The sequence below is a fragment of the Cytobacillus sp. EB106-05-05-XG126 genome, assembly GCF_058791715.1.
Map to the genome: position 1 here is coordinate 1062834 of NZ_JBYTDU010000001.1, position 115343 is coordinate 1178176.

119 protein-coding genes, 1 pseudogene and 1 riboswitch (2 of these 121 cut by a window edge) are annotated in these 115343 nt (G+C 41.6%); of the genes and pseudogenes, 68 read left to right on the forward strand and 52 right to left on the reverse strand.

Translation table 11 applies throughout. The annotated features are described in order from the left end of the window. The 6 genes from hutI to AC3WTL_RS05330 all read left to right on the forward strand — a co-directional run. Nucleotides 1-281 carry the final stretch of an imidazolonepropionase gene (hutI, locus tag AC3WTL_RS05305; protein WP_248347311.1) on the forward strand. Its footprint begins 1006 nt before the window's first position, so 281 of the gene's 1287 nt are visible here — the last part of the coding sequence; its start codon lies beyond the left edge, outside the window; it ends in the stop codon at nucleotides 279-281. After that, the gene (locus AC3WTL_RS05310; protein WP_248347308.1) at nucleotides 266-1246 is read left to right on the forward strand and encodes an agmatinase family protein; all 981 of its coding nucleotides are present in this window, start codon (nucleotides 266-268) and stop codon (nucleotides 1244-1246) included. Before hutI ends, AC3WTL_RS05310 begins: the two co-directional genes overlap by 16 nt. Nucleotides 1247-1293: 47 nt before the next feature. Continuing rightward, nucleotides 1294-2634 (forward strand): YjiH family protein, encoded by a 1341-nt coding sequence (locus AC3WTL_RS05315; protein WP_492369165.1) that lies wholly within the window; start codon nucleotides 1294-1296, stop codon nucleotides 2632-2634. 101 nt (nucleotides 2635-2735) lie between these two features. Beyond that, entirely contained in the window at nucleotides 2736-3926 is a 1191-nt protein-coding gene (locus AC3WTL_RS05320) for a DHH family phosphoesterase (RefSeq protein ID WP_492369166.1), read from the forward strand. A 102-nt stretch (nucleotides 3927-4028) separates the two neighbouring features. Further along, entirely contained in the window at nucleotides 4029-4982 is a 954-nt protein-coding gene (locus AC3WTL_RS05325; protein ID WP_492369167.1) for a UCP032817 domain-containing protein, read from the forward strand. Between the two features lie 193 nt (nucleotides 4983-5175). Beyond that, nucleotides 5176-6348, forward strand: coding sequence for a D-alanyl-D-alanine carboxypeptidase family protein (locus AC3WTL_RS05330; protein WP_252222012.1), 1173 nt, complete (start codon nucleotides 5176-5178; stop codon nucleotides 6346-6348). Between the two features lie 454 nt (nucleotides 6349-6802). Here the strand turns inward: AC3WTL_RS05330 and AC3WTL_RS05335 are convergent, their stop codons facing one another. Then, nucleotides 6803-7048, reverse strand: coding sequence for a YkuS family protein (locus AC3WTL_RS05335; RefSeq protein WP_248347293.1), 246 nt, complete (start codon nucleotides 7046-7048; stop codon nucleotides 6803-6805). A gap of 104 nt (nucleotides 7049-7152) precedes the next feature. Between AC3WTL_RS05335 and AC3WTL_RS05340 the strand changes: the two genes are divergently transcribed. Continuing rightward, on the forward strand, nucleotides 7153-7290 hold the full coding sequence (locus AC3WTL_RS05340) for a YuzL family protein (protein WP_082139039.1): 138 nt from the start codon (nucleotides 7153-7155) through the stop codon (nucleotides 7288-7290). 41 nt (nucleotides 7291-7331) lie between these two features. On the opposite strand, the gene AC3WTL_RS05345 is transcribed toward AC3WTL_RS05340, so the two are convergent. Continuing rightward, nucleotides 7332-8951, reverse strand: a complete 1620-nt coding sequence (locus AC3WTL_RS05345; protein WP_076256563.1) for an ABC-F family ATP-binding cassette domain-containing protein — start codon at nucleotides 8949-8951, stop codon at nucleotides 7332-7334. Between the two features lie 179 nt (nucleotides 8952-9130). Between AC3WTL_RS05345 and AC3WTL_RS05350 the strand changes: the two genes are divergently transcribed. The 4 genes from AC3WTL_RS05350 to AC3WTL_RS05365 all read left to right on the forward strand — a co-directional run bounded on the left by AC3WTL_RS05350 (nucleotide 9131) and on the right by AC3WTL_RS05365 (nucleotide 12576). After that, nucleotides 9131-9583 carry an FAS1-like dehydratase domain-containing protein gene (locus AC3WTL_RS05350; RefSeq protein ID WP_492369168.1) on the forward strand — a complete coding sequence of 151 codons (453 nt, stop codon included), beginning with the start codon at nucleotides 9131-9133 and terminating at the stop codon, nucleotides 9581-9583. Then, nucleotides 9576-9959 carry a MaoC/PaaZ C-terminal domain-containing protein gene (locus AC3WTL_RS05355; protein WP_248347287.1) on the forward strand — a complete coding sequence of 128 codons (384 nt, stop codon included), beginning with the start codon at nucleotides 9576-9578 and terminating at the stop codon, nucleotides 9957-9959. Before AC3WTL_RS05350 ends, AC3WTL_RS05355 begins: the two co-directional genes overlap by 8 nt. A gap of 32 nt (nucleotides 9960-9991) precedes the next feature. Next, entirely contained in the window at nucleotides 9992-12349 is a 2358-nt protein-coding gene (locus AC3WTL_RS05360; RefSeq protein ID WP_248348168.1) for a penicillin acylase family protein, read from the forward strand. Nucleotides 12350-12441: 92 nt separating this feature from the next. Further along, nucleotides 12442-12576, forward strand: a complete 135-nt coding sequence (locus AC3WTL_RS05365; RefSeq protein ID WP_258750305.1) for a hypothetical protein — start codon at nucleotides 12442-12444, stop codon at nucleotides 12574-12576. Between the two features lie 41 nt (nucleotides 12577-12617). Here the strand turns inward: AC3WTL_RS05365 and AC3WTL_RS05370 are convergent, their stop codons facing one another. The 3 genes from AC3WTL_RS05370 to AC3WTL_RS05380 form a co-directional block, all read right to left on the reverse strand. After that, nucleotides 12618-13217 (reverse strand): SCO family protein, encoded by a 600-nt coding sequence (locus AC3WTL_RS05370; protein WP_492369169.1) that lies wholly within the window; start codon nucleotides 13215-13217, stop codon nucleotides 12618-12620. A 144-nt stretch (nucleotides 13218-13361) separates the two neighbouring features. Further along, nucleotides 13362-14846 carry an aldehyde dehydrogenase family protein gene (locus AC3WTL_RS05375; protein ID WP_492369170.1) on the reverse strand — a complete coding sequence of 495 codons (1485 nt, stop codon included), beginning with the start codon at nucleotides 14844-14846 and terminating at the stop codon, nucleotides 13362-13364. A gap of 207 nt (nucleotides 14847-15053) precedes the next feature. Next, the gene (locus AC3WTL_RS05380; RefSeq protein ID WP_492369171.1) at nucleotides 15054-16271 is read right to left on the reverse strand and encodes a NupC/NupG family nucleoside CNT transporter; all 1218 of its coding nucleotides are present in this window, start codon (nucleotides 16269-16271) and stop codon (nucleotides 15054-15056) included. Nucleotides 16272-16639: 368 nt separating this feature from the next. On the opposite strand from AC3WTL_RS05380, the gene AC3WTL_RS05385 reads away from it, so the two are divergent. The 3 genes from AC3WTL_RS05385 (at nucleotide 16640) to AC3WTL_RS05395 (ending at nucleotide 17282) form a co-directional block, all read left to right on the forward strand. Further along, a complete protein-coding gene (locus AC3WTL_RS05385) occupies nucleotides 16640-16741 on the forward strand; it encodes a YjcZ family sporulation protein (RefSeq protein ID WP_082139040.1) in 102 nt (33 codons plus the stop codon). Nucleotides 16742-16888: 147 nt separating this feature from the next. Further along, nucleotides 16889-17098 carry a YozQ family protein gene (locus AC3WTL_RS05390; protein ID WP_048011637.1) on the forward strand — a complete coding sequence of 70 codons (210 nt, stop codon included), beginning with the start codon at nucleotides 16889-16891 and terminating at the stop codon, nucleotides 17096-17098. Between the two features lie 22 nt (nucleotides 17099-17120). Further along, a complete protein-coding gene (locus AC3WTL_RS05395; protein WP_197207007.1) occupies nucleotides 17121-17282 on the forward strand; it encodes a hypothetical protein in 162 nt (53 codons plus the stop codon). 93 nt (nucleotides 17283-17375) lie between these two features. Here the strand turns inward: AC3WTL_RS05395 and AC3WTL_RS05400 are convergent, their stop codons facing one another. Next, the gene (locus tag AC3WTL_RS05400) at nucleotides 17376-18434 is read right to left on the reverse strand and encodes a sulfite oxidase (protein WP_492369172.1); all 1059 of its coding nucleotides are present in this window, start codon (nucleotides 18432-18434) and stop codon (nucleotides 17376-17378) included. Between the two features lie 143 nt (nucleotides 18435-18577). Here AC3WTL_RS05400 and AC3WTL_RS05405 point away from each other — a divergent pair, with 143 nt between their 5' ends. Further along, nucleotides 18578-19324 (forward strand): YqjF family protein, encoded by a 747-nt coding sequence (locus AC3WTL_RS05405; RefSeq protein ID WP_248347281.1) that lies wholly within the window; start codon nucleotides 18578-18580, stop codon nucleotides 19322-19324. Nucleotides 19325-19369: 45 nt separating this feature from the next. Here the strand turns inward: AC3WTL_RS05405 and AC3WTL_RS05410 are convergent, their stop codons facing one another. Next, the gene (locus tag AC3WTL_RS05410; protein ID WP_197087778.1) at nucleotides 19370-19507 is read right to left on the reverse strand and encodes a hypothetical protein; all 138 of its coding nucleotides are present in this window, start codon (nucleotides 19505-19507) and stop codon (nucleotides 19370-19372) included. 89 nt (nucleotides 19508-19596) lie between these two features. Between AC3WTL_RS05410 and AC3WTL_RS05415 the strand changes: the two genes are divergently transcribed. Continuing rightward, nucleotides 19597-19779, forward strand: a complete 183-nt coding sequence (locus AC3WTL_RS05415; RefSeq protein WP_026041562.1) for a cold-inducible protein YdjO-related protein — start codon at nucleotides 19597-19599, stop codon at nucleotides 19777-19779. A gap of 48 nt (nucleotides 19780-19827) precedes the next feature. Here AC3WTL_RS05415 and AC3WTL_RS05420 read toward each other — a convergent pair whose 3' ends face one another. Both AC3WTL_RS05420 and AC3WTL_RS05425 read right to left on the reverse strand, forming a co-directional pair. Further along, nucleotides 19828-20070, reverse strand: coding sequence for a transcriptional regulator SplA domain-containing protein (locus tag AC3WTL_RS05420; RefSeq protein WP_248347278.1), 243 nt, complete (start codon nucleotides 20068-20070; stop codon nucleotides 19828-19830). Between the two features lie 16 nt (nucleotides 20071-20086). Beyond that, nucleotides 20087-20275, reverse strand: coding sequence for a hypothetical protein (locus AC3WTL_RS05425; protein WP_492369173.1), 189 nt, complete (start codon nucleotides 20273-20275; stop codon nucleotides 20087-20089). Nucleotides 20276-20408: 133 nt separating this feature from the next. On the opposite strand from AC3WTL_RS05425, the gene AC3WTL_RS05430 reads away from it, so the two are divergent. After that, nucleotides 20409-21677, forward strand: a complete 1269-nt coding sequence (locus tag AC3WTL_RS05430; protein WP_492369174.1) for an erythromycin esterase family protein — start codon at nucleotides 20409-20411, stop codon at nucleotides 21675-21677. 53 nt (nucleotides 21678-21730) lie between these two features. On the opposite strand, the gene pepF (AC3WTL_RS05435) is transcribed toward AC3WTL_RS05430, so the two are convergent. Further along, complete coding sequence (gene pepF, locus AC3WTL_RS05435) at nucleotides 21731-23545, reverse strand: oligoendopeptidase F (protein ID WP_492369175.1); 1815 nt, start codon at nucleotides 23543-23545, stop codon at nucleotides 21731-21733. A gap of 179 nt (nucleotides 23546-23724) precedes the next feature. Beyond that, nucleotides 23725-23859 carry a protein YhfH gene (yhfH, locus tag AC3WTL_RS05440; protein WP_009334590.1) on the reverse strand — a complete coding sequence of 45 codons (135 nt, stop codon included), beginning with the start codon at nucleotides 23857-23859 and terminating at the stop codon, nucleotides 23725-23727. 275 nt (nucleotides 23860-24134) lie between these two features. Between yhfH and AC3WTL_RS05445 the strand changes: the two genes are divergently transcribed. Both AC3WTL_RS05445 and AC3WTL_RS05450 read left to right on the forward strand, forming a co-directional pair. Continuing rightward, nucleotides 24135-26294: a PAS domain S-box protein gene (locus AC3WTL_RS05445; RefSeq protein ID WP_492369176.1), complete on the forward strand. Its 2160-nt coding sequence runs from the start codon at nucleotides 24135-24137 to the stop codon at nucleotides 26292-26294. Between the two features lie 285 nt (nucleotides 26295-26579). Further along, entirely contained in the window at nucleotides 26580-27530 is a 951-nt protein-coding gene (locus tag AC3WTL_RS05450) for a 3D domain-containing protein (RefSeq protein WP_492369177.1), read from the forward strand. Nucleotides 27531-27570: 40 nt separating this feature from the next. On the opposite strand, the gene AC3WTL_RS05455 is transcribed toward AC3WTL_RS05450, so the two are convergent. Then, on the reverse strand, nucleotides 27571-28479 hold the full coding sequence (locus tag AC3WTL_RS05455) for a coiled-coil domain-containing protein (protein ID WP_248347263.1): 909 nt from the start codon (nucleotides 28477-28479) through the stop codon (nucleotides 27571-27573). Nucleotides 28480-28759: 280 nt separating this feature from the next. Between AC3WTL_RS05455 and AC3WTL_RS05460 the strand changes: the two genes are divergently transcribed. Then, the gene (locus AC3WTL_RS05460; protein ID WP_492369178.1) at nucleotides 28760-29233 is read left to right on the forward strand and encodes a hypothetical protein; all 474 of its coding nucleotides are present in this window, start codon (nucleotides 28760-28762) and stop codon (nucleotides 29231-29233) included. Between the two features lie 45 nt (nucleotides 29234-29278). Here AC3WTL_RS05460 and AC3WTL_RS05465 read toward each other — a convergent pair whose 3' ends face one another. Continuing rightward, entirely contained in the window at nucleotides 29279-30181 is a 903-nt protein-coding gene (locus AC3WTL_RS05465; RefSeq protein WP_222501038.1) for an aldo/keto reductase, read from the reverse strand. 115 nt (nucleotides 30182-30296) lie between these two features. Next, the gene (locus AC3WTL_RS05470) at nucleotides 30297-31226 is read right to left on the reverse strand and encodes a 3'-5' exonuclease (RefSeq protein ID WP_163145056.1); all 930 of its coding nucleotides are present in this window, start codon (nucleotides 31224-31226) and stop codon (nucleotides 30297-30299) included. A gap of 241 nt (nucleotides 31227-31467) precedes the next feature. Between AC3WTL_RS05470 and AC3WTL_RS05475 the strand changes: the two genes are divergently transcribed. The 4 genes from AC3WTL_RS05475 to AC3WTL_RS05490 all read left to right on the forward strand — a co-directional run bounded on the left by AC3WTL_RS05475 (nucleotide 31468) and on the right by AC3WTL_RS05490 (nucleotide 35417). After that, the gene (locus AC3WTL_RS05475) at nucleotides 31468-32049 is read left to right on the forward strand and encodes a TerD family protein (RefSeq protein ID WP_048010026.1); all 582 of its coding nucleotides are present in this window, start codon (nucleotides 31468-31470) and stop codon (nucleotides 32047-32049) included. Between the two features lie 114 nt (nucleotides 32050-32163). Next, a complete protein-coding gene (locus tag AC3WTL_RS05480; RefSeq protein ID WP_035330803.1) occupies nucleotides 32164-32742 on the forward strand; it encodes a TerD family protein in 579 nt (192 codons plus the stop codon). Between the two features lie 509 nt (nucleotides 32743-33251). Then, nucleotides 33252-33938, forward strand: coding sequence for a hypothetical protein (locus AC3WTL_RS05485; protein ID WP_222501040.1), 687 nt, complete (start codon nucleotides 33252-33254; stop codon nucleotides 33936-33938). Nucleotides 33939-34154: 216 nt separating this feature from the next. Beyond that, nucleotides 34155-35417 (forward strand): glycoside hydrolase family 18 protein, encoded by a 1263-nt coding sequence (locus AC3WTL_RS05490; RefSeq protein WP_492369179.1) that lies wholly within the window; start codon nucleotides 34155-34157, stop codon nucleotides 35415-35417. Nucleotides 35418-35424: 7 nt separating this feature from the next. Here the strand turns inward: AC3WTL_RS05490 and AC3WTL_RS05495 are convergent, their stop codons facing one another. Then, complete coding sequence (locus tag AC3WTL_RS05495) at nucleotides 35425-35598, reverse strand: hypothetical protein (RefSeq protein WP_197087680.1); 174 nt, start codon at nucleotides 35596-35598, stop codon at nucleotides 35425-35427. Between the two features lie 175 nt (nucleotides 35599-35773). On the opposite strand from AC3WTL_RS05495, the gene AC3WTL_RS05500 reads away from it, so the two are divergent. The 4 genes from AC3WTL_RS05500 (at nucleotide 35774) to AC3WTL_RS05515 (ending at nucleotide 41560) form a co-directional block, all read left to right on the forward strand. Continuing rightward, nucleotides 35774-38011 carry a DEAD/DEAH box helicase gene (locus AC3WTL_RS05500; protein WP_492369180.1) on the forward strand — a complete coding sequence of 746 codons (2238 nt, stop codon included), beginning with the start codon at nucleotides 35774-35776 and terminating at the stop codon, nucleotides 38009-38011. A gap of 550 nt (nucleotides 38012-38561) precedes the next feature. Next, complete coding sequence (locus AC3WTL_RS05505) at nucleotides 38562-40640, forward strand: transglycosylase domain-containing protein (RefSeq protein ID WP_197245917.1); 2079 nt, start codon at nucleotides 38562-38564, stop codon at nucleotides 40638-40640. Between the two features lie 178 nt (nucleotides 40641-40818). Next, nucleotides 40819-41013, forward strand: a complete 195-nt coding sequence (locus tag AC3WTL_RS05510) for a hypothetical protein (RefSeq protein WP_222501046.1) — start codon at nucleotides 40819-40821, stop codon at nucleotides 41011-41013. Nucleotides 41014-41035: 22 nt separating this feature from the next. After that, complete coding sequence (locus AC3WTL_RS05515) at nucleotides 41036-41560, forward strand: HD domain-containing protein (protein ID WP_163145052.1); 525 nt, start codon at nucleotides 41036-41038, stop codon at nucleotides 41558-41560. A gap of 330 nt (nucleotides 41561-41890) precedes the next feature. Here AC3WTL_RS05515 and AC3WTL_RS05520 read toward each other — a convergent pair whose 3' ends face one another. Further along, a complete protein-coding gene (locus AC3WTL_RS05520; protein WP_248347248.1) occupies nucleotides 41891-42547 on the reverse strand; it encodes an MtnX-like HAD-IB family phosphatase in 657 nt (218 codons plus the stop codon). A gap of 156 nt (nucleotides 42548-42703) precedes the next feature. Here AC3WTL_RS05520 and AC3WTL_RS05525 point away from each other — a divergent pair, with 156 nt between their 5' ends. The 5 genes from AC3WTL_RS05525 (at nucleotide 42704) to AC3WTL_RS05545 (ending at nucleotide 46099) form a co-directional block, all read left to right on the forward strand. Then, nucleotides 42704-43141 (forward strand): peptidylprolyl isomerase, encoded by a 438-nt coding sequence (locus tag AC3WTL_RS05525; RefSeq protein WP_197207027.1) that lies wholly within the window; start codon nucleotides 42704-42706, stop codon nucleotides 43139-43141. Nucleotides 43142-43238: 97 nt separating this feature from the next. Next, nucleotides 43239-43751, forward strand: a complete 513-nt coding sequence (locus tag AC3WTL_RS05530; RefSeq protein WP_197245923.1) for a mismatch-specific DNA-glycosylase — start codon at nucleotides 43239-43241, stop codon at nucleotides 43749-43751. A 192-nt stretch (nucleotides 43752-43943) separates the two neighbouring features. Continuing rightward, nucleotides 43944-44909 (forward strand): S8 family peptidase, encoded by a 966-nt coding sequence (locus AC3WTL_RS05535; RefSeq protein WP_048010037.1) that lies wholly within the window; start codon nucleotides 43944-43946, stop codon nucleotides 44907-44909. Further along, a complete protein-coding gene (locus AC3WTL_RS05540) occupies nucleotides 44906-45715 on the forward strand; it encodes an endonuclease I family protein (RefSeq protein ID WP_492369181.1) in 810 nt (269 codons plus the stop codon). The genes AC3WTL_RS05535 and AC3WTL_RS05540 overlap by 4 nt, the downstream gene beginning before the upstream one ends. 66 nt (nucleotides 45716-45781) lie before the next feature. Next, the gene (locus tag AC3WTL_RS05545; RefSeq protein ID WP_492369182.1) at nucleotides 45782-46099 is read left to right on the forward strand and encodes an MGMT family protein; all 318 of its coding nucleotides are present in this window, start codon (nucleotides 45782-45784) and stop codon (nucleotides 46097-46099) included. A 49-nt stretch (nucleotides 46100-46148) separates the two neighbouring features. On the opposite strand, the gene AC3WTL_RS05550 is transcribed toward AC3WTL_RS05545, so the two are convergent. Beyond that, nucleotides 46149-46406, reverse strand: a complete 258-nt coding sequence (locus AC3WTL_RS05550) for a YpbS family protein (RefSeq protein WP_048010040.1) — start codon at nucleotides 46404-46406, stop codon at nucleotides 46149-46151. A gap of 261 nt (nucleotides 46407-46667) precedes the next feature. Between AC3WTL_RS05550 and dacB the strand changes: the two genes are divergently transcribed. Then, the gene (gene dacB, locus AC3WTL_RS05555; protein ID WP_492369183.1) at nucleotides 46668-48152 is read left to right on the forward strand and encodes a D-alanyl-D-alanine carboxypeptidase/D-alanyl-D-alanine endopeptidase; all 1485 of its coding nucleotides are present in this window, start codon (nucleotides 46668-46670) and stop codon (nucleotides 48150-48152) included. A gap of 55 nt (nucleotides 48153-48207) precedes the next feature. On the opposite strand, the gene AC3WTL_RS05560 is transcribed toward dacB, so the two are convergent. Continuing rightward, nucleotides 48208-48741 carry a YceI family protein gene (locus AC3WTL_RS05560; RefSeq protein WP_492369184.1) on the reverse strand — a complete coding sequence of 178 codons (534 nt, stop codon included), beginning with the start codon at nucleotides 48739-48741 and terminating at the stop codon, nucleotides 48208-48210. Nucleotides 48742-48948: 207 nt separating this feature from the next. Here AC3WTL_RS05560 and AC3WTL_RS05565 point away from each other — a divergent pair, with 207 nt between their 5' ends. Next, a complete protein-coding gene (locus AC3WTL_RS05565) occupies nucleotides 48949-51525 on the forward strand; it encodes a helicase-related protein (RefSeq protein WP_492369185.1) in 2577 nt (858 codons plus the stop codon). Nucleotides 51526-51686: 161 nt separating this feature from the next. Next, on the forward strand, nucleotides 51687-52148 hold the full coding sequence (locus AC3WTL_RS05570; protein WP_492369186.1) for an SRPBCC family protein: 462 nt from the start codon (nucleotides 51687-51689) through the stop codon (nucleotides 52146-52148). A 39-nt stretch (nucleotides 52149-52187) separates the two neighbouring features. On the opposite strand, the gene AC3WTL_RS05575 is transcribed toward AC3WTL_RS05570, so the two are convergent. Then, entirely contained in the window at nucleotides 52188-52670 is a 483-nt protein-coding gene (locus AC3WTL_RS05575) for a ribonuclease H-like YkuK family protein (RefSeq protein WP_492369187.1), read from the reverse strand. Between the two features lie 251 nt (nucleotides 52671-52921). On the opposite strand from AC3WTL_RS05575, the gene AC3WTL_RS05580 reads away from it, so the two are divergent. The 6 genes from AC3WTL_RS05580 (at nucleotide 52922) to AC3WTL_RS05605 (ending at nucleotide 58533) form a co-directional block, all read left to right on the forward strand. Then, entirely contained in the window at nucleotides 52922-53365 is a 444-nt protein-coding gene (locus AC3WTL_RS05580) for a YndM family protein (RefSeq protein WP_492369188.1), read from the forward strand. Between the two features lie 179 nt (nucleotides 53366-53544). Then, nucleotides 53545-54906 (forward strand): DEAD/DEAH box helicase, encoded by a 1362-nt coding sequence (locus AC3WTL_RS05585; RefSeq protein WP_492369382.1) that lies wholly within the window; start codon nucleotides 53545-53547, stop codon nucleotides 54904-54906. A 23-nt stretch (nucleotides 54907-54929) separates the two neighbouring features. Beyond that, nucleotides 54930-55517, forward strand: coding sequence for a branched-chain amino acid aminotransferase (locus tag AC3WTL_RS05590; RefSeq protein ID WP_492369189.1), 588 nt, complete (start codon nucleotides 54930-54932; stop codon nucleotides 55515-55517). Between the two features lie 148 nt (nucleotides 55518-55665). Continuing rightward, entirely contained in the window at nucleotides 55666-56709 is a 1044-nt protein-coding gene (gene desA / locus AC3WTL_RS05595) for a Delta(5) desaturase DesA (RefSeq protein WP_492369190.1), read from the forward strand. A gap of 91 nt (nucleotides 56710-56800) precedes the next feature. Beyond that, nucleotides 56801-57937: a sensor histidine kinase gene (locus tag AC3WTL_RS05600; protein ID WP_394583925.1), complete on the forward strand. Its 1137-nt coding sequence runs from the start codon at nucleotides 56801-56803 to the stop codon at nucleotides 57935-57937. Then, nucleotides 57934-58533, forward strand: coding sequence for a response regulator (locus AC3WTL_RS05605; RefSeq protein WP_492369191.1), 600 nt, complete (start codon nucleotides 57934-57936; stop codon nucleotides 58531-58533). The genes AC3WTL_RS05600 and AC3WTL_RS05605 overlap by 4 nt, the downstream gene beginning before the upstream one ends. A gap of 188 nt (nucleotides 58534-58721) precedes the next feature. Here the strand turns inward: AC3WTL_RS05605 and yxiS are convergent, their stop codons facing one another. Then, a complete protein-coding gene (gene yxiS / locus AC3WTL_RS05610) occupies nucleotides 58722-59027 on the reverse strand; it encodes a protein YxiS (protein ID WP_252221916.1) in 306 nt (101 codons plus the stop codon). 436 nt (nucleotides 59028-59463) lie between these two features. On the opposite strand from yxiS, the gene AC3WTL_RS05615 reads away from it, so the two are divergent. The 3 genes from AC3WTL_RS05615 to AC3WTL_RS05625 all read left to right on the forward strand — a co-directional run bounded on the left by AC3WTL_RS05615 (nucleotide 59464) and on the right by AC3WTL_RS05625 (nucleotide 61932). Next, complete coding sequence (locus AC3WTL_RS05615) at nucleotides 59464-60561, forward strand: branched-chain amino acid aminotransferase (protein WP_492369192.1); 1098 nt, start codon at nucleotides 59464-59466, stop codon at nucleotides 60559-60561. 113 nt (nucleotides 60562-60674) lie between these two features. After that, nucleotides 60675-60941 (forward strand): DUF1292 domain-containing protein, encoded by a 267-nt coding sequence (locus AC3WTL_RS05620; protein WP_061790771.1) that lies wholly within the window; start codon nucleotides 60675-60677, stop codon nucleotides 60939-60941. A gap of 79 nt (nucleotides 60942-61020) precedes the next feature. Next, complete coding sequence (locus tag AC3WTL_RS05625) at nucleotides 61021-61932, forward strand: CBASS cGAMP-activated phospholipase (RefSeq protein ID WP_061790772.1); 912 nt, start codon at nucleotides 61021-61023, stop codon at nucleotides 61930-61932. 129 nt (nucleotides 61933-62061) lie between these two features. Here AC3WTL_RS05625 and AC3WTL_RS05630 read toward each other — a convergent pair whose 3' ends face one another. Then, a complete protein-coding gene (locus tag AC3WTL_RS05630) occupies nucleotides 62062-63111 on the reverse strand; it encodes a glycoside hydrolase family 18 protein (RefSeq protein ID WP_492369193.1) in 1050 nt (349 codons plus the stop codon). 218 nt (nucleotides 63112-63329) lie between these two features. Here AC3WTL_RS05630 and AC3WTL_RS05635 point away from each other — a divergent pair, with 218 nt between their 5' ends. Further along, nucleotides 63330-64361: a DUF438 domain-containing protein gene (locus AC3WTL_RS05635; RefSeq protein ID WP_492369194.1), complete on the forward strand. Its 1032-nt coding sequence runs from the start codon at nucleotides 63330-63332 to the stop codon at nucleotides 64359-64361. 29 nt (nucleotides 64362-64390) lie between these two features. Here AC3WTL_RS05635 and AC3WTL_RS05640 read toward each other — a convergent pair whose 3' ends face one another. Beyond that, entirely contained in the window at nucleotides 64391-65209 is an 819-nt protein-coding gene (locus tag AC3WTL_RS05640; RefSeq protein ID WP_492369195.1) for a hypothetical protein, read from the reverse strand. Between the two features lie 123 nt (nucleotides 65210-65332). On the opposite strand from AC3WTL_RS05640, the gene pepF (AC3WTL_RS05645) reads away from it, so the two are divergent. From pepF (AC3WTL_RS05645) to htpG, 9 genes are all read left to right on the forward strand, one after another. Next, on the forward strand, nucleotides 65333-67120 hold the full coding sequence (gene pepF, locus AC3WTL_RS05645; protein WP_492369196.1) for an oligoendopeptidase F: 1788 nt from the start codon (nucleotides 65333-65335) through the stop codon (nucleotides 67118-67120). A 169-nt stretch (nucleotides 67121-67289) separates the two neighbouring features. After that, nucleotides 67290-68303, forward strand: coding sequence for a glycosyltransferase (locus AC3WTL_RS05650; protein WP_492369197.1), 1014 nt, complete (start codon nucleotides 67290-67292; stop codon nucleotides 68301-68303). A gap of 20 nt (nucleotides 68304-68323) precedes the next feature. After that, complete coding sequence (gene selD / locus AC3WTL_RS05655) at nucleotides 68324-69373, forward strand: selenide, water dikinase SelD (RefSeq protein WP_222501087.1); 1050 nt, start codon at nucleotides 68324-68326, stop codon at nucleotides 69371-69373. A gap of 63 nt (nucleotides 69374-69436) precedes the next feature. Further along, entirely contained in the window at nucleotides 69437-70345 is a 909-nt protein-coding gene (phnD, locus tag AC3WTL_RS05660) for a phosphate/phosphite/phosphonate ABC transporter substrate-binding protein (protein ID WP_222501089.1), read from the forward strand. A gap of 11 nt (nucleotides 70346-70356) precedes the next feature. After that, complete coding sequence (phnE, locus tag AC3WTL_RS05665; RefSeq protein ID WP_048010062.1) at nucleotides 70357-71112, forward strand: phosphonate ABC transporter, permease protein PhnE; 756 nt, start codon at nucleotides 70357-70359, stop codon at nucleotides 71110-71112. 12 nt (nucleotides 71113-71124) lie between these two features. Beyond that, nucleotides 71125-71898, forward strand: coding sequence for a phosphonate ABC transporter ATP-binding protein (phnC, locus tag AC3WTL_RS05670; protein ID WP_197245971.1), 774 nt, complete (start codon nucleotides 71125-71127; stop codon nucleotides 71896-71898). 56 nt (nucleotides 71899-71954) lie between these two features. Further along, complete coding sequence (locus tag AC3WTL_RS05675) at nucleotides 71955-72548, forward strand: polysaccharide deacetylase family protein (RefSeq protein WP_492369198.1); 594 nt, start codon at nucleotides 71955-71957, stop codon at nucleotides 72546-72548. Nucleotides 72549-72653: 105 nt separating this feature from the next. Next, complete coding sequence (locus tag AC3WTL_RS05680; protein ID WP_492369199.1) at nucleotides 72654-73598, forward strand: phosphotransferase; 945 nt, start codon at nucleotides 72654-72656, stop codon at nucleotides 73596-73598. Between the two features lie 118 nt (nucleotides 73599-73716). After that, nucleotides 73717-75594 carry a molecular chaperone HtpG gene (gene htpG, locus AC3WTL_RS05685; RefSeq protein WP_492369200.1) on the forward strand — a complete coding sequence of 626 codons (1878 nt, stop codon included), beginning with the start codon at nucleotides 73717-73719 and terminating at the stop codon, nucleotides 75592-75594. 38 nt (nucleotides 75595-75632) lie between these two features. On the opposite strand, the pseudogene AC3WTL_RS05690 reads toward htpG, so the two are convergent. Next, nucleotides 75633-75992 (reverse strand): annotated as a pseudogene (locus AC3WTL_RS05690) (hypothetical protein). Nucleotides 75993-76292: 300 nt separating this feature from the next. Here AC3WTL_RS05690 and AC3WTL_RS05695 point away from each other — a divergent pair. Next, a complete protein-coding gene (locus AC3WTL_RS05695; protein WP_048010067.1) occupies nucleotides 76293-76634 on the forward strand; it encodes a hypothetical protein in 342 nt (113 codons plus the stop codon). A 102-nt stretch (nucleotides 76635-76736) separates the two neighbouring features. Beyond that, on the forward strand, nucleotides 76737-78101 hold the full coding sequence (locus AC3WTL_RS05700) for an amino acid permease (protein ID WP_492369201.1): 1365 nt from the start codon (nucleotides 76737-76739) through the stop codon (nucleotides 78099-78101). Between the two features lie 68 nt (nucleotides 78102-78169). Here the strand turns inward: AC3WTL_RS05700 and AC3WTL_RS05705 are convergent, their stop codons facing one another. The 3 genes from AC3WTL_RS05705 to AC3WTL_RS05715 all read right to left on the reverse strand — a co-directional run bounded on the left by AC3WTL_RS05705 (nucleotide 78170) and on the right by AC3WTL_RS05715 (nucleotide 79525). Next, nucleotides 78170-79027 carry a DUF421 domain-containing protein gene (locus AC3WTL_RS05705; RefSeq protein WP_222501101.1) on the reverse strand — a complete coding sequence of 286 codons (858 nt, stop codon included), beginning with the start codon at nucleotides 79025-79027 and terminating at the stop codon, nucleotides 78170-78172. A gap of 20 nt (nucleotides 79028-79047) precedes the next feature. Beyond that, nucleotides 79048-79254: a DUF1657 domain-containing protein gene (locus AC3WTL_RS05710; protein ID WP_248347196.1), complete on the reverse strand. Its 207-nt coding sequence runs from the start codon at nucleotides 79252-79254 to the stop codon at nucleotides 79048-79050. Between the two features lie 67 nt (nucleotides 79255-79321). Then, entirely contained in the window at nucleotides 79322-79525 is a 204-nt protein-coding gene (locus AC3WTL_RS05715) for a DUF1657 domain-containing protein (protein WP_048010071.1), read from the reverse strand. A 235-nt stretch (nucleotides 79526-79760) separates the two neighbouring features. Between AC3WTL_RS05715 and AC3WTL_RS05720 the strand changes: the two genes are divergently transcribed. The 3 genes from AC3WTL_RS05720 (at nucleotide 79761) to AC3WTL_RS05730 (ending at nucleotide 81341) form a co-directional block, all read left to right on the forward strand. Next, nucleotides 79761-80057: a hypothetical protein gene (locus AC3WTL_RS05720; protein WP_248347194.1), complete on the forward strand. Its 297-nt coding sequence runs from the start codon at nucleotides 79761-79763 to the stop codon at nucleotides 80055-80057. Between the two features lie 510 nt (nucleotides 80058-80567). Further along, nucleotides 80568-80936, forward strand: coding sequence for an LAGLIDADG family homing endonuclease (locus AC3WTL_RS05725; RefSeq protein WP_248347190.1), 369 nt, complete (start codon nucleotides 80568-80570; stop codon nucleotides 80934-80936). A 33-nt stretch (nucleotides 80937-80969) separates the two neighbouring features. Next, nucleotides 80970-81341 carry an rRNA methyltransferase gene (locus AC3WTL_RS05730; protein WP_248347188.1) on the forward strand — a complete coding sequence of 124 codons (372 nt, stop codon included), beginning with the start codon at nucleotides 80970-80972 and terminating at the stop codon, nucleotides 81339-81341. Nucleotides 81342-81715: 374 nt separating this feature from the next. Here AC3WTL_RS05730 and AC3WTL_RS05735 read toward each other — a convergent pair whose 3' ends face one another. From AC3WTL_RS05735 to AC3WTL_RS05855, 25 genes are all read right to left on the reverse strand, one after another. Then, nucleotides 81716-81853, reverse strand: a complete 138-nt coding sequence (locus tag AC3WTL_RS05735; protein ID WP_492369202.1) for a hypothetical protein — start codon at nucleotides 81851-81853, stop codon at nucleotides 81716-81718. Between the two features lie 97 nt (nucleotides 81854-81950). Further along, nucleotides 81951-82424 (reverse strand): staygreen family protein, encoded by a 474-nt coding sequence (locus AC3WTL_RS05740; protein WP_492369203.1) that lies wholly within the window; start codon nucleotides 82422-82424, stop codon nucleotides 81951-81953. Between the two features lie 75 nt (nucleotides 82425-82499). After that, the gene (locus tag AC3WTL_RS05745) at nucleotides 82500-83261 is read right to left on the reverse strand and encodes a YybI family spore inner coat protein (protein WP_248347183.1); all 762 of its coding nucleotides are present in this window, start codon (nucleotides 83259-83261) and stop codon (nucleotides 82500-82502) included. A gap of 105 nt (nucleotides 83262-83366) precedes the next feature. Then, on the reverse strand, nucleotides 83367-84797 hold the full coding sequence (locus AC3WTL_RS05750; RefSeq protein WP_163145030.1) for an alanine/glycine:cation symporter family protein: 1431 nt from the start codon (nucleotides 84795-84797) through the stop codon (nucleotides 83367-83369). Between the two features lie 344 nt (nucleotides 84798-85141). Then, nucleotides 85142-87586, reverse strand: a complete 2445-nt coding sequence (parC, locus tag AC3WTL_RS05755; protein WP_492369204.1) for a DNA topoisomerase IV subunit A — start codon at nucleotides 87584-87586, stop codon at nucleotides 85142-85144. After that, complete coding sequence (parE, locus tag AC3WTL_RS05760; RefSeq protein ID WP_048010076.1) at nucleotides 87583-89565, reverse strand: DNA topoisomerase IV subunit B; 1983 nt, start codon at nucleotides 89563-89565, stop codon at nucleotides 87583-87585. Before parE ends, parC begins: the two co-directional genes overlap by 4 nt. A 316-nt stretch (nucleotides 89566-89881) precedes the next feature. Next, the gene (locus AC3WTL_RS05765) at nucleotides 89882-90295 is read right to left on the reverse strand and encodes a CoA-binding protein (protein WP_048010077.1); all 414 of its coding nucleotides are present in this window, start codon (nucleotides 90293-90295) and stop codon (nucleotides 89882-89884) included. A 72-nt stretch (nucleotides 90296-90367) separates the two neighbouring features. Further along, entirely contained in the window at nucleotides 90368-91228 is an 861-nt protein-coding gene (locus AC3WTL_RS05770; protein ID WP_492369205.1) for a GNAT family N-acetyltransferase, read from the reverse strand. Between the two features lie 69 nt (nucleotides 91229-91297). After that, nucleotides 91298-92635 (reverse strand): 5'-deoxyadenosine deaminase, encoded by a 1338-nt coding sequence (locus AC3WTL_RS05775; protein ID WP_248347179.1) that lies wholly within the window; start codon nucleotides 92633-92635, stop codon nucleotides 91298-91300. After that, complete coding sequence (locus AC3WTL_RS05780; protein ID WP_250802288.1) at nucleotides 92632-93804, reverse strand: M20 family metallopeptidase; 1173 nt, start codon at nucleotides 93802-93804, stop codon at nucleotides 92632-92634. The genes AC3WTL_RS05775 and AC3WTL_RS05780 overlap by 4 nt, the downstream gene beginning before the upstream one ends. Beyond that, nucleotides 93801-94427: a DUF1989 domain-containing protein gene (locus AC3WTL_RS05785; RefSeq protein WP_492369206.1), complete on the reverse strand. Its 627-nt coding sequence runs from the start codon at nucleotides 94425-94427 to the stop codon at nucleotides 93801-93803. The genes AC3WTL_RS05780 and AC3WTL_RS05785 overlap by 4 nt, the downstream gene beginning before the upstream one ends. A gap of 21 nt (nucleotides 94428-94448) precedes the next feature. Next, complete coding sequence (locus AC3WTL_RS05790) at nucleotides 94449-95132, reverse strand: cyclase family protein (protein WP_048010082.1); 684 nt, start codon at nucleotides 95130-95132, stop codon at nucleotides 94449-94451. A 59-nt stretch (nucleotides 95133-95191) separates the two neighbouring features. After that, nucleotides 95192-97003 (reverse strand): adenine deaminase, encoded by a 1812-nt coding sequence (locus AC3WTL_RS05795; protein WP_048010083.1) that lies wholly within the window; start codon nucleotides 97001-97003, stop codon nucleotides 95192-95194. Between the two features lie 21 nt (nucleotides 97004-97024). Continuing rightward, nucleotides 97025-97285 carry a EutN/CcmL family microcompartment protein gene (locus AC3WTL_RS05800; protein WP_492369207.1) on the reverse strand — a complete coding sequence of 87 codons (261 nt, stop codon included), beginning with the start codon at nucleotides 97283-97285 and terminating at the stop codon, nucleotides 97025-97027. Between the two features lie 13 nt (nucleotides 97286-97298). After that, nucleotides 97299-98006, reverse strand: coding sequence for a hypothetical protein (locus AC3WTL_RS05805; protein WP_252221831.1), 708 nt, complete (start codon nucleotides 98004-98006; stop codon nucleotides 97299-97301). Between the two features lie 26 nt (nucleotides 98007-98032). Further along, nucleotides 98033-98317 (reverse strand): BMC domain-containing protein, encoded by a 285-nt coding sequence (locus AC3WTL_RS05810; RefSeq protein ID WP_009334686.1) that lies wholly within the window; start codon nucleotides 98315-98317, stop codon nucleotides 98033-98035. A 23-nt stretch (nucleotides 98318-98340) separates the two neighbouring features. After that, complete coding sequence (locus tag AC3WTL_RS05815) at nucleotides 98341-98754, reverse strand: BMC domain-containing protein (protein ID WP_315900323.1); 414 nt, start codon at nucleotides 98752-98754, stop codon at nucleotides 98341-98343. Between the two features lie 89 nt (nucleotides 98755-98843). Further along, nucleotides 98844-99803 carry a hypothetical protein gene (locus AC3WTL_RS05820; RefSeq protein ID WP_252221828.1) on the reverse strand — a complete coding sequence of 320 codons (960 nt, stop codon included), beginning with the start codon at nucleotides 99801-99803 and terminating at the stop codon, nucleotides 98844-98846. A gap of 32 nt (nucleotides 99804-99835) precedes the next feature. Further along, the gene (locus AC3WTL_RS05825) at nucleotides 99836-100099 is read right to left on the reverse strand and encodes a BMC domain-containing protein (RefSeq protein ID WP_226619264.1); all 264 of its coding nucleotides are present in this window, start codon (nucleotides 100097-100099) and stop codon (nucleotides 99836-99838) included. Between the two features lie 25 nt (nucleotides 100100-100124). Then, nucleotides 100125-101462, reverse strand: a complete 1338-nt coding sequence (locus AC3WTL_RS05830) for a UbiD family decarboxylase (RefSeq protein WP_252221822.1) — start codon at nucleotides 101460-101462, stop codon at nucleotides 100125-100127. Then, nucleotides 101459-102124: a UbiX family flavin prenyltransferase gene (locus AC3WTL_RS05835; RefSeq protein WP_492369208.1), complete on the reverse strand. Its 666-nt coding sequence runs from the start codon at nucleotides 102122-102124 to the stop codon at nucleotides 101459-101461. Before AC3WTL_RS05835 ends, AC3WTL_RS05830 begins: the two co-directional genes overlap by 4 nt. Then, nucleotides 102039-102629 (reverse strand): cysteine hydrolase family protein, encoded by a 591-nt coding sequence (locus AC3WTL_RS05840; RefSeq protein ID WP_035332403.1) that lies wholly within the window; start codon nucleotides 102627-102629, stop codon nucleotides 102039-102041. The genes AC3WTL_RS05835 and AC3WTL_RS05840 overlap by 86 nt, the downstream gene beginning before the upstream one ends. Before the next feature lie 26 nt (nucleotides 102630-102655). Continuing rightward, the gene (gene allB / locus AC3WTL_RS05845) at nucleotides 102656-104116 is read right to left on the reverse strand and encodes an allantoinase AllB (protein WP_048010090.1); all 1461 of its coding nucleotides are present in this window, start codon (nucleotides 104114-104116) and stop codon (nucleotides 102656-102658) included. A gap of 70 nt (nucleotides 104117-104186) precedes the next feature. Next, a complete protein-coding gene (locus tag AC3WTL_RS05850) occupies nucleotides 104187-105515 on the reverse strand; it encodes a nucleobase:cation symporter-2 family protein (RefSeq protein ID WP_082138990.1) in 1329 nt (442 codons plus the stop codon). Between the two features lie 254 nt (nucleotides 105516-105769). Continuing rightward, a complete protein-coding gene (locus AC3WTL_RS05855) occupies nucleotides 105770-106120 on the reverse strand; it encodes a Na-translocating system protein MpsC family protein (protein ID WP_252221819.1) in 351 nt (116 codons plus the stop codon). A 164-nt stretch (nucleotides 106121-106284) separates the two neighbouring features. Further along, a riboswitch (purine riboswitch) is annotated at nucleotides 106285-106382 on the forward strand. A gap of 182 nt (nucleotides 106383-106564) precedes the next feature. Between AC3WTL_RS05855 and AC3WTL_RS05860 the strand changes: the two genes are divergently transcribed. From AC3WTL_RS05860 to ade, 8 genes are all read left to right on the forward strand, one after another. Continuing rightward, nucleotides 106565-107053: a (2Fe-2S)-binding protein gene (locus AC3WTL_RS05860; protein ID WP_048010092.1), complete on the forward strand. Its 489-nt coding sequence runs from the start codon at nucleotides 106565-106567 to the stop codon at nucleotides 107051-107053. Nucleotides 107054-107056: 3 nt separating this feature from the next. Further along, the gene (locus tag AC3WTL_RS05865) at nucleotides 107057-107653 is read left to right on the forward strand and encodes a nucleotidyltransferase family protein (protein WP_492369209.1); all 597 of its coding nucleotides are present in this window, start codon (nucleotides 107057-107059) and stop codon (nucleotides 107651-107653) included. 4 nt (nucleotides 107654-107657) lie between these two features. Then, nucleotides 107658-108533 (forward strand): FAD binding domain-containing protein, encoded by an 876-nt coding sequence (locus tag AC3WTL_RS05870; protein WP_252221813.1) that lies wholly within the window; start codon nucleotides 107658-107660, stop codon nucleotides 108531-108533. After that, complete coding sequence (locus AC3WTL_RS05875) at nucleotides 108530-110818, forward strand: xanthine dehydrogenase family protein molybdopterin-binding subunit (RefSeq protein ID WP_252221810.1); 2289 nt, start codon at nucleotides 108530-108532, stop codon at nucleotides 110816-110818. The genes AC3WTL_RS05870 and AC3WTL_RS05875 overlap by 4 nt, the downstream gene beginning before the upstream one ends. A gap of 8 nt (nucleotides 110819-110826) precedes the next feature. Beyond that, a complete protein-coding gene (locus AC3WTL_RS05880; RefSeq protein WP_252221807.1) occupies nucleotides 110827-111660 on the forward strand; it encodes an XdhC family protein in 834 nt (277 codons plus the stop codon). Beyond that, nucleotides 111639-111953: an XdhC family protein gene (locus tag AC3WTL_RS05885; protein ID WP_163145019.1), complete on the forward strand. Its 315-nt coding sequence runs from the start codon at nucleotides 111639-111641 to the stop codon at nucleotides 111951-111953. Before AC3WTL_RS05880 ends, AC3WTL_RS05885 begins: the two co-directional genes overlap by 22 nt. Nucleotides 111954-112043: 90 nt before the next feature. Beyond that, on the forward strand, nucleotides 112044-113411 hold the full coding sequence (locus tag AC3WTL_RS05890) for an NCS2 family permease (protein ID WP_048010098.1): 1368 nt from the start codon (nucleotides 112044-112046) through the stop codon (nucleotides 113409-113411). Between the two features lie 38 nt (nucleotides 113412-113449). Then, entirely contained in the window at nucleotides 113450-115192 is a 1743-nt protein-coding gene (gene ade, locus AC3WTL_RS05895; RefSeq protein ID WP_248347154.1) for an adenine deaminase, read from the forward strand. Between the two features lie 26 nt (nucleotides 115193-115218). Here ade and AC3WTL_RS05900 read toward each other — a convergent pair whose 3' ends face one another. Then, nucleotides 115219-115343: the end of a glycosyl hydrolase family 18 protein gene (locus AC3WTL_RS05900; RefSeq protein WP_252221804.1), read on the reverse strand. Its footprint extends 1597 nt past the window's final position; the window shows 125 of its 1722 coding nt (coding positions 1598-1722); its start codon lies off the right edge, out of view; the stop codon is at nucleotides 115219-115221.

The following is a 115343-nucleotide window of genomic DNA, read 5'->3' on the forward strand; positions in this document are numbered from 1 at the left end:
CGCCAACCTGCTCCATGCCATTTATGATGAATCTTGCATGCATGCACATGGGACTTACACCTGCAGAAGCGATTGCCGCCGCTACCATTAATGCAGCACATGCAATCAATCGGGCAGAAGAAGTGGGAAGCATAGAATGCGGCAAAAAAGCTGATCTGCTTCTGCTCAATGTACCAAACTACATGCAAATGCAATATCACTACGGCATGAACCATACAGACACAGTGATTAAAAATGGGGAAGTGGTCGTGAAGGGAGGAAGCTTATGCTACCAACAATAAATCCTCCCGGGTTTTTTTGGCCGCAAACCGAACTGGGAACTGACGTAAAGGTGAGTGAATGGATACGCCAAAACCAGAGGGATGAGGAATTAAAGAAAGAAAACTGGGATGTCGTGCTTTTCGGTGTCCCTCTTTCCCGGTCATCAATAAGTGCATCAGGAGCATCTGAATTTCCTGAATCCTTCAGGAGATCCTGGAAAGGCTTTTCCACGTACAATTTGGATTTTGAAAGGGATCTTCAAGAACTGAAGGTTGCGGATCTTGGTGACGTTAAAATGCATTTCACAGATATTCCGCAATGCCATTCCAATATAAAACAAACGATGAAGGACGTACGGACGCAATTTCCTGATTCATTCCCAATAGCGATCGGAGGAGATCACTCCATCACAGCCATGCTGGTCAGCGGCCTGAAGGAACTGGAGCCTGAAAAAGAAATCGGCATTCTCCAGCTGGATACGCACCTGGACCTCAGAAGTCTTAAAGACCATGGACCGACAAATGGGACGCCCATCCGCAACCTGATTCAGAACAACAAAATTAAAGGGGAAAATGTCTACAATATTGGCCTTCATGGCTTTTTCAACAGCCAGTCGCTAGTCCATTATGCTAAAGAACATAAGCTCAATTATATTACCTTAAAGGAAGCCAGAAGACGGGGGATTGAGGAAACGGTTAGAGAATCAATCCGGCAGCTGGAATCAAAAGTGGACAAAATTTATGTCACGATTGACATGGATGTGCTGGACATTGGTTTTGCGCCTGGGGTCCCTGCATCCACACCAGGCGGCATGAGCACTGAAGAACTATTTACGGCCGTATATGCAGCTGGTCTTTCCTCCAAAACGGCAGCCATGGATATTGTCTGCCTTGATCCAACAAGAGATCACCAGGCACAGCCAACCGTTAAAGCAGGCACGTATACATTTCTGACCTTTTTAACAGCTTTAATGAACAGAAGGTAAGGGGCTCACTCTGCTCCTTACCCGCAATATTATGAGGGGGAATGAGAATGGAAAAAGAAACGATATTAAGTCAATCCCGCCAGCCTGAACTAAATCCCAACGCAACGATTAAAAATAAGGCTAAGTTTTTTCTCTTCAGTGCCATTGGCATATTTATGTTTTTTATACCAGTCACTGTTAACGGGAAATCCTCCATTATGCTGGACCATATCGTAACTGCGATTCAGACATACCTGCCTGCAGCTGTAACATACTATGCGTTGCTTGTCATACTGCTCGGCGCCATTTATCCATTCTATACAAAAGCCTGGAACAAAAATAAAGTAAATACTGTTTTCTCTTTTTTTAAGGTAATCGGATTTTTCACAGCCATTATGATTGTCTTCGGTTTCGGCCCTGCCTGGCTATTTGACCCGAGCATGGGACCTTTCTTGTTTGAGAAACTGGTGGTGTCTGTCGGACTTCTTGTTCCAATCGGCTCAGTATTTCTTGCCCTGCTGGTTGGATATGGATTGCTTGAATTTTTCGGTGTCATTATGCAGCCGATAATGAAGCCAATCTGGAAAACACCAGGAAAATCAGCCATTGATGCAGTTGCTTCCTTTGTAGGCAGCTATTCAATCGGACTGCTCATAACCAACAGGGTATTTAAAGAAGGAAAATATAGCATTAAGGAAGCAGCCATTATTGCTACCGGATTCTCAACGGTCTCCGCAACGTTTATGATTGTTGTGGCTAAAACACTTGGATTGATGGACATCTGGAACACCTATTTTTGGACGACGTTTGCTGTCACTTTCATCGTAACGGCTATTACCGTAAGAATCTGGCCTCTTAAATCAATGAGCGAAGAATATTACAATAACCAGGATCCTCCAATTGAAACCTTTACAGGAAACCGTCTTCATGCAGCCTGGAAAGAAGCGATGGATACAGCAGCTGAGTCACCCACATTATGGAAAAACATAAAGGATAATTTAAAAGATGGGTTTGTCATGACAATGTCGATTTTGCCCTCCATTATGTCAGTAGGTTTATTGGGCCTGATTCTTGCCGAATTCACTCCTGTATTTGATTGGCTGGGTTATATCTTTTATCCTTTTACGGCTCTCGTACAGCTTCCTGATCCGTTATTGGCAGCAAAGGCCAGTGCGGTGGGAATTGCTGAAATGTTCCTTCCAGCATTGCTTGCAGCGGAGGCTGCACTAGTCACTAAATTTGTAATCGGTGTTGTTTCCGTATCAGCTATAATTTTCTTTTCTGCACTTGTCCCGTGTATTTTATCAACAGAAATTCCTATTACTATTCCGCAGCTGCTTGTCATCTGGGCAGAAAGAACAATTCTGACCATACTGATTACTGCTCCACTGGCCTATTTGCTGCTTTAGCTTTAAATCCCCGCTCAATTCAGCGGGGATTTTTCGCATAGAATTTTCCTCCGTAACCAAACTAACAGAGGAATTAGTCTAAGAATAGCAGGTGATGGATTTTGTACAGGCTGTATACACATAATGACCTTGATGGCGTCGGGTGCGGCATTGTTGCCAGGATCGCTTTTGGAAAAGATGTTGAGGTTCGCTATAACTCTGTGATGGGACTTGATTATCAGATAGAAAAATTGCTGGAAAATGAAAAAAATATAAAAGATGATTTTTTAATGATCACAGATTTATCCGTTAACGATGAAAACTTGATCAGGCTTGATGATCTGGCAAAAGGCGGCGGAAACGTCAGATTAATTGACCATCATAAAACAGCTCTTCATTTTAATGATTACAGCTGGGGCAGAGTGAAAGTGCAATATGAAGATGGCAGGCTCACGGCTGCAACCTCTTTGCTGTATGAGTATCTCCAGGAGCATGAAATGATCCAGCCGTCTCAGGCCCTCGATGAATTTGTCGAGCTCGTCCGACAGTATGACACCTGGGAATGGGACCAAAATGAAAATATAAAGGCAAAAAATCTGAATGATTTATTTTTCATGATTTCCAGAGAAGAATTCGAAGAAAAAATGACGGAAAGAATCATGAGCTCTGATACATTCGAATTTGATGAGTTTGAACAGAAATTGCTGGATATGGAAGAGGAGAAAATTGAGCGTTACGTCAGGCGGAAGAAGCGGGAAATGATACAAACGTTCATCGGCGAATATTGTACAGGCATTGTCCATGCAGAATCTTATCATTCGGAGCTTGGCAATGAGCTTGGTAAAGAGTATCCCCATATCGACTATATCGCTATCTTAAATCTCGGGGGCAAAAAAATCAGTTTCAGGACAATCCATGACCACGTTGATGTTTCTGCCGTGGCCGGAAAGTTTGGAGGGGGCGGACATGCCAAAGCATCAGGCTGTTCGATGGGAAAAGATGCTTATAAACTATTCGTTCAGGACATTTTTCCCCTGGACCCTTTGAGACAGGATGCATTTAAAAACAAATACAATAATAAAAGCGCGAAACAGGGATCACTGTATGAAAATAAGAAAGGAGACAAATTTTTTATTTTTGCTGAAGCTGACGGCAAATGGATCCTTGAAATGAATGGAAAGCCAATACAGGAACCTTACCCGGATTTTCAGGCAGCAGAAAATTTCATTAAAAGAAAATACCAAGCATGGCTTGTTCATGATGATATTTATGTTGAATTCTTAAAGCGCTTTTATATAAAGGCAAAAAATTAGCACTGCCGCCATATTCGGCGGTTTTTTTTTGAAGTAATCCTCCCTGTTAAATAATGTAAGATTCATATATAATTAGAACATAAATAGAATGGGGGAGGTTCAATGGAACTATTTTTATTTATTTTCGGTGTGACTTTCGCTGCCATAGTCATTAAAGCTCTAGTGGGTGGTTCGAAAAGAGATTCCTTTTTAAAAGATGAGCCATTTCCTGAGCATCTGGGAATTCAGTCAGACGACTATCTGCCGATGATCCAGCAATTAGAAAAATCTTTGCCTGAAGGGTACAGGGAGAATATAAAAAATCGTGTATTGAGAGAGCACCCGAAATGGAAAGACTACGCATATGATTGGACATTTTTTGAGCTGAAAAGATATTTTGTGATAAATGCCATACTGAAAACGGTGCCTATGTTCAGCAGTAAAGCGGATGAGATCTGGCATGAAATGCTGATGTTCACCCGTGATTATGATCAGTTTTCCAAGAAATTCTTCGGTGAATATCTTCACCATTCCCCAAATATGAACAGCACCCCCATTCCAGGTGAAAGGGCCTTTTTTGACTGGGTGTATTTAACTCTTTTTAAGGCAGGCCATAATAGCAGCAGAATATGGGGAGGCTTTTTGCAAAATCCTATAAAAAAAGAAATACTTGATGATTTCAGGAGCATGAATGAGACTCAACTGCTAAATAAGTATTTCAGGACAGGAAATGATTGGCTTAATTTGAAAAAGAAGATTATAGAAAAACTGAAGTATGAAATTTCTGAATCAGAATTAATGAACCTTGGGAAAAAGCCGCTGGAATTTACGAAGCCCACATCTGTCAGCCAGTATTCCTATCTGCTGTTTCCAGCCGTGTATTTTTCGGTTTATGAACCAGATTGGTTCGAGGACAATATGAATGAACTGCTCCCCGAGGAGCTCGCAAAAGCCAATGCTGCCGGAATGGTTTACTGCTCAGGCTTCTCATGCAGCAGCAATGATCATGATTCTGGAGGAGGAAATGATTCAGGCGGCTCCAGCTGTTCGAGCTGTGGAGGCGGATGCTCCAGCTGAAAAGCAGTCCAATTGGATTGCTTTTTTGTTTTTCGAAAAGGTAAATCAATAATTTCCTTTCATTATCAGTCTTCTCAAAATAAGGTATCAAATTTTCAATTATGTAACAATTTATAAATATGATAGGGCTATGCATTTATTGTTTGATACAATCAGGATGGATTGATTATCGGTTTGAAATGGATGTGTATTTATGAAAAAATTGGTTGCTATTATCCTGCTTTTATTCAGTTTTCCGACTGGAAATGCAGCTGCTGAGGAAACAAAAGGGCCTGAAATTATCAGTGAAGCCGCAATTGTAACAGATTCAGAATCAGGAGCTGTTCTATATGCAAAAAACGCGGATAAAAAGATGTACCCTGCCAGTCTGACGAAAATAGCAACAGCCATTTATGCCATTGAAAATGGCGACTTGAATGATTTGGCCACAATCAGCAGGAATGCAGCGGAGGCCGAAGGAACACAAGTGTATTTGGAGGAAGGGGAACAGGTGCCCTTAAAAAAACTCGTTCAGGGAATGCTGATTAACTCAGGAAATGATGCCGCCTGGAGCATTGCTGAGCATTTGGACGGCAATATAGAAGCATTCTCAGAGAACCTTAATCGCTACCTGAAAAAGAATGTTGGGTTAAAAAATACCCACTTTGTTAATCCTCACGGTCTGTATGATGAAAACCACTTTACAACCGCAGCTGACCTTGCGAAATTAACCAATTACGCCCTGAAAAATGAGACCTTCAGAGAAATCTATGGGACAAAGGAATTGAAGTGGACAGGAAAATCATGGGACACCACCATCTTTACTCATCACAGGATGCTCAAAGGGGAGGTTCCATTCGAGGGAGTGACAGGGGGGAAAACCGGTTTCGTGGATGAAGCCAAACAGACTCTCGCTACCTCTGCAGAATATGATTCAATAAAGTTAACCGCTATTGTGTTAAAAGCGGATTATAAGCGGGACATTTATAATGATACAAAAAACCTTTTGAATTATGGACACAGCAACTTTGAAGCTGCGGCACTCGGCAGCACTGATGTTTTTCCCTCTAATGGAAAAACCTATACAACTGGCGATGAAATAATACCCATCACTTTGCCAAAAGGGAACTACGAAGAAAACATTACAGAAAAAGGGAAGCTGCAGATAAAGAATGAAAACGGGAGAATCATTCAATCTGTAAAGCTGATCGAGGATAAACAGGATGAAGTGGTTTCAAGTCAGCTCAAAACAGATAAGGAGCCAGAAAAAGAGACAACAGGGTACTATGGAAAAGCAGGATTAGCCCTATTCTTATTCGGGATCTTTATTCTCGTTTTAAGGAAAAATCTTAAAGCAAAAGCTAGAAGAAGGAGAAGACGGGCTTAAAGCCCGTCTTTATTTATCGCAGTCTAACGGGCAGTAAGACCCCCACTTCAAGACTCAGAGGAATCAAAGGAGGTTAAGTGGGGGTCAAACTGCCCAATCTAGCAGCGGCTCCTAGGGGCTCGAGGTCATAAGCCAATCAGCTGGTGGGAAGAAAGGCACTTCCCTCCAGCTGCTCGTCTTATGCTTGTCACCCCTGGGCAAGTCGCCTCGCTTTATAATGTAAAGGCCCGATTGGTGAGATACAGTGAAACTTGCCGACGCGCAGGCAGAGGCTTAGTTGAACCAATCGGGTTCGTAGTGTCGATTAATCGAAGCGCTAGCGGAGATCTTAGCGACACTAGAACGCGACTAACAATCAGTGGGGGATAAGGAAAACCCCCACTGATTGAAGTTTCACTTTATTTTCATTGAAAAAGACTAAAGAAGTTATCTTTAGTCTTTGGCTCACTTTTCATTATTGCATTCTTTGCTCCACCTGGCGGCATACTTCGTCCGCTGAAAGGCCGCTTGCTTCAATGACAGATGCTTTTGTAGAAACATCCTGCATACCCATTACATTTGAATCAACACCGCTCACAACACAGCATGAGCAGTTCTCAGCATCATGCGCCGACTTCATGTCAATCACTTCGTATCCTTTTTGGCGAAGCGCTTCAGAAACATTTGTTAAGGATTGTTCAACCGCTACTCTTTTCGTCAATGTTAACACCTCCTCCGTTTGTTAGATTGGCTTTTGTACTCCATTTTTATTCCATGGATAAAAAGAGCCTTAACACGAAAAAGTAAGAAAGGAGGTGTTTAACTATGAGCAAACGCAAAAAAGACCCTTCAAAGGCTGGATTGAGCTCTCCAAATGTCGAAGGGCAAGGGACAACCAACATGGAAACAGGCAGCAGAACAGCTTCCTCTGCACGCCATAAAAAGAAAAAACAGGATTTTTGACAAAGTTAAAAGCAGGAGGCTGATCCTCCTGCTTTTACTGTTTACTGATACATTTCAGCTACTTGTTTCTGAATGGCTGAGTCTTCTAAATACTCATCATAAGTCATTTGCTTATCGACAATGCCAGCCGGTGTAATTTCAATAATGCGGTTGGCAATGGTTTGAATGAACTGATGGTCATGTGAAGCAAAAATCATGGAGCCTTTGAAGTTAATCAGTCCATTATTCAACGCCGTAATGGATTCCAAATCAAGGTGGTTGGTCGGCTCATCTAAAAGAAGCACGTTAGCACCGCTCAGCATCATTTTAGATAGCATGCAGCGGACTTTTTCCCCACCGGAAAGAACGCTTGCTTTCTTTAGGACTTCCTCACCAGAGAACAGCATTCTTCCAAGGAAACCTCTCAAGAAGCTTTCACTGTCATCTGCAGGCGAGAATTGGCGCAGCCAGTCTACAAGGCTCAAATCAGAGTTCTCAAAGAACTCAGAGTTGTCATTAGGGAAATAGGACTGAGAGGTCGTAACACCCCACTTAAACGTTCCTTCATCCGGCTCCATTTCACCAGTCAGTATTTTAAACAGGGTCGTTTTCGCCAATTCGTTCGTGCCAACTAACGCTATTTTATCATCTTTATTCATGATGAAGCTGACATTATTTAGAACTTTAACACCATCAATTGTTTTGCTGATGCCGTCTACCCGAAGCAAATCATTTCCAATTTCACGGTCTGGCGAAAATCCGACATACGGATATTTTCTTGAGGATGGTCTAATGTCATCCAGAGAAATCTTATCAAGAAGCTTTTTACGTGAAGTTGCCTGCTTGGATTTTGATGCGTTTGCACTAAAGCGGGCAATAAAGCTTTGCAGTTCCTTGATTTTTTCTTCTTTTTTCTTATTGGCATCCTGAGCCATTCTTTGTGCAAGCTGGCTTGACTCATACCAGAAGTCATAGTTCCCAACGTAAATCTGGATCTTCCCAAAGTCAAGATCGGCAATATGCGTACAAACTTTATTTAAGAAATGGCGGTCATGGGATACGACAATAACGGTATTCTCAAAGTTGATCAGGAATTCCTCAAGCCATTGAATTGCTTTGATATCCAAGTGGTTTGTCGGCTCATCCAGCAAAAGAACATCCGGCTTGCCAAAAAGCGCCTGCGCAAGCAAAACTTTCACTTTTTCAGAACCGGAAAGGTCAGCCATTTTTTTGTCGTGAAGCTCTTCTCCGATTCCAAGTCCCTTCAGCAAAATAGCTGCTTCAGATTCTGCTTCCCATCCATTTAATTCAGCAAATTCACCTTCTAGTTCAGCAGCCTTCATCCCATCTTCATCCGTGAAATCAGCCTTCATATAAATAGCATCTTTTTCCTGCATCACTTCATAAAGACGGGCATGGCCCATGATGACTACTTTTAATACTTCAAATTCTTCGTACTCAAAATGGTTCTGCTTCAGGACAGCCAGGCGTTCTCCGGGGCCTAAATGAACACTTCCGGATTGTGCCTCAATTTCACCTGATAAAATTTTAAGAAAAGTTGATTTACCTGCACCATTTGCTCCAATCAATCCATAGCAATTGCCAGGTGTGAATTTAATATTAACGTCTTCGAATAGTTTGCGGTCGCCGTATCGAAGACCTACATTACTGACAGTTATCATATTGTTTTTATTCCTCCAAATACATAATCCATAAAATTATACCACTTTCAGCGCGTAATCGCGAATTCTTCTTATTATCATGTAACCTCTTCGATAAAAGTTTAGAGAATTAACAGGAAGCAGGAGGAAAAAGTCGAATACATAAAGATTATAAAAGGATGAGAGGAAGTGCGATTTTAATGGAATCTCTTTTAAAAGCAGATGTGAAGTTAAAACCTTTCCAGTTTACAATTGAAAGGGGAAAAATCAAAGAATTCGCTATGGCAATTGGAGACAAAAACCCTATTTATTATGATGCCGACACTGCGAGAAAAGAGGGGTACCGTGACATCCCCATCCCGCCAACATTTCCAACAGCCATCGAGATGTGGGGTGGCATGGATTTCGAAACCCTAATTGAGCTATTCGGACTTAACCCGCTCAAGGTTCTTCACGGCGGCCAGGAATATCGCTATATGGGGGAAATATGTGCTGGTGATACAGTAACTGCAGCCCCTAAAGTAATTTCTTCTTTTGAAAAGAGGAACCTGCGGTTTATTACAATAGGTATTCATTACAAAAACAGTGATGGAAAAGATGTTCTCTATTCAGAATCCACCATTATAGAAAGAGGGGGAAGCAAAAATGAGTGAGCTGAAAATGATTCATAAACCAGAGATCACACATACACAGCTGGTCAAGTATGCAGGGGCATCCGGAGATTTCAATCCGATTCATACAGTAGTCCCTGTAGGAGAAAAGGCCGGATTGGACGGAGTGATCGCCCACGGGATGCTTATAATGGGAATGGCAGGCGAAGCACTGGCTGAGTGGTTTCCAAGAAAGGACCTGAGAAGGTTCAAAGTGCGCTTCAGCAAAATGACACGACCCGGTGAGAAGCTGACAATAGAAGGGAGAGTGACTGGAGAGAAATGGGAAGATAACGAAAAAAGGCTGACAGGAGAAGTATCCGTTAAAAATGAAGCTGATGAGCAAAAGCTTTCCGGCCGGTTCGAATTTAAAATTTAATAATAAAGGAAGGAATGTTTATGGAAGGCAATATTGAGATCCAGCTCCAGCCAAAATCAAAGTGGAAGAAGTACTCGCTTTGGAGCATTGCTATCATATTAGTGCTGCTGGCTGCAGCCTTTTTCATTATGTATGGTTTTTTGTCCCGCTCTCTGCCTAAAACAGATGGGGAAATCAGAATAGGCTCCATCTCTCAGGAAGTAATGGTCAATCGGGATGGCAGCGGAGTCCCGCACCTGCTTGCTGCTAATGAACGGGACCTTTTTATTGCACAAGGCTATGTCCAGGCTCAGGATCGCCTTTTTCAGATGGACTTAAGCAGGCGTCAGGCATCGGGAAGATTGAGTGAAGTAATTGGAGAGGCTACGGTTGAAAATGATAAATATTTTAGAACTCTTGGTTTGAGAAGGGCTGCAGAAGCATCCTATGATGCATACTCCTCCGATGCAAAACAGATTTTAGGCTGGTTTGCAGAAGGAGTTAATCTTTATATTAAAGAGGTTAAAGAAAATGGAAAAATGCCTGTTGAATTTTCCATACTCGGCTATGAACCGGAAGAATGGTCTCCAGTGGATTCGCTCACTATTGGCAAATATATGGCATATGATCTTGGCGGACACTGGGAAAGCCAGGCATTCCGCTATTATCTCCTTCAGCATTTTCCTGAAGATAAAGCATATGAATTATTCCCCTCCTATCCGGATGAAGCCCCATACATAATAGGAAAACACAACTTAAATATTGAAGAAAGCTTTGCATCTGTCATCACGCCTCCTGAATTTAACGGAAGCAATAACTGGGTGGCAGCCGGCAGTAAAACGGCATCAGGAAAGCCTATTTTGGCTGATGACCCTCATCTGTCTCTCAGCACACCTTCTATCTGGTATCAGATGCACCTGGAGTCTCCTGAAATGAACGTCAGCGGTGTCATTTTTGCCGGAATCCCGGGCATCATCCTCGGTCACAATGAAGATATTGCATGGGGAGTAACCAATACAGGACCAGATGTTCAGGATTTGTATATCGAAAAAAGGAATCCTGCCAAAGGAAACGAGTTTCTATTCAATGAAAAGTGGGAAAAGGCAGAAGAAATAGAAGAACCAATTAAGGTAAAAGGCAAAGAGCCAATTAGCTATAAAATAACGATTACACGCCACGGACCTGTGATATCGGAATTTGCTGGAGACAGCGGCAAGGATACCGTTCTTTCCTTACAATGGACAGCGCTTCAGCCTTCAAAAGAGCTGGAAGCCATTCTAAAAATGAATAAATCATCAGACTGGAATCAGTTTGAACAAGCATTGGAGTTATTTCATACACCTGCCCAAAACTTTGTATTTGCTTCTTATGATGGAACTATTGCTTATAAAGCAAATGGTAAAATCCCAATCAGAAAGAAAGGAGACGGACTGCTGCCAGTGCCCGGCTGGTCGGATGAATATGGGTGGAAAGGCTACATTCCTTATGATCAGCTGCCTAAAACGGTCAATCCCGAAGAAGGGTATATATCAACGGCAAACAATAAGGTTATAGATGACAGCTATCCTTACCATATCAGTCATGATTGGGCACAGCCCTATAGACAAATGCGCATTCAGGAATTTCTCAAGAGCAAGGATGATCTTACAGCTGAAGATATGATGTCACTGCAAATGGATCAGAAAAACCTGCAGGCAAAGGAATTCATACCGCTTTTCCTGTCCGGAATGAAAGAACCATCCACCGCTCTTGAAAAGGAAGCTTTATCGATCCTGAGTAAATGGGATTATATTGACAGCAAGGATGAGGCAGCCCCTCTTATTTTCAATCTTTGGATGAAAAGCATATCCGATGTTCTTTTTGAAGATCAGATACCACCCGAAATGAGGAAGCTCTTCAAAGGACAAAAGCAGGCAGTGGATGAATTATTGAGAAATGCAGCAAATGGCCGGGAAAGCATCTGGATTGAAGAAAAGGGCGGATTGCAGGAAGTCCTTTCCCAATCATTGAGTACAGCGGTCAAGGAAGCCGAAGATCTTCAAGGAAGCAGCCCGACTAAATGGAAATGGGGTAACTATCATCAATTAGCTTTTTCCCACCCGCTTTCGAGTGTAAAACCTTTAAACTATTTGTTTAATAGAGAGGGCCGAATTCCTGTTGGCGGCAGCTCAGTCACTGTGCAGGCGGCAGCCAACAAAGACGATGGCACTGTGAATCATGGAGGCTCATGGAGATTTGTGATTGATACACAATACATGAATACTGCCTACCATCTAGTGGGACCAGGGCAATCCGGACATCCTTTAAGCCAGTGGTACCATGATCAGATGAAAGACTGGACAGATGGGAACTATCATAAAACAGTTCTCACTGAAGTAAAAACCAGGCATACACTTTTATTAAAACCTTGAAAAAGTATAAATTGTTTCTTTTTGTTCATAGTTTTTTCATAAATTTCATGTAAAATATTAATCATACAGGCAGGGAAAAAGGAGTTTTTTAGATGGCTAAAAAACAGCTGGTTGATTTAGTAAACCGATTAAAGAAATCCGGTATTAAAGTAAGCTTCTCAAAGCCAAGATCAAAAACTTTAATACTCATTGACCAAAACAAAAATTTATCTTCTTCTGCGAACTAGGTTAAAAAAAATGGCGGATCCTAAAATCCGCCATTTTTTTGTTATATTTGCTTCATTATCTTTTTGAAAACTTCATTCCTGTCAAAATCTTCTCCCATAGGGAACTTCTTAATAAATTTATTATTCTCGTCAAGCAAATACACAAAGGTGCTGTGAACATAGAAGCCATCACCGGGATCACGGTATTGAAATTGGAATGTGTTTGCGAGCTCCTGAATTTCTGCCTGATCCTTTTTCAATGTATCAGGATCAGCAGTAAGAAAGATCCAATTCTCATCATTTTCGATATCAAAGGTGCTTCTATATTTTTTAAGAACATCTGCGGTATCCCTATAAGGGTCGATCGTAACAGTAATAAATTGCACTTTGTCCCCAAATACACCCTCATTAGTAAGATCACTTTTCAGGAGATTCATCCTTTGGGTAGTCGTCGGACATATATCCGGACAGTGCGTATAAATAAATTCAACAAGCTTCAGCTTCTCATCAGATTCTGCAAAGTCATATACCTTCTCATCATCGGTTAAAAGTGTAATATGCTCAGGTATCTTTGATGTCATATCACGAATGATAAAAAAAGAAATGCCGGCAGCAATGCCTAATACGACAATAATAGCGGAAATCATATATACTTTTTTCATTATTTCCCCTCCCAATATAAGGATAAATAATATCCATCAAAAATCCTATGGATAATCTGTGAACTTATTCTTAATGGGAAGAAACTTTAAAGGAATTTCCATTAAAAAAGGAACCTCGAAAGGTTCCTTTTTTTGATTCGGCTATTATTTCATGGAGATCCATACACTCTTAACTTCTGTATAGTTATCAAGAGCGTATGAGCCCATTTCACGGCCGATACCGGATTGCTTATAGCCGCCAAATGGGGATGCAGCATCGAAAGCGTTGTAGCAGTTCACCCAAACTGTACCAGCACGGAGTTTATTGGCCACATAGTGTGCATTTGCAACATCACGAGTCCAAACTCCTGCAGCTAATCCATATTCGCTGTTATTGGCACGGTTAATTAATTCGTCAATATCATCATAAGGCATGGCCGAAATAACCGGTCCGAAGATTTCTTCCTTCGCAATTGTCATTTCGTCATTAACATCTGCAAAGATAGTAGGGGAGACGAAGTAACCTTGCTCCTGCGGCTTATCTCCTCCTGCTACAAGCTGAGCACCTTCGCTCAGGCCTTTTTCAATGTACCCAAGAACTCTGTTTTGCTGCTCAGCAGATACAAGCGGGCCAATTTCAGTGTCAGCATGAATTCCGGCACCTTGCTTGATTTTTTTAGCATGTGAAGCCATGTCAGCTACAACATTATCAAACTGCTTCTTTTGAATGAAAACACGGGATCCGGCACAGCAAACCTGTCCCTGGTTGAACATAACACCGTTAAGAGCTCCAGGAATTGCTTTTGATAAATCAGCGTCCGGCAGGATAATGTTCGGAGACTTGCCGCCAAGCTCAAGTGTAACCCGCTTTAAAGTCTTTGAAGCATTTGACATAATCCGTTTACCTACTTCTGTAGAACCAGTAAACGCAATTTTATCTACCAGCGGATGGTCAACAAGCGGCTGGCCAGCTGTTTCTCCAAAACCAGGGACAATATTGATAACCCCTGGAGGGAATCCTGCCTGATCCATTAACTCAGCAAGGTATAAAGCGGAAAGAGGTGTTTGCTCCGCTGGTTTAAGAACAACCGTACATCCCGTTGCAAGGGCTGCACCCAGCTTCCACATTGCCATAAGAAGAGGGAAGTTCCAAGGGATGATTTGCCCCACTACACCAACAGCCTCATGGCGGGTATAGTTGAAGAATGGCCCGTTGACAGGAATAGTCTGTCCGACAATCTTCGTAGACCAGCCTGCATAGTAGCGCATATGTTCAATTGCCAAAGGAATATCGGCATTTGTTGTTTCACGGATTGGCTTTCCATTATCCAATGTCTCAAGCTGTGCTAATTCTTCACTGTTTTCTTCCATAAGATCAGCAAGCTTGTACATCAGGCGGCTGCGCTTAGAAGCGCTCATTTTAGACCATTTGCCTTCATCAAAAGCCTTTCGGGCTGCTTTTACTGCCAGATCAATATCTTCTGCACCGGCTTCGAAAACAGAAGCCAGAACTTCTCCAGTCGCTGGGTTATACGTATCGAATGTTTTCTGTGATTTGCTTTCAACAAATTCACCATTGATATATAATTTTTTCTTCCCGCTTAAGAACTTTTCTACCTTTTCTTTTAAACCTGCAGTTAACTGACTCATATAATTCCTCCTTAAAATAGTAGACTATGTATTTCCATGCTGCAAAAATTTAGAAGAATACTATTGGTAACGCTTACATCAATACTTTAACATTAATAAAAATATAAAATCAACTCTGAATTAAAATAATTTTCAGATAATGTTCGACAATTCTCGCCTCACATCAAAAAAAATAGCATACCGGTGATCCAGTATGCTATCAGACTATTAAATTAACATTCCTGCAATCGCTGCACTTAAAAGAGAGGCAAGAGCTCCAGCTATTACTGCACGAATGCCAAGCTTGGCTATATCATTCCTGCGGTCAGGTGCCAGATTGCCGAGGCCGCCCAGGAGGATGGCCATAGACGAAATGTTCGCAAATCCGCAAAGCGCAAAGCTTACAACTGCAACAGTCTTAGGAGACAGGCTGCTGATTTCAGGAGCAAACGCTGAGTAGGCAACGAATTCATTCAACACAAGCTTTTGGCCGATGTAGCCGCCAGCCTGTACAGCCTCAGCCCAAGGGACTCCTACTGCAAATGCAAGAGGGGCAAAAATAAAGCCAAGAATCATTTCAAGTGTTAAGTTTTCCAGCCCAAAAAGTCCGCCTGCAAAACCGATGATTCCATTGATTAAAGCAACTAATGCGATAAAAGCAAGAAGCATGGCACCAATGTTCAAGGCAAGCATTAAACCATCGCTCGCTCCCCGGGCCGCAGCATCTACGATATTGACAGATTGTGTATCTTTTTCAATGGTAATATCATCAGTTGTTTCAGATTTCTCAGTTTCAGGCAGCATCATTTTAGCCATGACAAGGCCGGCAGGAGCTGCCATAAAACTTGCTGCAAGCAGGTATTCCAGTGGAACACCAAGCAGTGAATAACCAATCAGAACTGAACCTGCCACGGAAGCCAAACCGCCGGTCATGACAGCGAATAATTCCGACTTTGTCATTTTGCTGATGAAAGGGCGGACGATAAGAGGTGCCTCTGTCTGTCCGACAAAAATATTGGCAGCAGCAGAAATCGATTCTGCCTTGCTGGTTCCGAGCAGCTTAGAAAGGCCTCCGCCAATCACTTTAATAATGAATTGCATGATCCCTGTATAATATAGAACGGAGATTAGGGAAGAGAAGAAGATAACAACTGTCAGGACCTGGAATGCAAATACAAATCCAACACCTGAACCTTCTTGAAATAATCCTCCAAAGAGGAAATTAACTCCTTCATTGGCGTAACTTACAATGTCATTTACTGCAAAAGTTAATTTTTCCAGTGCCTTTTTCCCAAGATCCCATTTTAGCACGGCAAAGGCAAAGGCAAACTGAATGGCTAGACCGCCAAGAATTGTGCGTAAATTGATCGCTTTACGATTGGATGAAAGAAGGAAAGCTATTCCCAATACGGTCACAATCCCAAATATACCCCAGATAAAACTCATGTTGACACCTCATTTGTTGAATTTAGTAGAATGAAAACGTTTTTACGAAACGTCAAAAATATAGACCTCTGATAAAAGAGGTTTGTGAATAGACGTCAGACATCTAACTTGATTACATGTCCATTTTAACATGAATCCGTTTGCAGTAAAGAGTTTTTTTCTTACCAAATTAACTTAGGTGATTAATCTCCTATTTTTGTTCACATTTTCGGCGATTTTTCTTTCTAAATCATTACCTCATGCTCCGTTGAAGTAAAAGTATCTTTGATTTGATTTAATTTAATTTTATTTTATTGCTCCGTTACAACTGCCCATTCGGGACAAACATCATGTTCATACACTGTCACTAGACGTCAGGAGGTGTTAGAATGGGTGCAGGTGCAGGATATGGCGGCGGTTTTGCTTTAATCGTTGTCCTGTTTATACTTCTAATCATTGTTGGTGCTGCTTGCGTAGGCTGGGGATATTAAAGGATAAATGAACATGTAAACTGCTTAAAATCTGCCTTAATCAGGGCAGATTTTTTGTTTTCACACATAGAGTTTAATTTGAATCGTATGATAATCGGTTTAATGTCCAAAATAAGGATAGTTCTTATTTATAAGGAGGGATTCTGCATGAATAAAAAAGATAATAATGAAGGCACGAATATTGCTGGCAGATATTATGAAACTGAGGATTATAAAAGAAATGATCAGCTTTCTTCAGGACTCGCAACAACGCATGAGCAGGTAAGTGATACCTATATGGAAGGACAGGCGGATGCCGTTATTGAGGATGTAGTTGGCGTGGATATTTCCATCCCCCGTAAAGGGTATGATGAATAACGGATAGAAAGGAGGCATTTCAATGGCGCCGAGAGATGCTCAAGAAGACCTGAGCCAATATAAAATGCCGGAAGTTCTCCGAAAAAAGAGGACTTCTTCCTATAGGGTGGGCTATCAGGCTACAACAGGCAATCAGACACCTGGAGAACCGGAAGCAGGCAAGAGGACAGATGAAGAAAATTAATTAGCACTGCTAATTGAATGGAACTAGAAAGAGAGGATGTATTAAAAACATCTTCTCTTTTTGCACTTTGGGGATTTTGCATGGAAAAACGGGTTATACCACTTGAATTTTTATTTTTTGCACAGCATTATATCCGTATCCTTTCCTGTTCCAGTAAGGCTTTATTGGCTGAATATTGCCCTCTGTATCTGTTGCCCGCACAAGAATGGTATATTCGCCCTTTTTTACCTCCCAATTAAAATGCCACTTTACCCAGGAGTATTTTTCGTTTCCTCTGTATTTAAGCGACGCTTTTCTCCAAGTATCCCCATGATCAAAGCTTATTGCGACTTCATTAATTGTACCAGTTCCAGTCCAGGCAATACCTTTTATAGCATGTAACCCCTCATTAACAATGGAATGATCCAATGGGTGCTGGATTGTGCTGTTAACATTTATGGCTGTAACAGGCTTTTTATCTAAATCGCTATCATCATAAGGATAATAAACGTAATCTTTTGTTTGAAATGGGCCATTAAATTCATGCTTGATAATAAATATATTTCTAAGCCACTTAACGGAGGCCATTGCATACCATTGAGGGACAATTAGCCGAAAAGGATAACCATGCATATAAGGTATGGGCTTGCCGTTATATTCATATGCTACGATCGTATCTTCATGGAGTGCCTTTTCAATCGGCAGGCTTCTTGCAAAGTAAAAGGATTCTTTGAAATCTTTGCGTTCACCGAAATCCATTCCCGCAAACACAGCTTCTTTACTTCCAGCCAATAGTCCCGCTTTATCCAGCAGCTCTTTCAAAGGTACTCCTTTCCATTTCCCCTGACTGACTGCCCCTTCTTCCCACTGCTCACCAAAAACCTTTGGTTTGAAATTTGCTCTGTTATTGCCGGAGCATTCCAGAGGGACCAGAATTTCTTTGAATGGAAAGCGGATAAGTTCATTAAATGATATTTCCATCGGTTTATGAACATTGCCGGCAATCGACAATACTAAATTTCGGGTATGAATTTGCGGGTATGCAAAATGATTCCTTAGATAGAAATAATCCTGCGGCGTTTTCCAATTCTTCAGAAAATGAATGGGAGACTCCTGGTTTTCCGGTGTCAGACTGAGTGTTTTCAAATAAGGTACTGATAGACGCTTATTCATGGACCATCACCTCTATTAATAATACAGAGCAATGCTAAAGCTTAGAACTATAGACTATCTGAACTTCATTTATCGTTACTAAGTTTACTGCCGGCATTTTGAAGGAATAATCGTTAATAAAAATGCTGAAGGGCGGTAAAAGCATGAAGGAAGAATTACAGATAACAGGGCACAGACCTTTTCCGCTGCCTGATAAACCCTGGGTGATGGAGCAAATATGGAATGATGTTCTGTTTGCACATTGGCCGGTACCGGCAGAAATAATGGAGAAGCATATTCCTTCTCAGTTAACTCTGGATACATTTAAGGGCGAAGCCTGGATCGGAATAGTACCTTTCTGGATCAGCAGAATGAGAGTCCGCGGCTTGCCGGCATTGCCAATGATGAAATCAATGAATGAGCTGAATGTAAGAACTTATGTAGAGTATGGGGGCAAGAAAGGTGTGTATTTTTTCAGCCTGGATGCCGATAATTTTTTAGCGGTTACAGGAGCCAGAATGCTATATTTCCTGCCCTATATGAATGCCGAAATGAAAGTTGATAAAACAGAAGGACTCATTAATTATGAAAGCAGGAGAAAAAACGAAAATAAAGAGAGCGTACAATTCAAAGTCCAATATGAGCCAGCTTCCAGCCCATTTAATGCACAGGCAGGGTCACTTGATGAATGGCTGACTGAGAGATATTGTCTATGGGTAACAAAAGGTGAAGAAGTTTTTCGCGGGGATATCCATCATACAAAATGGCAGCTGCATGAAGCTTCATGTTCGATATACGAAAATACAATGGCATCATTTTTACCTGACAAGTACTTTACGAACGAGCCAATTTTACACTATTCTCCTCAAAAGCATGCTTATTTTTGGCCCTTAACAAGGGTTACATCATGATAAACAAGCGGACAGCCTTTTTCATGATCTAACCCAATGAAAACTTCATTTCTTTAAATAATTTTCTGCCAGCATTCTTTTTACTTCGTTATAGGATAATCCGGATTGGCTATTAAGCCTTTTTACCTCATCAATATCTGTTCCTGCGATAGTAAGGTTTTTCTTCTTCTGTTGGCGGACCATTAAATAGCCTCCTCTTCCAATTTGTTTTTATCATTTTCAATAATTTTCCCGTTTCTTGTCCATACTAAGAAAAAAAGGGGGCGATTCCAATTTTTTTCAATAAAAAAGGCCAAGATGATAAGCCAGAGGTTGTAATGCTCGACACAGAGGTGTATTCCTGTAATAGCTGCAATGGCTGGATGAGAAAAGATTTTGCCTCTTCAGATTTAAAATGTCCATTATGCGGTGATGAAACAACTGCCGAAATGAGGGAATTACCGCAAATTTTATAATCAGCAAATAAAGAAAGACTGATTCCTTACAGTCTTTCTTTATTTGTGTCAGTACTCTCCATATAATTCCTGAAAAGCCTCTTCTGCATCCTTTTCAGAAGAAAACAGTGCATCATCTTCTTCTATTAAATGAAATGACTCATTAAGAAAGAGGGCTACTGCATTAGGATCTTTTGGATGCGGAACAATTTCAGCAGGCCTTACGTTTGCTACACTTGGAGTGTGAGGATTATGGAAAATGACATATACCTCATCTCCCGATTTTACTTTTTTAGGATCTATTGTTTCCATGAGATTCACTCCCCATTTATAGGTTTTCATTTTGCTGGCCGATTTCTTTTGCGCCCAGAATAGCATTTGCCGTTTCCAGCTTTTCATGTTCATCAACAGAATCCCCGACCGCATTTTTCAGATTTGGAAATTTGCCGTCATTTTCAATGGTAACCATCATTTCTTTCGGTGCAGATGTCAGGTATTTTTCATCCATTTCTTTCATGATTCACTAACCTTCTGATATATATTCGAGCGGCTTTCTTTAAAGTTTTCTCTCCGCAGTGATCTAATATTCAGCCATATAATCCTAATTCAAATGGGAAAGTTAGCTATAAGGCTAAATTGAGGTGATAAAAATGAATGCAACTAAAAGACTGACTACAGCTATTCAATCGGAAGCAGGCTGTCTCAGCGATCCATCTTGGTTTGACCGCATTATTGAAGCTGCCGGGAAAGCGAAATTTGTTTTATTGGGAGAAGCTTCACATGGAACATCAGAATTTTATTCTATAAGAGCGGAAATATCCAAGAAGCTCATTGAACGGAAAGGGTTCAATTGTATCGCTGTGGAAGGGGACTGGCCTTCCTGCTTTACAGTTAACAGGTATGTAAAAGGGTATGCGCCTATGAACCCCCTTGAAGCACTGAAGGATTTTAACCGGTGGCCGACATGGATGTGGGCGAATGAAGAAATAAAACAGCTGATTACCTGGATTCATGATTATAATCAGCACATTAAAGAGCAAAGCCAAATGGCGGGTTTCTATGGCATCGACATATATAGCTTATGGGAGTCTATGGATGTGATAATAAAACTTCTGGAATCAAAGGGAGCAGCCGAGCTGGAAGCTGCTAAAAAAGCATTTTCCTGCTTTGAGCCATTCCACCGGAAACCGGAAAATTATGCAGTGGCTGCTGAATTTTATGGAGACGCCTGCGATAAGGAGGTTGCCGACCTTTTGCTAAGAATAAAAAACAAGTGGGAGGAAACCAATAACTTTGAAGAGGAATCACTGAACCTTTTGATAAACAGCCTTGTTGCCCTGAATGCAGAAAACTATTATCGGGCGATGGTAAAAGGCGGTCCTGATGATTGGAATATCAGGGACCATCACATGGTAAGTGCACTGGAGGAAATATCGGAGTTTTACGGAAAAAGTGCAAAGGTTATCGTTTGGGAACACAACACACATATTGGAGATGCAAGAGCAACCGATATGAAAGAAGAGGGGCTTGTGAATGTTGGGCAAATCCTCCGCGAAAAATACGGAGAAGATCAAGTTTTCGCATTAGGCTTTGGCACTTACTCAGGTACCGTTATAGCCGCCGAACAATGGGGGAGTGAAATGCAGGTTATGGAGGTGCCGCCCGCACAGGCGGGAAGCTGGGAGGATGCCCTTCAAATGGCTGGACCCGGAGATAAAGTATTGCTGTTCAACGATGAAAACAGAGATCTATTCACAAATACTATTGGACATCGGGCCATCGGAGTTGTATATAATCCTGAATATGAACAGTATGGTAATTATGTTCCCACTAAAATTTCTCTAAGGTATGACAGCTTTGTTTTTATAGAAAAAACGAATAGCTTGCAACCGCTTAATATACCTGTCAGAACACTTTAAAACAATCAGAGGAAACACAAGAATCCCCCTCCTTAAATCGGAGGGGGTTCTTGTTACACATAGCTGTTTTCCAATTCGTCCACCAATGATCCAACATAGCTTACTGCTTTGCGGATCGGATCCGGTTTAGACATATCAATGCCGGCACTCCTAAGCAGTTCAAGCGGTTTTTTCGTTCCTCCGGCTTTAAGGACATCAAGCCAGCGGTCGACAGCAGGCTGGCCTTCCTCCTGAATGCTTTGTGCCATAGCAGTGGAAGCAGTCAAACCGGCTGAATAGGTATATGGGTAAAGTCCCATGTAATAGTGAGGCTGTCTCATCCAGGTTAAAGCGGCCTTATCATCCAATTCAACCGAATCTCTCCAGAATTCAGCAAGTGTGTCTAATTTTTGAGCTGAGAGTGTTTTCGCCGTTAACGGAACACCCTGTTCAGCCAGACGATATACTCTGCGCTGGTATTCTCCTTCAAGAAGATGTGTAACAAAGTTGTGATAGTAAGTTCCAAGCATTTGAAGAATAACCCAGCGCTTCATTCTTTTATCTTCAGTACCAGCCAATAAATGCTGGCCAAGCAGCATTTCGTTTAGTGTAGAGGGTGCTTCGACAAAATAGGTTGAAGGGCGGGTATTCATGATACGCTGATATTTATTGGCCAAATAAAAATGACCCGCATGCCCAAGCTCATGAGCGAGAACAAAAGCACCGCGCATCGTGTCTGTCCATGTAATCAGGATGAAAGGATGGGAACCGTACGGACTTGCACAAAAAGCGCCTGTGGATTTTCCGACGTTATCAGCTAAATCAACCCACCGTTCTGACAGGCCTTTCTTCATTATATCGGTATATTCCGGGCCCATTATCTTGAGAGCTTCCAGTATGACTTCCGATGCTTTTTCAAATGTTGTTTCCGGATTGAATTCCGGATCAATAGGGGCCTTCAGGTCACAAAAAAGAATTTTATCCAATCCCAGGACTTTTTTCTTCAGCTGAGCGTATCTGCGCATATGGGGAGCAAGTTCCTTTTGGATAATGTCCAGCTGATTGTTGTACATTTCCTCTGTTACATGCTGGGAATCGAGAAGCATTTGTGTGACTGAGCTGTATTTTCTCAGTTTCGAGAGCGCAACCTGCTTTTTTACCTCCGCAGAATATGCAGAAGCAAATGTATTCTTGTAGTTTTCCAATGAATCTGTAAACGAGGCATAGGCATTCCGTCTGATGGTGGTATCCGGCGAAAACTCATAACGATCCTCGTAAAGAGCAAAAGAGTTTGGCAATTCGTTTCCTTGACTGTCTTTAAATGAGGCAAATGGCATGTCAGCAAGTTTTCCAGCCTGGTAGATATTATAGGGAGCACCAAATACTTCTCCCAATGCAGCCAGTGCTTCTTCCGTTTCCGGAGAAAGTCTGTGCCTCTTTGTTTCCAGCAGTTCTGACAGCCCGTTTTTGAACGGTTCGAGGCCGCTTTCTTCCATTATGTATTTTTCAATTAAACCCTCAGGCAGAGACAATAACTCAGAATCAATAAACGATAGAGCGGATGCTGCTTTTGCCCGTAAAGAGGCCATTAGTGATGAGTTTGCCTGATTGTCCGGATTAGTGCCATCCTCGGACTGGCGCAAGCTTGCATATGTGCCGGCCTGGACTAGACGGATAGAAAGCTTTTCCTGAGCGGAAAGGCAGCCAAGCAAAGCGTGCGGACCTTCATGGAGTTTTCCTTTGTATTGCTCAAAAACAGCAAGATCCTCTTCAATACTCCTCATCTCTTGCTGCCAATCTTCCTCCAATGCAAATAAATCCTCCACTTTCCATGTACGCTCTTTCGGTACCTCATGACGTTTTAATCGGGTAATAGCTGTTTGAACCATGTAATGATCCCTCCTATTTCGATTCTCTAAACAAAGAGATTATGGAACAATTATACAGGAAGAATCGATGAATTTATAGACTTTTCAAATATTTCAAATCTTATTGTTATGTAACAGCCTAAATACGCTCTATTAGAAAATAAAAAGCGGAAGGACCAGGAAGCCTTCCGCTGATTGTGCTATTCCATTTTCTTTGACAGACAGCGATCACATTCCATTAAGTATGATTCAGCCTGTTCCTTTACTGTTTGGCCACACTCGGGACATACCTTTTTGGGAAGCGTTCTGAAGAATTCAACCGGACTTTTAATCATTACTATTTCCTCCTTTTTATAATACAGTTTATTTTGTTTTCTTCTGTTGTAGTACAGTATATACCAAATTTATTTTAATGTGAAGTGTTTTGATTAAATTTTTTAAAAATTTAATTTATTATTTTTTCAGGCATAAAAGAGGGTTAAACTCCGCTCTTAAGCTTGTCAGTTTTAATGAGCTTCAGACTTTATTTCTCCCCGCCTCTTCCATGGCATGAATGATTCCATTACAATCATATTGAATAAAGTAAAAATGAGGGGGCTTAAAGCCTGCGATGACTGAGATAATTGTATCTTTTAATCCGATATTAATATTTGCGGCCGTTATACTGACCATTATGGCTTCCTATACAGCATTAGATTTATTTACTTTAATAAAATCATCTGAAAGCAATCAGAGGTTCTTGTTCTTAGGCGGAACTTTTTCACTTGGAATCGGCATATGGATCATGAACTTCATTGGCATGGTCGCGATCAACATAAATGCTTCCGGAAGCTACAATATTCCTCTTACCTTATTGTCCATGATTTTTGGCATCTCCTTTACCGGAATGGCATTTAGTGCAGTAATCGGACGACAGCTGAAGAAAGGCAATCTTCTTGCGGGCAGCTTCTTTTTAACGATGGCAGTCCTATCCATCCATGTAACAGGAATGTATGCTATCGGGATGAATGTCCAATTTGGCTCCATTGTATTTCTCATTTCCACCCTGATTATTTTTGCTTCTTTTTTATTTTCACTTTGGATGCTCTTTTACTCAAAAAGCCTTTCCTATTCAAGACATATATGGATAAAGCCTTTAAGCGCACTCATTATTGCCGGAGCCGTTGTAGAGGGGTATTTTCTGCTCATCCGATCGTCCTCATTCTATCCAAATGGGGAGATTAGCAGGGAGGGAGACTCGCCGGGGACTTTTCTGATTTTCCTGGTATTATTTGCAGCGATTCTAATCCTTAGCGGCCTCATTGCTTCAAGCACCCTAATGAGCAAGCGGCTGGAAGCAAGCGACACTAACTTACACGATATTCAGGCTGCACTTGATGAATCATCTATTGTGGCTATTACTGACCCAAAGGGGATTATTACGTATGTGAATGATAAATTTGTTGAGATTTCCAAATATGAAGAATATGAACTGCTGGGCAAAAATCATAATATTTTAAATTCAGGATATCATCCGCCAGAGTTTTTCCACCAACTATGGAAAACGATTGGGTCGGGGGAAATATGGAAGGGAGAAATAAGAAATAAAGCAAAGGACGGAAGCTTTTATTGGGTCGAGACAACAATTGTACCCTTCCTCAGCAAAAAGAATAAACCGTATCAGTATGTTTCCATCCGGACAGATATATCTGCCTTGAAAACTGCTGAAGCCAACCTCAAAAATTCCTTGAAAGAGGTTAACGATATTAAATTTGCTCTTGATCAGTCTTCCATTATTGCGTTCACTGATGAAAAAGGGATTATAACCAATGTAAATGAGAGGTTTTGTGAAATTTCCCAGTACAGCAGGGAAGAGCTGATAGGACATAACCATTCGTTATTAAATTCAAATCTGCATTCAAAAGATTTTTTTAAGAACTTATGGAAAACAATTGGCTCTGGTGAAGTATGGAGAGGGGAAATACGAAATAAAGCAAAGGATGGGTCTTATTACTGGGTCCATACAACAATCGTGCCGTTCATGAATGCGAACGGAAAACCTTATCAATACTTAGCCATAAGAAACGATATTACCGAGAGGAAAAAAACAGAGGAAGTGCTGCATCGGCAGGATAAACTGGCAGCAGTGGGCCAGCTTGCTGCAGGGGTTGCCCATGAAATCCGCAATCCGCTGACAACAATGAAAGGATATACAGAGTTCCTTCAGCTGGATGAAACGAATGAAGAGAGACAGGAATACTTAAGCATCATTTTAGATGAAATTGACCGGGTAAATCATATAGTAGAAGATTTTATGGTTCTTGCTAAGCCAAAAGCCGCTGAACTGGAAGAAAGAGATATCATACCTATTATAAAGAATGTCATCTCTTTTCTGGAATTCGAAGCCCGGAAACGGGAAGTGAAAATTCGTTTCGAATATGAACGGGATATCATCCAGATTGAATGTGACGAAAACCGCCTTAAACAGGTTTTCCTTAATTTTATCAAAAATGGAATTGAAGCGATGCCTGATGGAGGAGATATTACAGTCAGAGCAACTATCATAAATAACCAGGTGCAGATAGCGATACAGGATACAGGTGTCGGAATACCACAGGAAAAACTGAAAAATATCGGAGAACCATTTTTTACAACCAAGAAAAATGGGAATGGTTTAGGCTTGATGGTCAGCTTTAAAATTATTGAAAGCCATAATGGCAAAGTATTTATCGAGAGTGAATTAAATAAAGGTACGACATTCAATATTGTTTTGCCTGCGAAATCTGCCTAGCCAATCCTAATCGGATTGGCTTTTTCATTAGAAATTAATTCCTCTCCTGTTTAAAAATAGATATTGCCAATAAATGGACAGATTATAAAAACATTGGATCGAATCCCATGATAACAGGAAAAGCACCACTTTCAGTCTAAAACGGCACCTGACTTTGAAATATGTTTGTTATGAGGCTGTTATATCCGTAACGGGATTATTATCTGTTTGTTCTTTTTTAGTAAAGATTCCATGTTATTATTATCCCCGTTAGCTAAAAACGAGCTATACGGGAGGTTCTAACATATGAAAAAATCAATTTTAACTTTTGTAGCAGCTGCCGCAATTACCGGAACAGCAGGTGCGAATGTACAAGCTGAAGAAGTGACAGTAAAAAAAGGCGATACTTTGTGGGATTTTTCCCAGTCATATAATACACCAGTTGACATGATTAAAGAATGGAACGGGCTGTCTTCGCATATCATCCACCCGGATGATGTACTTAATGTATACCCTGAAAAGAAATACATAGTATCAAAAGGCGATACTTTATGGGATATAGCAAGAGAGCATAGTGTCACAGCTGAGGCAATCAAAGAATGGAACAGCTTGAGTTCTGATTTAATTCGTCCGGACGATGAATTAATTCTTTATCCGGATGCCAAAGCTGTTAATGCTGCAGCTGTTCCAGTTCAGGCTGCTCCGGCAAAGTCCGAACAGCCTGCAAAAACAGCAGCTGCTTCAGAGAAAAAATCTGAACAGCCTGCAGTAAAACAAACACAGCCAGCTGAAAAATCACAGCCGGCTTCAGAAGCAAAGCCAGTCGCAGAGTCTAATCCGGAACCGGCTAATCCTGCAGCGGAATCAAAGCCTGCATCTGAGCCTGCCAAGCCTGCAGCGGAATCCAAACCAGCTGCCGAGCCTGCTTCTGAAAAACCTGAGGAAAATGCAAATGATGAAGCAACTCAAAAAGTGCTGAATATGGAAGCAACAGCCTACACAGCTAATTGTGAAGGCTGCTCAGGAATTACAGCAACCGGAATCAATTTAAAAGAGAATCCAGATCAAAAAGTAATCTCAGTAGATCCTAATGTTATTCCGCTGGGAACTAAAGTCCATGTTGAAGGATATGGTGAAGCTGTCGCAGGAGACACTGGCGGAGCCATTCAAGGCAACAAGATTGATATCTTTATGCCATCTCAGGAAGATGCCATCAATTTTGGCAGAAAAACAGTTAAAGTTACTATTTTAGATTAAAACTAGAAAAGAAGGCACTTCTCCAGGTGCCTTCTTTCTTTTACTCTTTATTCTTGCCATCCCTTGCTTTTTCCTCCTGGTTGACAAAGAAACTGTGGACTGGTTTTGCCAGCTGTTTTAAGCTTTTCTCGAAGCGTTCAGTTAGGTGGGAGGCACGCTCGTAAACTATTGATTTTAAATGATCCAATTGCCTGCTGATTTTTTCGGTGATTGCCTCCTGGCGGTGTAAGCGTTCCATTATCGACTTACTGGCCTGTTCCTGTTCACGAAGCTTCTTGCTTAATTCTTCTTTCAATTGCTCCTGTGTCTTAAACTTTTTCTCAGCTTCCTCCGATAATGATGCGAACTGCTGGTCTAACCGCTCCATTACTGTATTGTGGAATACTTCCTGGACATCAAGCTTTTTGCATAATTCTGCTTTCATTTCTTCCTGTGCTTTAAAATTTGATGCGGCCTCTTCAGAAAATGCCTCGAATTTATCAAATTTACGGGAAAGTGCCTGTGTTGCCGCTTCCTGAAAGGAAACTTGTTCAAGTATCTTCTGATTTACCGGTTCTTCATTTTCAAGAATTTCCAGAATATCCTTATTTACTCCCTCCAAGGCAGACAGCCTTTTATTCAATAAATTATTCTCCTTTTCACGCTCATGCATCATTTCCAGAAAACCCGCCAAAAAAGCATCCTGCTTTTCAATCTTAGCTGTCAAATGCCCAATATGGTTACTTTGTTTGCCGGCAGCACTTTTTACAAGCTTCCTCATATCAAAAAACGAATCCTCAAGCTGAGTCTTCATCTCTTCATAAGTTTCAGACAAGCGGGTATTAACGGTCTGCTGCTCTTTTATTACTTCCTGGAGAAAGTTGAGACGGTAAGTACCCTGATTCGAAATAGTGTCTGAATGGCTTAAATAAAGCTTAGGATTAGCATCCTCATTTGATTTTTGTGCCATAGGAACACTCCTCAGTTTTCACCTTTTTTATAGCCTATGCCAGATCTTTGTGTGAGGGATGGGCACTGTCCTATAAAAGCCTAACCATTTTTCTGTTAAGCGTAGCTTAATTGATCTATTTATTAAAAAATTTCGAAAATCGCAATAAAAAGTGTTGCAAAAAATTCAAAAAATAGGTAAATTATTAATTGTCAGTTAATTGGCAGTGATGTCATCAATCTGACTACATAGGGAGTCAACCAAAACTACCTCTGAACAAAAAGAAGGAGAGGACAAAAGCATGAAGAGATTACCTTTCTTGCTTTCAGCAGCTGCACTGACACTCATGCTGGGAGCATGCTCAAACGAAGAAGCTTCTAAAGGGGAAGAAAAGGAAGAGGCGGCAGCTGAAACGGCAGAGTCTGCTGATGAATCCAAAGAAGTGCGTTCGGCTCTGCTGAACTATCAGGGAGAAGTGACAAAAGTAATCCGTAACACAGATGCCAGCTTAACTGCTGAAGGTCAGGATCCAGCTGAAGCAGCTGCAGCATTCGAAAAGGACGCAAAAGCCGTGTCAGTGCCGGAGGAATTAACAGACTATACTAAGGATATTGAAGCTGCGGTTGATAGCTTATCCCAATACTATGCTAAAAAAGCAGGATCTGAAGATATGGCGGAAGCAGAGCCATTTAAAGAGGAATATATCAATTCCATGACTAAAGTTTTTGAAGAGGTGGAATTATCTCCTCCTGCTTTTAAAAGTGTTTTTCAATAATATGTAAAAAAACAGCCCAATTTATGAATTGGGCTGTTTTCTTTATTAAGGGACATCATGCCCCAGGGAAGTTTGATAAATCTCAAACCACTGATCCCGGTTAAGTTTATAAGATAATGCACGGACAGCACCTTCAATTCTTTCGATCCTGCCGGACCCGGTGATTGGCATGATTCGGGCAGGATGGGTTAAGAGCCATGCAAATAAAACCTCATCAATATCATTCGCCCCGATTTCTTCTGCGACTTTAAGCAATGCAGTTCTAAGGCGCGCAGGTTTTTCTTCGGTGCTGCTGAAGATCTTTCCGCCGGCCAAGGGGGACCAGGCCATCGGAGCAATTCTTTTTTCCATGCACAAATTTAATGTGCCATCCTCAAAATTCTCGAGATGAAAGGCAGACAGCTCAATTTGATTGGTAATCAGGTCCATTTCAAGGAAGGACTGAAGCATCGTGAACTGATGGCTTTTAAAATTCGAAACCCCAAAATGCCTAACCTTGCCCGCGGATTTTAATGCTGAAAATGCATCAGCAACTTCTCCAGGATCCATAAAAGGATCAGGACGATGAATGAGCAGGGTATCTATGTAATCTGTTTTCAAATTTTGCAATGATTTCTCAACAGAAGCGATAATATGTTTTTTTCCGGTATTGTAATGATGTGATTTATGCTCGGACCGGTTTGGTGACTCGAGGACAATCCCGCATTTCGTAACAATTTCCATTTTTCCGCGGAGCTCCGGCTTTTTCTCCAGTGCCCTTCCAAACAGGCTTTCGCACGTATAGCTTCCATAAATATCAGCGTGATCAAATGTCGTTATGCCCAGTTCAAAACACTGTTCTATTAATGTGATTAACTCTTCATCTGACAATTTCCAGTCTGCCAGTCTCCAAAGGCCATGGACGATTCTTGAAAACGACAGATCTTCTGCCATCTGCACTCTATCCAAACGTATCATCTCCTCATTTTTAGTATTGTTATTATCTCTGAAAATCTTAAGAATACCAAGCTAAACGATCTTAAAACCACATAAAAAAAGAGGCAACAGTTATGTCACCTCCATGTTATACGCATATTTTCTGCAGCGGTTCAACCATTTGCTCATGCAGAATCATAATTTTTGATGTGTACGAACAATGTTCCCTGTAAGCGGTTTGAAGTTCCTTATGAAAATTGAGTAATTCTTCTACTCCGGTAATCAATTCTTTATCAAAAATGCCTGAACGGCTCAGCAGGATATTCTCATATTTCTCAACAAGCTTTTTTGTTTTTTTAATTAATTTCCAGGCATCTTTCATACGAAAGGCATCATTCAAATTGGAGTAGAATTCCACCAGGTCTTTTTGGAATATATACTTAATTTCCTGACTGAGCCTTTCTACACGAGGGAGTTCAGCTTCCTGAAAGATAAATTGCTGCACCATAATTAAATCGGTCTTTACCAAATGCTCTTCAAATGACTCATATATCCGCAGTGTATTATAAGCATCATACATGGGATGATGGGGTTCGCCGATAAAAGAAAGTTCATAGAAGGACAACGCTTTTTCAACAGAAGCTGCCGTACGGGAAGCTCTTTTTGTGAAAACAGCCTGAAAATCAACATATCTTTTAGTAATTTTTTCAATAGTAGCCTGGGGAAGATTATGCCTCAAAGCATCTGCTTTCAGTCTTAGGATATCACTGGACGACCAGGAGAAGAATCTGGCTTTTTTAACTCCGCCGACCCAAAAGAGAAAATCCTTAAACACTTGAGGAAAGTCATCCGCTTTCTCTAAATCAGAGTCAGATATCCCAGTCAATTCTTTGCAGAAAGTACTTAATGGTGAGTTCTGCTGCGGACGGATGAACCTGTCAAATCCAGTTACCTTGCCTGATTCAACATCCACTTTTACCGCACCAAGACGAATGGCCTCCATATCTTCAAACAGCATGCCACTTTTGCTGCATAGCATTTCAAAATCAAAGAAAACCAGCTGCTTTAGTTCAGCCATGTGAGATCCCCCTTTCTGTACCCAGCTGCCCAACAAGATATTATAAAGAATAACGGGTAAAAAAGGAAGGAACAGAATTATCCATCAAACTGTTGAGATAATATAGAACTTTTTTCCCAGCTCAATAGCAAATCGGTTTACGATTTCTTTTGAAACGTTTACACTAAAGGTGTACATAGTTGACAGCTGCGTATTTCAGCGAAGCTGTTAAAAATTTTTGAACCTGAAAGGATGGATGAACGTGGGTATTTCTTTATCGAAAGGGCAAAAAATTGATTTAACAAAAACGAATCCCGGATTGTCTAAAGTAATAGTAGGACTTGGATGGGATACGAATAAATATGATGGCGGCTTGGATTTTGACCTTGATGCCAGTGTTTTCTTATTAGATGCCAATGGCAAATGTGCATCAGATAAAGATTTTATTTTCTACAACCAGCTTGAAGGCGGCAATGGCTCAGTCGTACATACAGGAGATAACAGAACAGGTGAGGGAGATGGCGATGACGAGCAAGTCAAAGTTAATCTTAGCGCTGTTCCTGCCGCCATTGAGAAGATTTCTTTCGTTATTACTATCCATGATGGCGAAGGACGCGGCCAGAACTTTGGACAGGTTTCAAATGCATTTGTTCGAATCGTCAATGAAGAAACAAATGAAGAATTAATCCGTTACGATCTGGGCGAAGATTTCTCGATTGAAACTGCCATTGTTGTAGGTGAATTATACCGTCACAATGGAGAATGGAAATTCTCTGCTGTCGGATCAGGCTACCAGGGCGGACTTGCCCGCATTGCAACAGACTTCGGCTTGCAGGTAGGTTAAGTTCTATTTTTGCCAGGTAGAGCAGCAGCTTTTCCTGGCTTTCTCTTTAGGAAGAACCTGCACACAGGTGATCTGTCATGAAAAATGGATTTGTTTTATGAAGGAGTGAGTATCTTGGGTATTCAATTATCAAAAGGTCAAAGAATTGATCTTACTAAAACAAATCCCGGTCTGACTAAAGCCATAATCGGCCTGGGCTGGGACACAAACAAATATAGCGGCGGCCATGACTTCGACCTTGACGCATCAGCATTTTTGGCTGATGAAAACAGTAAATGTGCGAATGATCATGATTTTATTTTCTACAATAATCTCCAGCATCCAAGCGGGGCAGTTATTCACACAGGAGACAACCGTACTGGTGAAGGGGACGGTGATGATGAGCAGCTTGTTGTTGATTTTACTAAAATACCTTCACACGTCCATCGCATTGGCATAACGGTTACGATTCATGATGCAGAATTAAGGCAGCAAAATTTCGGCCAGGTTTCCAATGCATTCGTAAGATTAGTGGATGAATCCAATAATCAGGAGCTGCTTCGCTTTGATCTTGGAGAAGATTTTTCGATCGAAACAGCCGTAGTTTTCTGTGAGTTATACCGTCATGGAAACGACTGGAAATTCAATGCCATTGGCAGCGGATTCTCAGGTGGTTTGGCAGCCCTTTGCCGAAACTACGGACTGCAGGTTTAATTTTATCGCAGTCTAACGGGCAGTAAGACCCCCACTTCAAGACTCAGAGGAATCAAAGAAGGATAAGCGGGGGGCAAACTGCCCGTAAAGGCCCAAAAAACGAACAAAGACTAAGAACGCCACGTCCTGTGGCATCGTCTTTGTGACCCACTTCCTGTGGGCCTCAACTAACAATCAGTGGGGGATAAGGAAAACCCCCACTGATTGAAGTTTCACTTTATCGCAGTCAAACGGGCTGTAAGACCCCCACTTTGAGACTCAGCGGAATCAGAGGAGGATAGTGGGGGTCAAACTGCCCGTAAAGGCCCGATTGGTTCAACTAACAATCAGCGGGGGATAAAGCTCCCCACTGATTGAAGTTTCACTTTATCTCAGGCACCCGACTTGTATCGGGTGCCTATTTTAGTGACATCCCGCGTCCAATTCTATTGGCTAATTATCCCATACTTGAAAAAAAGGCAAGTGGGAACAATAGATTTGAGAAAAACCTTGAGAGGAAGGGATGCAGTATGTCACTAGAATGGTTTGACAGGGTAAGCGGTGAGTTGCAGGACCATCTTGAATCCATTTGCAGCAAATATGATCAGATTGGCCATATGTCGGTTGACCGGGGTGCCAAGCATCCCAGAATGGAATTTTTCATTGAAACCGATGATAATGACCGAGAGTACTTTTGCACACTTTTCTTTGATCCGCATAATGAAGAATTCTATGTAGAAGACTTTGACTTCGAACTTGGCCATACATCTAAAACAATGCTTTTTGATATTGAAGACATCATTGATACCGTCCACGAAAGCCTTCATGACTACATGAATGGCGCAGATGACGATGAATTCGAATTTGAAGATAATGAAGAAATTTATGCATCAGAAGACGAAGATTTTATCATCGCTGATGAATATGACTTCGGCGGCGAAGGAGATATCTTTGAAGAAGTAGATGTAGAGTGGGAAACTCCTGAAGTGACCGCCTTTTTCAAGGAAGATGAAGTGGAGGTATCCTATCAGTTTGGAGTGGTCCAGGAAACAGGTGATGGCGTCCTGCGCAGGGTCAATCGCATTTGGACAGATGATGAGGAAATGATCAAGGATGAAGATCACTTTATCTTCAGTAAAGAAGAGGCAAGCACGATCATTGCTATGATTGCAAGCCACATGGATTCACTGGGAGGGCATGAATCAGATTATCTGTAATTTATAGAAGCATCAGAAAGTGGCTATCAAGAATTCTTGGAGCCACTTGTTTTTTTGAGTAATGCGAATTGCAAGCATCCTTCCATCCATCAGCAGCACCGAAACAATCCCCGATATTATAGAAAGCGCTCTAATAATGCCTTATTTTTCAGTTAGTACTATTCAGGCTTGCCACACCCATAAACTAACTTAAAAGCAAGTGAAAAGAGGTGCTTTATGGGAATTCACATCGTTCAGGCAGGCGATAGTCTTTGGAGCATTTCACAAAAGTTTAATATTCCGATCATGAGCTTAATAACGGCAAATGGGCTTGAAAATGGACCTGGCATTATCCCTGGTTTAGCTCTATATATTCCGGAAGATGGACCTTTTATCAGGTCTTACTTAGTAAAGCAGGGAGACACACTATGGACCATTTCCCAGCGTTTCCAGACATCCATTAGTGCCATTCTGTCAGCAAACCCGGGGATCAGTCCAGAAGGGCTGTATATCTGCCAGAAATTAAACATCCCATCAGCAAGTAAATTAGTTATGAGGACGCTGGGTTTTATAGTCCCATATGCTCCTGAAACCTTTTTACCTGCTTTCAGGGAAACTGCAAAGCATTTAACCTACATTGCCATATCCTCATACTCGCTGACAAAGGAAGGGTATGCTTATATAGAGCTTGATGATACAGCCATATTGGCAGAAAGCAGGCGTTTGAATGTCATTCCGCTGCTGATGATCCGAAACCTTGCAGAAGGGGATTTTAATGCTGAATTAATTGGAGGGGTACTTGAAAGACCAGTTTATAGAAGGAACTTAATCTTAAGCCTGATGAATTTTGTCACTCAAAAAGGATATGGAGGCATCAGTCTGGATTTTGAATTTATCCCGCCGCAAAGGCGCCAGGATTTCAATTCTTTCATTAAAGAATTGAAAAATGCATTAGGATCAAAAGTTCTTCATGTTAATGTACATGCTAAGACGGAAGATATCCCAACAAATCGGATAATAGGGGCATATGATTATAAAGCCATTGGAGAAGGAGCAGACATAGTTGCAGTCATGACCATGGATTACGGTTATCCCACAGGTCCTCCCAATCCCGTCGCTCCACTATGGTGGGTCGAGGAGGTTATTAAATATTCGATCACCCAGATTGACCCGAAAAAACTGCAAATTGCCTTGCCGTTATATGGCTATGACTGGAGAACAGCGGATAATCGAACCCGCTCATTATCCATGCAAGCCATTCAAAATTTAGCATTAAGCAGAGGAGCGATAATTCAATTCGATGGATATGCAGCATCCCCATGGTTCAGATACTGGAATGGAGCAGAAGAGCATGTGGTCTGGTTTGAAGATATCCGCAGCATTACTGAAAAATATAAGTTAATTGACCAGTATAATCTATTAGGGATGACATACTGGCAATTGAGCTTGCGTTTTCCGCAAAACTGGGCCTTTGCGGATAAAAATTTTACTATTCTATAGTCAATTCTTAAAATATTTCCTTCATTTCTTCTTCGAAATAAAACATTTTCGGATTTTCTTTAATTGTATACGTGTATTTCTTCATTTTTGCCACATAGCATGTTTTGTTGATTGTCACTTTTTCTCCTGTATCAACCAGAATCACAACATCATTTTGTTCAAATTTATTTCTGCGCTTCACACTGATCCCTCTTTCGTTAATTCGATTAAGTGTTATTTATACATTATCTCATACTTCTGGAGAATTAACCTGAGATATCGGCAATCTTTAAGTTTTCATCTTTTCTTTTGCGTATTGGCAGGTAAATGATATATTAGTCTAATTGAATATCTTAGTGAACAAAGGACGATAAAAAATGACTTCAACACTTGGGCTTATAAGGGATTGGCAAAAAGCCATTCAGGCAGAGATCTTACACTTAAAAAAATACGGAAGCTCCCGCTGGTTAATTCTAAATGGGCGGCTTCTTTCAAAATCAGATGCCTATACGTATTTTTTCGATACCCCTTCAGCCCTTAAAATACCAACTGGATCTTCCATAAAAATAGACTGGGGAAGTAAGAGGGTGGAAGGAAGAATTCTTTCTGCGGAAGGAAATAATGTCATTTTGGCATTAAAAGAGGATATTGGCAGCGATTTATCGGAGGCCTTTTTGCATCATGACCCATGGGAACTATTGGATCAGCTTTTTCAGCGCTTAGAGGACATAAAAGACAGTAAAAGAAAGAGGGCCAGAATAAAAAAATTGATGGATCCTTCCATGTCTCCCAAGCACCCTGCTGATAAAGTAAAGAGCAGTACCCATGAACTGATATTGCGTTCCAAATATAATCCAGTGACATATGTCTGGGGACCGCCAGGCACGGGAAAAACCTACACACTTGCACGTGTGGCCGCCAATAAATATTTTAAAGGGCAAAATGTTCTCATTCTGGCCCACTCCAATCAAGCAATAGATGTCCTTATGGCAGAGATTTCAGCCTTTGCATCAGGCAAAAGAACAATTGCTGATGGTGACCTGCTTCGTTACGGGTCACAAATCGGTCCGGCATTGATCAATCATCATTCATTGACAGCCGAATTTCTTTTAAACAAGCAGCACTCTAATCTCTCTGAGCAAAAAGCGGCTCTAGTGGAGGACCGCCGCCTGCTTAAACAGGATTTATCACGATCGTTCAGCCAAAGAGATTCCGATCAGCTAATTGTAATTGAAAAGAAGCTGTCCGGAGTGCTTGAAAAAATCAGGCAAAAAGAAATAGAGTTTGTAAAAAACGCTTCTATTATTGGAACAACACTTGCAAAAGCAGCAAGTGACCCTGCAATTTATGAGAAAAATTTTGATTTGGTCATCATCGATGAAGCCAGCATGGCTTATGTTCCCCAGGCTGCCTTTGCAGCTTCGCTTGGAAAAAGGGTAATCATCTGCGGGGATTTTAAACAGCTTCCTCCTATTGCTGCCTCAAAACATAAGCTGTCGGAAAAATGGCTGAGAGAGGATATCTTTCACCACTCAGGCGTGTCAGATGCAGTCAAGGATGGACACTTGCATCCTCACCTTTTTCTGTTAAAAGAACAGCGCCGTATGCACCCGGACATATCCGCTTTTTCCAATAAACATATTTATCATTCACTCGTAGGTGACCACCCCGATGTATTGGCCGCCAGAGCGCCTATCACAGCCTGCACACCTTTTCCCGGCAATGCCTCAATCCTGATCAATACCAATGGATCAGGTGAATTTGGCATAAAAGATGGCAGCTCAAATTCAAGAATCAACCTTTGGAATCTATTGCTTGGATTTCAGCTGATACATGAAGCTTACATAGGAGGAAGCCGGTCGATAGGATATGTTACTCCTTATCGCGCACAGGCATTATTAATGGAACAGCTTCTCTGCGAAATATATGAAGAAGAAAGAGCTTCCGCTGATATTATTGCTGCGACTGTTCACCGTTTTCAGGGAAGTGAACGGGATGTCATGATTTTTGACTCTGCCGATGCCGCTCCCCATGACAGAGCTGGAATGCTGCTGATTGGGAAAGATAGCGAAAGGCTTTTGAATGTTGCCATAACAAGAACCAAGGGGAAGTTCATTCACATTTGCGATATGCAATTTATACAAAGCAAAGTATTCAGGAATAAAACATGGCGGAAGCTGGCAGATCATCAAGCACACAATGGACAGGCCATTCATCCTGATCAGATTGGCAGGTGGATTAAAAATCAGCATCCTCGCCTTCAATGGATGCATGCAAAAAAATTGGAGAAAGTGTTTGAGGATATTTCTAAAGCAAGAAAGGAGATTATTATCTCTCTGCCTAATGGGCATGGATTGGGAGAAGAGTGGGGGCAGGCAGTTTCCAACAGGAGTCCAAAAACGAAACTGATCTTGCTTGCAGAGCATGCTGTCCCTTTCATTTCTCCTGATGAGATATCAGCAATATGCCTCCCGTTCCCGTTCCTCTTAATTGACGGACATATTTTGTGGCTTGGCATGCCGGCTGAGACTCATAAAAACGCCTTGCCGCCATATGTAGCAGCCAGGCTGCAATCAGCTGCAGCCGGCTCATATCTTACAACTTTAATTAAATAAAGAAGCTGTTTTCGTAAAGTTTTTTGCTTTTTCATAACTTATTTAATTTGCTGAGTTGATCTTCGCTGTGGGCACTTGATCCTTGAAAATGCTGACGCATTTTCTTCGTGCGATGTTCAATCGAGGAAGCTTATTCAATGTCCTGCGGGAGGAGAGGGAAGTGTGAGACACCGCAGGCGAAGCCAAGGAGGCACGCATTCCTCCCCGCGGGTTCGATGCGTGCCTGGGGCGTGAAAACAACGGTCAAAATTCATAAACAAAAATCTATTAAAAAAAGCCAATAAAAAAGACGCCTCAGAGAGGCGTCTTTTTCTACGTATTGCGGCGACACGACTGCACTCCACATAGTGCATTGCCCAAACGAGCGTGTCTGTCGTCTTATGCAATTAGCTCATCGCTTAATTAATATAGCATTATTTCAAAGAAGAAACAAGTCTTTTTTGCGGGCAGTCCCTTATGCTGAACCTGAAACTTTTTATACAGTTTATTCGTTTAATATATAATAAGGGGAAATAATAAGGAAACTTAAAGAAATAGCGAAGGAGTCACCATGGAAAAATTTCAGCATTACAAAGAAGCTTTTGCAGGATTTTGGCGCAAAAAGCACCTGACACAAATTTTGCTGCTTTTATCACTAACTATATTACTTTTAACCATTCTCTTTTTTGCGTTTCTGGCAGCTACAGCTAACGTGGAAACTTTAAAAGAGGGATTAAGGCAATCAACTGTTATTTACGATAAAGATGGTGATGCTGCTGCAAGTCTTGCAGAAAATAGGGCAGAGGGAGCAAATATTGAAGAATTGCCTGAACATGTGGGTAATGCCGTTATCGCGATTGAAGATGAACGCTTTTATAAGCATAACGGCTTTGATATAAAAGGGATTGCCAGAGCGTTCTTTGGCAACTTGTTTGCAGGGGGGATAACCGGCGGAGGAAGTACCATTACCCAGCAGCTCGCCAAAAATGCTTTACTTTCACCTGAACAGACCTACAAGCGAAAAGCTGAAGAATTGTTCCTGGCAGTTGAAATCGAAAAAAATTATAAAAAAGATGAAATCCTGCAAATGTATTTAAATCAGGTTTACTTCGGAAGCGGCTCATGGGGAATCGAACAGGCATCAAATAAGTATTTCAGCAAAACACCAAAGCAATTGAGCATCAGCGAAAGTGCATTGCTTGCAGGATTGCTTCAATCGCCTTCTGCTCTCGACCCATACAATCATTACGAACGTGCAATCAAAAGAAGAAATGTTGTCCTTGGGAAGATGAAAGAGCATAAGATGATTTCAGCAGAAGAGTATGAGAACGCTATAAATGAAAAGATTCACTTACAGGAAGGAACACGAAGCAAGAAGGAAAGGAAATACCCTTACTATGTTGATGCAGTCCTTGATGAAGCAATAAATACGTACGGATTAACACAGGAAGAGATATTTACAAGAGGATATAAAATATACACAGAAATGGATCAAAATCTGCAATCAAGCCTGGAAAATGTATATCAAAAGGACTCAATCTTCCCGGCTGGCATGAATGGAGAAATCGTTCAAAGTGGAGCTGTCCTTCTTGATCCGGCGACAGGGGGAGTCAGAGGCCTTGTCGGCGGCAGAGGTGAACATGTTTTCAGAGGATTCAACAGGGCCACACACATCAAAGCCCAGCCTGGATCAACACTAAAGCCTTTAGCCGTATACACACCTGCCCTTGAAGAGGGATACTCACCAACATCGATGCTGAAGGATGAACCCGTAACATACGGAGATTACACACCGGCTAACGCTTCAGGACAATATGCAGGGGAAGTGACCATGTATAAAGCTCTGGAAGACTCCATCAATGTCCCAGCCGTCTGGCTGCTTAATCAAATTGGACTGGATAAAGGTTTGGATGCTCTTGAAAGGTTCGGCATCCCTCTGGAAAAAGAAGATGAATATCTCGGAATTGCATTAGGCGGGATGAGAAAGGGAATATCACCTTTAAAGCTCGCCGAAGCATATGCAGCTTTTCCAAATGGCGGCAAGCGTAATGATGCGCATTTAATTACGAAAATCGTGGGCCCGACCGGAAGCATCATTGCGGAACGTGACAAAAAAACCGTTAAAGTTACGACGAAAACCGTTTCTAACCAAATGACTTCCATGCTTTTAAATGTAGTAGAAACCGGCACAGGAAGCGCTACGAAGATAGAAGGAGTTCCAATCGCCGGGAAAACGGGTTCGACCCAGCTCCCATATAAAGACATTAACGGAACTAAGGATCAATGGTTTGTAGGCTATACACCGAATTTGGTTGGCGCTGTCTGGCTCGGGTATGACCAGACCGACAGGGAACATTATCTGTCAAAAAGCAGTTCTGAAACAGCAGTCCCTGTTTTCAGATCAATAATGGAGTCAAGCCTGCCATACATGCAGGAAGGGGAATTTGCTACTAAATCGGTGAATGAAAAGCTCGAGAAAAAGGAATTAACAGAAGAAATTGGACAAACCATTAAAGAACAAGCTGAAAAATTCGAAGGAAAACTGAGAGAGGATCTTCCAATCTGGAAGGAAAAATTGAGGGAAGGAAAGCAGGAGCTTGAAGATTTCGGCCGATTCCTGAAGGACAAATGGGATCAATTCAGCAATTAAATAAGCGTTAAAGAGAGAATGGCTTACATAGCTGTTCTCTTTTTTCTCTCAGGAAACTTTATACTGGAATAATTCAGGAAAACAGTGTAATCTAAATATTTATAGCACCCACTAACAAAACGACAGCATTCGCTATCAAGTTGATAGCAGAAAGATATTAATAGCCAGGAGGATTACAATGAGTGGAGAAACCCGTATTCAGCTAAATGTCCGCATATCCAAAGAAACTTCAAATAAGCTTGATGAAATTGTTGATTATTATCAGGTAAACACGAAACTCGGCAGGATTTATAAAGGCGATGTGTTAACAGATATTATTGAAAAATCATATGAAGTAATGAATAAGCAAAAAAATCTCAATAAGAAATTTTAATTATTAACTGGAGGAGAACTACATGAGGGATGTTAAACTGACCGATATCTATCAGCATCGGATCGCACAAAAATATATTACACGCTCCGGCATCGCTCATGCTATTGCAGTCGCCTATCACGCATTCCAGATTGCCAAAGAAATGGAAGAAGATGTTGATTCAGCAGCCAAAGCTGGCTTTATGCATGACATTGGCCATTATACCTGGTACAAAAATGGAAAATGGGATTACGACCTATACAGGCAGAATGACATTCATGCCATTAAGGGTGCTGAGCGGGCACATAAACTCCTGATCAGACTTGGCGAGAACCCGATAAAAGCAAAAGAAATTGCCTTGGCCATCCTTTTTCACACGGATTCATTTCTGCCTGGAGGCGAAGTGGTCAGAACACCGCTGCAATCCCTGGTCAAACTGGCAGATGAAAAAGATGAAGAACCCGGTGGAGCCCATCACTATCGTGAACTTGATTTTGAGCGGGCAATGAAAAGCCTTGAAATTCTCGATAATAAGATTGATCAATATCTTGAAAAAAAAGAAGAATAACCTAGATATCTGTCAGGTTATGCGCTTCCCCAGGAAATTCAGTTTTTATTTTTGAAGGGAAGTGCATGTTTCATGAAGAATTATAATTCATGAGGATGATCAAATAATTAAATAATTATGTGCAGGGATGGTGTTGCGGCAGTGAGGGCAAGGACTCGAAGACAACAGTCATTAAATGTGGAAGAAATCAAATTTAGATTAACAACTGTATTTCTGCATCTATCATTTTATGCAATGATCATATTTATCTTAATCTTATTTTTGGAGTTATTTGGTTAACGTACATAGAAAAATCCCGCGTAAAGCCAGCTGCTTTACCGGGATCCTGCTCTAGGATTTTGGCAAAATGCCTTTTTCAGTTAAATACTCTTTCACTTCTGTAAATTCTTTTACTGGAACAAACCTTATGTCCTTTTCCCGAAGAAGGTCCTGAAGCCCATTTTTGGCAAAAGTGATATCAGCATGCTCTGCAGGGTGGGAATCCGGTTCACTGTCCCCCATAAAAAACACAGTTTCATATTCCTTCTGCAGGTCCTGAATGACCTTTGATTTATCAATGCCATATTGTTCATGATAATGCTGATGATTTTTATCAATATTCATATGGACATTCTTTTCATGGTAATATCCTTCATTTGAAAAAACCTTAACATCTTTAACACCATACTTTTTTAAGATCTGGTGGATATAATAGTCTGTGCCTGCACTTAAAATATAAAAATCTCCGCCATTCTGCTGAATATTTTCAATAAAATCTGGTACATATTCATCTATTTCAATAGAATAAATATCACTGATAATTTGTTCTTCTTCCTGATTAATGGAAGTGAAGACTTTATTCAAGAAGTCGATATCCTTTATCTCTCCAGCCTTCCATTTGGGCATCAGCTTTCGCCCCTCCGGAAAATATTTATCCATCATTATTAGATAAAAATCTCTTTTAGAAATTGTACCGTCAAAATCCGAGACAAAAGCCCATTTTTTCATTCTTAAAACCTCCAATAAGACATATCTGCTTTTTAATCTATCTTATCTTTACCCTTTGTTTTTTATATTCAATCAGTGAAAAAACGTCTTTTGATTTTATTCCTGATGAGATTAATGGTATTATTAATTTGATTTTTACATAAGGAGATGATTAGTATGGCAGAAAAAGGATACATATTAATGAAAAACGGGGAAAAGGTTGAATTTGAACTTTATCCTGAAGCAGCACCAGGGACAGTTGAGAATTTCAAAAAACTTATTAATGAAGGATTTTATAATGGCTTGAATTTCCATCGTGTAATTCCCGGGTTTGTAAGTCAGGGAGGATGCCCGAATGGAACAGGGACTGGTGGTCCAGGGTACACAATCAAGTGTGAAACAGAAGGAAACCCTCATAAGCATGTAGAAGGATCTCTTTCTATGGCTCATGCAGGCCGCGATACAGGCGGAAGCCAGTTCTTTATCGTTCATGAGCCACAGCCACACTTAAACGGTGTTCACACTGTTTTCGGAAAAGTTACTTCCGGGATGGAAGCAGTTAAAGCAATGAGAAATGGCGATGTTATGGAGAAAGTTGAAATTCTTGAAGGATAAACAGTTTTAAAAGAGCCTTAAAGGGCTCTTTTTGTTTTGTTTACCAGACGTTTTAGGTAAAATGAACATTAGCTTGCAATATCGAAAGGATGATTAAATGGAGCCTATTAAAGACCACTTGAAAAAAAATCTTGATTTGCTTTTTGTCGGCTTCAATCCAAGCATTCGATCAGGAGAGACAGGCCACCATTTTGCAAACCCAAACAATCGCTTTTGGAAAATTCTTCATGAATCAGGTATAACTCCCCGTAAATATGCCGCAACGGAAGATTATAAATTACTGGAATTGGGCTATGGAATGACAAATATTGTACCAAGGCCTACTAAAGCAGCAGATGAAATAACGAAGGAAGAATATAAAGAGGGAAGAGCAGAGCTGATAAAAAAAATAGCTGAACTCAAGCCAAAAGTTATTTGCTTTGTTGGAAAAGGTGTATACCAGGAATACAGCCGCAAAAAAAAACTGCCATGGGGAATTCAGGAAGAGCCTGTAGTTCCCGGTACTATCGACTTCGTTGCTCCTTCATCTTCCGGTCTTGTCAGGATGAAGATCGATGAAATCATTCAAATTTATGCGGAGATTCCTGAGCTTTTAAAAACTCTGAGATAAACCCGTTTCATGAATGCTTTGAGATAGGAATAATGCCACTTTATAGTCCAAATATCACAAATTCTTCCTTTTCACTCTCGTAATTCTATTAATTTTCGCTACCAACGATACTGTTATTAAATATTCAGAATTGTTAAAATGTAAGTATCATCAAGAACCAGCTTCTATTTAATCTCTTAAGGAGGGAAAGAAATGGAGCAATATGTTCGTGTCATTCCTTATAAGGTGATTCAGCAGGAAGAGGATGTAAAGGAAGTTCCAAAGGGCGTAGAATTGATTCAGGCGCCAAAGGTTTGGAGCGAAACAAAAGGAAAAGGAATTAAAATTGCTGTTTTGGATACCGGCTGCGACATTAGCCATCCTGATCTGAAGGACCGCGTTAAGGGCGGGCGAAACTTTACAGACGATGATAACAGCGATCCAAATAGTTTCAAGGACTATAATGGCCACGGAACACATGTGGCAGGGACTATTGCTGCACATGAAAATGATGCTGGTGTTATTGGGGTAGCTCCTGAAGCTGATCTCCTTATTGTAAAGGTCTTAAATAAAAATGGGTCCGGACAATACGAATGGATTATTAAGGGCATCCATTATGCCATCGAGCAAAATGCAGATATCATCTCCATGTCGCTTGGCGGGCCAGCTGATGTTCCTGAACTGCATGATGCGATTAAAGCCGCAGTAAATAAGAACATCCTTGTAGTATGCGCAGCAGGAAATGAAGGGGATGGGGACGACTCGACCGATGAGTTTGCTTATCCAGGCTGCTATAATGAGGTGATTAGTGTAGGTGCTATTAACCTCGAAAGGGATTCTTCCGAGTTTACAAACTCTCATAATGAAATAGATTTAGTGGCGCCAGGGGAAGGGATATTATCCACCTTTCTGAACGGAAAGTATGCAACCCTCAGCGGTACTTCAATGGCTGCTCCACATGTTTCCGGAGCTCTGGCCCTGATCAAGGACTTTGCAAACAGGCAATTTGAAAGAAAGCTTTCAGAACCTGAACTTTATGCCCAATTAATCAGAAGGACGGTTCCGCTTGGCAATTCTCCCAAACTTGAAGGAAACGGGCTCGTTTATTTAACGGTTCCAGATCATTTAGCCGGAATCTTTGACCAGGAGTTCAAATCAACGGTTCTTAATGCCATATGATCAAAGTGAATAGTATAGCAGCGGCATGGACAGAGGCTCAGTCAAAGTATATTGAAAGTGTACAGAATGAACCCTATTATAACGCTGAGGAGGATATCATAAATCAAGAGGATTACTATGGAACCCTTGATTTTGAAAAAGGGGATCTCCCGGAACAGGTTCATGATCTGCTGGTTCGTACTCATGACCGGCAATTGGATTACTCACCTCACCAATATGTATATCCATGGGTGGATCTGCAGGAAAACCTCAAGCTGAAAAGCTTATATTCGGGGAAAGGCATCGATCCTCTTAAAGCCATTGATCAGGATCTCAAGCTCCTGCAGACGATTCATGAAGGCGGCTTCCACAGCAATGAAAGAGTTATATTTAATACCGAGCATGTCGTCCCGCAATCATGGTTTGATGGAAGACAGCCAATGAAAGGGGATCTCCATCATCTTTTTGCCTGTGAGCCGGCATGCAATAGCATGAGAAGCAACTTCCCTTACTATGATTTTGAAGCCTATGTCCCGGAAATAGAGGCGGCGGGCGTCAGGAATGGATGCGGGATGGCAGAACAGGAGAAGTTTGAGCCGGAATATGGAAAGGGGATTGCCGCAAGAGCTGTATTCTATTTTGCTGTCAGATATAAAAAAACACTTTTGATTGACGAGAAGATGGATATGCAGATTTTGCTTAGTTGGCATGAAGAAAATCCCGTCACTATATATGAAAAGCATAGAAACGCTGCCATTCAAGCACTCCAGGGGAACCGAAACCCGTTTATTGATTTTCCGGAGCATGCAAAGAAAATGCTGGGATAATGAACAAACCCGTCTGAACTCAGACGGGTTTGTTTTATAATAGAAAAGAAGGAGGAGCTATCACACATGCAGCCATTTACAGAAAAAGTTATCAAGATCATTAAAAACATCCCAAGAGGAAAAGTCATGACATACGGACAAATCGCAAGGCTGGCCGGGAGCCCCCGGGGAGCAAGACAGGTGGTCCGGATTCTTCATACCCAAAGTGAAAAGCAAAAGCTTCCCTGGCATCGGGTTGTGAATGGGAAAGGGGAAATTGGGTTTAAAGACGAAGATTTGTATGATATTCAGAGAGAACTATTAGAAAATGAGGGGATTTACTTTAATATAAATAAAAGAATAGATTTGCAGGAATTTGCCCATGAATCCTCACAGCCAATATAAAGAAGCGTGCATCCAATCGAAAGTCACGCTTCTTTATAATCATATGTACCTATTTTGTCTTTGATGCATATTCCTCAATCATCTCAATTGTTACATACTTTCTTGCAGGTATAATTCCCTGTTTAGAAAGTTCATTGATTTCAGCAGTTACTTCATTTATCTTATCCGCAGAGAATGGAAGTCCCCGCCTGCATAGATCCAATGCTTGCTCAATATAATACTCACGCTGCTGGTCCAAGGCTGCAAACCTCGTGATTATCTTATTCTGCTTTCCCACATGTTCGGAGATTGCTTTATGTACACTCATTCTTTCCACCCCTTATAAAATTCACCTGTTTTTATCATACCATTTTCTAATAGCTTTTTAAGAATAAATATTCTTATTAGCATAATATTTATTTGGATTTTAAATAGGAAATAATAGCCAGTCCTCATAACTTCTTTAGTTGAGAATAAAATAGTTACGTAAATTAAAAATTGATTCTTTTTCCTCATTATGGAAATAAAGGGAACTCACCTTTCTAAGAAGAAATGGTAATGAAACAAATTGGAAGGTGGCTTAATACATATGAAAAAGAGTGTAAAAATGCATATCAGTTTAATGCTGATATTTATGCTGGCACTTGTTCCTTTTGCCCAGCCCGAATCTCCTCATGTCCAGGCAACAGAAGAAGGAAGCGAACTAGTTCAGCAGCTGAACCAAATTCTTAATAATGACCCTATTCTAAAGGGAGGACTTGCAGGAGTCAGTATACGCAATGCAGAAACCGGGGAGCTTGTATATGACCATATCGGGGATGTGCGTTTACGGCCGGCATCTAATATGAAGCTCCTTACAGCAGCTGCCGCTCTTGAAACGCTGGGTGAAAATTATCAGTTCACCACAGAACTTCTTCACACAGGTTCAATAAAGGGAAAGACACTGCAGGGTGACTTGATCTTAAAAGGGAAAGGAGACCCAACTCTTTTAAAGGAAGATTTTGATGCTTTTGCCGCTAAAGTGAAGGAAGCAGGTGTACAGGTTATTCATGGCAGCCTGATCGGAGATGACACCTGGTATGATGATGTGCGCTATTCAACCGATCTGTCATGGAGCGACGAATCCTGGTATTATGGCGGACAAGTCTCAGCACTTACTGCGTCCCCTAATGAGGATTATGATGCGGGCACAGTCATTGTAGAAGTATATCCCGCGGAAAAAGCCGGGCAGGAACCGATTGTAAAAATGGTGCCGGAAACAGACTACATAAAAATCGTTAATAATGCCAAAACCGTCGCTAAAGGTGAAAAGAAGGATATCCATATTGAAAGGGATCACGGCACGAACAGCGTTACTATAGAAGGAGAAATTCCAGTTGAAGGAAGCCGTTCAAGGGAATGGATCGCTGTATGGGAGCCGACTGGCTATGCATTGGATTTATTAAAGCGTTCTCTCGCTGAACAAGGCATTAAATTGAAAGGGAAGACAAAAGCAGGCACTGCCCCTGAAGGAGCAAAGCTGTTTGCTGAGCATAAATCCATGCCTATTAAAGAGCTGCTTATTCCATTTATGAAATTAAGCAATAATGGCCATGCAGAAACATTAATCAAGGAAATGGGCAAGGTTGTCAAAGGGGAAGGCAGCTGGGAAAAAGGTCTGGAAGTATTAGAAGAAAAGGTAAAAGCTTTTGGAATGAATGAGGAAACTCTCGTGCTCCGGGACGGTTCCGGGATTTCACATGTAAACTTAATTCCGGCCAATGAAATCTCCAAACTGCTTTTTGAAATCCAGGACGAAGATTGGTTCTCCTCTTATTTGAACTCAATGCCGATTGCCGGGGATACAGACCGGATGGTGGGAGGTACTCTTAGAAATCGCATGAAAAACTCCAATGCAGCCGGGAACGTCAAAGCAAAAACAGGTTCAATCTCGACAGTCAGTTCGTTATCAGGTTATGTAAAGACAGCCAGCGGGGAAGAGCTCATCTTTTCCATTGTATTGAACAACTTAATCGATGGCGCTGAAGGTAAAGTCATTGAAGATCGAATTGCCACGCTGCTAGCCGATCAATAACGGAAAAGAAAAAGGGCAGGATACCGCTTCGACGGTATACCTGCCTTTTTCCGCTTTATTCTGCTTTTGCTGCCTGTATTTGAAGGTCGATTTTTACTTTATCTCCTACAAGGACTCCGCCAGTTTCAAGTGCTGAATTCCAGGTTAAGCCATAATCGCTTCGTTTGATAGCCCCGGCAGCAGTAAAGCCGACTTTTTCATTGCCCCATGGATCTTTGCCTGATCCTTCATATGTGACAGTAAAGGTTTCTGTTTTTGTTACTCCATGAATCGTAAGGTCGCCTGTTACATCATATTCATCGTCACCCTTGCTTACAATGCCGGTTGAAGTAAATGTCATTTTCGGATGGTTTTCAACATCAAAGAAGTCTGCGGAACGCAGGTGATTATCACGATCTTCATTTCGTGTATCCACACTTGAAAGTGCAACATTGAATGTAATATCAGCTGTTGTTAAATCTGCAGGATCTGCTGTAATTTCAGCATCAAAGCTATTAAAGCTGCCTTTCACGTTCGCGATCATCATATGCTTGATAGAAAAATCCACACTGCTGTGTGCTGGATCCACTGCCCATTTTGTTTTTGCCATTTTTTTCTCCTCCAATAGTTCGAATTCACTTGTCTCGAATTCAAGATATTTTAATTATAAACAAATTATATGCCGCTTTAAGTTTTATGTCAATGATATTTTTTGAAAAGATGGTAAAATGAAGACTACTTAAATTTTCAACATCATACATAACCTAAGTCATAATGATTACATCGCGTATTGGCGATGTTTAAAGGGGAACGGATCATGAATCAGCTTGAACAGATATACAATAATGCTGAAGAGCATACAAAAATAAAAATTCTGGAGGATGCCGACCGTTATCTGGGCGGTCAGGAATCGATGCCCTCCTATAAAGAATATCTTTCTGAAAGATTTCATTATATCGATCAAATCTGGGTAAATGTGTGGCTGAATAAAATCACCGCCAAAATATCCAAGCAGGAAAAAAAGAAGTATTTAAGTGAGAAGGGGTACGATACCGAAAATGTTGACAGGAAAATAATCAATCACCTGTTCCGGACTGAAATGAGAGATTATCAGCCCTTTAACAGTTTGGACTGGCTCAATGACCTATTTGAAAGCAATAATGATGCTTGGGCTGATCGCTATGAGAAAGCAAGGGCCCATTATCTGCAGAAAGCAGAAGAGGAGCAGCTCCAGCGTAAGAAGTATACAATCCGCGAAGAAATCGAAAAGAAAATAGATGAAATTATTGAAAGAGATTATAGCCTTCTTTATCTTCATGTCAGACATACGGCTTCAAAGCAGGTGGTTTCGGATTTAAAAAATAAGACAAGGTATCAAAAGCTGGATACCTTCGCTCTTGAAGAAAAGCTTGAGGAAATAGGAGAATTCCACGCCGATGATTATAATTTAATGGGAGATTTCTTTGAGGAACTGACAGGAAATATCCATAAAGCAATATATTGGGGCAAGGGCTATTTCGAATATGAAACTTATTACTATGTTTATAAAAACCATATATCAGGATTTCTTTCTGATACTCTGCAAGCACTCATCCTGCAGAACCTTCCGCAGCATCTATTCGAGGAATATGAAGATGCATATGATAAACCGCTGACCGGAAAGTCTGTAAAGAAGCTGATTGACCATACTCTTCAAAATCTTAATGATAGCTTTTTCGAAACCATTCAGGAGGAATATGTTGAAGATTTGGTCAAGCTTGCGGATATCCCATTTGATCCTGAAGTCCATCAAAAACAACTGGAGAAGGACATTGTAGACAGGGAAAGCAAAATAGCAGAAGAACTGGCTGAGCAGCAGCGGAAGAAAGAGGAAGAAGAACGTATGATCGAATATATTTTCGGGCAGGAATACAGTCCTTCAGTGGAACGGGCCAGGAAATATGTACTTCATATCGGAGAAACCAATACCGGGAAAACCCATCATGCCCTTGAAGGTATGAAATCAGCAAACAGCGGTCTGTATCTGGCGCCTTTGAGGCTTTTGGCACTCGAAGTATATGATAAATTGAACCGCGATGGTGTACCATGCTCTTTGAAAACCGGTGAAGAAGAGAAGACAGTTTCCGGTTCACAGCATCTATCCAGCACGGTAGAGATGTTCTATGAAAAGGATTTTTATGACGTCATTGTTATCGATGAATCTCAGATGATTACGGATAAAGACAGAGGCTTTTCCTGGTATAAAGCCATTACCAAGGCAAATGCCAATGAAGTCCATATTATTGGAAGCCGCAGTGCTAAAAGCATGATGCTGCAGCTGCTTGGCGACGCAGATATTGAACTGAATGAATACAGCCGGGAAATTCCTCTTGAAGTGGAAGCAAAGGAATTTAAATTCAGTCATGTCCGAAAAGGCGATGCACTAATCTGTTTTTCAAGAAAGAGAGTGCTTGAAACGGCCTCAAGACTTCAGCAGGAAGGGCACTCAGTAAGCATGATATATGGAGCGATGCCTCCGGAAACCAGAAAAAAACAAGTCCAGCGTTTTATAAATAGTGAAACTTCCGTCATCGTTTCCACTGATGCCATTGGGATGGGACTTAACCTGCCTATCCGGAGAATTGTATTCCTGGAAAATGATAAGTTTGACGGAACGAAACGAAGAACCCTTACCTCTCAGGAAGTGAAGCAAATTGCCGGGAGAGCAGGCCGAAAAGGACTTTACAATATTGGGAAGGTTGCTTTTACAAAAGATATTAAAAGAATGAAAGCCCTGCTTGAAATGGAAGATGCACCGGTACACAGCTTTGCCATAGCCCCAACCAATACAGTATTTGAAAGGTTTCAAAGGTATTACCGCGATCTCGGGTCATTCTTTGAGCTTTGGGATAAGTTTGAGAGCCCAAGAGGAACCAAAAAAGCAGCATTAACAGAGGAGAGAGATCTATATGAAAGGATACGGGGCACAGAAATTGAAGCCAAGCTCGGCCTAATGGACCTGTATGGCTTTCTCCACCTTCCTTTCTCTAAAAAAGAAAATGATCTTGTCCGCCAATGGGAAGAAACGATGTATGCCATTATTTACGGGGAGGAGCTGCCAGAACCCAGAATCAAGAACCGGAATTTGGAAGAGCTGGAGCTGACCTATAAAGCAATCGGCTTGCATTTGCTGTTTCTGTATCGTCTTGAGCAGAGAACCGAAGCGTTATACTGGGAACGATTAAGGGAAGAAATCAGTGACCATGTTCATGAAAGACTGAAAACGGACATTAAGGAGCTCTCAAGAAAGTGCAGAAAATGCGGCAAAAAACTGCCTTGGGAACACGAATATCAAATCTGTGATGATTGTCATTCTTCACGTTCAAGAAGAAGGTATCATTACTATAGAAGGTAAGATTTATTAGCCTGCTGGCATAACAGCAGGCTTTCCTGCTGGCAGCACTTCAAGTTTCACTCATAGGAATGAAAAAGACAATAAATTCATGAATTTTACCCGTCCTTTCCGAATACATATTCATGGAAAACAACTATGTAAGTCTTAAAGGAGCGGTAAAAATGGCAAGCTGCACACATCAGGCAGAAGTAAACATTCCGATAGGGGCAATATGGAGCTTTGTCAGCGATATTGGGAACTGGGCACCATTAGTGCCCGGATATATTGCACATGAGGTACTGAGTGACAAAGAATCAACCTGGAGCTTCAAAAGCGATATGGGGATTATTAAGAAAAAAATTGAATTAAAAGTGGATATAACGAGCTGGCAGGAGCCAACAAAGGTTACATTTCATTTAACAGGACTTAACGAGAAGTTTACAGGACATGGGTACTTTCTTGCGGAGAAAGGAAGGAATAAGAAAAATACCATGACAGGATCACTTGAGATTTCAGCAGAGGGAATGATGGCTAAAGTAGCCAATTCCTTGCTTAATACAGCTCTTCCTGAAATTACTGCAGAACTGACAGAGGCTGTGGCATTAAAGGCCGAACAGGAATACAGGGAGCATGCTGGCGTATAATTTGCCCCAATGAAAAGAACTCATTAACCCTGAGTTCTTTTATTTCGTATATCGATTAGCGTAGCTGGAGGCCACGAATGCTTCCGGCTTTATTTTTGGCTCGAGGCCGATTGATTCGATCCTGGACACCATTTCTTTCACAAATTCCCTGGTTCTATTTCTTTTGCCTGATCCGATGTCCATATGCCCTTCCATTGAGAATGATCCGCCTTTGTAAAGGAATGGCAGAACGATTTCAAACATTTTGTCTTTGTAATCCTCTGTAAACAAAGAGACCACTTCTTCAGTCAGCGAGGTTTCATAGGAAATTCTCTCATGAAGATGCAGCATTTTCCTTGGTATAACAGTTTTCCGAATACATGCCCAGGCGCCTTTTCGCTCATTTTGAATCACAATCCCGGTTATAAACACAGTGCGATTGCAATGCACCTGTGAATCTGTTCCAATCATCAGCCTGAAGTTCCCATCAGGATTTCGCTTTATAAAAAGTAAGATACGGTTGAATACCTGCTCAAAAGTCATATTCCTCTCCTGAAGATTTTGAAATTTATATTCAGCATTCACCTATTATCACCACATTAAGTATTTTGTCTCGGAGTATCACTCTTCCACAACCTTTAACTTAAAATGTAATCCTTATTACTGCCATTATATTGAGGGACACTGAACAAGTTGTTTATTTTTTTGAAAAAATTGCTTTTGCTGCGGAGGAACAGATAATGAATGGGAATCTTCATAATGATAAAAGCTAAGGTAAAAGAGGAGGTATTCTTATGAACAAAACACTTATCTTAATACTTAAATTAGCATCAGCCATGATTGCTTTTGCCATAGCGCTTGATTTATTCTTTGATGCTACCTTCGCAGATATTATTTCTTTCAGTATTCTGGTAACAGCCATGTCCTATTTGCTCGGAGACCGCATCATCCTTCCGCGGCTTGGAAACCGGAATGCCCTCATTGCTGACTTTTTCTTAGTTTATGCATCTGTTTGGGTGTTTGGAAGTGTGCTGCTTAACAGTTACCTGCAAATCGCATGGGGGAGTGTCTTTGCGGCAGGGATTATCACTCTATCCGAGGTATTTGTCCACAGATTCCTGGTAAACAAAAAGGATATCAGTCAAGAGAAAGAGAGCAGCCAATCTGCTCTGAATCCGCGGCTGGCATATGGGATGGAAATGGCGGAAGAAAGAGAGCCGACAAAGGATTGGGAATGATTAATATTTAGAGTTAGAAGCCCATTGAAGGCCATTTGGTCTGAAATGGGCTTTTTATTTTGAATCAACCATTTTTTTTGCGTTTTTCTCCAATAGAATGCTTGCTATTTTGCCGTTAAACACACAATATAAATAAGGACATATTGAATAAAGACCAGGAAAAGAAAGTAGGGTTTTATTTGCAGGAATTTTTAAAACTTGGCATTACGGAAGAGCTATCTGATATTCTGCTGCAGCATGGCATCGCTAAGCCAACACCTATTCAGGCGCAGGCGATTCCAGCTGTTATGGAAGGAAAGGATGTCATTGCCCAGGCTCAGACTGGAACCGGAAAAACATTGGCATTTATTTTGCCTATTCTGGAGAAAATGGACCCGGATGCCATTCAGATCCAGGCCCTGATTGTAACGCCGACAAGGGAACTGGCATTACAGATAACAGACGAAGTAATGAAGCTTACGAAAGACAGTGATATAGATGTCTTAGCTGTATATGGAGGGCAGGATGTGGACAAGCAGCTGAAAAAGCTGAAAAAGAATGTCCAGATTGTAGTTGGGACACCTGGCCGGCTGCTGGACCATATCAAACGAAATACCATTGATTTATCACAAGTGGATTTTTTAGTATTGGATGAAGCCGACCAAATGCTGCATATAGGCTTTCTTGATGAGGTTGAGAGAATCATTAAAGAAACGCCTGCCAAAAGGCAGACGATGCTTTTTTCTGCAACTATGCCGGCAGAAATAAGAAAACTGGCTAACAAACACATGAAAGAGCCGCAGTATATCCAAATTGAAAAAACACAGGGGCCAGCCCATTCAGTTAAACAAATAGCGATACATACTGTCGACCGCGCCAAGCAGGGTACACTGATAGAGCTGATCCAAACCCATAGACCATTTTTAGCCGTAATCTTCTGCCGTACAAAACGCAGAGTAACCAAATTATATGAAGTCCTGAAATCGAACAGTTTTGATTGCGATCAGCTTCATGGGGATTTATCACAATCGAAACGTGAACAAGTAATGAAACGATTCAGGGATGCGGAGATACAGCTATTAGTTGCGACGGATGTAGCCGCTAGAGGGCTTGATGTCGAAGGTGTCACACATGTTTTTAATTATGATATCCCACTCGATCCTGAAAGCTATGTGCACCGCATCGGGAGAACCGGCCGGGCGGGTACGAAAGGACTGGCCATTACGTTTTATTCGTCTGCAGACAAGCCGCTCCTTGAATCAATTGAAAAAGGCCTGAAAATTAATATTCCTAAGGAAAACCCTGGCAACAGCAAAGACGATATCAAGCCTGAAGCAGCATCTGAGAAAAAGAGGCCAGATTCCAAACGACAAACCTCCGCTGGAAAGAAAAATGACAGCAGAAAAGGAGGCCAATCAAAATCAAAAGATGACAGGTTTTCCCATGAAAAAGGCAGAAAAGGCAAAAGCAGTTCACCTCGAACAGGCCGCACAAAAACCCAAGGGAAAAAGAAGCCTTCTCCCACAGCTTCAAGAAATTCATCCAAAAGACGGGGAAGGTAAAGATAATTGAGGAGGAAAGCAACTTGTTAAAAGAACGGATGGAAAAGCACTTGAAAGAACAGCCCGCTGAACTTTATAAAAAAGAAAAGGAATATGCCCAAAAGCACGGACTCTTGAATGATGGTCATGAAGCTGGAATCAAGAATCCAGAAGACCGCTTTAATGATGCTTATATAGAAAGAGGAGATAAAGAAACAGAGGAAGTTCTCGGACAGGAGCCTGCCGGCTTTTTAAATCAGCCAATAGACTACTTCAAAAATCATAAAAATGAATTTATGTATCTGGAGTCGAAATGGTTTGACCTGATTGGAGCGGATGCTGTTTCCTTTGAAACAGATGATGTTTTTGGCAACTATGAAGTAATGCTGGGACTAAAGCTGCCAAAAAAAGCAGAATCAGCTATAAGAGCATTTATAGATGAAAATACTCTTACAGGCACACCAAAATACAGCCTGATGTTCAGCCAGCAGGATGGGCTTTGGGATTTTAATTTTTCGCTGAACGACCTTGAAGGCTTTAAAGAGGAACTATCTATACAAGATGCATATCAGTTAGTTTACGAATTCCTTTTTAACCTTGTGTCAGAAGTGGAAAAAACCCGCAAAAAATAAATATTTATAGCCAGATATTAGGATGAACTCTTAATTTTTTGTCCAAACCATGATAAATGTCATGGTTTGGACATGACACCTATGTCTACAAAGCAGTTTGCAAACCCTTTATTATTAAAATTAACGTCATGATGAAGGGAATTAACAAATGACTTCAAAACAAAAACAACTCAACTTAAAAAAACAAATGGCACCTTATGAAAAATCAGATTTAACAAAAAGCATTATGCAGCTGGTCAATACGCTGGGACCATTTTTCCTGCTGTGGTTCCTTGCTTATAAAAGCCTGAGCATTTCTTACTTGCTGACGCTTGGCATATCTGTCGCTGCAGCAGGCTTTCTGGTCAGGATCTTCATTATTTTCCATGATTGCTGCCACCATTCCTTTTTCAAAAACCGTAAAGCAAACAAAATCATTGGCACAATCACAGGGATCCTGACCGTCTTTCCTTATCACCAATGGCAGCATGACCACAATGTTCACCATGCAACCAGCGGTAATCTGGACAAGCGCGGTACAGGAGATATCTGGACACTGACAGTGAAAGAATATCAGGATGCGGCATGGTCGACTCGTGCAGCATACCGCATCTACCGCAATCCAATCGTTATGTTAGGTTTAGGCCCTATATATGTATTTTTGTTAAAAAACCGTTTTAACAGAAAAGGGGCAAGAAAGAATGAACGCATCAATACGTATCTTATAAATGCGGCCATCGCCGGTTTGTATGCGTTCATGTGCTGGACTATCGGGTGGGAAGCGTTCCTGATGGTGCAGGGGCCGATCTTTATGATTTCAGGAGCAGCCGGGATTTGGCTTTTCTATGTACAGCATACATTTGAAGACTCGTATTTTGAAGAGGATGATAAGTGGGAGTATGTAAAAGCTGCTGTAGAAGGAAGCTCCTTTTACAAGCTGCCGAAAGTGCTTCAGTGGCTTACAGGGAATATTGGGTTCCATCATATTCATCACTTAAGCCCGCGCGTCCCTAACTACAACCTTGAAAGCGCTCATTATAATACAGCTGAACTTCAGAACGTGCCGACGATTACTCTTTCAACCAGCCTGAAGTCACTCAAATTCCGTTTATGGGATGAAGAAGCCCAGGACTTCACCGGTTATGGAGCAGCAAAGAAGTCTGCCGTCAGCCAAAAACAGAACAGAACTAAAACGGCATCTGTGAAGCCGTAAACTGAATGTATAAGCTGAAGAACAGCTCCTTTGTGATATGATAGCAAAGGAGCTGTTTCATTATTTCATGAATAAAAAGAGGGTACCTCACATGTTTAAAAAATATTTAACTGCATTGAAAAGTTCAGGCATTTCTCCATATATATGGAGTGTATTCAGCATTCTGCCGTTTTATTTCATCTTCAGATCCACATCTAAAATCACCATAGCCGTCGGAATTATCCTGACTATACTCTTTTTTATATCCCTGCGTTTTGCCTTTATATCACGGAAATGGCCTGTCTATTTATGGACTGGCATCTTAATCAGCATATCGATCACAATGACCATTCTCTTTTCATTTATTTATTTTGCATTTTATATTGCCTATTACAATGGCCATATCAAAAACAGGATTGCCTTTTTAACGCTGTATGTCATCCACCTGATCGCAACCACCATCTCCATTAACATTAATTTTGTCACCCAGAAGCCATTATTTCTCGAGCAGATCCCTTTTATTATTATCATTTGGATCAGTGTGATTTTGCTTCCTTTTAACATTCACAATAAGAAAAAGCAGGAAAAGCTTGAGGAACAGCTCGAGGATGCCAACAAAAGGATTGCGGACCTTGTCAAACAGGAAGAAAGACAGCGGATTGCCCGAGATCTTCATGATACTCTCGGACAAAAATTGTCTCTTATCGGGTTAAAAAGCGATCTGGCCAGGAAGCTCATCAGCAAAGATCCGGACCAGGCAAAGGAAGAGCTTATAGACGTTCAGCAAACCGCCAGAACAGCATTAAACGAAGTAAGAAAAATGGTTTCCCAGATGAGGGGAATCAGGCTGAAGGAAGAAATTATCCTAGTTAAGCAAATTTTAAAGGCGGCTTCTATCGAATTCATCGGGGATGAAGATATTAAATTAAAAAATGTGTCACTCTTCCTTGAGAATATTCTAAGCATGTGCATGAAAGAGGCTGTAACAAACGTAGTAAAACACAGTAAGGCGACAGAATGCCGCATCCGCATAGAACAAACCTGGAATGAAGTCAGCATTACTGTCCGGGATAACGGAGTCGGCATGAATCCCTCAACAGATGTCGGCAAGGGGTCCGGACTGCTTGGCTTAGGGGAGCGGCTCGACTTTGTCAACGGAAGTCTTGAGATTGTATCTGATAATGGAACAACGATTATAATGAAAGTACCAACAGTCGTGAAGGAACCAAACAAGGAGGAGAGGGCATGATAAAAATCGTCATAGCTGAAGATCAGCGGATGGTGCTTGGTGCGTTAGGATCTCTGCTAAATCTTGAAGACGATATGGAAGTCATTGGGAAAGCTTCGAATGGAAAAGAGGCCATATCCCTTGTCAAAACTCTTAAACCGGATGTATGCATTATGGATATTGAAATGCCGGAAAAAAGCGGGCTGGAAGCGGCAGAAGAAGTAAAAGACAGCGGCTGCAAAGTTATTATTCTGACAACCTTCGCAAGGTCAGGTTATTTCCAGCGTGCCCTCAAGGCCGGTGTAAGAGGTTACTTGTTAAAAGACAGCCCAAGTGAGGAACTGGCAAGCTCTATCAGAAACGTCCTGCAAGGAAGGCGCATCTATGCACCTGAATTAATGGATGATGTCTATGGCGAAGAAAACCCGCTGACAGACCGGGAAAAAGAGGTGCTGGAGCTGATAGCGGACGGCAAGAACACGAAAGAAATTGCCGACCAGCTCAGCATTAAGACAGGAACCGTGCGCAACTATATTTCGGCTATTCTTGACAAGCTCGAAGTTACGAACAGGATTGAAGCCATTACCCAATCGAAAGAGAAGGGCTGGTTTAAATAAAGTGAAACTTCAATTAGTGGGGGTTTTCCTTACCCCCACTGATTGTTAGTTGAACCAATCGGGCCTTTACGGGCAGTTTGACCGCCACTTATCCTCCTTTGCTCCCTCTGAGTCTTGAAGTGGGGGTCTTACTGCCCGTTAGGCTGCGATAGAATCTTCAATGAAAAAGGACAGCGGCCTATTAAGGCTTAGCTGTCCTTTTTCAATTTCTTTATTTCTTCCATCACGATGAAGGCTAGATCATCATTTCCGAACAAGGATAGAACACCAAGCAGAGTCTGATCAGGCACATCGCCTGCTTCTTCTTTTGGAACGGTCAGCTCCAGCGCTTCCTTTAGTGAACTGTTTTCCCCCTGATCCGGATATGCCTTTAAATAGATTTCCTCCGGATTTAAATCGTGATTGATGCACCACTGGGCAAATACGAGGATCATCATTTTCTCTTCGCCCTGATAGTTTTGAATAATTTTTTCTTCAAGCTCTTTACTGTTCATTATCATAAATCCCCTTTTGTATTTATATATTGATTATAAATTTAAAAACATGATTTTTCACCTTTATTTCTTTTTCTTTTGCACATAGAATTTTCAGTAATCCGAATTAATTCTAAATTTATTGTCAATTCGTATTGACAATTAAATAGTAGAATATCATAATATTAGAAAAACTTATAAAAACTTTAACAAATAACTGCACTACTGCCTTGAAGTAGAAAAGAGCGAAAGGCAACCCTTACAAAAACAGCATACGAGTCTTTTTCTATGACTTCAGCTGTTGCTGTTGAGCATCCATATTGGTTGTTGCCGGGAAGCAAGCCCTTTCGTCCACGCTCGGAGGATGACTGGGCGTTTTTATTTACACTCTTTTAAGAGCAGCACGAAGAGCAGGCATTAGGTTTTTAAATCATCTACAGATAGGGAGTTTTGACAAATGACAGAATTAAAAATTGAAATCAACTACACACCTGAGAAAAAACAAAAACCTGCATTTGATAACCTGGTGTTTGGCAAGAATTTCACGGATCACATGTTTGAAATGGATTACACTGCAGGGCGGGGCTGGCATGACCCAAGAATTGTACCTTACCAGCCGCTTTCTCTTGATCCCGCTGCAATGATTTTCCATTATGGTCAGAGTGTATTCGAAGGGTTAAAGGCCTATCTGACCATTGATAATGAGGTGTTGCTCTTCCGTCCCGAAAAAAATATGGAGAGATTGAATAAATCAAACTCCAGGTTATGTATTCCTGAAATTGATGAAGAGCTTGCTCTTTATGCCTTAAAAGAATTAATTTCAGTTGACCGGGACTGGATTCCGAATGTAAAAGGAACTTCGCTGTACATCCGGCCATTTGTTATTTCAACTGAGCCATATCTTGGAGTGGCACCATCAACGAGATACAAATTCATCATTATTCTTTCGCCGGTAGGCGCTTACTATAAGGAAGGCATCAATCCTGTTAAAATTGCTGTTCAAAACGAATATGTGCGTGCAGTTAAAGGGGGAACAGGCACAGCTAAAACCGGAGGAAACTATGCAGCTAGTCTGAAAGCACAGGAGCTTGCAAGCTTAACAGGATATTCGCAGGTTCTATGGCTTGACGGTAAAGAAAATAAATATATTGAAGAAGTGGGAAGCATGAACATTTTCTTCAAAATTAACGGAGAAGTTGTAACACCAGAACTTAATGGAAGCATCCTGGAAGGGATCACTCGAAACTCTGTACTTGAGTTACTGAAGCATTGGAATGTTCCGGTATCAGAAAGAAAAATTTCTATTGAAGAAATCTACCAGGCACATGCCGATGGCCAGCTTGAAGAAGCATTTGGAACGGGCACTGCTGCTGTTATTTCACCAATTGGCGAATTCTTCTGGGACAACAAGATTATTGAAATCAATGAGGGGAACACCGGAGAATTGTCCAAGAAAATCTATGATACACTGACAGGCATCCAAAAAGGAACCGAACCGGATCCATTTGGATGGAGTGTAAAAGTGGAAAAGAAAGAGGCAGCAGGAATTAAATAATCCTCGATAATTGGATCGGCATCATTAAGCCGATCCTTTTTCTGTTTCAGGCATGAAAATCATCTAAAACGGGAAAATATAGAAAGAACCTATTACGGAGAGGAGATTAAAAAATGGACAAGATAGAAGTCGGAGAAGTTTTTACAATCAGTGATGAAAATGATCAGGAAATGGAAGTGGAGGTCCTCGCGTCTGCAGAGGTTGATGGCAATCAATATGCTGCTGTCAGCTTTGTAGAAGATCTTGAGGAAGACACAGAAGAAGATATTGACGTATTCTTCTTAAAACTTGATGAGGATGGCGACTTTACACCCATTGAAAGCGACGAAGAATTTAACAGAGTCTCTGCCGTATTCGAAGAAATGATACACGAGGAATAAGAGAGAAGGACAATTCCTTCTCTTTTTTTTACATACTTCTATCTTCTGAAGAACGATTACGGAAACAGCAGGTGATCCAATGAAAATATTATGCATCGATGGCGGGGGAATACGCGGTGTTTTTGCCGTCAGCATCCTGAAAGCTCTCGAAAAGGAAATGAAACAGCCTGCAGGCGACTATTTTGATATAATCGCAGGCACAAGCACCGGATCGATCATTGCCTCTTCACTGATCCTGAAAAAAGATATGAGAGAGGTCCTGAAAGGATACGAATCATTCGGGAAAAAGATTTTTGTCAAACAGGCTAAGGTCGGCCTTTTTAAAAGCGTATACAGTGATAAGTATATGCGGCGCTTTTTTCGGAAAGCCTTTGGCGAAACGGAATTGTCCGATATAAAAAAACCGCTTTTGATACCAGCTGTCGATGTGACCCATGGCAAGCCGTTTGTCCACCGTTCCAATTACGGCAGCCCAGGCAATGAAAGCCTGTCGATGAAGCTTTGGGATGCAGTCCTTTCCTCCTGTTCAGCACCTGTGTATTTCCCGCCGAACAACATCAGCAATAGTTATTTATCCATAGACGGAGGGCTATGGGCGAATAATCCATCACTCGTTTGCATTACCGAGGCTATGCATCACTTCAAGGTGGAGCTGCAAAAAATAAAAATCCTTTCGCTTGGGACCGGTCTTCAAAAAATTGACTTTACGATTGATCATGATAAATATTGGGGTGTAAAGCATTGGCTGCCTTTCCAGCTCCCGTCCATGAAAGTGACGCCCAAGCTATTGGACCTGGCTCTTCATTTATCCTCCGAATCTGTTACCTACCATTGCAGGCATCTACTCGGAGAAAATTACCTGCGCATAAATGAAGAGCTGGGTGAAGAAATGCCCTTTGACGAAATAAAGTTTGTGGAAGAATTGATTATGCTCGGGGAGAAGGTCTATCAGGATCGGCGGGAGGAAATAAAGAAGTTTTTACTCTCATGAAAAAAGAGCGGGGAATTTTCCCTGCTCTTTTTTCATTTTGTATGAATCACAGAATAATACTTTACAGGTTCTGATGTGTTTTGAAGAACTTCAGCAATCGTTCCAATGAGACTGTATGGCCCCTTTGCGTCATGGCCAGCCTCCCAGATCATCATTCCGCCAAATCCGCGATTTAATGCCAGGGCAGTTTTCTTTTTCATAGTAATAGCTGATGCCATTCATGCTGATCCTATCTTTTGCTGCATTTTTTGGATTATTGTTTATGACGGCCTGATAGGATACCGGCTTAACGGCAGGATCCTCCGGCTGAGCATAAAGAGGAACACCCAGAACCAGCTTATCCTTGGAAATCCCTTGAGAATCAAAGAGGTTACCCCAATAATTGGCGATATTCTCTGTAAAGGAATAGGGAGAAAGATTAGCAGCATTGTATCCGCCATCCCACTGGCCGTCATATGCCATGATATTCACATAATCAATCTTTCTGAACATGTCTGGCTCATACACAACATATCCGCTCTCTGTACCTGTTATACTATGGACCTTGGCATGAACAGCAACCGACAGCTCCTTGCCGTTTGCATGGAGCACTTCGCTCAGGTGATTGATAAAAACAGCCAGGAATTTTGCATCCTCCTTTGAACGGGGATGTTCAAAATCAATATCAATTCCATCTAGGTTTTCCTTTTGAACCAGCCCAGAGAGTTCTGTTACCAGCCTGTTTCTCGACGAGTCATCCGCTATTGCATGTTTAAAATAATCATATGATTCCCCGCCATTGATATGAAACCAGCCACCCACAGCAAGGATTGCCTTCACATTTTGCTTGTGAGCATTCGACACCACTCTCTGCAGATTGTTCCGCGCCGTCTCACCATTAAAAGAAATGCTTCCGTCCTTATCGGGATGGGCAAAAGAAAATATGACATGGGACAGATTTGAATAATCGATCGAAGCGGGATCGCGATAATCCTGGACATAGCCCATCAGCACTTTTTCCGGGATCTCTGAAAACTCCGGAATCTCTTTTGGGACAGGAAGTTTGTCCGATTGTGAAACAGGAGCAGGCTGTTTAATAGACTGGAGCCCGCTTGTGTTTTTTGTATAATAAATGCCGGCAGCAAATCCGCCGCAAAAAATAATAGCAATCATGATCAAAACTAGATATTTTCTCTTCACTAATAGTAAACCTCCATCTTTCGATCCTTTAAAAGTGTAACAAAAAAGGGAACTTGGAGGGGGTGGTAATTTATTGCTGACATTCCATTCCTGCATAAAACAATAAACTTTTTTTAATATATGATTCTCATCACATTACGAACTTTTTCCTCATGGTACATTCCTTATAAGCACGATTAATAGCCTTTAAAAGGGAATGATATAGGAGGAATTGTACAGTGAGCGAATTAATTAATAACCGTGAGCATCCGGACCATCAGAGCCATTCTATTCATAGCCATGATGAAGCAGCTGCTCATCCTAAACCGGAAGAACAGCCCGGACATCCCATTCATACTTTCACCCGGGAGAATAGGGCAATTGATAAGCATCTGAGAGAAAATGTGAAGGTCCATCTCGAGGCGTTCATTCAGGAGGATCATGAGGACAATGTTTATGCACTTTTAGAAGACTGCATCCTGCTCCTTGATCTTGATAAGCATTACAGCCGAAAGGAAAATCTGCTTTTTCCTTACCTGGAGAAGTACGGAATTTATGGTCCCACAAATAATATGTGGAGCATCGATGACTTCATCAGGGATGGCATCAAGGAAGCCAAGAACCTTCTCACCCATTACGAGGGGGACAAGCAAAAGGTCATCAATGCAATCCGTTTCGTTTTCAATGAAGTTAGTGCCATGATTTACAGGGAGGAAAATATCCTTTTCCCAATGGCTTTAAAAAACCTTACAGAAGATGAATGGGTAAAGATCGCCCATGAAAGCGACGAGATTGGCTTTTGTCTGACCGGCCCTGAAAAGGAATGGAAGCCCGAACGGAAAGGGATTGAGGGGAATGCCATATCAAAAGGCTACATTAAAATGGAAACTGGCATTTTGTCCTTAAAGCAGCTGGAGCTGTTATTCAATCACTTGCCTGTCGATATCACCTTTATTGATCATGATGACGTTGTCCGCTATTTCTCTCATGGCAAGGAAAGAATCTTTGCCAGAACGAAAGCCGTGATTGGGCGAACCGTTCAGAATTGCCATCCGCCCCGCAGTGTCCATGTTGTGGAAGAATTGCTGAAGGATTTCAGGGAAAGGCGAAAAGACTCTGAAGACTTCTGGATCAAGTTCAGAGATAAATATGTTTATATCCGTTATTTTGCCGTACGGGATGAAAACGGGCGCTATGCAGGAACCCTTGAATTTACACAAAACATCAGTCCAATCCAGGAGATCGAGGGAGAGAAAAGGATTCTTTCGTAATCAAAAAAAGCTAAGAGCGACACGGCTCTTTAGCTTTTTTTGATTTTTGACGGATTATTTACCTTATATAAAACAGGTTCTTCGATAATGAATTCCTCGTCACAGTCTTTTCCTTTAGGCAGTTTCTTTTTAACTATTTTCCCGTCAAATTCGAGGCTTTCACCTGGCTGAAGTTCAAATTTCTTTAACGTCTTCGAATGAGAGCACCAGCCAAGCCCGACTTCAATCGGTTCATCCTCCTGAATGACAAGATCTTCAAGTATGATGACTTCATCATTGGCTTCATTGAAATGGTTCCAGCTCAGGGCAAGCTGCTTAACTTTAGCTGTAAAATGGACCTTTTCTGCCGGCAGCTCCAAGGCAGGCTGTTTTTCCTTTTTGGCTTTTTTGGCTGCCGGTTTATCACTTTTGTTGTTTTCAGCAGATTTCTTTGTTATCTTTTCAGTCTGGACACTATCTTTTTTGGAAGCTTCCTTTTCAGAAGGAGCTGAGGAGATATCCCCAAAATCAGCAGCCAGCGCTTTTCCGAAGCTTGGAGACTGCATCTCTTTAAGGTAAGCAGGATGTATGCAGCTCAGATTCCCATCCTGAAACTCGATTATGATTGTATAATAATCACCAGTTTCGCCGTATGTCTGATACCCTTTCACGGTTACAAGACGCTGCTGTGTTTTTTCTTTATACCAGAATTCCTTTTTAACTTCCCTTGTAGTAGATAATCCCCATTCCCTGACTTTTTCTTCATAATGGGCATCGTCCTGAAACGTTTCAAAATGACCCGCAGGAGGGAAATATGCAGTATTGTTTGAGTCTTCTATATGAGGCAGAGTAATGGCCAATCCGTCCACATCCTTTCAACATTATTTTAATAGCCATTAATGATAAAATCAAAAATGTGGAAGGGTTTTTGCGATAACTTTGGAATATAGTTAATTAATAAACAACAGTTTGCAGTAAAGGAGTTTGTAAAAATGAAGACATTCAAAGACAGAAATGACGTTCCGCTGAATGAGAAATGGAATCTGGAAGATATATACTCCAGTCTGGAGAAATGGGAAGAAGATTACAAACATATTGAACAACTTGCCGATAAGCTGAAAACCTTTGACGGACAGATTCATGATGGCAATTCCCTTTATCAATACCTTGAAAAAAAAGAAAAACTCTCTTACATATTTAATAAGCTGTATGCATATGCGATGCTGAAAACAGATGAAGACACACGTCTGACAGATTCGCAAGCCTATGTAGACAGGGCAAAGCAATTGAGCGTTAAAGTCAGTTCTTCCAGTTCTTTTTTTATGCCTTTTCTCTTAAGCCTGGATGAGGAAACTCTGAGAGGCTATATTGCTGAGGAGAAGGGCTTGAAATACTTTGAGGAGGACCTGCTCGAATCCTTCCGCTATAAGCCGCATGTCCTTAATAAGGACAAAGAAGAAGTTCTTTCCCATCTCGGCGAAGCACTTTCTGTTCCCAGTCATACTTTTGGAATGATGAATAATGCAGATATAAAATTTGGCGATGTAACAAAAGAAGATGGCGAGAAGGTTGAACTGACACGAGGCATGTATGCGAAAATCATGGAAGAAGAAGACCGGGAAAAGAGGAAAGAAGCATATAAGGCCTATTACCAGCCCTATGTGCAGCTGAAGAACTCCATTGCTTCCACCCTTTCTGCCGCTATAAAAAACAATGTTACCATGGCCAAAATCCGTAATTATCCTTCAGCACTTGAAAAAGGATTATTTGGTGATCAGGTGCCAAAGGAAGTGTATGTCAATCTAATTGAGACGACTAAAAAAAATATTGGGGCAATGCATCAGTATACTATGATCCGCAAGGAACAGTTAGGTCTTGACGAGCTGAGGCAATATGATTTGAGCGTTCCTTTAGTAAAGGGAGTCAAACCTGAAATATCCTATGAAGAAGCTTATGACACAATGTGTAAAGCGCTCGAGCCTCTTGGTGATGATTATATTACTATTCTGAAGGAGTTTAAGTCAGGCCGCTATATTGATGTGCGTGAAACTCCAGGGAAGCGGTCAGGGGCATATAACCTCGGCATTTATGGAGTTCATCCTTATATCCTTCTGAATCATCGGGATGATCTGGACAGCCTTTTTACACTTGCTCATGAATGCGGGCATGGTGTCCACAGTAAGCTGAGCTCACAGCACCAGCCGCAGATCACCGCCCGTTATAGCATTTTTGTGGCGGAAGTGGCTTCTACAGTAAATGAAGTACTCCTGATTCATTATTTGCTGGACACGGAGAAGGATAAAAATGTACGCAGGCATCTCCTTAATCATTTTATTGATCAGTTTAAAGGAACCTTCTTCACTCAAGTTATGTTTGCTGAATTTGAGATGAAAACTCATGAATTAGCTGAAAAGGGGGAGCCGCTAAACGCTGAGGTCTTCAGCGGAATATATGAACGTTTATTCCGCGAATATAACGGGGATGAAATTGTTTTTGATGAAGAAGTGAAATTCGGCTGGGCCAGGATTCCTCATTTTTACCGTCCATTTTATGTTTATAAATACGCTACCGGATTTGCTTCTGCCATCCATTTGGCAGCAAAAATTCTCGAAGGAGACAATGAAACGCTGCAAAGCTATCTGGAGTTCTTAAAAAGCGGAAGCTCCGATTATCCGCTGGACCTGTTAAAGAAAACCGGAGTGGATCTGACTTCACCATATCCTATTGAAAACTCACTTCGGAAATTCAGAGATCTTGTAGAAGAATTCGGAAACCAATAGCTGGATTGGGCCTGTTTCTTGTTATAGAAACAGGCTTTTTTACCGTCATAATTAAAAGAACAGCCTGCTGAAATACAATTAATGGACAGGATGAAATATTCCTGCAATAATTGATGCAAACTTTAATTAAAACGAAGATAGCGAAAATATAATTGTGAAGGATGAAAGGATGAAAGTACTTCTGGCAAGCCCGAATTTTCACCAGGCAAGAGGAAATACAGTTACTGTTCAGCGCATATCTGATAACCTTAATAAGCTGGGCATTGAGACTGAAATAATCAATATCACAGACGGCTGCAAATTTTCCAGCCTGCCAAAAGCCGATATTGTGCATGGCTTTAATGCTTATCGGTTTGGCCAATTTATTAAGGGGCTTGGTGAAAAACCTGAAAGATATGTCGTAACCATGACCGGCACTGATTTAAATATCGACCTTCATGATCCAGTTAAGAAAACCGCAGTCATTCAAACCATTATCAATGCCGAAGCTATACATGTATTTGATGAAGAAGCTAAGCTTGTACTGGCAGGTGAAGTTCCTGAAGCAAAAGATAAAATCAGCGTTATCCATCAGGGAACTGTAATATTTTCTGAAGCTGGAGCCGACTATAAAAAAGAACACAGCACTTTTTTATTTTTGCTGCCGGCAGGAATCCGCAAGGTGAAGAATATTCCTTTTGCCATAGAAAAGCTTAAACTGTTATATGAAAAGAATCCCCGCATCCGTCTTTGGCTGGCGGGTCCTATTATTGAAGAAGAAGAGGGAAATATCGTAAAGACCCTTACTGAAAAAAATAAAGAATGGGTTCAATATCTTGGCCAGATCCCACATCACCATATGGGAGAGCTATACAGACAAGCGGATGCCGTATTGAACACATCCCATTCTGAAGGCCAGCCTGCTGCCATTTTAGAAGCAATGGAATATAGCCTTCCAGTTCTTGCAGCCAATAACCTGGGCAACAGGAATATCATTTCACATCAGGAAACTGGTTTAATCTACACTAATCCGGTCGAATTTCTTGATAATGCAGACAAACTAGTGAATAATAACGAATTGAGGATTAAATTGGGGCAAGCTGCCAAACTCTATGTTGAGGGCAGTCATTCTTCGGAATATGAAGCTAAAACACTTCAAAAAATTTACGAAACCATCTTAGAAAAATCCCCAAGTAAACATTGAATGAGTAAGGAGAGAGAAATATGTCTAGAGAAGAAATCGTAAAACTGACTTCTTTATCAACAAAAGGCGGCTGAGGATGCAAAATTGGTCCTGAAGACCTGGCGCAGGTTCTGCGTCATTTGCCAAAGTCTGTACCTGACCCCAACCTCTTAGTAGGACTGGATACATCGGATGATGCAGGCGTTTATAAAATAAATGATGAAACTGCCCTTGTGCAGACACTGGATTTCTTTACTCCTATCGTTGATGATCCATATATGTTCGGCCAAATCGCCGCAGCCAATTCGCTGAGTGATATTTACGCAATGGGCGGCAAGCCTATAACCGTCATGAATATTGTAGGTTTCCCTATCAGCAAACTGGATAAAGGCATACTTGCAGACATTCTGGCTGGTGCATCCGATAAAGTGAAAGAATCCGGTGCTGTGTTAGTTGGAGGGCACTCCATTGACGACCAGGAGCCAAAATTCGGCTTATCTGTTACAGGAACCGTACATCCTGAGCGGGTAAGAACAAATGCTGGAGCCAAGCCTGGCGACAAACTGATCTTAACCAAGCCGATTGGCGTTGGCATTCTTACTCAAGCAATTAAAAGGGATATGCTGGATAAGGAAGGCATTGACCGTGTGATGGAAGTTATGGCTGCTTTGAATAAAGAAGCAGCTGAAGCAATGGATAACTACCAGGTTAATGCCTGCACAGACATTACTGGTTTTGGCCTTCTGGGCCATGCCATGGAGATCGCAGAAGGAAGCGGCACAGGAATAACCATTGAAAGCACAGCCGTGCCTGTTCTTCCAAAAACCAGGGAGCTTGCCGAGCAGAACATAATTCCCGGCGGCTCTAAAAAGAATCATAAATGGCTGTCCGGCCGGATTCAATATGAAAATATTGATGACGTAGACCAAGTGATTCTTTGTGATGCTATAACATCAGGAGGACTTTTAATAACCGTTCCTGAATCAGAAGCTGAACCCCTGCTAAATGACCTAAAGGAAAAAGGGGTAGAATGGGCTTCCATCATCGGGACAGTCACAGATCAGAATCCCGGAAGGATTACTGTTATCTAAAAAAGGACTCGAAAAGAGTCCTTTTTTACCTTTACTACAAAACATAAACAAGGAAGTGCAAAAATGAAAAAATTCTTAATGTTCCTGACCATCTTTTCACTGATGCTTCTGTCTGCATGCAGCGGAAACGACTCAGACTCAAAAAATACAGACGAGAATGGAAAAGAAAAGTCGAAAGAAACGTTCACCATTGGGGTCATCCCTGTTCAAACAGAGGGATCCATGGAAGCTGCCATGGAAAAATTGCAGTCAACCTTATCTGAAAAACTCGATCGGGAGGTAGCTGTCGAAGTTTATCCGGATTATAACGGGGTAGTGGAAGCCATGAACTACGATAAAATTGATATGGCATATTTCGGCCCGTTAACATATGTTGTTGCCCATGAGAAGAGCGGCGCAAAAGCCATTATTACACAGCTGATTGATGGAGAGCCATTCTATTATTCATATATCATCACCCACAAAGACAATCCATGGAATTCACTTGAAGATTTACTGAAAAACAGCAGTGAAGCTGACTTTGCCTTCGGTGATATCAATTCAACTTCAGGATCTCTTATCCCATCCATTGAATTGAAGGACCGCGAAGTATATAAATCCGAGGATGACCACAGCTTTAAATCCGTCCGATTCACGGGCTCACATGATGCTACTGCATTGGCAGTTCAAAATAAACAGGTGGATGCCGGTGCGATCGACAGTGCCATTTACAATCAATTAGTAGATTCAGGAAAAGTAGATGGAGAGCAGATTAAAACGATCTGGAAATCAGAAAAGCTTTTCCAGTACCCTTGGGCTGTACATGAAAACACCGATGAAGAAACAATTAAAGCATTGAAGGAAGCATTTCTGGCAATTGAAGATCCCGAAATTCTGGATGCATTCGGTGCAAGCGGATTTACTGAAGCAAGCAACGAAGATTATGAAAGCATCCGTCAGGCTGCCCTAAAAGAGGGACTTATTAAAGAATAGGGCTGATAAGATTGTGGTTTAAAAAACGCAGCATATTAACATATACCGTGTTGGCTTTATTTATTTTTCTAAGCATGAAGCTGACAGAATTCGACTTATCGAAATTCAAAGACTTCCGCAACATGATTGATTTCCTGTCCCATTGGTTCCCGATGGATTTTTCACTCCTTCCAAGGATACTCGAAGACAGTCTGGAAACATTGGCGATGGCTTTTCTGGGAAGCTTCTTCGGGCTTATTATCGGGCTTCCCTTAAGCTTTATGGCCGCCAAAAACACATCCGGCTCAAAATTTGTCTACCATATAACCAGAGTAGGCCTCAGCTTTGTCCGTTCCATCCCTGAAATTGTTTTTGGTTTGATTCTTTTGACGGCTCTTGGGCTAGGTCCTTTTCCGGCTGTCCTGGCCATTATGTTTCATAACATTGGGGTTCTGGGAAAATTGATCTCAGAACTCATTGAAGCATCCGATCCAGGTCCGCAGGAGGCTATGAAAGCTGTTGGGGCAAAGAGCTGGTTTGCTTCTCTATTCAGCATCCTGCCTCAAATATGGCCAAATGTATTGTCAAATTACTTCTACCGGTTTGAGGTTGCCATAAGGACTTCCCTTATCTTAGGCTTCATTGGCGGGGGAGGAATTGGCCAAAGACTTTTTAATGATTTTAAAACCTTCCAATACAATTCAGTTTCGCTCGATGTCCTGGTGATTATGATTATCGTTATTCTAGTGGACCTTTTTGGAAGCTATGTCAGGAACCGAGTGATATAAAGGAGGCCGGAAATGCTTGAGATTCGAAATATAACTGTCCGTTATCCCGGCATGAAGCATCATGCGCTTAATTCAATAAATCTGACGATACACCCTGGAGACTTTGTTTGCGTGCTAGGTAAAAGCGGTGCCGGAAAATCCACGCTGATCCGCTGTCTAAATGGCCTGCAGACACCTTCATCAGGGGAAATCATCTGGGATGGCCAATCCTTTTCTGCACTTAATGATGAAAAGCTTCGGAGAATCCGCAGGGAGATGGGCATGATCTTTCAGCATTTTAATTTAGTTCCGCGATTGACTGTCCTGCAAAATGTTCTGACAGGCATGTTCGGCTACAGGAGCAGTTTTAAAAACCTCATTGGCTGGTTTACAGAGGAAGAAAAGGCTCAGGCTAAACAAGTCATTGCAGAGGTGGGCTTAACCGACTTTGCCGACCGCAGGGTTGAACATCTTAGCGGAGGGCAGAAACAGAGAGTCGGCATTGCAAGGGCTCTCCTTCAAAAGCCAAGGTTCCTTCTGGGAGACGAGCCTGTTGCCAGCCTGGATCCTGGAACTTCAGACCGAATCTTCAGCCTGCTGCAGGAGATGCATAACCGGCATGGTCTGCAAACCATAATTAATGTCCATGATGTTCAATTGGCTAAACGCTATGCAACCCGGATTATTGCTTTAAAAGATGGGGAAGTTGTTTTTGATGGAAAACCGGAACAGTTCACAGATGATATGTATGTATTTACATATGATGCAGAAAGTTATAGCGAAAAATCATATATCCGATCAACTTAAGAACAGGAGGAAGAAAAATGCCCAATTGTCCATGAGTTGTGGATAGCTCGAACGTCGTGTACGTTTCGAACGACCCTGACATCAAGTTATTTAATGCCGGTCATCCATCGAAGAAAACAGTAACACTGACTTTTGACGATGGGCCGGCAAGAGTTCTTCCGGAACTATTGGATATATTGAAAGAAGAAAAGGTTCCAGCAGTTTTCTTCTGGCAATCAAGGCTTTTATACCCCGGGCGTCCGTGGAAAAGAGTTCTTGAAGAAGGCCATCAGTTAGGAACCCACTCTTCAAAGCATTCCAATTATGCTAAATTGACTCCTAATGAACAAATCCAGGATTTAAGGAAAAGCAAATTAAAGATTGAATCTATTACGGGGCATGATGTGAAGCTATTCAGGCCCCCATTTGGACAGTATAATGAACATACCATTGCTGCAGCCAAAGGGCTCGGGCTCTCCACCATATTGTGGAGAATCTCGTCCATGGACTGGGAGCTCAAAGAAGAGCCTGAACTAATTATCACAAACGTTCTAGAGAACCTGGAAGACGGAGCAATCATTCTTTTGCATGAATTAAGCCAGACTGTAGAAGCCCTGCCTGAGTTAATTGCTGAGATTAGGGGAAAAGGCTACGAATTCAGTTTGCTGTAAAAAGTATCCTCTCTGAGGGTGCTTTTTTTGTGTAAAGAAGTATTATTTTTAAAAGCCGTTTTATATATATTGTTAGGTAGGATGCCTATAAGGGGGAGCGAAAGCTTGTTTACTAATATTGTGACTGCAAACGGGACACTAAATGACCGTTACATTTTAAGGAGAGAGATATTATACCAGGGCTCGAACGGCCGGTTTGTCGAGCGCTTTTTTATTGATGAAACCAAGAGCTATATTTTCAAACCTCTCACAAACAATACTCAGCTGGGAAAAGAAGTATGGATTTTCGAAAATATACTGGCAGAACTCCCGCTAAAGTTTCCAAAAATCCTGTCGTACTCCGTTCAAAACACACTAAGCAATAATTGGATTATTTTAGAAGATCTTGGTACCATCACACATACTTTTGATTCTGTCATAGCAATGGAATTAACCGCTTTAATGGCCAAGTGGCACTCTTTACCCGCTGAGCGGTTTTTTAATACACAGTTGAATGGCCCGAAACCGGCTATTGAGGAAATGGCAAACCATATTCTGCAGAACAAAGAGAAAGTTTTTACTATTTTCAGGTTACATAATGTTTCAGAACGTTTAGGCAGCAACATTTTCAGTGCTATTACAGGTAATCCCTTTTCCGCTGCGAAGGTTCTTTGCCATGGGGATTTGCACCAGGGGAATTTTGGATATGCGGGCGGTAAGACGGTGGTTCTGGACTGGGAACATTGCCACTTAAACATTCCTTATTGGGATTTATTTCATTTAATTGATATGTCACATCCGGATTTCCCTAAGCCTGATGACTCTGATGAAGATTATTTACGAAATAAGATTCTGGACTGTTATTGCGAAGAAACCCAAATCTCTGTTCCTGACAGGGTGAAATTCAAAAGGGAATATTACTTATTTTCAGCTATTTTTTCAGTTTGGATGATGCTGTTAATACAATCAGATTTGGACAATCAGAGTGCGAAATGGACTACAGAGCAGCTGTCGAGGCAATTAAAAGAGACAATACGCAATCTTGTTGAATGTGCGGAAGAAATCATTTAGAAAGAAAGTTGGTTCAAGCTAATTGACACAAATCAGCAAATATGATATTTAAATATTGTTTAGCACTCTTAAGGTTTAAGTGCTAATGCAATAAAGAATGGTAAGGGGAGAGACTAACATGGAAACGAAACAGTTTCAGGCAGAATCCAAGAGATTATTGGAAATGATGATTAACTCCATTTACTCTCAAAGAGAGGTGTTCCTGAGGGAGCTTATTTCCAACAGCAGTGATGCCATCGATAAGATCTACTACAAAGCACTTACAGATGATTCTTTAACGTTTGACAAAGAGAGTTACTACATAAAAGTCGTTCCTGATAAAGAGAAAAGGACATTAACAATCAAAGATACCGGCATTGGCATGACTAAAGAAGAACTGGAAAACAACCTGGGTGTCATCGCCAAAAGCGGTTCTCTCGCATTTAAGAAAGAAAATGAGATTATAGATGGGCATGATATTATTGGTCAATTCGGAGTAGGGTTTTATGCTGCTTTCATGGTCGCAGATGTTGTAACAGTGATCAGTAAAGCACTTGGCAGTGATATAGCGTACAAATGGGAATCCCATGGTGCTGACGGTTATACGATTGCACCATTTGAAAAAGACGCGGTCGGTACTGAAATTATATTAAAAATTAAAGAAAACACAGAAGATGAAAGCTATGATGAATACCTCGAGGAGTACCGTTTAAAGTCGATCATAAAAAAATACTCTGACTTCATCCGCTATCCTATTAAAATGGATGTTAAGGTTAGTAAGCCTAAAAGTGGTGCCGAAAACGAGTATGAGGAAAATATTGAAGAGCAGACCATTAACAGCATGGTCCCAATCTGGCGGAAAAATAAGAGTGAACTGACAGATGAGGATTACGAAAAGTTCTATCAGGAGAAGCATTATGGTTTTGACAAGCCGGTAAAGCATATCCATATTAATGTAGATGGTACCATCCGCTATAATGCGATTTTATATATACCTGAGAATATTCCATTTGATTATTACTCAAAGGAATACGAAAAAGGCTTGGAGCTTTATTCGAATGGCGTATTAATCATGAATAAGTGTGGAGATCTTTTGCCTGATTATTTCAGTTTTGTGAAAGGGATGGTGGACTCTGAAGATTTATCCCTTAACATCTCAAGGGAAATGCTCCAGCATGATCGGCAGCTGAAGCTTATTGCGAAAAACATCAGCAAAAAAATTAAAAATGAGCTCCAAAGTCTCATGAAAAATGAGGGGGAAAAATATGAACAATTTTACAAGTCATTTGGAAGACAATTAAAATACGGTGTATACAGTGATTTCGGAACCCATAAAGAAACACTCCAGGATTTATTGATGTTCTATTCTTCACAAGAGAAGAAATTGGTATCACTTGATGAATATGTATCCCGAATGAAGGAAGACCAGAAATATATTTATTATGCTGCTGGTGAGTCATACGAACGAATCGAAAAGCTTCCGCAAGCCGAACTGGTAGCGGATAAGGGTTATGAAATTCTGTACTTTACAGAGGATATTGATGAGTTCGCCATTAAAATGCTGATGTCCTATAAAGAGAAGGAATTTAAGTCAGTCTCAAGCGGCGATCTCGGCATAGAGAATGAGGGAGAAAAGATATCCGAATCAGAAGAAAAAGAACATAAGGTATTGTTCAGCACCATGAAGGAGATTTTATCAGGAAAAGTGACAGATGTCCGGATTTCCAAAAGACTTAAAAGCTATCCGGTTTGCCTTAGTGCAGATGGGGAAGTCACCATTGAAATGGAAAAGGTCCTCAGCAGCATGCCTGACAATCAAAATGTAAAAGCTAACAAGGTACTGGAAATCAATTCAAGCCATGAAGTGTTCCTGGCCTTAAAAAACGCAATGGAAAATGATAAGGAAAAGTTAAGTCTCTATACAAACCTCTTATATAACCAGGCCTTGCTGATTGAAGGCCTGCCAATCAGCGACCCTGTGGAATTTACGAATGATATCTGCAAGGTTATGGTGTAAAGTTGTAACAGCCCGAATTAATCGGGCTGTTTTTTCATTTATTGCTGGCGAAAAGTGCCTGCATAATTATATTGGGATCCAGTCTGAAACTGATTATTAAAAGGCTGCTGGAGAGTTGTCATTTCAGGCCTGGTGAGCTGCCCTTCCATTTGATTGCAGATGTTTACAACTTCCTGGCAACGCTGAATTGCCAGCTCGTGACTATGCAGACTTTGTTCAATTAATTGAGCAGCCTGCTTCTCACGCTGCAGAATCTGTTCAAGCATTTAAATATTCTGCTGTTCCTGCTGAAGCATCATACGGTATTGCTGGCTTCCCTGCTGTGTCTGCTGAATGAGCTGCTGTGCAAGCTGACGCGCTTGACCTGCCTGCTGTACACCATGTTGAACTGTATGCATATAATCAGCCTCCTAATAATTTTTCACGGGACATTTGCCCCTTCGATATTCTTAGCACTCCTCCGAATAAAAAATCAGAAAAAAAATCAATAAAAGGGAACTTTTTCATAAAGAAAGCTTCCGAAAAACAGCAAAGAATATTTTCTGACAAACATAACAAACTATAAAGGAAGGAAATCAAACTGAACTCCTCCAGGAAGTGCCACTCCAATATATTTCATTAAGCTACCTGGAATTTAAATCTGTAAAATAGCATGAATTCAACTAAAACGCTCTGAAACTCTTGGGAAGGGGATTATCATGTCAGTTTTTGTTTATCAGTCTTTTCAATTAAAACAGGATAACTTTGTTGAAGCTCTGAAAAATCTCAGAATGATACAAAATTACCGTAACGAAAATTACCAGCATAAAGTCGAATTATTATCACCCATATCAGGCGATGATCATACATATGCTTTTCTTTCCACATATGAGGGTCTGGCAGAGATGGAGCTGCAAAACAAAAAGATGTTTGAAGATGAGGAATACAAAAAACTGATCGAGCAATTTTTCCTTGAGGATATCGTCCAGGGAAGCATGCACACTCAACTGTTCAGAACTGTAACAGGATTAAAGAGCGACAGTTCTGAGAAAAAGAAATAGGGTTTTTTGGCAATTTTCCATGTGGCATCGAAACGGAAGCCGATCAGCAGCTGAATCGGCTTATTTTTTTGCCAGTATGCGACGCAATGAGGGAGGTACATCATGGATTTTTTTCTTCCAAGCGGCAATTCCTCGAAAGAAAGTGAATCAGGTGATTTAAAATGGTGGCAATTATCACTGATTGGTGTGGGTTGCACCATCGGGACCGGATTTTTTCTGGGGTCTGCCATTGGTATCAAGATTACAGGACCAGCCCTTGTATTCTCATTTATATTAGCGGCTATCGGAACTTATATAGTCTATAATCTTTTAGCTAAAATGACAGCAGAAGACCCGCAGGAAGGATCTTTCTGCTATTATGCCAATAAAGCGTATGGGAAGTGGGCAGGATTTAGCTGCGGCTGGAATTACTGGTGCTCAAATATATTAATTATGGGGAGCCAGTTAACCGCTCTATCCATCTTAACAAGATTTTGGCTGCCGCATGTCCCGCTTTGGATTTTTGCAGCGGGCTATGCTATTCTTTCGATTATTGTAGTCCTAACAGGAAGCAAAGGCTTTGATAAGGCAGAAAACCTCTTTGCAGTTATTAAGACTGCAGCCATCATCATGTTCATCATCCTGGCTTTTGCAGCTTTAACCGGTGTAATGGACGGAGATGTTAAACATCCGGGATTCCCAGGTTCTGCAGGGGACTGGTTTCCTGAAGGCTTTAAAGGATTTTGGTCATCTTTAATTTATGCTTTCTATGCATACGGAGGAATTGAAGTCATCGGGCTAATGGCTACCAGGTTGAAAAAGAAAGAAGATGCTCCCAAAGCCGGCATTATCATGCTGATCGTGCTGGTCATCATTTATGTCATTTCACTTGGCTTAGCCGTATACATGGCTTCACATGGTGAATTTAATGAAAAAGAAAGTCCGTTTGTGACTGCCATGGAACATTATAACCTGGAATTTTTCCCGCACGTTTTTAATGCAGCCATCATCATTGCCGGCTTCTCTACAATGACAGCTTCACTGTTTGGAGTAACATCATTGCTGGTTACCCTAGCAAATGATGGCGATGCACCAAGTCTTTTTTCAAAAAAGATAAAAAAGTGGAAGGACCTGCCGCTGCCATCGCTGGCACTTGCCACAGCGGGTTTAATAGCGTCCATTGTAACTGCGCTGCTTTTGCCGGGAAAAATCTATGAATACATTACCACTGCTGCAGGGATCATGATTTTATTTAATTGGTCTTTCATCATTATTTCGGCGCTGCGGATTTTGGAGAATAAAATATTTGGCAAGCTCCTTGCCATTTTTGGAATGATCCTAATCCTTGCTGCGGTCAGCGGAACATTACTTGAAAAATCAATTAGATTTGGTTTTTTCGTAAGCTTACTTTTCGTTGCATTAATAGCGATTGCAGCTCTGATTATGCAAAAGGCAGTATGGAAGAACGAAGGAAAAGGAACCTGTTAAAAACAAACACCAAATGTTTGGTGTTTGTTTTTTGATTGATGGAAGAACAAAGGAGGGAAGGGGATAGATTACTTTAGGTACGGAGCCAGTTTCTGAATAATTTGATTCAGCTTTTCAGTATTTCTTTCATACATTTTCTGTGCACTTTTTGAATCAGTCTGCAATGAAAATATCTCCAGGTCTGCTGCACACTTCTTAAACATGGCCAGTAGCAGAGGACGCTGTTGGGGTGCAGGAACCTTAATTGAATCATCATATACATCCACTGTTAAGTCACCAAAAGAATCAATTTGTCCTAAAAAAATATTTTCCTGAGTGAGGCCTAATTTCTCTATCTCAGCTTTCAGCCATTTTTTGTTTTTTCCTGATCCGGCCAATGGATCGTTTAGAATGTTACCATCCATAATAACCGTTTGCGGTTCTTTTTCCTGAGGCAAGTTCAATTGAAGATCTTTTGGAGTGAGCGGCTGGTTTTCCTTCTTCAGCATAATGCTAAGGTCGCCGCGAGGCTCCAGAACTGCAAACTCCACATCGGCTGCCTTAAAGACATTTTTTTGTCGGAGCAAAGAGGATAAGTCATCTATGGAGTATCGTTCCTTTTTTAAGTTGTCTTCTAATATTTTCCCATCTTTAATAAATATTGTTCCTTTTCCTTCAAAAAAATCACGGAAGCTTTTGCTTTTCAGAGCGAGCATATCAGCAAATAATGTTACAAGACCAAAAATCATAATGGATAGTATTCCGCTGGCCCAGTGGTTATCTAATCCCATAATAATCTCACCGGCTATACTCCCGATGGTAATGCCTGATACATATTCAAAAAATGAAAGCTCAGAAATTTGTTTTTTCCCAATTAGTTTAGTAATAACGAATAGAACACCTACGAACAATATAGAACGAGCACCAATCAGCAGCCACTCTGGCATAATTTCATCTCCATATTTGATTAATTTGGTTTATATTGAGGCTCCTCTAACTCAATAACCTTTTTTCTGTTTTCCAAATCATTTTTTATTGTGCTTATCTCCAGCATAGATTCATGAAAAAGAAGTTTAGCTTCTTCGTCCATTGAAGTTAATGCAAGGCTGGATAATTGCGCTTCAATAGAACGTATTGCTGCAAGACATTGACTGACATCCGAAGCAATGGTCATCGGGAAAATCACACCATTCATAAAAGTTTTTTATATAAACGCGGCTGGCAAAAGCCAGCCATTTGCTTTATTGATTATATTGAGGTTCTTCTTTCTGAATCTCCTGAAGCCTTGGTTCAAGGCTATCAATGATGGATTGCGTCTGCTGGGCAGCGCTTTGGTACAGCTGCTTAGCATTTTGATTATCGGTTGCAAGAGCAAAGGTTTCAAGGCTTGCCTGAGCGCTTTTTAACCCTGCGATGGCTTGTTTTACTTGAGTTCCAACTGTCATTTTATTACCTGCTTTCTGAATTAATAAATCACACATGTATTTTGGCTTTTTTCAACTTTTATATGTGATTAGTCTGCTTATTTTTGCTGGGTATTCAAGAAGTATTTGTTTAACTGGAGTTAAAAGGACCATCAAAAAAATTGCCAGCATATTTGCATTCCAATAAGTGAAAATTAAGAACCGGAAGAGAAAACGTCTCTTTCAAAATCGGTTATAAATAAGGGAGTGCTTGCAGTTGAATAACTGGATTTCAGCGCTTTTCAATAATATGGGGAATATGCGCAAGCCAATGATGAATATGTTTGGCGTAAAAAGAAAGAGCAACTGGGGGTGGCTGTGGGGATCGCTGATCAGTATAGTGCTGAGCACAGCAGCGGTAGCTTTTACACGAAGCCGAAACCACAACGCCAATGTGCATCCTATGCAGCAAATCATGAGCAAATCAAATATGAACAATGCTTTTAAGAACCAAAACCTGTCAGCACTCACTGAAATGGCAGATGAGCTTGGTTTTGAGAAGAAGAAGCAATAGATGGAAATGCCCACAATTTTGTGGGCGTTTTTTATTTTTTGCAAAAAAGAACATATGTTTGTTATAATGGAAGATAATAAGGAGGGGGTTTAAAATTCGAAATCCTGATATTGATGATGAACAGATCATAAATATGTACAAAAGCGGAATGAGTTTTAAGGAAATGACAAAAATCATAGGTGTAAGCGACAGAGCCATTCGCAATGTACTATATAAACATAACATAGAAATGAATCGAAGCCGTTCATCTGGACAGCCCAGAAAGAATAGGGTTAACGAGGGTTTCTTTAAGACATGGTCTAATGAAATGGGGTGGGTCCTGGGATTAATAATTACAGACGGGTGTATAAATAAAACTATAAACACAATAACTCTAACTCAAAAAAATGAAGATACATTAAGATTAGCCGCAAATTATATGGAAGCAGACTATATCCTGGCACCTGCAGGAAAAAAAAAGCAACTCCGACATTAGTCATTAATTCAAAAAAAATAAAAAATGATTTGTTAGTGTTAGGTATTACATCAAATAAATCATTGATTGTTCCATTTCCCAAAGTTCCAGAAGAATATATGCCTTCTTTTATAAGAGGCGTTATAGATGGAGATGGCTGGGTGCAGAAAAAAGGGTATGTGATGAATATTACAACAGCTAGCCAAACATTTGCCAAAGGCTTACTAACTGTTTTTCAAAATTGGAAATTAAGAAGCGAAATAACTATTGAGGTTAGCAGCTCGGGAAACCTCATATATCGTCGAGTATGGGTAAAAGGAAAAGCCTATCTTCCTTTGCTTGCAAATATTCTATATAATGATGCTGTTGAGCACTTGGAATCACAAAAGAAGGGAAATATGCTGATACATTTCGACTTTAAATAATAAGTAACCATTTTACAGGAGGCGGGCTTAATAATGTGGGAATTAGTAAATGGCAAGTTAATTCAAAAAACTGATGAGTCAAGAGTAAAATTCCGGACAAATATCAGTAAAACTATACTAAATCAATTAGAAACTCTATCAGCAGATCATGACACTCATATTAACTATTTGCTTGAAAGTGGACTTCAGGAAGTCTTGAAACAGGATTTTATTTCATATGATAAAAAAACTCGGCCAAAGGATCGAGTTCAATACAAGACAACCTACGATAAAGTCTTATTAGAAAAAGTTAAAGAATTCGCTAATAACCATGAACTCTTTATTAATGATGTTATTGAATACAGCGTACGTTTTATCAATCTGGAGAAAATAAAAAACAGCAGCTATAAGAACAGGGTAGAGTAGCAGATGCTGCTTTATTCTTAAATTTTATTTCGACGCCCCGAACATAATATATATTATAGGAAGTAATGAATTGAAATAAAAATACTGTCTCATTATCAAAGTATACTTAAGATAGTGAGACAGCATTAAATTTTTCATCAAATTAATTCTGCTTGTTTAATTTGCATTTATAGAATTTTGAAATGAATTTTCAGCTGATATTTACAGCCAGATTCATTTTCACTTAATTCCTGGTTTTATTTTCTGATGCTCCTGCTGATATTAGTTTAATTTTTATTTAAGGGATATTTTTGAAGATTTATAAACCCCTCTTATATTTTATATTTAGCTCATCTAGTTTACATAATATTTTTACGCGCAACCTTTATCTGAACTTATTCACTATCCTGTGTACTATTAAAGAATATTTCTGCCTGATCTTTATTTTCCTTTTTACTGTAATTTTCTTTTTCACCCATTTTCCCATCAGATTCATAACTTAATTCAAATGTTTTCTCTGGTTCCTTTTTCATTTCGATCGCTCCATTGTTTTGATAATTTAGTACAGTGTCTTTTACATTAATAAATGCGTTCTGAACAACACTAGAACATACGTTCCCTAAATACTTTTCACACTGGCATCAGTGCGGCAGTTAAATACTTTCTGGGTGTCCCGTAAAAAATCAGCTTGCTGAATTCCGGATAAACAGATTCAAAGTATATAAAGATTGGTGAATCAAGCAGCCATGGATAGTTGGAATAAAATGACCGGTCACCATAGACCATGGCTGTCAGCGCCAGATCTAATTCTTTCTGGAAAATGAGAAACCTTATTTTTGAGTATTGATGATCAAATTCCCCGCTGCTGATATACACCCTCCCGCTCAGAACATACTGCCCCATTTGCGGTATCCATTCAGCAAAAACTTCATCACGGAATTTAGGATTAATGGCACTAAAATCATAGCATCCGCCTATTGCCAAAAATAACTCCCCGGTTGCATCTGAGTGTGTAAGTGTATATTTCCTGCTGTCTACGGGTCTGAATTCCGTCGCAGGAGGCAAATATTTTACCGACAGCTTAGATGGATTAAATTTGCTCACATGAAGGCCCCCTATACAAATTTCCTTATGCCCAGTATATGGGAGCCATATAGAAACGTGACAAATGCCCAGTCACTAACGCTTACGGGAATTCATTTTCATTACTTTGGTGTCTTTTAAATTCCATATCCCATCTTCATACAGCCAAAAGGACTCTACAAAGGCAATGGTATCTGCATTATATGCCCCGCTTATTCTCTGAATTCCCATTAATCCCTGTTTCCCTTCAACAGGGATGATCTTCAAAGTGCTATATGGATTTACCATAAGCTCCGTTGGCTCGCTAAGCTTGCCGTTGACATACAGACCGAGCCGTTCATACTCTTCACTCCTGTCCCGTAAATCGAACGTATACGATTGTTTTGTATCCTGGATGCTGATATTCGCTTTGTAGCCATTTTCAAATTGACTATTGATAACTAAAGGATCTGGAACAGAGAGGTCAACCAGCTTAAAGTCCTTTAAGGTATATAAATAAAAATTTGAGAGCCCTCCGCTTCCGCCAGTTGGAATACTAATATACATATCTTTGATGGAATCATGGTTTAAATCCTCAAACTGTATTTGAGGTTCATATCCACCTTCAAGCTCCGCATTATACGTATTACCGTCTGAGGCCTTAACTTCAAGTGAAATCTCCTTTAAAAATGAAGCGCCTTCCTCATAATAGACACCTTTAATATAGATAGTGTCTGCCTTATTATCACCGGTAACATCCACTTTATCTTTTGACAGCGTTACAGTCCTTTGTTCTTGTTCACCTGCATATACACCGGTTATAGCGGATAAAGACATAAAAAAGAAAGCCGCAAACGCAAAAAGCAATTCCTTCTTCATTTACGTATCCTCCCTATTTTTTTATTATCTTGCCCAGTTTTGGAAATAACATGTAAAATCACAAAAAACCCCCTATCCTAAGGATAAGAGGCTGTGAGTTATAAATTATTTAGCGGCTTTTTTTAAAGCACTTTCTTTTGTTTCCCAGGATTCAATCCCTTTTAGACCTGGGATAGAATCAGCATAAAACACAGGGTCTTTTCCTTCTTTCCTCTGTGCCTTATAATCATTCAAAGCGGCATAAGCAACTTTAGCAAGCAATATAATCGCTATAAAGTTAATAATCGCCATTAAGCCCATGAATAAATCAGCAAGGCTCCAAACGATGGCAAGATCAACTACAGATCCGAAGATGACCATACCGATTACAGCAATGCGATAAGTAAACAAGGCAGTGCGGCTCTCTTTAATAAATTCAATATTGGTTTCTCCGTAATAATAATTTCCAATAACCGAAGTAAAGGCAAATAGGAAAATAGCAATTGCAATAAAAATAGGTGCCCATGATCCAACATGTGTGCTAAGAGCTGCCTGAGTCAATTCTATGCCAGTAAGATCTGAATTCGCATAATCACCTGATAACAGGATAATAAACGCGGTAGCAGAACAGATTAAGATCGTATCCACAAATACTCCAAGGGTTTGGATCAGTCCTTGTTTTACAGGATGGGAAACGGCTGCTGTTGCCGCGGCATTTGGTACACTACCCATACCTGCTTCATTTGAAAATAAACCTCTTTTAATACCCATCATCACAGCTGCACCCATTGCTCCGCCTGCAGCCTGATCAATTCCAAATGCCCCTTTCACTATGCTGCTTACCAGATTTGGAATTTCAGTAATATTCATGATGACAATCACAATAGCAACAACTAAATATATAACTGCCATGATTGGCACAACGACTTGAGATACATACGCAATCCGTTTAACACCGCCGAAAATGATAGCCGCCGTTAATACCGCCAGTACAATTCCTATGGTTAGACGGCTGGTGCCAAACGCTTCATTAAACGCTAAAGAGATGGTGTTGGATTGGACAGAGTTAAAAACCAATCCGAAACAGAATGTAATGATGATTGCAAAGATTATTCCCATCCAGCGTTTATTAAGTCCTTTTTCCATATAGTAGGCAGGTCCACCGCGGAAACCATCTTTATCTTTGACTTTGTAAATCTGGGCAAGAGTACTTTCAATGAAGCTTGAAGCTCCCCCAATAAATGCGATAAGCCACATCCAGAAGACAGCGCCAGGTCCACCTGCAGCAATCGCAGTTGCTACGCCGGCAATATTCCCTGTACCAACACGGGAGGCTGCACTTATAGTGAAGGCTTGAAAAGATGATATTCCCCTTTTGCCTTCAGCAGATATCATTGCTTTATCGCCCAATATTCTGAACATTTCACCAAAATATCTTAATTGGACAAACTTGCTCTTAAAACTAAAATATAGACCTAGAATAATTAATGCGGCAATCAAAATGTACGTCCATAAAAGATCATTTAGAAAGCCTACGATTGTTTCCAATAAAGCCATGCTATTCCCCCTAAATATTTTATTATCTTGCAAAAACAACACACTCCTTATAATCTATCAAAAGAATTTTTAATAGACAAGTCGAATATTCATTCGCAGGAGAGAAAATTCAATAAAAACATTGATATTAAGCGAATTAAAATGGATTTCTGCACAAGCCAATTAAATATTTTTAATCGTTTTCATTTAAACTAGTATTAATTTTTTATACAAATAAACTTTCATAAGAATAACATTATTCAAACTATTTTGGATTCAGTTTTAATTTAAAAAGATGATATACACACCGGAAATTATTAATTTAGCAGACAAATAAACCCCTGTATTCACAGGGGCTAGTAATTCTATTCAGTTGCATTGACAGTATTTTCTGCCTCAGCTTTCCAGATGCATTTTGCTTTGCCGCTTTCGGAATCGTCAAGGATGAACGATCCATTTGAATAGCGGTCATTATAACGGATTGCCGAAGCATTAACTGCTTCTATATGGCCTTTTTCTGTTTCAATGTATAAATCATCTTTGCTGCGGACAATTGCACACCCAATAATGCGATGAGGGTTTGATTTCAATTCACGAAGCATCACTACGCCTCTCTTGGCACGTGAGGTGCGTTCAAATTCAGTCAGCTTCATTTTTTTAATGGAGCCCCGCTGTGTAACAATCACAACAGCCTGTTCTTTCGGGTCCTCTATAAGCTGAGCGCCTGTAACAAAGTCGCCGTCTTTGAGATTGATGCCTTTAACTCCGGCAGCCCTTGCCCCTACAATGCTGACCTCTTCCTCGTGGAACCAGAGGCCATATCCCTGGTGGGTCGCAAGGAAAATTTCCTTCGTGCCATCAGTTAAATAAACGTCAAGAACTTCATCATCGCGCTTAACATTGACAGCAACCAGCGGTTTAGAATATCGCTGTGCCTTATATGATTTCAGCTCGGTTTTCTTTACCATGCCGTTCTTGGTCATGAACAAAAGATATTCTTCCGTTTCAAAATCTTTTACAGGAATGGCACGGACAATCGATTCATTCCGGTCAATCGGAATGATATTGGCAATATGCTGACCAAGATCTTTCCAGCGGATATCCGGCAGCTGGTGAACAGGGCAGTACAGATAGTTGCCCCTATTCGTAAATACAAGGAGAACATCAGTTGTATTCATATCAAGCTGGGCAATAATTCTGTCTGAATCCTTCATGCCGAAATCCTGTCCGTTAGAGGCGGCAAACGATCTCTGGCTGGTACGCTTGACATAGCCTTCCTTCGTTACCGTAACAATAACATCTTCACTTGCTACCAGAACCTCAAGGTTGATCTTGATTTCCTCGATTTCCGCTTCAATTCTGGTACGTCGTTCATCCGCAAAGCGCTTTTTAACATCCCTTAACTCTTTTTTAATAACCGAGAGCAGCTTCTTCTCGCTTTCGAGAATAGCTTTAAGCTCGCCGATTAGCTTAGCAAGCTCCTCGGCCTCTGCTCTTAAGGCGGTTATATCGGTATTTGTTAAGCGATATAGCTGCAGGGAAACAATTGCTTCTGCCTGAGGTTCAGTGAACTCAAACTTTGCAATCAGATTATCTTTCGCATCCCGTTTGTCTTTAGAAGCGCGGATCGCTGCAATCACTTCGTCCAGGATAGAAAGAGCCTTCATGAGTCCCTCAACGATATGCTGTCGCGCCTCAGCTTTTTGCAGCTCATACTGGGATCTCCGTGTAACGACTTCTTTACGATGGCCTATATAAGCATCCAGCAGCTCTCGTAATCCCATTAATTTCGGATGGCGATTGTGAATGGCAACCATATTGAAGTTATATGGGATCTGCAGGTCACTGTTTTTGTACAGGTAGTGAAGGACACCTTCAGGATCTGCATCCTTTTTTAACTCGATTACAATTCGGAGGCCGGTCCGGTCTGTTTCATCACGGACTTCGGCAATGCCTTCAACTTTCCGGTCAAGGCGGAATTCATCAATCTTCTTAACCAGGTTCGCTTTATTCACTTCATAAGGAATCTCAGTGATAACGATCTGCTTTTTCCCTCCGCGCAAATCCTCAAATTCAGCCTTTCCGCGGACAATGATTTTGCCTCTTCCTGTTTCATAAGCTTTTTTTATTCCATCGACTCCCTGGATAATGCCCCCCGTAGGGAAGTCCGGGCCTTTAATATGCTCCATCAGATCATCTATGGAACAATCAGGCTTATCCATCCGTAAAATAACGCCATCAATAATCTCATTTAGATGATGGGGCGGAATATCAGTTGCATACCCTGCAGAAATGCCTGTTGAGCCATTGACAAGCAAATTCGGATAAACTGCCGGCAAAACGGTTGGCTCATTGGACGTGTCATCAAAGTTAGGGATGAATTCAACGGTTCTTTTCTCAATATCTCTCAGCAATTCGGAAGAAAGGGGAGATAAACGGGCTTCTGTATAACGCATGGCTGCTGGGGGATCTCCATCGATGCTCCCATTATTGCCGTGCATTTCCACAAGAAGGTTACGGACCTTCCAATCCTGGCTCATCCGCACCATCGCGTCATAAACTGAAGTATCGCCATGCGGATGATAATTGCCGATTACATTCCCGACTGTTTTTGCGGACTTTCTAAAGCCCTTTTCATGTGTGTTTCCTTCTACGTGCATGGCATAAAGTATCCGTCTTTGAACGGGCTTTAGCCCATCACGTGCATCTGGAAGGGCACGATCCTGAATAATATATTTACTATAACGCCCAAAGCGGTCGCCTAATACATCTTCAAGAGGAAGGTCCCGGAATTTTTCAGCAGAACTCATGAGTCAACACCCTCCTCCTCTAGTACTGAAATATTTTCATTTTCAAGTATGCTTCCATCTTCTTCAAGGCCGAATGCCACATTCGATTCGATCCATTTGCGGCGGGGTTCAACTTTATCGCCCATCAAGGTGGTTACACGGCGTTCAGCTCTGGCTGCATCATCAATTTTAACGCGGATCAATGTGCGCGACTCCGGATCCATAGTTGTCTCCCACAACTGGTCGGCGTTCATTTCTCCAAGCCCTTTATAGCGCTGAAGCATATAGCCTTTACCCACTTTTTTAATGGTATCCTGAAGATCATCATCACTCCATGCATACTCAATCACTTCTTTTTTGCCTGACCCCCTGCTGACTTTATATAAAGGAGGCAGCGCAATGAATACCTTTCCCGCTTCAAGCAGCGGTTTCATATACCTGTAAAAGAACGTGAGCAGGAGCACCTGGATATGCGCTCCATCAGTGTCGGCATCTGTCATGATGATTACCTTATCATAGTTGACATCATCCAGATTAAAATCCGCGCCTACACCTGCCCCAACGGCATGGATAATGGTATTGATTTCTTCATTTTTAAAGATATCCGCAAGCTTTGCTTTTTCTGTATTGATTACTTTACCTCTAAGCGGAAGCACAGCCTGAAAACGCCTGTCCCGTCCCTGTTTGGCAGACCCACCGGCGGAATCACCCTCAACCAGATATAATTCGTTTCTTTGAGGGTTCCGCGATTGGGCCGGAGTCAGTTTTCCCGAAAGCATCGCTTCCGATTTTTTCCTCTTTTTCCCGCTTCTTGCTTCCTCACGTGCTTTGCGGGCCGCTTCTCTTGCCTGGAATGCTTTTATCGCCTTTTTAATTAACAGAGAGCTTGTCTCAGGGTTTTCTTCAAGGAAATAAGATAAATGCTCGGAAACAACTGAATCAACAGCAGAACGTGCTTCACTGGTCCCCAGCTTGCCTTTCGTCTGACCCTCAAACTGCAGAAGCTCCTCAGGAACACGAACAGATATGATCGCCGTGAATCCTTCACGCAGATCCGCTCCATCCAGGTTTTTATCTTTTTCCTTCAGAAGATTCACTTTGCGGGCATATTCATTAAAAGCCCTTGTCATCGCAGTTTTGCTTCCAGCCTCATGCGTACCGCCGTCCTTTGTGCGGACGTTGTTGACGAATGAAAGAACATTTTCTGAGTAGCCATCATTGAATTGAAAAGCAAAATCCACTTCAATTGCATTGCTTTCGCCTTCAAAGCTTACGACAGGGTGCAGAACATCCTTTTCTTCATTTAAATATTCTACAAATGCTTCTATGCCGTTTTCATAGTGAAAAACGTCATGAAAATCATTACGCTCATCTATGATTTCTATTTTCATTCCTTTAAGAAGGAAAGCAGATTCACGAAGACGCTCACAGAGCGTTTCGTAATTATATGTGGTTGTCGAGAAAATCGACGGATCCGGCTTAAAATGAATGGTAGTCCCTGATTGATTTGTTTTACCAGTCTTTTCCAATGTGGTCACCGGCTTGCCGCCCAGCTCGAAACGCTGTTCATATACAAAGCCGTCACGTTTAATTTTAACCACAAGCCATTCGGAAAGGGCGTTGACGACAGATGCACCAACACCATGAAGCCCGCCGCTCGTCTTATAGCCTCCCTGGCCAAACTTTCCCCCTGCATGAAGGACAGTTAATATGACTTCTGGAGTCGGCTTGCCCATTCTATGCATACCTGTAGGCATTCCACGTCCTTTATCTTGTACACTAATAGAATTATCTTTATGTATTCTGACAATGATATGATCCCCGTAACCTGCCAGTGCTTCATCGACAGCATTATCGACAATCTCATATACAAGATGGTGCAAACCCCTTGCATCCGTACTTCCAATGTACATCCCAGGGCGTTTTCTAACCGCTTCCAGCCCTTCGAGTACCTGTATGGCATCATCATTGTAGTCAAAAGCTTCCTGATTTCTTGCCACGAACATACCCCTTTCATTTCCTGCAAAACACTTGCCGCCGAAAACACGGCATTGGAACACCCCTATAAGAATTCGGCTGTACAGCCAATTTTCATCTTGAAAAAACAATGTTCGAACAGGCGTTCTATAATTTATATTTTACCATATAAATTAGGATGGTCTATGCTTTATTTTATCTATTTATTTGGTTTTGGCAAATAAGATCTTGGGATTTAAGAGATTTATCATGATTAATTCCGTTACACGAACCCTTTATTTACAGGGATTATACAAAAAATAAAAAACATGAGATCTTATATAGACCTCATGCTTTAGTTTACTTTGTCAGAGCATGCTCAACTTTAATGCAGCGGTCCATGATGACAGTGTACCGTTTTTCTTTAAGAAAATCGTATGCTTCCTGGTTTGCCACTCCGAGCTGAGCCCAGAAGATATCAGCATCTATTTCAGCAAATTCCCGTGCAATTTCCGGAAGAAACTCAGATCGCCTGAATATATTAACGATATCTACATGCCCCTCGATGTCTTTAAGGCTGGGCACTGCCTTTACACCAAGTACTTCATCAACCGACGGATTAACCGGAATGATTTCATAGCCGGCTTTTTGCATCGCCTCTGATACCATATAGGATGTACGATCAGGATTTCCGCTTAATCCTACAACAGCAATCCGCTTCGACTTTTTTAAAAGGACACCGATTTCATCCCTGCTCGGGTTTTCAATAGCCATTTTGTTCCCTCCAATTTTATCTGGTTATTTATATTTTACCTAAAATCGCAAAAGCACACTAACTTATTGCTCTTATTCCCGAATATCGAGTTTATAAAAATTCAATGACCTCTCAACTGTAAACCCTGCTTTTTTATAAATAGACAGCGCTTTCTCGTTTGCTGTCCCTGCACAAAGCTTAATGCTATTAGCTCCACTATTCACAAAAAGATCATGAACCGCCATTTCCAGCAGATTCCGTCCAATCCCATTCTTGCGCTTACAGGGGTCCACACCAATGAATTCAATGCTTCCTTCTTTTTCTTCACGATTGTATTCTGCATATAAATAGCCATTTAATCCGTCAGCATCAAGAGACGTAAAGACTTTGTGATCATCATTCATTCTTCCGATAATCTCTTTTCCTGAATAATATGTTTGAGGAAATAAAGCATCATGCAAATGAATAAATGCACTATGAAAGTGAATCGGCAATAAACTTACCTTTCTTAAACCATTGAATGAATTATCTTTCAGTTCCATGTATGTTTGGGCCGATTGCAGCACGAATCCGTTTTTTGATGCAAATTCGGCAGCATCATGGTTGGCTGTATCAGCAAATAAAAAATATGTATTCAGCTTTCCTTCAAAATAATGGAGAGCTTTTTCCCATAGTAGTCTCATAAGCTCATTTCCCTGTACAAAAGGTCCCCATAACTCAGCTGTTCCTTTATTAAGATCGGCATCTGCACCCAGAAAACCAGCAAGAGCATCACCCTCCCGGACAATGAACGCAGCTGATTCGGCATCATAATTCATTTCTTCCAGACTTTGAAGAATATCGTTTTGACTGGTCCCCAAATAACCTATATGACACTCTGGCAAGATGTTCATTTCTGCAATAAACTCAGCTGCCTGCATAAGATTTGCATGATCTAAAACTTCCACTTCCACAACACCACACCCTTTACTATATTTTACCATAAAAAAACCGGCTGATTTGCTTTCAGCCGAATTAGAAGATTAATAAACTGCTGTCTCTAATCTTTTGAGCAGCCTCTTTATGCTGGTGTTCGCTTCTTTTAAAACCATTTCTTTATCGACTGTGTTCAGCTTCCGATTTTCCATCACCATTTTGCCGTTCACAATGGTGGATTCAACATCTGCACGAGTGGCTGAATAGACTATCCTCGAGATAGTATCGATATCAAATGACGGATAAATATGAAAATCATTCAGATTAAGGATAGCAAGGTCTGCTTTCTTTCCGGGCTCCAGACTTCCGATTTCCTGTTCCATTCCAACTGCCTTCGCTCCGCCGATTGTCGCCATTCTGAAGACGGTTCTCGCATTCATTGCAGTTGGTCCGTGCACAGGCTTCTGAATGATGGCAGCCAATCTCATTTCATTAAACATATCCAGGTTGTTATTGCAGGGAGCCCCATCAGCACCAAGGCTGACAAATGCCTGCTGATCCAGTAATGATGGAATCTCTGCCACACCTGATGCCAGCTTTAGATTTGATCCCGGACAATGGCTGACCTTTACGCCCCGTTCTTTAATGATTCTTTTTTCTTCTTCATTAAGCCAAACACAATGTGCCAGTATCAGCCGTTCATTTGCAAGGCCAATGCTGTCCAGATAGACTACATTCCGCATGCCAAGCTCTCTTTCAACAAGGAGAATTTCACTGGCATTTTCGGATGCATGAGTATGGACCCTTACGTTGTATTGTGCAGAGAGATCCCTGACATTTGTCAGTAATTCCTCTGTGCAGGAAACGACAAATCGGGGACAGAAGGCATACTGTATGCGACCGTTTTCACGATTGTGCCATCTTTCAAGGAGATCAACGCTTTGCTGGATGGATTTAGAGGTATTTTCTCTTAACGGAACAGGGACCTCATCCCCTTTATCCATCATGACCTTTCCGGCAAGTGCCCGAATGCCGCTTTCGGCAATGGCCTGAAAGGCATATTCCGTATGATTAACGGTTTCCATGTCCACTACAGTTGTTGTTCCGCTCTGGAGCAATTCGCCAATTCCGAGCATAGCAGAATAATAGATAGACTCTTCATCATGTGATGCCTCAAGCGGCCAGATCTTCTGCTTCAGCCAATCAAGAAGCTCCAAATCATCAGCCTGCCCGCGGAATAATGTCTGGCACAGATGGATATGTGTCTGAATAAATCCTGGAATGACCGTCTTTCCAGTGGCATCGATTACTTTATCCGCTTTATGTGTTAAATTCTGTCCAATGTCGGCAATGCGGTCATCTACAATATATAAATCCCCGAAAATGATTTCTTCAGCTGCATTCATTGTAATAATTTCAGCGTTTTTTATCAGAATACTGCTCAATTTCTTCCTCCCCCTCGTATTGGACTGACTTCTGACGGCTCCAGCTTCCCATATGACATAATAAGCTGTCTGTAAAATTGAATGGAGCGCTGATATGCCGCCAGACTAACCCACTCATTTGGCTTATGCGCCAGCTTTTCATCACCTGGGCCATAAATCAAGGTAGGAATTTCACTTCTTGGATTAAGTACGGCACCATCTGTATAGTAGGACACCCCGTAATGGTCCGCTTCCGATTCGTCCTTTACCATCTGCGCAATTTGAATAATGTCCCGGGCAGGATCAGTTAAAATAGATGGACGGTCAAGAAGGGTTTCAATACTGTATTTATAAATTTCTCCCTGATCCAAGAGAACATCGAGTTTGGATTTTAGCTTGTTTATAAAAAGGGAATGGGATTGAGGGGGAACTGTTCTAATATCTGCTCTGATGCTGCATTTATCTGGAATGACATTGGTCTGCACTCCGCCTTCAATCATGGTAACAGCCAGGCTGCTTTGTCCGAGGGGCTTCTTTTCTGTCTTCCATTCAATTTTCATTTCATCCAATACCCGGATTATTTTCAGCATATGATCTACTGCATTGATTCCCTGTTCCGGCATGGAACCGTGAGAGGTTTTCCCATAAGCTGTGATCTCAAGCCAAAGGGCTCCCTTATGGCCAATTACAATTTTTTCATTTGTCGGTTCGGCAATGACAAGTGCATCAATTTTTCGGCCATCGTTTTCTTTTAAAAAAGTCCTGGCACCGCAGCTGTCGACTTCTTCCCCGGCTGTTGCCAGAAAGGTAACGTCTGCAGGCAGATCAGTATTGGAGAGATACAGCTGCTCCAAAGCCAAGAACATTGCTGCAAGGCCGCTCTTCATATCAGAAGCTCCTCTGCCATAAATCCGGCCATTTGCGATTTCTCCTGAAAAAGGGGAGTAAACCCATTCTCCTGTTCCAGGTGAAACTGTATCCATATGCCCGCATAAGAATAGCTGTTTACCGCTTTTTCCTGGAAGCGTAACTTCAAAATTGCTTCGAGTCGCATCAAGCATGGTCACTTTAAACGGCAGACCATTTTGCTTGCATCTGTTAATAAAGGCTTCAGTCACTAAATGCTCGTTTCCGGGCGGATTGGAGCTGTCAATCTGGAGCAGATGCTGAAGAAACTGAATATCATTCATGAATCCGCCTCCATAATTTGCATTTTAATAGGGGTCACCTTAAATCCATTAACAGGCGCCATGTCCTGTGAACATGTTGTACAGGCAATGACAACATCACACAACGCTTTCAGCCTTATGTAATCGCCAGGCTTGGAAAGGGGTTCGGCAATGACATAATCCCCGGCATCACCAAGAACATTATTCATAAAGATATTAATAGGATCCGGAATAACAGCAGGATGAATATTATACTTTTTCAATGCATCCGCAATATTATCATGGCAATTAGGATGGTCCTCTTTGTCGAAATCAACTTTGTAGCGGTAATAATCACATGCCGGAAAGAAGAAATCATGTTTTCCAACAGTATCTTCCAAAAGCTGCATTAGCGGACGGCGGCGGTTGCTGTATAGCCAGTCTCCCGTTTTCAGCCGTATGCTGCTTAGTGAAGCCCGCATATGGACAGGTGAAACATGTTCCTCGGGATCTTCATAGTTAAAACAGACAAAGTCCCCAACCTGTTTTCCTTCCATATCAATAATAATCAGCTCTTCCCCTTTGTGAATCAGTGCGCTTCTTCCTTCATACGGCGGGATAATAATTTCGTCCAGGATCTTGCCTCTGTTAAAAACCTCTTTCATTTAAAACACCAGCCTTTGTTGTTATTCAATGAAAACTGCAACCGCACGAATCGGAGATCCCGTTCCTTTCCGAATTCTGAGAGGGAGTCCGAAATATAGAAATCGCATGCCTGCGATCTGGTCGAGATTGCAAAGATTTTCAGTATTGGTTATTCCGTATTCACGGCAAATAAGATGTCCGGAGTACTTTGGATCATCCGGATGGTCAATGGCCGGGGCATCAATGCCTATATTGACTGCACCTTTATCAGCCAGCCATTTTGCTGCCTGATAATCCAGGCCGGTATAAGTGGTGAGCCATTTGTCCGTACCATAAGACCGATTGTAATGGCCTGTATAGAGGAGGACGATATCTCCTTTTTCAATAAACTGCTGTGATTTCCTCAGTGCATCCTCGAGATCACGGTCTGTTATATATTGATGAGGCTGGATGTGGGATACATCAAGGCAAACTGCCGGCCCGTAAAAATACTCAAGCGGCATTTCATCGATGTATTGGCCGTTAGGATCATACTCATAAGTTGCATCACTATGAGTTGGACCATGTTCATTGATTAATAGATTATTAGTAGCAAACATAAATCCAATTTGCTTTTCACTTTCTTCGTGGGAGATATTCGGGAAGATCATTGTTTTCTGATGAAGGGGAAAAACAGGCATCCCCTGATAAATTTCCTGTGTTAAATCGACAAGCTTAACTCCCATGCTATTCCTCCTTTACCTGCTGTATATATGAAAAGCGGCAGAGAACGCCGCTTTAATGATCAATTAATAATGGTCGGAATGACCTCAAACTTATCTACATCGATAAGCCCCATATCTGTAATTTTCCATTTGGGGCTTGTTACCAATGACCAGAATGATAAATGCATAAAGGGAACTTCCATACCGCAGCCCAGAACTTCTTTGGCAAGCTGCGATAATTCGTCGACCTTTTCACTCATTTCTTTTCCAGTTAATTCATCTGTCATTAAACCGCCAATCCGGAGAGGAAGATCACCTACTACTTTGCTATCCTTTATCATCGCTATTCCGCCATCCATGGCAATGACACGGTTAACCGCCATGGCCATGTCTACGTAGTTAGTTCCTGTAACAATGATATTGTGTGTATCATGGGCTACACTTTCTGCTATGGCTCCGCTTTTCAAATCAAAGCCATGAAGAAACGTCTTGCCGATTTTTCCGGTTCTGCCGTGGCGCTCAACAACCAGCAGAGGCAGAACATCCTGCTTTAGGCACGGCTGCACAATGCCTTCTTTGACATTCAGCGTATATTCGCTTCCGCCGGTTAAGTTCTGGAAAGGTATCGCTTCAATTGCCCTTACTTTTGCACGGCTGCCTGGAGCTTCAATGGCGATTTCCTTCACTGTTACTGGCTTCCGCTTCACTGACTTTTTCACACTTTCCGGATATATGTAAGGAGCAATATCTATAGTTAATTCGCCTTTTTCAGCTGCTTTTTTCCCTGCCAGGTATACCTGATCGATTGTCATATTGTTCAGATCACTGATCACAACGACATCTGCTCTTTTGCCTGGTGCAATGACCCCCACATCCTTAAAGCCAAAGTGGGTGGCAGGATTAATGGTCGCCATTTGGATGGCTTCCACTGGATCAATCCCCACTGCAATGGTTCGGCGGACGATATCATTCATATGTCCGTAATTTAATAGATCAGCAGGCACCATATCATCTGATACGAGGATTGCACGGCGGGAATCCAGCCCATCCTCTGTTATGGCACGAATACAGTCTGCCATATTCCTTTGGGAAGAGCCTTCACGCATGAACACACTTACGCCATTGCGCAGCTTTTCGACTGTTTCTTCTTTCGTTGTAGTTTCATGGCAGGACACATGGTTACCTCCGCTGATAATATGAGCGGCAAGCTCTTTGCCAAACAATCCAGGGGCGTTCCCTTCAACGGTTTTTCCTATGCTGTTTGCATATGAAACTGCGGCAACAAGATCGTCTATTAATTCCGGTGCATGCTCATACACGGGACCTATATTGCTGAAGCTTTGAATCTCCCCAATTCCCTGCACATATGGGTCTGCCAGGAGCTCTTTCATATCCTTTGATGTCACATCAAAGCCGGATGTTTCAAGACCGGGAGCATCAGGCACAGCACAAGGTACCGTGAATAATACCCGGTTTGGAAGTGTCTTAGCTTCTTCAATCATTGCCTGCATTCCGTGAACACCCAGGACGTTCCCTATTTCATGCGGATCACCTATCAGCGTGGTGGTTCCTGTCGGAATGGAAAGCTTGGAGAATTCCGTACAAGTCAGCATCGCACTCTCAAAATGCATATGAGAATCAATGAACCCTGGACAAACGAATTTCCCCTGAATGTTTTCAACTATCGTTTTTGGCCCAATTAAGTCTTTTGCGTCCCCTGCCATTAATATATATTCGCCTTTCATCGCAACGTCTGCTTCATAGATCTCACGGGTAATTACATTAATAAAGTATCCCCCTTTCAGAACTACATCGGCATACTGGCTGGAATCAAGCAAAACATCAATAAGCTTGCGGTACTGCACTGCCTTTTTGATATTTTTTGCATCCATTTATTAACCCCCTGTTTCCATTCATTCTACACTGTCAATAATTCCGATAATGGCAGCATCGATAGGTGCATCTTTATTCTGAACCGCTCTTGATGCCATGCTTCCAGTCACATAGATGACTTTCTCGCCAATGCCGGCACCAACAGTATCAACGGTTATAATGGGGTTCGGTAACATTGAGCCGTCCAATCCTATAGGCTGGGTAATTAATAGTTTTGTGCCTACCAGATTATCATCTTTTCTTGTGGCAGTTACACGGCCAACCACTATTCCCATTTGCATAAAGACCTACCCCTTAATGTAAAATAATTTCGATCTTAAGTTCCTTTGCTGTATCTTTTGCCAGGGGGGTTATGATAGCCCCTTTTGGAACAGTCAGCTGATCAAGATTGTTCAAATAGGCAACCCGGACTGTCTCATCGGTAATAACCGTTTTCTTCATTTGATGAACAGCAAAGTCTGCCCTATCATTGAAATCTATTAATCTTATGCCAAGCACCTTCAGCTCTGCCATCTGCCCATTAAGCTTTCTTTTTAATATGTCCGGCCCTTTATCCATTCCTTTCAGTTTCCAATACTGACTGAAAGGATCACCTCCAGCCTTCAACGCCGTGACCCGTTTTCCTTTTAATAAACCCATTAGTATAATCCGCACCAAAGGCCTTTGTTCGTTACAGTTCAATAGATCTGCTATCAGAGAAAATGATAGAATTGGCAAAAGAATTTCATCAAAATGATCAAGAAGCTGATCATTAATCATGGAAGCAGAGATCCAATCGTCATTTCCGGTCAGAGAAACTAACTCCTCAAGCGGAAATTGGGTCAGCATTTCTTCTTCAGCAGTCATTCTAAGTGTAATATCTTCCTCTGTTAACTTTTTCAAGTAAGAAAATCCCGGATCCATTCCTATCAAATGAGAGGTTAATAGAGCCAGGATATGAGGTTTTCTGTCTCTCCAGTTATCATTTCGCATATAAAGCGCCTGCAGAGTGTTTTTTGCCATAACACTCTGCTTTTTGCTCCTCATGCTTATTCACCGATATTTTTTGATAATAGAGCTCTTTCAACTTCGCTGTGCGGTCTCGGAATGACATGGACCGAGATGAGTTCTCCTACTCGGCTGGCAGCTTCGGCTCCTGCATCGGTCGCTGCTTTAACCGCTCCAACATCTCCTCTGACCATAACTGTTACAAGGCCAAATCCCACTTTTTCATATCCGCAGATCTCCACATTTGCTGCTTTAACCATTGCATCCGCTGCCTCTACTGCGCCAACAAGGCCTTTCGTCTCGATTAATCCCAATGCTTCACCCATTGTGTGTTTCCTCCTTAAGTTTATTAAACTGATGGTTTATCATTATCATTTTCATCAGGTTCAATTTGTTTTTTAACTTGCTTTTTTTCATGTGGCTTATCTACGGATTTAACCTCTTTTTCAGCACTTGCTTCCGGATGCATGTCTTTCAGTTTGAAATTCGGAAGCAGCTTCCCTGCCACTTCACTGTGTGCACGCGGGATTACATGAGCAGAAATTACTTTTCCTATTCTCTCTGCTGAACTCACACCGGCATCGACTGCAGACTTTACAGCCGCAACATCACCGTTAAAATGGATTGTGACGCCAAGGTAGCCATCCACTCCTATTACTTTTTCAATTCCTACAATTTCTACATCTGCTGCTTTTACGGCTGCATCTGCTGCAGAAACTGCTGTTGAATAACCAACGGTTTCAATCAAACCCAATGCTTGCAACTGAAGAATCCTCCTCATGTGAAATTGTCAGACCGGCTAAATTTTCAGGAATTATTGAGCTGATCTGTGACTGTGCTGCTGGCCAAGCCTTATTTAATCCTGTCGAATTCCTTACAAAGCTGATCCGTGATACGGGATACCTCATCAAACTGACCGTGAAGAAGCACATATTCCTTCTCTATTAAAAAATTGATGTGTTCAGCCGTATTTTTTTTCATGTGCCGGTCAAGGAGCAAAATACCCGAATAATAGTCAATTCCTTCAATGACAGCTACACCGCCAATTGACGAGTTAATCCCTAATTGTTTTGTAAGCCATGGACTGGGGGATTTTTCTTTATGTGCTGTAATCGTTTTAAATGATTTTTGGGAAAGTTTTTTGAAGAAGCTCTTTAAGGCGTTTAACAGTACTTCATAATTCTCTTCATAAAGCTCCAGCGAAAAGGATTGCCCGCTGTTTTTGTCCCATGACAGGCAATATTTTAAAGAAGGAAACTCTCTTAAAAGGTTATTCAGTAAAAATAGCTGTCCGGGCGTACATTTTTTTGCAGTCACTACCCCGATGGAGGCTGTTTTTAATTCCCGCTGGAAGGAGCCTTCCAAGGTGGGGTGAAGATCAGAGAATAGCCAGACTTTCACACCCTCCGGCGTTTGTCCGATAAGCTGGCTTTCTCTTGCATTTCGGCCGGGTTTTGTTTCAGCGGATTCAGCCCTGGCAGTAACCCGCTGTTTCCCTTGTACCAGGGACAGGGTCTGAAGCTGTGCAATTTTTTCTTTAGCGGAAGGCATGGGTGAAGAAAGTGAAACTGTCTGCCTTCTAACGTTTTGGTGTGGATTAGCAGACTGTGGCGCATCCGCATGATTAACAGCTATTCTTTTTTTCATTTTTTCTTTCTGATAATTTGGCCGGTTTATGCCCGGTATACCCGACTTCAATCCCGGCTGGCTGCGGGGCGGGGGAAAACTGGGAGCTCCATTAATAGGATTTTCTTTTTGCTTGCTGTAGGGCTTCATTACTTCTTCTACAACACTTTTAATAAAGTCAGACACACATTATGCACCTCCACTTTTGACACATACTCTTATAAAATTTTACGAAGTTCTGAATGAGGGCGGGGTATTACATTTGCCGAAACCAGTTCTCCTCCAGCCGTGGTGTGAGCAGTCTTCCCAACCTCAACAGCAGCTGTGACTGCTGCCACATCCCCTTCAATTATGACGGTGACAAGTCCGGATCCGACTCTCTTTAAATCAACTAAGCTGACATTTGCTGCTTTTGCCATTGAGTCCAGCGCTTCAATAGCTGCTGTCAAGCCCCTTGTTTCTATCAAGCCAATTGCCTTCATTTTTGACCTCCTCTACTGCAAAATCTTAAAGATAGTCTTCAAGATTCACTTCAATGGGGATTGAAGTTCTTTTAAATAACTCTTCTTTTCCAAGCGGATAGGTGGCATCGATGCCCATCTTATCACTGACTCCTTTTAAATGATGGGAAGACTCGAGCGGTGATCCCTTCGCACCCTGTACGATAAAAATATCATCCCCCGCCTGCACTCTTGTCGCAATAGCCCACTCAACATCATCCGAATCAAAGATATCGACGTCATCATTCACAACAACCACATGCTTTAAATCCTTATCGCTTGCAAAAGCTGCAAGTGCCGCCTGTTTGCCGTCACCATCATGCTTCTTTTCAATTTGTATGACTGCATGATAGCGGGCGACACCGCCCATCGGGATATGTACCGCTTTGATATTTGGAACAACTTGCCTGACGGTGCTTAAAAGTGTAGCTTCCCTGACAAGCGCCATTGGCAGCCTTTCTTCATAACTTGATGGAAAAATAGTCTGTGAGATAGCGTTATTCCGGTAAGTAACGGCTGAAAATTCTACTATCGGCTGTGGCGTTCTGGTGCCATAATAACCGGCCAGTTCACCAAACGGACCTTCAAGTTCTCTTTCAAATGGAAGCATCTTGCCTTCCAGAACAATTTCCGCATCAGCCAGTACTTCCAAATCGACCGTTTTGCACTGAACCACATCCAGAGACTGGCCAAGCAGTGCACCTGCTACATCCAATTTGTCGGTATGGTACAAATGCGTACTGATCTGAGAACTTAGGACAACAGCTGGAACAACACCAAACATAACAGCCACCTCCATCGGTTCGCCGATGCTTTCATAATGGGCATATTGCTCCATCAGTTCCGGTGAGGTTATAAGAATGTTCGTTCGATTACCGCCAAGGTATTGCATCCTGCGAATCGAGGTATATCTCTTTTTGCCGGATAAGTCTTTAACTACCAGAATTCCTGCTACATAATATGCACCTGAGTCTTCTGCATGATAGGTTGGGATAGGAAACAAATCTGCCAGGTCGAATTCCCCGGTTACAAGATTCTCCTGGACAGGACCAGTTTGCCTTAAAGTTGTCGGAATAGGATTAACAATTGATTCAATGATTTTAGAAATAAGTTCAGATGGGGTGATTCCCATGCTGTCCGCCAAAAGCTCTCTGTCTCCTCCCAAACCGGCAGCCATGGAAGATTGATAGCCTTTGATTTTCTGAAATAAAAAAGGCTGTCTGCCATTTTTCGTATTTATCACTGCTCCCAGTTCATAGAGAGGGTCCACCTCTTTTTTCACCCGATGAAGAAGTCCCATGCTATCCCATCTGTCCAGCAAAGCCCTCATTGTTACAGGGTTCATGCCTTTTCCCCCCATCTCTCCAAGAGCTCATGGTCAATATCCAGCATGTCCAATATCCTCGCCACCATAAAGTTGGCCAGCTCCCAGATTTCCGTCGGCTTATGATAAAAGCCTGGAGATGCTGGCATTATGCAAGCCCCGCTCTCAGCAAGGAGAGTCATATTGCGCAGGTGAATCAAATTAAAAGGAGCTTCTCTCGGAACAATAATAAACTTTCTATTCTCCTTTAAAACCACACTGGCAGCCCTGCTTAGAAGCGTATCGCCGACTCCATTTGCAATCGCACCCAATGTATTCATAGAACATGGCACAATCACCATTCCGTCTGTTTTAAAGGATCCGCTGGCAACCGCAGCGAAAAGATTCCGGTTGCTGTGGATAGCGGCATACTCCTTCAGCTCGTCCATCTTGATCCCGCATTCAAATTGCATTACTTTTTCTCCCATCTCCGTAGCAATTAAATGCGTTTCGATCTCTAATTGATGAAGAGCGCGGATCAGTGTATATGCATACAATGATCCGCTTGCTCCGGTTATGCCCACTAAAATTCGTTTTTTCCTTGGAACTTGAGAAGAGTTATACAACGGATTCGTCTTGGGAGAATTTCTTTTTAGCCAGTTCTTTGTATTCTTCTGTTGATAATATATCTCCGAAAATGTCAATGTCCCTTAGACCTGATACGTGCATATCATCATCCTGCGAAGCGGTGGCATCTGATACGCAAATCACATTATAGCCATGATACAAGGCATCAGAGGCGGTACTGCGTACACATACATTGGTCCAGACTCCAGTAAGGACGACCGTATCAATTTCTTCTTCTCTCAGGAAGAGATCAAAATCAGTATAACTGAATGCACTATGCCGCCTCTTTTGGACCACATAATCTCCTTTGCTCTCATCGGGCTGAAGCTCTGGAATGAACTCCGAACCCCAGGTTCCTTTTACTGCATGGACAGGTCTTACACGGAAATCACGGTCATTCTTTCTGTGAGCTTCCTGAACATGCACAACTTGAATATTGTGATTATGTGCGAATTCAATAAGTTCTTGAATTTTAGGAACAATTTTTTCGCCATTTTCACACCTTAATGCTGCTTTTTCGCCGATAAAGTCGTTTAACATATCAATAATGACTACACAGTGCTTTTTTCCCCTAAGTTCCAATCCCTTCAGCCTCCCTCGATATATATTTATTGCTGTGCTACAGGATCTTTTGTTTTCACATTTACCGCCTCGTATTTTTCATACTTCAATGTTCTTTCAAGTCTCTGGATGCTTTGGCGAGGAACATATTCTCCATATCCCGCTTCTCCGACTATCCCCTTATCTTCTTCGAAGACCACGCTTCCGCGGATAATGGTTTGTACTGGCTTTCCTTTTAGTTTCATGCCATGCAGCGGGTTGTATTTAGCCATTGATTCTGTTTTCTGTTCATCAATTACATACTCTTTTTCAAGGTCGATAACCGTGAAATCAGCATCGCTGCCAATTTCCATTGAGCCTTTCTTAGGGTAAATTCCATAATGAATGGCGGCATTGCGGCTCGTTACTTCTACAAATCTCGATAAGGATATGCGTCCTTTATTTAAGCCTTCACTGACAAGGATCGGCACCATCGTTTCTACACCCGGAATGCCAGGGAAGGTGTTCCAAATCGTTGCACCTGGATAATCCTTTTCGGTGGCAATTTCATATGGGGCATGGTCGGTTCCGACGAAGTCGATTGTTCCATCAGCCAGTGCCTGCCAGTGGGATTCGTTATCCTCTTTTCCTCGCAGCGGAGGAGCAATTTTGGCATAGGAGCCCCGCTCTGACATGGAATCCTGAGCATTTAAAACAAGGTAGTGAGGGCAGGTTTCAGCAGTAACCTTGACACCACGCTTCTTTGCAGCTTTAACCAGCTCGACGCCTTCCTTTGTGCTCATATGTACGACATGTACACGTGCGTCTGTAGCTTCCGCGAAGCTGAGAATCAGTTCAATGGCCACTTTCTCAGCGAGGCTTGAACGAGCTTCAGCCCATGCCGGTCCGTCAAGGCGGCCTTCTTTTTCAAGTTTTTTCGAATTGAATGTGCAGATATCATAGTTTTCAGCATGAACACCAATAGGAAGACCGGTTTTTGCAACGTTTTTAAAAATCTCCAGCATTTCTGCGTCAGATACTTTAGGGAAGGTAGGCACAGAAGGAGTCATGTAAACTTTAAATGCAACAACTCCCTGGTCTATCTGAGGATAAATATTATCAATCCAGCCTTCACGTGCATCTTCACCAGTCATGCCGCCCCAGAAGCAGTAATCAATATAAGCCTGATCCCTGATTGGACCGATTTTTTTATTGAAGCTATCCCCATCCCTAACAGATGGCTTGCTGCAGCATGGCATATCGATAATGGTTGTCAAGCCTCCAGCTGCTGCAGAACGGCTGCCGGTTGCAAATGTTTCTCTGTGAGTAAACCCGGGATCCATAAAGTGGGTATGTGGATCAATACAGCCTGGAACAACTAATTTCCCTTGAATATCAATAACCTTGGCTGCATTCAGAAAAGAAATGTCATTCGTGTAGCCGACAATCTTTCCCTCGTTTACTAGAATATTCGTTAAAACCTGACGATCTCCCTGCGGAATATTTGCATTTTTCAGAATTAAATCCATTTACATTGCTCCTATCTATTAATTTGATTTCTGCCTCAAAAAAAGAGGCAGATGGTTACAGCAGCTGCTATTAAATCATTTCAGCTGAGTGATCTCCTTTCAGCTGTTCGATTCTTTCACTTTCACTTATATTTAAATCTTTATAATTAAATACCAAATTTAATAAAATTGCTGTGATGCTTCCCAGTACGATTCCATTTTCAACCAGCAGGCGTGCACTTGTCGGCAGACTCTCAAAAATCTGCGGTACAACTGCCGAACCAAGTCCGATTCCTATTGAACAGGCTACAATCAGCAAGTTTTCATTTTTGCTGAAATCCACTGCAGAAAGCATTCTGATTCCTGATGAGATAACCATCCCAAACATCGGAATCATGGCTCCTCCTAGGACAGCCATAGGAATAATCGTAGTCAGAGCAGCCACTTTAGGCAAAAGACCTAAAGTCATCAATATGACACCAGCTGCGATAACAACATTCCGTGTTTTTACTTTAGTCAAAGCTACAAGCCCTACATTCTGGGAAAAGGAGGTATAAGGAAACGCGTTAAAAATGCCCCCTATAACAACAGCCAGTCCTTCTGCACGCAGCCCTTTCTTAATGTCTTTAGAGTCCAGTTTTCTTTCACAGACATCTCCGAGAGCAAGAAATACTCCAGTAGATTCAATCATGCTCACAATTGCTACTAAAGTCATCGTAAGGATGGCTGAGGCATTGAATGTCGGGAATCCGAAATAAAACGGCTGAACGACATGAAACCAGGAAGCCTGGCTGACTTCGGCAAAACTGACAAGCCCCATAAAGTAAGCTGCTATTGTCCCTGCCACCAATGACAGCAGGACAGAGATCGCTTTCATATAGCCTTTAAAAAACCTGTTCATTAAAATAATCAGCACCAGTGTAAATGCAGCCAGGAATAGATTTTTCGAGCTTCCATAATCAGGTGATCCCAGCCCGCCTGCAGCATTATTCATGGCAACAGGAATCAGTGATACCCCGATAATAGCGACGACTGAACCGGTAACGACCGGCGGGAAAAACCTCATAATTTTACTCATAAATTGTGATAGAATCATGACGATAATACCTGAAGCAATAATAGCCCCGTAAATGGCAGTAATGCCCTGCAAATTCCCGATGGCAATCATCGGGCCGACTGCTGTAAAAGTACATCCCAGAATGACAGGCAGCCTAATGCCAAAATGCTTCCCCCCTATAACTTGAAGCAATGTAGCAATCCCGCAGGTAAACAAATCAATCGATATTAAGTAAGCAAGCTGCTGGGCATTAAGCCCAATTGCCGGTCCCACAATCAGCGGTACAATGACAGCACCTGCATACATGGCTAGCACATGCTGAAATCCCAAAGTCCCTACCTTCCAAGGATTTAGCTTTTCCAAAGATTTTCCCCCCAGGTTTAATTCTTTGTTATGCCATAGCCTACTCCAGCTTTTAAAAAACGGCATCACCTCCCAAAAGAAATATTTGTATAAAAAAAACCGCAGCAATAGATAACATCAAAGTAAACCATAGATGTTCTATTACTGCGGTTTCATTCAGCTTCCGTTAAACAAAAGACAAAGGAACCGCTCCTATATTCAGGTTTAAGAAAAACTGCGGCATGCACAGCTCTCCCTAACATAATGTAAAACTGCTATTCTTCAAAATAAATAATGGTGCATGCTTCTTCAGTAACAGGATCATAATCTTTTAAAATCGTCTTGACTTTCAAATGAAGAGCATCTTCAATCATCCCTTTAAAAAGCGATTTGAATTCAACAATCAATGCTGAATCAACCGAAATGGTCAGGTGATGGAAGTTCTGGCTCAGCATATGCAGTGCCTGAACACGCTTATGCTGGGCAAAGATGATGACTCTATCATCAAAAGTTTCAATACGCTGTTTTTTTACGCCTGTTCCATAGATCTCCTGGTTCACACGATTATAGAGATAAGCGAGATCTTTTTTTATGGTCTGAGAGAATTTTGAGGTAGAAACAGTCATGTAATCCTCCTGTTAATCAATATATTAAACAAGGCTATTTTATAAGTCAATATCTTTTTTCAGAAAATTCGTACTTGACAAAATATTAACTTAACTATTACACTACAATTCAACTCCCCCTCTATTTCTATAATTGTTCCAATAAAACCTCCCTTCAGCACCATGAAAAATTAAATAGAATTTTTCGTATAACCTCAATAATCGGTTTGAGGGTTTCTACTGGGAACCGGAATTCCTATCTACGAAAGGTATATTTCCTGTGGGCTTCAAACAGGGAACCTTTTGTGCAGGAATTTTTTTGTGCTTATTAGTCTATTTAGAAGAAGAAGCATAATATCATAATTTAAATACCTCTGCATGCTCGCCAGGCTAATATCCCTACAAACTGCTCACACTATTTTTTCATTGCCATTATAGTTTCATAATCTATGAGGAGGCGAAGATTTGAAAAGTATTCAATTTATTGTTAATGGAAAGGAATGTACGGTCCTTTGCCCGCCTGCGAAAACGCTCCTTGATGTTTTGAGGGAGGATCTGGGTCTGACTGCCAGCAAGGAATGCTGCGGAAAGGGAGAATGCGGATCATGCTCTGTTTTAATCGATAATGAGGTTGTATGCTCCTGTCTTGTCCTCGCTGGCCAGGCTGAAAACCAGGTGATCACCACTTGTGAAGGAGTCGGATTATCACCAAATCTGGATGTGATTCAGGAATCATTTATAGCTGAAGGAGCAACACAATGCGGCTATTGTACTCCGGGAATCATCGTATCAGCAAAAGCTTTCTTGGATGGAATTGATCATGTTCCATCCGTCGGGGATATTAAAACTGCATTAGGAGGCAACCTATGCCGCTGTACAGGCTATACCAAAATCATTAAGGCCGTTCAGACAGCTGCCAGCCAAAAGATATCTGAGCCGGAAACAATGAGGTAGTCCATGACACATACAGCCATTTTGCTTGCAGCGGGCCATTCCAGCAGAATGGGTACTCTAAAAGGACTGCTGCCATGGAATGGAACGACATTATTCGAGCATCAGCTGAATACTCTCAAAAAATCGGTGTTCACAGATATTGTAGTTGTATTGGGATATGAGGCTGAAAAATTCCTTTCAATCGCAAAAAAGTATTCTGCTAAATTGATAATAAATGAACATTTTCAAGATGGTAAATGCTCGTCCATCATTGCAGGGGTGAAAGCTGCAGACACGTTATCAGAAACGATTCTGATTACATCCGTGGACCAGCCGCTTCATTCTGTCATCATTAATAAGCTCGCCGGGAATCTTAGAAGAAGCCGCTGCCTGATTGCAATCCCCAGCCACCAGGGCAAAAGAGGTCACCCAATCCTCTTTTCCTCTGGATTGAGGAACGAGCTTTTATCGTTAAAGGAAGAGAAAATGGGCTTGAGACATGTAATTCACCAGCATGAAAAATTCCTCCTTGAGGTGCCAGTGGAAGATGAGCAGATTCATCTCAACCTGAATCATCAGGAAGATTATAAAATTGAGCTTAAAAAATATACCAGGAGGTAAGCCGATGCTTGTTTCAGAGATTGACATGATTACCCCTTCCTCTCTATCCGAATGTCTGATGCAGCTATCCGAGGAAGGCAGGATTCATAGATTGATAGCAGGCGGTACAGATGCTGCAGTCCGGATGAAGGAAGGCAAATGGCGGCCGGAGATTTGGATCAATATAAAAAACTTAAATGAGCTGCGGTATATCAAAGAAGGTGAAGATTGTATTCAAATTGGCCCATTGACCACACATACGGATATTATTCATTCTCCGCTTCTGCAAAGAAAAGCGGATGTTCTCGTGGATGCAGCGAAGGAAATCGGTGCCACTCAGATGCAGAATATGGGAACAATCGGCGGCAATATTGGCACTGCCTCTCCTGCAGGCGATACCCTTCCGGCTTTGTATGTTCTTGGAGCAATGCTTGAACTCTCTTCTATGTCGAAAAAACGAATTCTTCCCATCGAGGAGTTTATCCTTGGTCCCGGCAGGACAGTTTTAAAAGAAAATGAAATGATCACAAAAATCCTCATTAAACCGCAAAAACCAAATGAAATAGGCATTTTCCAGAAGCTCGGCCCCCGCAAAGCACAATCTATTTCCATTGTGAATGTTGCTATTTCACTCACAATGGATCAGGATCTGAAATGCAGGGAAGGAAAAATCGCTTTCGGATCTGTGGCACCAACTATTATCCGGGCACGCAAGTGTGAATCTATGCTTCCCCTGGGAACGCTTAATGATGAATTAATCCGGAATATCGCCAAAATTGCCTGGAAAGAGGTCATGCCCATCACAGATGGAAGAGCAACTGCTACATATAGAAGGGATATGGCGAGCGCTTTATTAGAAAGAGGATTGTACCGTTTAATCAGGAGGTGGAATAACCAGTGAACACCAAATGGGTTGGAAAAAGGGTGAAAAGAATTGATGGCCCGGAAAAAGTAACCGGAGAATTAAAATATATGACCGATTACCATTTTGACAATATGGTTTGGGGCAAAGTGCTGCGGTCTGAGTATCCGCATGCAAAAATTAATTCCATTGATATTGAAGCAGCCAAAAATCTGCCTGGTGTTATATGTGTACTAACCCATAAAGATATTCCCGGCTTTAATGGATTTGGGATTGTCGTTCCCGACCAGCCTGTTCTGTGTTCTGATGTCGTCCGGTGCACAGGGGACGCTGTAGCCCTGGTAGCTGCAGAAACACTGGAAATCGCCGAGCAGGCACTGAGTTTAATTAAAGTGGACTATGAGCCCCTTGAAGTTGTTGCAGATGCTGAATATGCCCTGACAGATTCTGCTCCGAAGCTTCATCCGGATGGCAATCTGCACAGCCATGTCAAAATTAATAACGGAAACATTGAGAAGGCCTTCGAGGAAGCTGACATCATTGTAGAGAATACCTTCTACTCTCCCCGGCAAATGCATGCTTTTATCGAAACAGAAGGCGGCTGGGGGGTAATGGATGACGAAGGGTTCCTAACGATTCGCTGTCCTGGCCAATACGCATACCGCGATCGAATGCAGATTGCGAGGTCCCTGGCTTATAATCCTGAAAGAATAAGAGTCATTTCAAGCCCAATTGGCGGTGCCTTCGGCGGAAAGGATGAGATCACGGTTCAAATATACCTTGCCCTCCTTGCACTGCATACAAAGGGACGGCCTGTAAAAATCCATTTGAGCCGGGAAGAGTCTGTCATTGCGGGTATAAAAAGGCATCCTTTTAAAGTTCAGATGAAGACCGCTGCTAAAAAAGACGGGACACTTCTTGCCAATCAGGTTAAAGCCATTGGAGATACCGGTGCTTATGCATCACTTGGAGGGGCAGTCATTGCATTGGCGATCGAACATTCATGCGGCCCTTATAAAATTCCCAATGTGGATCTCGAAGGCTTCTGTGTGTATACCAATAATGGCATTGCCGGTGCTTTCAGAGGCTTTGGCGTCAATCAGGTATGCATGGGAATTGAAACACATATGGCCATGATTGCAGAAAAGCTGGGAATGGACCCTATCGAATTGCGCAAAAAAAATGTCTATCACCAGGGGGAGGTTTCAAGTGTCGGCCATATTGTCAAATCCAGTGTTGGCACCTATAAAACCCTGGAAACAGCAGAGAATTGTGAGCTGTGGAAGAACCGGGAAAAGTATAAATCCGAAGTAAGTGAGCCATGGAAAAAACGGGGAGTTTCCGTGGCAACATCCTTTCATGGCATCGGAATGGGCATTGGCCTTCCTGACTATGGTGCCGCCTCTATTGAACTTCTGCCGGATGGAACATTCCTTGTAGGTGTGGGATGCGAGGAGATTGGAGGAGGCAATAGCACCGCCTATGCCCAGATAGCCGCTGAAATGCTGAACTGTGATATCAGCAATATTAAAATCGTTCAAGGTGATACACAAAAAACACTTGATGGCGGTACTGTAACTGCATCCCGCTCCACCTATACCGGTGGAAGAGCTGTTACGGCAGCAGCACCCAGGATGACTGAGCTTCTTATTCAAACTGCTGCTGAAATGCTGAATTTAGATTCTTCTCAAATTGACTTAAAACCGAACCATATTTCAGCCCATGGAGAGATCATACCTTATAAGTCTATCTATAAATATCTGTATGATCATCATCAGGCAACTAGAGTAGAAGGTCACTTCTACCTGCCGAAAGAAAAAGAAGAAATCAAAGGTTCCGGCGGTGCTCCCCACCATTTATACGGATATTTGACACATGTAGTGATGGTGGAAGTTGATACTTTAACAGGTGAAACAGAAGTTCTGCGGGTTGTATCCATCCCGGATGCGGGCAAAGTCATTAATCCGCAGGGGCTGGAGGGCCAGACTGAAGGCGGAGCCGTAATGGGCATCGGCTATACCCTTTATGAAGATGTACTGATCGAAAATGGTTATCATAAAACGCGGAATTTCACTGATTATATCATCCCTACTATTCGAGAGACTCCTTTGATTGAGACCTTTCCGGTAGAAGAGCCCGAACAATCAGGGCCCTTTGGGGCGAAGGGAATCGGAGAAGTGGTGATGATTCCGATTATTGCTGCCATCATGTCAGCCATATATGATGCAACAGGAGCCAGAATCCGCCATCTGCCCGCTACTCCAGAAAGAGTGTTTAATGCATTAAAAGATCTCAAAAAACAAAAAATCCAATCCTCAAGGTGATCCTATTGATGAGCCGCAGTTTATTTGTCAGATTAGAAGAATCAATCAAAAACCGGAAAGATACATTTCTGCTGACTATAACAGATTATCCTGATGAAGAACTCATTGGAGCGAAAGCTTTATTATGGCCAGACGGAGATTTCTGCACTGAAGCCTCCCTTCTGCCCCTGGATGTGAGGGATTTATTATTGGTACATTGCAATAAACTGGTCACCAAAAAACGGTCCGGCACTGTGAGATTTATGTGGAAGGATCGTTTAGTTGAATGTTTTGCTGAGTACTTCCCTTCTCCTCTTCATATGATAGTAGCCGGTGCCGGCCATGTGTGTGAACCCGTGGCAGAAATGGGACGTATGCTCGGATTTTTCGTGACAGTTATAGATGATCGGAAAGAGTTTGCAAACAGAGAACGCTTCCCAAATGCAAATGAAGTGGTTTGCCAATCCTATCTGGATTTTTTCAGGCATGTCGACATTTCAGAAAAAACTTATATTCTCCTTCTTACCCGGGGACATAAGTATGACGTTCTCAGTTTGGATGAACTTTTAAAAAGGAAATGTCAGGCAGGATATATTGGCATGATCGGTAGCAGAAGACGTATTTCGGGTGTATTTGAAGAACTTCAGCGGGATTTTCCGGATGAAAGCTTTGAAAATTTATACACCCCTGTGGGTCTCGATATTGGTGCTGAAACTCCTGCAGAAATTGCAGTCAGTATCATGGCAGAAATTCTGAAAGTGAAAAATCAAAAATCAGGAGATTCCTTAAGTTCGCAAATTAAAAGATTTGCAAAAATGGGTTTCCATGAGGGGGCTGGCAAATGGACCAAATGCAGCTTATAAAGCGCACCCTCGATATCAGGAAAGGAGGTGAGAAAGCAGCACTCGCTACAATTATCCGCACGAAGGGCTCTACCCCAAGAAAAACTGGAAGCCGAATGATTGTGTTCCCCTGCGGAAGAATCGAAGGAACAATTGGCGGAGGCTGCGGTGAAGCAGAAGTAATTGAGAAGGCTTTTCAGGTCATACAAACAAATACCCCAACTCAAAAACGCGTTGATTTAACAAAAGGGCTGTTTTATGAAGATGGCGGAATATGCGGTGGAATTATGGATGTTTTTATTGAACCCATCTAACCTCAAGAAAATAGATCTCCCGCCTATTCCATGGTCTAGTCAGTTCGTGTCTCAGGATGAACATTAACCATGAATAAGGAGTGACCTTTCATGTCGATGATTGAAAAGGATCTTGGGTCGGGCCTTCCGCCTGCCTCTAATGCGAACCTCTTAGAACGGCTCTTTAAGCTTTCCGCACGGAACACAAATGTTAAGACAGAAATACTGGCAGGCATTACTTCATTTATGACAATGAGTTATATCATCTTTGTCAACCCGATTATCTTAGCTGATGCAGGAATACCAAAAGAAGCCGCATTGGCTGCAACTATTTACGCAAGTGTCTTCTGTACTCTTCTAATGGCACTGTGGGCAAATTTCCCTGTAGCAGTTGCCCCGGGTATGGGGCTGAATGCCTTTTTTGCCTATACAGTTGTACTTGGTCAGGGTCTTTCCTGGCAAACAGCGCTTGGTGCTGTATTTATATCGGGGATTGTGTTTTTAATTTTAACTGTTACCGGAGTCCGGCAGAAGATTGTAGATGGTGTCCCGGATGTCTTAAAGTCAGCCATAGGTGTTGGAATTGGTTTGTTTATTGCTTTTATCGGGTTGAAAAATGCAGAACTTGTGGTCGCTAATGAAGCTACATTTGTCGGCCTGGGAAGCATCACAAGCAAGGGACCGCTTCTTGCCTTATTCGGATTAATTATTGCCGCCCTCCTGATGGCAAAGAAAGTAAAAGGCGCCCTGCTTATTAGTATCTTGGGTACAAGTGCAGCAGCCATGATTGTTGGCTTTATTGCCTATCCAAAAGCCGTAGGTGACATCGTTTCCCTCAATCTCCCTAGCATGTCTGAGACGTTTTTAGCTATGGATATTATGGGAGCAGTAAAATATGGCATCATCTCAGTCATTTTTTCCTTTACGATCGTAGAATTATTTGACAATTTAGCTACCCTCATCGGATTATCAAGAAAAGCCGGCCTCACAGATGAAAATGGAAAAATTGAAAACCTGGATCGTGCCCTTCAGGCAGATGCAGTTGGAACGATGGCAAGTGCAGCCTTCGGAAGCACTGCTTTAAACGCTTATGTGGAAAACGCCACAGGGATCTCGGAAGGCGGACGCACTGGCTTAACTTCTTTAACTGTAGCTGTACTATTTTTCCTTTCGCTCATTTTTGCTCCGCTCATCTATTTCATACCGTCTGTCGCCACTGCGCCTATTCTTATTCTTGTTGGCGCCTTAATGCTTAGTGAAATAAAACATATCAGCTTTGATGACTTTACGGATGTTATTCCTGTATTTTTAACGATTGTTCTCATGCCTTTAACTTTCAGTATCGCACAGGGACTGGCATTCGGCTTTATCTCTTACACACTGCTCAAGCTTCTTACAGGCAAGCATAAGCAAATCCATTGGATCATGTATTTTGTCAGTGCTGCCTTTATTATTAATTTCATTATGGGCGGACATTAATCTGACGATGGCCATTTTTTAAAAAGCGAGGAGTACAAATGAAGCTTACCATTGAAACGTTACGAAAAAGAATTGATGTGGCAGCCAAAAGAACTCCTGCCGATCTGGTTATTAAAAACGGAAAAGTTATAAACGTATTTACACGTGAAATCATTGAGGAAGACATAGCAATTTCCGATGGATTTATAGCTGGCTTAGGAAGCTATGAAGGCAAGGAAATTATTGATGCTGGGGGCAGCTATATCGCCCCCGGCTTTATTGATGGGCATGTCCATATTGAGTCGGCGATGGTGACTCCTGCCGAGTTTAGTAATGTTGTCCTCCCACATGGAGTAACGACTGTGATTGCAGACCCTCATGAAATAGCCAATGTCAGCGGAACTGACGGCATTGATTTCATGCTGGAATCTTCGGAAGATATCCCGCTTGATGTATTTTTTATGCTTCCATCCTGCGTGCCTGCAACTCCATTTGAAAATGCCGGCGCGTCCCTCAGTGACACGGATCTAGAAAAGTATTACAGTCACCCAAGAGTGCTGGGGCTCGGTGAAGTTATGGATTATCCCGCTGTTATGAACAACGTTGATGATATGCTGAAAAAACTGGAAGCAGCCTATAGCAAAGGGAAATGCATTGATGGGCATGCAGCAGGACTTAATGCGGATGAAATCAATATTTACATGGCTGCCGGCATAAGAACAGACCATGAATGCATCATTCCTGAAGAAGCACTGGACCGAATTCGCAAAGGGATGTATGTTATGCTGCGGGAAGGGTCTGCAGCAAGAGACTTATTGTCACTTCTCAAATCTGTCAGCGAACAAAACGCACGGCGCTGTTTATTTGTTACAGATGACAAGCACCTGGATGACCTGATCAATGAAGGCAGCATCGACCATAATGTCAGAATGGCCATTAAGGAAGGGATGGATCCTATCCTTGCGGTACAAATCGCTACTCTGAATGCAGCAGAATGCTTCGGACTGAAAGATAAAGGGGCTATTGCTCCCGGCTATGAAGCCGACTTGATTTTTCTTAATGATCTCAGGAATGTCAAGGTTGATAAAGTATTAAAGAGCGGAATACTTGCTGCAGAAAACGGGTCCATGAAGAATTCTGTTCCAAACAGAATTGCACCTGCAGAACGCATCTTGAACAGTGTCAAAATCAGCAGCCTGAACTATGAAGATTTAAGTATTAGCATTGGCAAGGGTGACTGCAATATCATTGGCATTATACCGAACAGCATTGTGACCAGACATCTGGTGGAAAAGACAGAATCAATTGATGGATATTTCCAGCCAAATCCTCAAAGTGATCTTTTAAAGCTGGCTGTTGTGGAGCGCCACAATTGCTCAGGCAGCATTGGACTTGGCATTGTTAAGGGATTAGGGATTACAAGAGGCGGGATTGCTTCAACAGTTGCCCACGATTCCCATAACATTGTCGCAGCAGGCACTTCTGATGAAGATTTGCTGGCTGCCATTAAGCATACCGAAGCAATGAGTGGAGGCCTTGCTGTTGTCCAGGATGGGAAAATTCTTGCCGAACTGCCCCTGCCTATTGCAGGACTCATGACTGATCGGGATTCTTCATTTATCCATGCACGTTTATCCCAATTGAATCATGCACTTATGACAATCGGATGCAGTATGGAATTCAACCCGTTTTTGACGCTCTCATTTTTAGCGCTTCCAGTTATTCCTGAACTCAAATTAACTGATAAAGGTCTATTCTCCGTAAAATCCTTTAGCCACATTAAAGCCGAGGCAGAAAAATAAGGCCGGGATGTTCTCCGGCCTTTCTTTCATTTTTTAGCTGCTCCCTTATTTGTTAAAGTTAAGGCAGACCAGGCTGTTTCATCAGCAAAGTACCTGCTCCAGCTTGCCACACCGGCCAAATGATATTTCTTTGCTAATTCAGCCCGTTTTG

Coding starts and splice junctions, on each gene's coding strand:
- desA (WP_492369190.1), top strand. CDS start 55,666: ATGACTTCAAAACAAAAACAACTCAACTTAAAAAAACAAATGGCACCT.
- AC3WTL_RS05780 (WP_250802288.1), bottom strand. CDS start 93,804: ATGAATGATATTCAGTTTCTTCAGCATCTGCTCCAGATTGACAGCTCC.
- AC3WTL_RS05535 (WP_048010037.1), top strand. CDS start 43,944: ATGGAGCAATATGTTCGTGTCATTCCTTATAAGGTGATTCAGCAGGAA.
- pepF (WP_492369175.1), bottom strand. CDS start 23,545: ATGGTTCAAACAGCTATTACCCGATTAAAACGTCATGAGGTACCGAAA.
- AC3WTL_RS05700 (WP_492369201.1), top strand. CDS start 76,737: ATGGATTTTTTTCTTCCAAGCGGCAATTCCTCGAAAGAAAGTGAATCA.
- AC3WTL_RS05825 (WP_226619264.1), bottom strand. CDS start 100,099: ATGAAGGCAATTGGCTTGATAGAAACAAGGGGCTTGACAGCAGCTATT.
- AC3WTL_RS05325 (WP_492369167.1), top strand. CDS start 4,029: ATGGAACTATTTTTATTTATTTTCGGTGTGACTTTCGCTGCCATAGTC.
- AC3WTL_RS05565 (WP_492369185.1), top strand. CDS start 48,949: ATGAATCAGCTTGAACAGATATACAATAATGCTGAAGAGCATACAAAA.
- AC3WTL_RS05370 (WP_492369169.1), bottom strand. CDS start 13,217: ATGAAAAAAGTATATATGATTTCCGCTATTATTGTCGTATTAGGCATT.
- AC3WTL_RS05560 (WP_492369184.1), bottom strand. CDS start 48,741: ATGGCAAAAACAAAATGGGCAGTGGATCCAGCACACAGCAGTGTGGAT.
- AC3WTL_RS05540 (WP_492369181.1), top strand. CDS start 44,906: ATGATCAAAGTGAATAGTATAGCAGCGGCATGGACAGAGGCTCAGTCA.
- AC3WTL_RS05800 (WP_492369207.1), bottom strand. CDS start 97,285: ATGCAAATGGGAATAGTGGTTGGCCGTGTAACTGCCACAAGAAAAGAT.
- AC3WTL_RS05345 (WP_076256563.1), bottom strand. CDS start 8,951: ATGATAACTGTCAGTAATGTAGGTCTTCGATACGGCGACCGCAAACTA.
- AC3WTL_RS05350 (WP_492369168.1), top strand. CDS start 9,131: ATGGAATCTCTTTTAAAAGCAGATGTGAAGTTAAAACCTTTCCAGTTT.
- AC3WTL_RS05420 (WP_248347278.1), bottom strand. CDS start 20,070: ATGGAAACAATAGATCCTAAAAAAGTAAAATCGGGAGATGAGGTATAT.
- AC3WTL_RS05530 (WP_197245923.1), top strand. CDS start 43,239: ATGGAGCCTATTAAAGACCACTTGAAAAAAAATCTTGATTTGCTTTTT.
- AC3WTL_RS05620 (WP_061790771.1), top strand. CDS start 60,675: ATGGACAAGATAGAAGTCGGAGAAGTTTTTACAATCAGTGATGAAAAT.
- AC3WTL_RS05870 (WP_252221813.1), top strand. CDS start 107,658: ATGCTTGTTTCAGAGATTGACATGATTACCCCTTCCTCTCTATCCGAA.
- AC3WTL_RS05375 (WP_492369170.1), bottom strand. CDS start 14,846: ATGAGTCAGTTAACTGCAGGTTTAAAAGAAAAGGTAGAAAAGTTCTTA.
- allB (WP_048010090.1), bottom strand. CDS start 104,116: ATGGATTTAATTCTGAAAAATGCAAATATTCCGCAGGGAGATCGTCAG.
- AC3WTL_RS05745 (WP_248347183.1), bottom strand. CDS start 83,261: ATGAAGAAGGAATTGCTTTTTGCGTTTGCGGCTTTCTTTTTTATGTCT.
- AC3WTL_RS05490 (WP_492369179.1), top strand. CDS start 34,155: ATGGGAATTCACATCGTTCAGGCAGGCGATAGTCTTTGGAGCATTTCA.
- ade (WP_248347154.1), top strand. CDS start 113,450: ATGAAGCTTACCATTGAAACGTTACGAAAAAGAATTGATGTGGCAGCC.
- parC (WP_492369204.1), bottom strand. CDS start 87,586: ATGAGTTCTGCTGAAAAATTCCGGGACCTTCCTCTTGAAGATGTATTA.
- AC3WTL_RS05715 (WP_048010071.1), bottom strand. CDS start 79,525: ATGACAGTTGGAACTCAAGTAAAACAAGCCATCGCAGGGTTAAAAAGC.
- AC3WTL_RS05470 (WP_163145056.1), bottom strand. CDS start 31,226: ATGGCTGAACTAAAGCAGCTGGTTTTCTTTGATTTTGAAATGCTATGC.
- AC3WTL_RS05855 (WP_252221819.1), bottom strand. CDS start 106,120: ATGACTGTTTCTACCTCAAAATTCTCTCAGACCATAAAAAAAGATCTC.
- AC3WTL_RS05385 (WP_082139040.1), top strand. CDS start 16,640: ATGGGTGCAGGTGCAGGATATGGCGGCGGTTTTGCTTTAATCGTTGTC.
- AC3WTL_RS05790 (WP_048010082.1), bottom strand. CDS start 95,132: ATGGGAGTTAAGCTTGTCGATTTAACACAGGAAATTTATCAGGGGATG.
- AC3WTL_RS05405 (WP_248347281.1), top strand. CDS start 18,578: ATGAAGGAAGAATTACAGATAACAGGGCACAGACCTTTTCCGCTGCCT.
- AC3WTL_RS05315 (WP_492369165.1), top strand. CDS start 1,294: ATGGAAAAAGAAACGATATTAAGTCAATCCCGCCAGCCTGAACTAAAT.
- AC3WTL_RS05890 (WP_048010098.1), top strand. CDS start 112,044: ATGTCGATGATTGAAAAGGATCTTGGGTCGGGCCTTCCGCCTGCCTCT.
- AC3WTL_RS05525 (WP_197207027.1), top strand. CDS start 42,704: ATGGCAGAAAAAGGATACATATTAATGAAAAACGGGGAAAAGGTTGAA.
- yhfH (WP_009334590.1), bottom strand. CDS start 23,859: ATGATTAAAAGTCCGGTTGAATTCTTCAGAACGCTTCCCAAAAAGGTA.
- AC3WTL_RS05625 (WP_061790772.1), top strand. CDS start 61,021: ATGAAAATATTATGCATCGATGGCGGGGGAATACGCGGTGTTTTTGCC.
- AC3WTL_RS05545 (WP_492369182.1), top strand. CDS start 45,782: ATGCAGCCATTTACAGAAAAAGTTATCAAGATCATTAAAAACATCCCA.
- AC3WTL_RS05310 (WP_248347308.1), top strand. CDS start 266: ATGCTACCAACAATAAATCCTCCCGGGTTTTTTTGGCCGCAAACCGAA.
- AC3WTL_RS05885 (WP_163145019.1), top strand. CDS start 111,639: ATGGACCAAATGCAGCTTATAAAGCGCACCCTCGATATCAGGAAAGGA.
- AC3WTL_RS05710 (WP_248347196.1), bottom strand. CDS start 79,254: ATGACCATTGCTTCGGATGTCAGTCAATGTCTTGCAGCAATACGTTCT.
- AC3WTL_RS05615 (WP_492369192.1), top strand. CDS start 59,464: ATGACAGAATTAAAAATTGAAATCAACTACACACCTGAGAAAAAACAA.
- AC3WTL_RS05605 (WP_492369191.1), top strand. CDS start 57,934: ATGATAAAAATCGTCATAGCTGAAGATCAGCGGATGGTGCTTGGTGCG.
- dacB (WP_492369183.1), top strand. CDS start 46,668: ATGAAAAAGAGTGTAAAAATGCATATCAGTTTAATGCTGATATTTATG.
- pepF (WP_492369196.1), top strand. CDS start 65,333: ATGAAGACATTCAAAGACAGAAATGACGTTCCGCTGAATGAGAAATGG.
- phnC (WP_197245971.1), top strand. CDS start 71,125: ATGCTTGAGATTCGAAATATAACTGTCCGTTATCCCGGCATGAAGCAT.
- AC3WTL_RS05505 (WP_197245917.1), top strand. CDS start 38,562: ATGGAAAAATTTCAGCATTACAAAGAAGCTTTTGCAGGATTTTGGCGC.
- AC3WTL_RS05460 (WP_492369178.1), top strand. CDS start 28,760: ATGAAGAGATTACCTTTCTTGCTTTCAGCAGCTGCACTGACACTCATG.
- AC3WTL_RS05485 (WP_222501040.1), top strand. CDS start 33,252: ATGTCACTAGAATGGTTTGACAGGGTAAGCGGTGAGTTGCAGGACCAT.
- AC3WTL_RS05735 (WP_492369202.1), bottom strand. CDS start 81,853: ATGAAAAAGGAACCAGAGAAAACATTTGAATTAAGTTATGAATCTGAT.
- AC3WTL_RS05750 (WP_163145030.1), bottom strand. CDS start 84,797: ATGGCTTTATTGGAAACAATCGTAGGCTTTCTAAATGATCTTTTATGG.
- AC3WTL_RS05650 (WP_492369197.1), top strand. CDS start 67,290: ATGAAAGTACTTCTGGCAAGCCCGAATTTTCACCAGGCAAGAGGAAAT.
- AC3WTL_RS05580 (WP_492369188.1), top strand. CDS start 52,922: ATGAACAAAACACTTATCTTAATACTTAAATTAGCATCAGCCATGATT.
- AC3WTL_RS05520 (WP_248347248.1), bottom strand. CDS start 42,547: ATGAAAAAATGGGCTTTTGTCTCGGATTTTGACGGTACAATTTCTAAA.
- AC3WTL_RS05330 (WP_252222012.1), top strand. CDS start 5,176: ATGAAAAAATTGGTTGCTATTATCCTGCTTTTATTCAGTTTTCCGACT.
- AC3WTL_RS05395 (WP_197207007.1), top strand. CDS start 17,121: ATGGCGCCGAGAGATGCTCAAGAAGACCTGAGCCAATATAAAATGCCG.
- htpG (WP_492369200.1), top strand. CDS start 73,717: ATGGAAACGAAACAGTTTCAGGCAGAATCCAAGAGATTATTGGAAATG.
- AC3WTL_RS05515 (WP_163145052.1), top strand. CDS start 41,036: ATGAGGGATGTTAAACTGACCGATATCTATCAGCATCGGATCGCACAA.
- AC3WTL_RS05865 (WP_492369209.1), top strand. CDS start 107,057: ATGACACATACAGCCATTTTGCTTGCAGCGGGCCATTCCAGCAGAATG.
- AC3WTL_RS05445 (WP_492369176.1), top strand. CDS start 24,135: ATGACTGAGATAATTGTATCTTTTAATCCGATATTAATATTTGCGGCC.
- AC3WTL_RS05510 (WP_222501046.1), top strand. CDS start 40,819: ATGAGTGGAGAAACCCGTATTCAGCTAAATGTCCGCATATCCAAAGAA.
- AC3WTL_RS05785 (WP_492369206.1), bottom strand. CDS start 94,427: ATGAAAGAGGTTTTTAACAGAGGCAAGATCCTGGACGAAATTATTATC.
- AC3WTL_RS05340 (WP_082139039.1), top strand. CDS start 7,153: ATGAGCAAACGCAAAAAAGACCCTTCAAAGGCTGGATTGAGCTCTCCA.
- AC3WTL_RS05455 (WP_248347263.1), bottom strand. CDS start 28,479: ATGGCACAAAAATCAAATGAGGATGCTAATCCTAAGCTTTATTTAAGC.
- AC3WTL_RS05805 (WP_252221831.1), bottom strand. CDS start 98,006: ATGGCAAAAAACACTCTGCAGGCGCTTTATATGCGAAATGATAACTGG.
- AC3WTL_RS05365 (WP_258750305.1), top strand. CDS start 12,442: ATGGCTAAAAAACAGCTGGTTGATTTAGTAAACCGATTAAAGAAATCC.
- AC3WTL_RS05400 (WP_492369172.1), bottom strand. CDS start 18,434: ATGAATAAGCGTCTATCAGTACCTTATTTGAAAACACTCAGTCTGACA.
- AC3WTL_RS05695 (WP_048010067.1), top strand. CDS start 76,293: ATGTCAGTTTTTGTTTATCAGTCTTTTCAATTAAAACAGGATAACTTT.
- AC3WTL_RS05450 (WP_492369177.1), top strand. CDS start 26,580: ATGAAAAAATCAATTTTAACTTTTGTAGCAGCTGCCGCAATTACCGGA.
- AC3WTL_RS05500 (WP_492369180.1), top strand. CDS start 35,774: ATGACTTCAACACTTGGGCTTATAAGGGATTGGCAAAAAGCCATTCAG.
- AC3WTL_RS05570 (WP_492369186.1), top strand. CDS start 51,687: ATGGCAAGCTGCACACATCAGGCAGAAGTAAACATTCCGATAGGGGCA.
- AC3WTL_RS05390 (WP_048011637.1), top strand. CDS start 16,889: ATGAATAAAAAAGATAATAATGAAGGCACGAATATTGCTGGCAGATAT.
- AC3WTL_RS05810 (WP_009334686.1), bottom strand. CDS start 98,317: ATGGGTGAAGCATTGGGATTAATCGAGACGAAAGGCCTTGTTGGCGCA.
- AC3WTL_RS05355 (WP_248347287.1), top strand. CDS start 9,576: ATGAGTGAGCTGAAAATGATTCATAAACCAGAGATCACACATACACAG.
- AC3WTL_RS05705 (WP_222501101.1), bottom strand. CDS start 79,027: ATGCCAGAGTGGCTGCTGATTGGTGCTCGTTCTATATTGTTCGTAGGT.
- AC3WTL_RS05380 (WP_492369171.1), bottom strand. CDS start 16,271: ATGAGTTTTATCTGGGGTATATTTGGGATTGTGACCGTATTGGGAATA.
- AC3WTL_RS05830 (WP_252221822.1), bottom strand. CDS start 101,462: ATGAACCCTGTAACAATGAGGGCTTTGCTGGACAGATGGGATAGCATG.
- phnD (WP_222501089.1), top strand. CDS start 69,437: ATGAAAAAATTCTTAATGTTCCTGACCATCTTTTCACTGATGCTTCTG.
- AC3WTL_RS05550 (WP_048010040.1), bottom strand. CDS start 46,406: ATGAGTGTACATAAAGCAATCTCCGAACATGTGGGAAAGCAGAATAAG.
- AC3WTL_RS05730 (WP_248347188.1), top strand. CDS start 80,970: ATGTGGGAATTAGTAAATGGCAAGTTAATTCAAAAAACTGATGAGTCA.
- yxiS (WP_252221916.1), bottom strand. CDS start 59,027: ATGAACAGTAAAGAGCTTGAAGAAAAAATTATTCAAAACTATCAGGGC.
- AC3WTL_RS05575 (WP_492369187.1), bottom strand. CDS start 52,670: ATGACTTTTGAGCAGGTATTCAACCGTATCTTACTTTTTATAAAGCGA.
- AC3WTL_RS05410 (WP_197087778.1), bottom strand. CDS start 19,507: ATGGTCCGCCAACAGAAGAAGAAAAACCTTACTATCGCAGGAACAGAT.
- AC3WTL_RS05795 (WP_048010083.1), bottom strand. CDS start 97,003: ATGGATGCAAAAAATATCAAAAAGGCAGTGCAGTACCGCAAGCTTATT.
- AC3WTL_RS05425 (WP_492369173.1), bottom strand. CDS start 20,275: ATGAAAGAAATGGATGAAAAATACCTGACATCTGCACCGAAAGAAATG.
- AC3WTL_RS05600 (WP_394583925.1), top strand. CDS start 56,801: ATGTTTAAAAAATATTTAACTGCATTGAAAAGTTCAGGCATTTCTCCA.
- AC3WTL_RS05880 (WP_252221807.1), top strand. CDS start 110,827: ATGAGCCGCAGTTTATTTGTCAGATTAGAAGAATCAATCAAAAACCGG.
- AC3WTL_RS05430 (WP_492369174.1), top strand. CDS start 20,409: ATGAATGCAACTAAAAGACTGACTACAGCTATTCAATCGGAAGCAGGC.
- AC3WTL_RS05765 (WP_048010077.1), bottom strand. CDS start 90,295: ATGGCTATTGAAAACCCGAGCAGGGATGAAATCGGTGTCCTTTTAAAA.